We start from the raw sequence: 90,177 nt of genomic DNA, 5'->3' as shown, positions 1-90,177 counted from the left end.
CGCGCTCAAGAAGATCAATCGCTTTTGCGTCGAGCTGATCCAGTGCAGACAGCGAACGCCAGAACTGCGTTGCCAGACCATTTGGGCGTTGAAGCGCGACCTTCACGTTTTCCAGCACCGTCAGATGTGGGAAGGTTGCGGAGATCTGAAACGAGCGCACCAGACCCATCCGCGCTACCTTGGCAGGGTTGGTTTTGGTGATGTTTTCGCCAAGAAGCGTAATCTCGCCGCTTGTCGGCTGGAGGAATTTGGTGAGCAGGTTGAAAACGGTCGTCTTGCCTGCACCATTTGGCCCGATCAGGGCATGAACGCGGGCGTGCTCTACATCAAGATCGACATTCTTCACCGCATGAAAGCCGCCAAACGACTTGCCCAGCCCACGAGCAGAAAGAACAATCCTCGACGGCTCTGCTTCTTGCAGAGCCGTAGTATTTTGGGTTGCTGTATTCATGCCATCAGCCTCTTACTGCGTGACCAGAGGACAGCCGCCCTTATCGAGTTGACGGAATGCTTCGTCGCCCGGAATGGTGCGAAGCACCTTGTAGTAATCCCACGGCCCCTTGGATTCCTCTGGCGACTTGACTTGAACAAGATACATGTCGTGCACCATTCGGCCGTCAGCTCGCAGCTTGGCATTGCGGGCGAAGAAATCGTTGATATCCATCGTGCGCATCTTGTCGAGCACCGCTTTACCACTTGTCGATTTTGCCGCCTCAGAGGCCTTTAGGTAATTCATAACGACTGAGTAAACTCCGGCATGTACCATTGTCGGCATTTTGCCGTTCATGCGTTCGCCAAATCGCTTCGACCAGTTGCGTGTCTGGTCATCATAATCCCAGTAAAAGCCAGTCGTCAGTGTCAGGCCTTTTGCAGTCTCGAGGCCGACGCTGTGGACGTCCGAGAGAAAGAGCAACATACCCGCAATCTTCTGCCCGCCCTCAGTAACGCCATATTCACTGGCCTGCTTGAGAGCGGTCATCGTATCGCCCGAAGAGTTTGCGAGCGCAATCACATCAGCGCCTGAAGCTTGGGCCTGAAGCAGAAAAGAAGAAAAGTCAGTGGTTTCGCGCGGATGACGAACCGAGCCCACCACCTCCCCGCCACTTGCCTTGACTGCTTCTGCGGTATCTCGCTCAAGGGCATGACCGAACGTATAGTCGACCGTAATAAAGTACCATTTCTTACCGCCCTCCTGCGTCATGGCGCGTCCAGTGCCATTAGCCAGAGAATAAGTGTCCCAGGTCCATTGCGCCGTTGTCGGAGAACAAGCTTTCCCCGTCAGATCCGAGGAGCCCGCAGTAGATGCAAGAAATGCCACATCCTTGTTGCGTGTTATTTCCTGGACGGCCATCGCAACCGACGATGTTGGCACGTCGATAATGGCTTTTACGTTCTTCTCATCAATCCAGCTGCGCGCCAGAGTGGAACCGATATCCGGCTTATTTTGATGGTCGCCAACGATGATTTCAATCGGCTCGCCATTCAACTTGCCCCCAAAATCCTCTACTGCCATCTTAGCGGCAACGACTGAGCCGTCCCCCGCAAGGTCGAAGTTCATACCGGACATATCGGTCAGTACGCCCAGTCGAACGGGCTCCGCTAAAGCTGGGCTCGCAAGCATCATTGCGGCAAGCGCACCAATGAGCATCCTTGAATTCATAATCATGGTTTTCCTCCTCCCAAAGTAATAACGGTGTTAACCCGACTGGCTGTTGCTTTCCGCAATCAACCTCGCCAGATAAAACTGATCTGCTTCATAAGGCGCAGCCCAGTTGCCGCGGTGTTGCTGATCAAGAGCCCTTTTTGTCATCCGCAAAGCCAACGGCGAGCATTCAGCGATTGTCTGCGCAAAAATTTTTGCGGCGTCGACCGCACCGCCCAATGGAGCAATCTTGTCGCAAAGACCCATATTGAGCGCGTCATGCTCGCCAATCCGCTCATTGGCAAACAGCACACGCTTCGCGCGTGTCGGGCCTATAAGCGATGACAACAAGGGAAGTCCGCCCCAGCCCAGTGTCATGCCCAGTCGGACTTCTGGAAACTGAAAGAAGGCACCCTGAGCCATAACGCGAAAATCTGCGGCAAGGGCCAGAATTCCGCCGCCACCCACAGCTGGCCCTTCGACAGCTGCAATTGTGATTTGCGGTAACAAACGCCAACGATCACACATGACGCCACCGAGCGACATAGCCCGATGACGAGATGTAGCATCGGCATCATTGCGCCATAGATTATCGTCCTTAAGATCTACTCCACCTGAAAAACGGCTTTCAGTGCCGGTAATGATAACGACCTGGACGCTATCGTCGGCCGATAAACCATCCGCCGCTCGTATGAGCTCATTAATCGATTCTTCATTGAGAGCGTTGGCCTTGCCGCCACGATCATAGCGCACCACCGCAATGGCTCCCTCGCTTTTGATATCGACTATGGCCATTTCCCTCATCCTAGATGTTTTCGCTTTGACATACTACCGAGTATGTTGCATATTCCGAATGGGTTTGCAACTGGCCTCTTTTGAGGTTTAGTTCCGGCCAGGGTAGGAGGAACACACAACATGACGCCAGACCAGCGCGCGCTTAACCGTAACCATTGCGTATTACGCTATCTTCTCGATAAGCACGCAACGGAGCGCCCCACGGCACCATTCGTACATTTTTGGCCATCGACAGAATGGGATTACAAGACGACCCGAGACCGCGTTCGACAACGAGCAGCTACTCTGCAATCCCATGGCGTAAAGCGTGGCGATCACGTCCTCTGCTTTATGGGCAATGGTCCGGACTTGCTCACTACATGGTTTGCAATTTGCTATATTGGCGCTGTCTATGTTCCGATAAATACCGCCGCCCTCGGACGTCAATTGGAGCATATTCTCAACGACGCGGACGCGGCGCTCATGGTCGCACAGGCCGATCTGATAGACCGGCTGCATGACGTCGCTCCTGGAAAATTACAGAAAGTTTTGGTGGTTGAAGGCTGGAAAAATCACTCAATTGCTGATGTGGAAATCCTACCTCTGACTGATGTTAGTACGGTCAGCGAGGCTGAGCTCTCCCTCGAAACGCCGATTGAACCCTGGGACACGCTTGCAATAATGTACACGTCAGGCACAACGGGCAATGCCAAGGGTGTCATAACCTCGTATGTCCAGCTTTTTACGATGGGGCCTGACGCCTTTGATTGCGTGGATGAAGCGGATCGCTGTATGATTTGCGGTCCAATCTTCCATTGCGGCTCTACACTTTATGTCTATGCGATGCTGGCGCGCGGACTTTCAATTGGCATGATGCGCGAGTTTAAAACCCAACATTTCTGGCAGGCTGTTCGGGAAACGAACTCGACCTACTGTCTGTTGTTGGGTGTAATGGCCAGCTTCCTCTTAAAGCAGCCTGCATCACCGGATGATCGGAACCACCCGCTGCGCCGCGCCTTCATTACTCCATTTGGAGAAGATGGCCCATTATTCGCAAAGAGATTTGGCGTAGAAGCATGGACTATCTACAACATGACCGAGATTGCGAGCCCATTGGTTGCTGGGCCCGGCATTACACAAAAGGGCATCGCGGGCAAGCCGCGTCCATGGTATCAGCTACGCGTCGTTGACGAAAACGATATCGAAGTGCCCGACGGCAATGCAGGTGAGCTGGTCATTCGCTCTGACCGCCCCTGGGCTTTAATGAAGGGCTACTACAACAATCCGAAAGCCACAGTCGAAGCCATGCGCAACGGCTGGTTTCACACCGGCGATAGCTTCCGCAAAGACGAAAATGGGGTCTATTTTTTTGTTGATCGCCTAAAAGACGTAATTCGGCGACGAGGTGAGAATATATCGTCTTTCGCTTTAGAGGCAGAAGTACTTTTCCACGATAGTGTCAAAGAATGCGCAGCAATAGCTGTTCCGAGCGAATTGAGCGAAGACGAAGTCCTGATCGTCGTTACACCGGTGGAAGGGGAGGAGATTTTTGCGGATGAATTGCTCGAGTTTCTTTCAGGCCGGCTGCCTCGCTTTATGGTACCAAGATATGTACGGATTGAGGAATCTCTTCCAAAGACTTCCAGTGGCAAAATCCAGAAACATGTTTTGCGTAGCGAAGGAGTTACCGAAAACACGGTCGATCGCGAGCTGAGAGTGACGCGGGCAAGTTGAACTCCGCACGCCCACTATCTATTATTCGAAAGACCCAGACATCATGGAAAACTTCGTATTCAACACAACGCCATCAATCGTCCTGCAAAACGGCGGCCTGACAAAGATTGTCGAGATTGCCGGGCATCTGTTGGGCAAGCGCGTTGTGGTCGTGACCGACAAAGGGTTGCGAAACCTTGGGCTGCTTACCCCTGCGACAAAAGCCTTGGAGCAGGCAGGGATTGCCATTTCAATTTTTGATGATGTGCAGGCTGACCCGCCCGAAAGCAATGTTATCGCCCTGAAGGATCAGATTGTAGCGCATGAAACTACTGGCGTCCTCGCCATCGGCGGCGGCTCCTCGATGGATGTTGCAAAGGTTGCGGCACTGCTTGCAAAGAGCGGTGAAGCGCTGAACGACATTTATGGTGTCAATATCGCACGCGGGCCGCGCTTGCCGCTCGTTTTAATTCCAACAACGGCAGGAACAGGGTCGGAAGTTACACCCATATCGATCATCACAACTGGAGCGTCCGAAAAGAAGGGGGTCGTCTCGCCCCTTCTGCTTCCAGATATGGCAGTTCTCGATGCTGACTTGACTGTCGGCTTGCCAGCAGCGGTAACAGCTGCCACCGGCATTGATGCAATGGTGCACGCCATCGAAGCATACACGTCTGCTTCCTCCAACAATAACCCTTTGTCTCGTTCATTGGCGCGCAATGCCCTGCAACTGCTTGGTGCCAATATCCGTACAGCGGTCTTTGAAGGACAAAATCGCGACGCACGGGCTGCCATGCTGCTCGGCTCACTGCTCGCTGGCCAAGCTTTCGCCAATTCGCCGGTTGCGGCTGTTCATGCGTTGGCCTATCCGATTGGCGGGCATTTCCATGTCCCGCATGGTTTATCCAATGCGCTCGTGCTTGCGCATGTGCTGCGGTTCAATCTCCCGGAGGCGAGCCATGTCTACGCGGAAATTGCGACAGATGTCTTTCCCGAACTCGGCGCTATATCTGCGGAATTGCGGGGAGAAGCTTTTGTAGAAAGGCTGGCGGAGCTTAGCCGTGAACTTGAAGTGCCCCAGCGATTGCGCGACGTGAATATTGCGAAAGATGATCTGCCCAAGCTTGCGCGCGATGCAGTGAAACAGACCCGCCTTCTGGTCAACAATCCGCGCAAGGTAACTGAGGCTGATGCGCTGACGATTTATCAGGCCGCATATTAATCAAAACCGCCGTTAATACCGTAAAAAGGCCGAATAAATCGGCCCTTTTTGACTCAACAAATTTCGAAAAGGCCTGCAGCGCCCATGCCGCCGCCAACGCACATGGTGACTACTACATAATGCCCGTTACGCCTCTTGCCCTCAATGAGCGCATGCCCCGTCATACGCGCACCAGACATTCCGTAAGGATGACCAATCGAAATAGCGCCGCCATTCACATTGAGTTTCTCATTATCAATGCCAAGCTTATCGCGGCAATAAAGAACCTGTGCTGCGAAGGCCTCATTCAACTCCCACAGATCGATATCATCGACCGTCAGACCATGTTGCTTCAAAAGTTTCGGAACGGCATATACCGGGCCAATGCCCATCTCATCAGGCTCGCATCCAGCAACAGCCATCCCGCGATAAATGCCGAGCGGAGAAAGACCACGTCTTTCCGCTTCCTTCGCTTCCATAAGAACAGATGCGGACGCTCCGTCAGATAGTTGCGAGGCGTTGCCAGCGGTAACATAACCACCTTGGCTGATTGTCTGGCCGCCGGCAAAAACCGGTTTCAGTCCCGCCAAACCCGCCAATGTGGTATCGGGCCGGTTACCTTCGTCCCTGGTCAGTTCGACGGGTTTCGCCGAAACCTCACCTGAAACCTTATCTTTGACCGACATGATCGACCGAAGGGGTACAATCTCGGCGTCGAGCCGTCCCGCCAACTGGGCCGCAGCAGTACGCTGCTGTGACTGCAGTGCATATTCGTCTTGCGCCTCACGTGAGACGCCATAGCGCGCAGAAACGATCTCAGCCGTTTCGATCATGCTCATGTAAGTAGCAGGAAGACGCTCAGTCAGCCACGCATCGTTCCAGCGATGCACGTTCATATGCTCGTTTTGCACCAGGGATATCTGCTCAACGCCGCCACCAATGGTAATCATCATGCCATCGCCCGTAATCTGCTTGGCAGCAGTTGCGATAGCCATCAACCCAGACGCGCATTGACGATCCATCGATTGGCCAGGAACTGAGGCAGGAAGACCCGACCGCAGCAACGATGTGCGTGCGATATTCATGTGGGTCGTTCCTTGCTGAAGCGCTGCGCCAATGACGACGTCCTCAATCTCAGCTCCATCGATGCCTGCGCGCTCGACAGCCGCCGCAATTGCATGTCCCGCCAGCGCGGGAGCTGTGGTATCATTGAAAGCTCCGCGATAGGCTTTGCCAATAGGCGTCCGAGCCGTTGATACGATTACAGCTTCTCTCATCACAATACCTCCACCGATCCTTGAACGTAAAGCCTTGCGGCTAATTCTTTAAGTTCCGTGGTAAGCGGAACTGGCCGTCGGGTTTCTCGGTTGACATAGACATGCACATATTCGCTTGCGGCAGCCGTCAATTCTTCACCATCCTTGAAAATGCCAAAGCCCCAAAGCAGACTCGTGTTACCGATGTGCTCGACGCGAACCCCAACGACGATATTACCAGGATATGAAATCTCGGAAAAATAGGTTGTTGAATTGCGCGCCACTACACCAATTGGCGTGGAACCATTCAGCTCCAGAGCGCCGGCGGCGATCAATGACCGGTTCAATGCTGCATCACAATATTGCAAATAGACGACGTTATTGACGTGGCCATAAATGTCCATATCGCTCCAGCGCGTCTGCATTTCGTAAAATTCTCGAAAAGCCGAACGAGATTCGGCCTTCAGGCGGGGTCGTGAGGTCGTCATTTGACAACCTCTTGCGCCCTCGACCTTGCGATGATGCGTTCAACATGCGCCAACCCGGCCCCAGTTTCAATAAAACTGGTCAAGTCGTCAACTTTAGTGAAAGCCGCGGCTACCGCCTCGGGCGTACGCTCGCCTTTCGGCAGATAAATGCCCTCGCTTTCCACAATCGCCATACGGGACACTGTACCTGCTCCTGCGAGCAGAACAGTGCGACTTGGTGCTTGTTCACTGACGAGAAAGAGAGCGGCCGGAACGACATTTTCGGGTGCGAGACGTACAAGCATCTCCTCGTCAAGTACATCACCAGTCATGCGCGTGGCAGCCGTTGGCGCAATCGCGTTGACGTGGATGCCGTACTTTTCGCCTTCAAAGTGCAAGACATTCATCAGGCCGACCAACCCAGCCTTCGCCGCTCCGTAGTTGGACTGACCGAAATTACCATAGACGCCCGACGTAGATGTTGTCATCAGGATGCGGCCATAGGTCTGGCTCTTCATGATGTCCCAAACAGCGCGGCTTGCATTAGCTGAACCAAAAAGGTGCACGTCGACCACTGCCTGGAAATCAGCCATCTCCATCTTCGCAAAACTTTTGTCGCGCAAGATACCCGCGTTGTTAATGAGGATATCGATGCGTCCGAATTCCTCAACTGCGCGCTTGGCAAGCGCCTGCATATCTTCGAATTTCGTAACGTTGCCTGCGTCTGCAATAGCAACGCCGCCGTTGGCTCTGATTTCTGCAACGACGCTTTCAGCGGCCTCAGACGCGCCACCTTTTCCGTCGCGGCTGCCGCCAAAATCGTTAACAACAACTTTTGCGCCGCGGTCTGCCAGTTCGAGCGCGTATGCACGTCCAAGCCCGCCCCCCGCGCCTGTTATGATTGCGACGGAATTTTCAAAGGAGATAGCCATTTTATGATCCTCAACCTACCGTAAGAATAAGCCATTCAGCGACCAGCGCCGCCTTGGCTTCGCCTTTGATTTCAACAGTCGCATTCAGGGTCTGAAGTTTACCATTCCCCTTCGACTGAATTGATTTCGAACTGAACACACCACGGATAGATGACCCAACTCTCACTGGAGCGAGGAAGCGGACCTTGTCGAAGCCATAATTGATTTCGACAGTACCCGTGGTAGCTTCCGGTAAAACCGCGCGGCTGAGCTTGGTCAACAAACCAAGGATCAGGAAACCATGTGCAATAGTTCCTCCGAAATCACTTTCTTTTGCTGCACGCACAGGGTCGGTATGAATGAACTGTTGATCATCAATCACATCCGCAAATCGATCAACAAGCTGTTGATCGATCTTGACCCAGTCCGAATAAAGGACTTCGCTTTCTATACCTGCCGGGGAAGCCGACGCTGCAGAATTCGGGCTTAGTTCCAAAATATTATCCTCCGAGCGTTGAAAAATGGTCGATGGACACACTAATCAACAACATACCGGGTAGTATGCACTTGAACATGGGTTTGTCTAGTGGCATTTTACTGTCGAAATTTGCTAGGCTTAAGGTGCCGCTTATCTACGCATAAAATTGGAGTAGCAGATGGCTGAAAGCCGCCGAAATAACCGAACAGACAGTACTGGGAATGTCGTCATCCTAGAAACAGCCGCTCAGTGCTTCATGGAGCAAGGCTTTTCAACTACTAGCATTGATGACGTGGCGCGCAGGATGGGCTCGACGAAGGGGCGCATTTATCATTACTACTCATCAAAGACAGATCTTTTTTTCGACGTTCATCGTGAAGGCATGGATCGACTGTTCAAAGCCGTTGAACCCGTCATGGTGCTCAACGGTTCCGGACTGCACCGACTTGAAGAGATGCTCATGGCGCACGCGCTCGCCATGATGAACAACGTCGCTTTTGAAGCGGTCGTGGTGCAAGGCGTTCACATGCATAAGCTCGCGGCGACCACCCCAGACCAGCGCCGTACGCTCAACGACCTTATTTCTGTGAGACGCCGTTTCGAGGATTTGTTCAAACAAGTCATTCGGGAGGGGATTGAAGACGGCAGCATTCGCCACGTCGATGTGTCGATCGCGACCAAGGCAGTCCTGGGCGCCGTCAACTGGCTATCGATCTGGTATCAACCTAGGAGTGCTGAAACCGAAAGCGACAGAATCGCGTTGGCAAGAGAGATCGTCAATGTCCAGACGAGAGGTCTTCGTGGGTGAGGACGCAATCCAGCAATAGATGTTGCCGGTTCTCATGGTCGGGGAATATTCGTTTTTCTGCAGCCCTATCGTCGCCAAGTGAGCCGAGCCTAAACACGTGCAGTGATTTGGAGCAGCGTCGACTTATTTTTTTCCAGCAATCAACGGGCCGAGCCGCAGCGTAACAAGCAGATTTCTCCTGGAGATAATCGATCTGCAGTTTTATGTCCCTGGCCTGCCCGCTGGTAGAGAAAACCTGATCGTTGACCCAGCTTAAGTTCACTGAATGATGCAGGTTCCCGGCCAATCCCTGCACGAGCGTTCTGCACAGCTCGTAACGGAAATACCCAGAACCAAGATAGAGGCAATAAAAGCAATCCTGCGTAGCGCGACTTTCCTCATTACTTTGGCTCCCATTCAAAAATCTGCGTCTGCGCTGTTTTGATCGCCAATGCGATCGCTGGATTGCGAGGCTTGTATAGAGAGAGTCAAATATACAAGTCAAAGATGTCGACATCAATCCAAAGTGGCAACACCCTACATCGCAAAATACAGTGTTCCTGATCGCAATTTCCAGGACACTAATCGCCTTCCACTGAACGTTCGCCCCGCCCGCGATGAAATCTTCAATATTTTGATGGAACCAATCCGGTAAGTGTAGCAACTTTCGGAACACTTATGTGAACCGAAATTACATGATCAGCGCCATTTGGCATTGAAGCCAAACAGATTTTTAGAAACGAACCACGATAAAAATCCGCCAAATGCCAACGCAAGGACTACCGTAAGAAGCGATAGTTTCCTGAAGAGAATTAGAATGATGCCGGTTGCTGCTAAGATTGGGAGAACTGAGAGTCCAATACTTAGGTAGAGATTCAATGTTTCGTACACGCGCTTGTTCCTCCCTACTGGTAGGAGCAGCCGTGTCAGATGCGCAGCATGAAATCCCCTGTTAACGTGTTAGCCGATGTTGCAAAGCATCAGCAACTCATTTGCCACATCAAATGCCGGTCCGTTAATTTTTTTCAAGCTTCCCCATATTGATACACCGGAAATGATGTAACTTCACCGATCCTTAATTGTGTCGAATTTGCTGATAAAAAACACTCCTTCCGGCACGTCGTCTGATCCGCTTTTCGCTACGTTCGAAGCGCCCTAAAGCCGCAAACCGCTGGTCTTGTCGAAGATATGTATACAGTCGGCATCGGGCACCACATGCAGGATATCACCCGGTCTAACTGTCATTCTTTGATGAAAGACCGCGACAACTGGCTGCCCCGCAATACGAAGCAAAAGCTGCGTGTCGGGGCCGGTCGGCTCCACGACCTCAACGCGTGCGGTCAGGTCATTGCCGCCAATCATCAGGTTTTCAGGGCGGATTCCCCACAGGATCGGCTGTCCGTCCTGACATTGCCTCGAAGTGTTTGGAAGGGGCAGCCGTGTACCATCTTCCGTAATTACAGAGCCTCCACTAACCTTTCCTTCAATGAAGCTCATTGAGGGGGAGCCCAAGAAGCCAGCAACAAAGGCATTGGCCGGACGATCATATAGCTCGAGTGGCGAACCCGTCTGCTCAATCTTGCCCGCCTGCATGACGACGATACGGTCAGCCATGGTCATGGCCTCGATCTGGTCGTGAGTAACATAGATCATTGTGCTGCGCAGCCGAATATGCAGAGATTTGATTTCAGTACGCATCTGAACGCGCAGCTTCGCGTCCAGGTTGGAGAGCGGCTCATCAAACAGGAAGAGCGCGGGATCACGCACGATTGCACGTCCCGTCGCGACACGCTGCCTCTGTCCGCCTGACAGTTGCCCGGGATAGCGATCAAGCAGTGATGCAAGCCCTAGAATGTCGGCGGCTTGTTTCACCTTCCTGTCAATCTCGCCGGAATTTTCGCCGCGTAATTTGAGCGAAAAGCCCATATTTGCCCGAACCGTCAAGTGGGGATAAAGCGCATAGTTTTGGAACACCATTGCTACGTCGCGTTGTTTCGGGGCGAGACGCGTCACAGGACGATCTGCGATCGATATCTCGCCTGAGCTTGCCTCTTCTAATCCGGCGATAAGCCGCAACAATGTGGACTTGCCGCAGCCCGAGGGCCCGACAAGTGCCACGAACTCTTCGTCAGCAACATCGAGGCTGACGCCACGTAAAATTTCAGTCGATGCGAAGGACTTGCGCAGATCGCGCACACTCATCGTGGCCATAACAGAGAGCCTTCTTTTGCAGATTTCACTTGATGCCTCCAGATATCAGACTGCGCACGTAGAAGCGCTGCATGAGGAGAAAAGGGATGGTTCCGATCACGATTGCCAGGCTGGTCGAAGCAAAGAGGCCGCCCCAGTCGTTCTGTTCGAAATTTATGTTACGGGCGATTGCGACTTGCACCACCGCGTATTTAGGATCGCTGGCAGCAACAACCGGCCAGAAAAACGAATCCCACTGAGCAAGAAACAACATGAGGCTGGATGTTGCGATGGTTGGCCAGGAAAGGGGCATGGCGATGAAGGCCCAGATATAAAGCCAGGATGCACCGTCGACCCGCGCAGCCTCGTAGAAATCCTTCGGAATCGAGGCGAAAAACTGCCTAAACAGAAAGATTATCATACCGTTCGCTACTTCCGGGATGATGAGCGCCTTGTAACTGTTGGTCCATCCAAATGCGTTAATCATCACGTATAGTGGCATGACGATCGCTTCGAACGGCATCATGAAACTGACGATGACCAGCAAAAAGAGCAGATTCTTGCCACGAAAGTCGAACGCGGCGAATGCAAAACCCGCCAATGCGTTGACGAGCAGGCCGAACACGACAGTCGTCAACGCCACAACCGAAGAATTACGAAGCGCCAGCGGAAAATCGCCCTTCAGCAAAGCGAGATAATTGTCCAACGTCAGGCTGGACGGCACCAGCGTATGCCAGCCAAAGTCAGATACCGGCTGGAATATCTCCGCCTGCGGCCGCAAAGAAGCCATTAAAAGCCAGGCAAGCGGACAGACGACGACAAACGCAAGCACGGAAAGCATGCCATAACGCAGTGCCACCCTCAGCGGGTTGCGAGCGATTGTACATTCACTCATACGCGATCCTCCGGAGAGCGCAGAAGGCGCAGTTCAAGGGCGACGATGACCAGGATTATCGCGAGCAGAATGGTTGAGATAGCAAGCGAGCGGCCAAGGTCTGAGAAAGTGAAGGCTGAGAGATAGGCCTGGTACATTAGTACCGATGTGGCACCACTCGGACCACCTGATGTCAGGATATAGACCGGCGCAAAAAACAGAAAGTTGATCGCGGTATCTGCTACCAGAACGAAGGCCATCGGCTTGCGCATAAGCGGCAACGTAACAAAACGGAAGCGCTGCCACGAGGTCGCGCCGTCCATGAGCGCCGCCTCGTGTACCGACGAAGGAATTGAATAAAGGCCAGCAAGCAGGAATAGCATCCAGTAGCCCGCACCCTTCCAGGTGGCGATGCCAATCAATGTGGCTAGCGCCTGGTCCTGTCCGCGATGGAACGGTTGCGCGCCGATACCGATCCATTCCAGGAATCCGTTCAACGGTCCCAGATTAACGTCGAGGAAAAGTCCGAACAACACGGCGCTGAGACCAGTCGAGACGGCCATCGGCAAAACCAGCAATGTTCGGTAAAGCCAAATCCCCCGTCCAGGCTGGAACACCAGCAAAGCCAACGCAAAGGCAATTGCGAGTTGCAATGGGTTGATAATCAGATTGAAGATCAACGTGACCTGCAAAGAACTCCAGAATTCAGGATCAGACAGGAGATAGCTGAAGTTCTCCAGGCCCACGAAACTCAGATCGCCCATTAATGACGTACCAGTGAGGCTGCCAGCGACAGCGATCCCGATCGGGGCAAGACGAAATACGAGGAGCCCTATCAGCGCGGGCGCAAGGAAAAAGAATGGCGTGAGACGGGAAGATATCATTGCATGCGAACCACGATGGAGGGCCGAACTGAAGACCCGCAGCACAAATGCTGCGGCTGAACTGATCATCGATACTTGCGCATCTCACGATCAACGCTTGAAGCTGCTTTAGACAAACTACCCTTCACATCGCCGCCCGTCTGAATGTCTTGAATGGCCGTGCGCAGAAATTCCTCGTATTCGCGGTAACCGGGGGTCTGAGGACGCGGAGTCGCGGTGTTGGCTAATTCGTACTGGACAATTTTCCAGACGGGATCGACAAAGGTGGTAGAAGCACGTTCATCCCAGATTTGCTTAATCGACGGGGGATACTGGCGAAGATCAAACCATAGGTTCATAGCGTCCCGCGTGCTCATCCACTTCACGAAAGCTTCACATTGTGCCATATGAGCAGTTCTTGGGTTGATGCCCACGTGCCAGCTCCCGGTTGGTGTCGCTGCTTTTCCACCCTTAAAATAGGGGTGTGATACGACTCCAAAATCGAGGTCCTTGAACTTTGCAAAGCCGCTCAGGTTCCAAGTGCCACCAACGATCATGGCAAGCTTACCCGATCCGAACATTTCCTGTGTTACGCCAGTCTGAAACGTGCCAACGGGTGAAACCTTGTGGGTATGGAACAGTTCTCTGTACCATGTCATCACGTCAACCATGCCGTCACCGTCGACGAAACCTTTGGCTGTCAGCCCGTCATCGCCGATTACTTTGATTCCACGGCTCTGTGGTAGCGGCAGCAACTGGTACGGGTTGCTGTTTTCGAAGGCAAAGCCGAATTGCGACTTCTCTGCAATTGTTAGTGCCTTCGCCATATCCAAAATCTCTTCCCAGGTCAGGCGCTTTTCCGGGTCGGTGGACGGTTCGGCCAGCCCCGCTTCAGCAAACAGCTTCTTATTATAGAACAGGAGTTGGGACGAAGTTCCGAGCGGCAATGAATAGAGCTTGTCCTTAAAACTTCCTTGGATGAGGGTGCTCGGAACGTAGCGGTCGCGCTCATCAGCTACCAGCGATCCAAGATCGAGAAGATGACCGCGCGCCGCGTAAGATGCCGTCAAGGGACCATCAACGAGATATACGTCCGGCGTTATACTGCGGGCACTCAGACGAACCTCAAGAGTCCGAAACAGCTCAGCAATAGGAAGGCGTTCTTCAGCCACTTTAACACCCGAAGTGGCTTCGAATGCCGCCATGAGCGGCCTCACCTGCTCCTCTGGCCATCCCATCCATGGCACAGACAATGCGACTGGCGTCTGAGCATGTAGTCTTCCTACAGAGCCTAGTACTGCGGCGCCAGCTGCGCCTTTGAGAAATTGACGTCTTCCAATCTTCATGTCGATCCCCATCAGTTGTTTTTCTGGCGGCGGCTTTTGTTGTTGCTTCTTCCGCGAACTCAGTGCATCAATGTTATGCAAACGTTTGCATAAGAACGCATGAACTCTGCTAGATAGTCAAGTGGCAAGTTTCGGACCGTGGGCGGTTTGGCAATTTAGAGGCAAAAATGGCTGATGACAGCAAGAAGATCAGGACATTTGAGGTGGCGGCGCTGGCTAAGGCTTCCCCTTCCACGGTGTCGCGTGCGCTTGCCGGCGACCCGAGAATTTCGGAGGCGACACGCGAACGTGTCCTCGCTGCTGCCCGGCAGTTGAACTATCAACCAAATCTTATTGCCCGTGGCCTTAAAAACTCAAGCACAGGTATTGTGGGTGTCGTGGTAACCGACCTCGATAATCTCTACCATAGTCACACCTTGAAACTGCTGATCGATGAGATGGGCCATCAGCGTTTAGCGCCGCTGGTCTTTGCCTGCAACACAGATGACCGTGCCGGTGCCGTTATCGACCGGTTGACGAGTTATCAGGTAGACGCAGTGATCGCGCTTGCGGCCCCCTTTGATGCAGAAATCGTGCAAAGTTGCAGCCACAGTGGCAAGCCTCTTGTGCTGATGAACAGTTACGACGGACCGGTTCCAGTTCACACCGTCGCTGGCGATAGTCGAGCCGGCGGCGCTATAGCCGCCGAACACCTTGTGGAACGTGGTGGAAAGCGTTTCGCCTTTTTCGGCGGTGAGGATAGTACCCGCATCAGTCGGGAACGCGAACTTGGCTTTCGCGAAACGCTGGAGCATCTCGGACATCGTTGCGACGTGCATGCTTCGACCCGGTACACTTACGATGACGGCCGCCGAGTAGCCGCCGAACTCCTCGCTCAAAAACCCGATGCTATCTTCTGCGCCAACGACGTTTTGGCCTTCGCGCTAATGGACACCGCGCGGCAAGAGCTCGGTCTCTCCATTCCCAACGACCTCATCGTGGTCGGCTACGATAACACCGCCATCGCCTCATGGCCGTCCTTTAACTTAACGAGTATCGATCAGTGCCTGGAGGCCATGGTGTCGAGCACCATTGCTGCGACACGGGCGATAATCGATGAACCAAGCCGAGAACCCGTGGCGGCTACGATTGCACCGCGGCTGACCCCACGTAATTCGACGGCGGCCAGAAGCTGGTCCTAGGAGCAGATATAATGCAGAAGATATTGATAGATTGTGATCCTGGACATGATGATGCGACCGCCATCCTCTACGGCGCCAAACACCTGGATCTTGTCGGCATTACGACCGTGTACGGCAACCAGACTGTTGACAAAACCACGTGGAATGCGCTGTCGCTTGTGAGCTTGCTCGGGCTCGACGTGCCCGTCGCGCGCGGTTGCGAAGGTCCGTTGAATGGCGTTGTGCGACATGGAGGCGACGTCCATGGAAAGACGGGGATGGACGGAGCTGAATTGCCCTCCCCAGACCGTCAAGTGATCGGCGTCCATGCCGTAGATTTCATAATCGAAATGGCAAGTGAACACCGCGGTGAACTTGTTCTCATACCAACCGGTCCTTTCACAAATGTGGCCATGGCCTTACGCAAGGAACCTCGTCTTACAAAATGGCTTCGAGGTATAAGCGTCATGGGTGGCACGACCCAGATCGGCAATACGACACCCGTCTCTGAATTCAATGTCTGGTGCGACCCCGAAGCTGCCGACATAATCTTCCGCAGCGGTGTCCCGCTCTGGATGGTTGGCCTTAATGTCACTCGCCAAGTTGGCGTAACGCAAAACGATGTCAACAAGCTTCTGGCGGGCGGTCCAGTCGCCAAAGCTTATGGCGGTCTGTTCTCTTTCTTCCGCGACAGCCTCAAAAAAGTACATGGCCTGTCGACTGCTTCACTACATGACCCCTGCGCCCTCGTTCCTTTCATTGCTCCTGAAATGATCAACTACCGACATTGCCATGTGGAGATCGCGCTTGGCGCCGGTCCGACCCGTGGCATGACGGTATGTGATATGCGCAGCCTGACCACTCAGAAACTGGAAAACATCCAGGCCATGCAGGCTCCGAATTGCAATGTGGCAATCGACGTACAATCAAGGGATTTGGTCGAACACATTCTTCAGGCAATCATTGAATGGCGATAGAGGTCTGCGCACTTGACCCCCTTTAACCGTGAAACCTGCTGAAGGAGAACATTTGCAGCGGTGTCGTGCAGCCAGCCAAGCTCGTGTTCCGTCTTCATTGATGTCGCGACGTTGGCCTTCTGAGCTAAGCAACGTCGCGCCACCCGTGACACTAAGCACCACCACGGAAGCAGGAGAACCCCCAGGGTGTCATTTTGAACGGGCAATGATAATGCTGTTGAGGGTCATCGAGACCAAACCTATAGACGACTTCGTCCAGGAAAGGCATTTCTGGCAGTTCGCACCGCTCATTTCGGTAGTAACATCCAACCTCAAAAATAACCTCGCAGATCGATTTTCGAATAAAAAGTTCCGACAGGCCAGACGCGAGACCGTTCTCTTCAATCTTACCCAAGTAAAGCGATTGCCGATCTAACCCTTCGACACGCACGACGCGGATGGCAAGGCCCTGTGCGACGATTCCACTCGTCACATCAACAACATGTACTGACATGTTGCCCATCACCAGAACCCTCGATGAGGTTCTGCTGCTTCATCTTCAAGCGAAGGCCCAACTACTCCGATTTTTCGCTGTCCCCTTGTACAGACCTCTCGACATGGCAGCGCGAAAGTCGGGTTCTCGGGATGGAAACCTGCGAGCCCCAATAGGTCGTGCTCTGACAACGCGTCCGATCCCTGTCCAATAAACAGCACCAGAACACATGCAGCAAGACTCTGCGCAGGCATATAAGGTGCATTCGGCAAGCTCCTGCGATGCGTTTCTGGTTTTTTTGGCGAACTGGTCGCAGCTCTTCATATATAATAAATTTAAAGGGCAGTTTGATGATATATGGCGACTTATATCTTTCAATAGGAACCTTAAATGGGAAAGCGGCGCCTCGTCGCAAGGCGTCCAAACAACTCACAATGAGTTGCAGGTCCGGCCACAGCATGTTGACGGGATCCAGCCAACGAAGTCGCATGGACGCGCAGCGCCTCTGAGCCATCTCGCTGACGCACCTTGCGAGCATTGGGAGCAGCGCAGAAAACCGAAACCTGTGTCACTTTTCTCAAGATGAGCGCCCGAGGGTTTCCCGTCGCGGCAATTTCTGATCTCGAATCCTGAAACTTTCGCCTTCGACGACCCTGCCCCTCAGACCAAATTATGGTTGTTTTTAGCGGCGAACGATCTCCAATGCGAGGGACAGAGGCTATTGAACCATCAATGAGAGTGGCGCACGGTTTCTGATGGGAGATAGCCGAAGCGCTCGCGGTAATCGGCTGAGAATAAGCCCATATGATTGAATGCCCATGCCATTGCGATACGGGTAATATCGCCGGGCCCAGCATATCCGCGAGCAAGCTCCGCATGCACCTTATCCAATCGCATGTTCTTGAACACGCCGAGCGGCGTGTTGCCCCTGACGCTGCGGAAGGTTCGGTGTAAGGTTCGCGCGCTTGTACCGGTCGCGTCCACAAGTTCCTGCAAAGTCAGTTGCTTGTGGAGATTGTCGAGCATAAATTTTTCAGCGCGTTGGACATAGCTCGGAACCGCACTTATCTGTGGCTTAGAGCAAAGTTGCCTATCGAGGGCTGCCGCAAGCGATGCTAGCAGACTATCCTCCAGCCGCTCCGACAGGCCGCCATGGAAGAACGCTTCCTTATCCTTCTCAATCTCCTTCATGACGAAGTGCGCCAGTTGATAGAAGGCCCGTCCAGCTAGAGTCTCGAAGGAAACGACACGTTTGTTATGAGTAAACTGCTCGATAAATTCTTTGCCCCCCAGAATATCGATCTGGGCGTCACTCAAACTGAAGATCAACATGCGCGTTGAGGGATGAAATTCCAGGTCGATCGCCGAATGTGCATCAACCAACTGAGCGTTCATGCCCGATTGATATAAGAGTTCATCACCCCGCCGGTCACGGGAAACGAAGATGCCCTGCAAAGGAATCTGCAACAAAGTCATATCGTTATGCGCCTCCACCTCAATACGCGCATGACCACCAATGCGGATTGCCGTCAGACCGAAGGGACGCATGCGCCCGTGCGCGACTTCAGTGCGATAGGTCGGGCTTGATTTCTTGGAGATGCGGCAAGGCCTGAGTAGCCCGGACATGGTGTTCTGGAACGAATCGATGGACGGCGAAAGCCGGTGCATATAGGTGTTGGTCTGCATCACGATATTCCCCGTATCTCATTTAGAGAGCATTTTATTTGAAGATTAAACTATCACGATGTGAGAAGAGCGCAAGCACCACGAAAATTTTGCCATAAAATGCGTTTCTGGCGGTTTTCTGTTAGGAATGGCGATTTGGTGATAGACAGCGCGGTTCCCGCTTTTATCGTGGTCCCCAGGCGCCAAAGAGCTGCCACGAATAAAGGGAACCGCGTATGAACGTGATTATCGTCGGAGGAGGCATTGGCGGCCTCACCATGGCACTGATGCTGCATGCACGAGGCATTGACTGTCAGATTTTCGAAGCAGCGCCTGAAGTCCGCGAACTGGGCGTTGGCATTAATGTTCTTCCGCACGCCATCCGCGAACTCGCTGAGGTCGGGTTGCTACCCGCATTGGACGCCACAGGTATCCGTACGCGTGAGTTGATATATGCCACGCGACAGGGCCAGGAAGTCTGGCGCGAGCCTCGCGGGATGGATGCAGGCTATGATGTACCGCAATTTTCGATCCATCGCGGCTACTTGCAGAAACTGCTTTATGATGCGGTCATCGAACGTCTAGGCCCTGACAGCATCGTCGCGAACCAGCGGTGCGTTCGCTATACCCAGAACGAAGGCTCTGCGACGGTGCATTTCGCTGAAGGGTCGAAAATCGTCTCAAAGACAGGCGACATTGTGATTGGCGCCGACGGTATTCACTCCGCCATCCGGCAGCAAATGTTCCCGAACGAAGCTGGACTCAAATGGAATGGCGTCATGATGTGGCGCGGCGCAGTTGAGAGCGACCCCTTCCTCGATGGCCGCACCATGATCGTCGCGGGCGGCTTTACTTATAAACTGGTACTTTACCCCATAGCTAAAGGTTCGACACCCGGTAAAATTCTCAACAACTGGGTCGTAACCTATCGTCCGGGCGCTGACGGGTCGCCTGCACCGAAACGAGAAGACTGGAGCCGTCTCGGCACGCATGAAGAACTGATGCCACATGTCGAAAAGTTCGGCATCAAAGTAATCGATCTTGCCGCGCTGGTTAAGGCAACCGATACATTCTTCGAATATCCGATGTGCGACCGCGATCCCGCCCGTTGGTGGACAGACGGCCGGGTGGCCCTGATCGGTGATGCTGCTCATCCGATGTATCCTGTCGGGTCCAACGGTGCGAGCCAGGCAATCATCGACGCTCGCACACTCGCCGATCATCTGGCCGCCGCTGAACACGGTCGCGCGGCACTTGCGGCATACCAGGCCATTCGTTTGCCTGCCACCGCTGAAATCGTCCGCCTCAACAGGCTGGGCGGTCCGGAAGGCGTCATCGATGAGGTCGAACGCCGCGCACCATCCGGTGTTGCTGATCTGGACGGCATCATCAGCTTTGCCGAGCGTGAAGCAATTGTTCACGGCTATGCCACAAAGGCTGGCTTTTCAACACAACAAGTTAACCGGGAAGCGACGCGGGCTTCGGCCTGAAACTTGCGTCTGAAATCGAGTGAAAGGAATTAAAGTGACAGTTCTTCAAGCTGACGTGACAAAATCCGGTTCCTCCGTGGACGGCGTTGTCTGGCATATTCTGGGGCAGACCTATGTGCCCAAGCATGTTTGCGAAAGCTCTATGTCTTGGCATGCAACCTTTCCTCCCGGCACCTTCGTTCCGCCGCACATTCACACCACACAGGAAGAATTCATCTATGTGCTGGAAGGGCGCCTCGACTTGCTGCTCGACGGTAAGGATGCTGTCGCCGAAGCCGGCGATCTTGTCTGCCTGCCGCGTAACGTTTCGCACGGCATTTTCAACAAGTCTGAACAGCCGGTGAAGTGCGTATTCTGGGTTTCGCCGACTGCAAAGCTGTGGGATCTGTTTGTTCGCATTAATAATGTCGGTGATCCCGCCGAAATAGTTCGCGTCGCACCGGCTCATGAGGTTGAGTTTTTGCCCGCGCCAGCAGAATAATGCGTTCGCCCGGCAGAAGTATGGGAGTTCATCTGCCGGGTCTTAAGCACTTTCAGCAAAAGCGCGAAGCCGTTTGTGTCCGACAATGCGAAAGAAAAAGAAAATAAAGCAAAAATCTGCAATCGAGGTGGAACAATGAAAATTTCGACGAAGGTAGCCTTGGCGCTGCTCGCCGCAACCATGTGGAACGCGACCGCGCAGGCCGAAGACGGCAAGATCAAGATCGGATTGATCTATACGCTAAGTGGGCCGTCGGCCTTGCTGGGCGAACAATCCCGCGACGGCTTCTTGCTTGCCATGGACAAGCTGGGCAACAAGCTCGGCGGCCTTGATGCAGAAATCATCATCCAGGACGATGAACAGAAACCCGATATCGGTGTTAACAAGGTCCAGCAGATGATCCAGCGTGACAAGGTGGATTTCGTTATCGGACCGATTTTCTCAAACGTCCTGAACGCAATCGTCAAGCCGGCAACTGATTCCGGCGCATTCCTGATCTCGACCAATGCAGGCACATCCAATCTGGCTGGCAAGGATTGCAACCCCAATCTGTTCGTGACGTCCTATCAAAATGACCAGATGCATGAAGTTTCCGGCAAATATGCCGAAAAGCAGAATTACCAGCGCGTTTTCCTGATCGCTCCAAACTATCAGGCAGGTAAAGACGCACTCGCCGGATTCAAGCATTCCTATAAGAACGAGGTCGCGCAAGAAATATACGTGCCACTCGGCCAGCTGGACTATTCAGCTGAGCTGGCGCAGATCGCAGCGGAACAGCCAGACGCAGTCTACGCCTTTTTGCCTGGCGGCATGGGTGTGAATTTCGTCAAGCAATATCGCCAGGCGGGTCTCGAAGGAACTCCATTTCTCTCGGCATTCACCGTAGACGAAACCACTTTACCCGCGCAACAGGATGCAGCAGTCGGCTTTTTCGCCGGTTCAAACTGGGCGCCGGATCTTGAATCAGCACCGGCCAAGGAATTTACCGCAGCTTATGAAGCCAAGTTCAAGCGCATTCCGGCAACTTTTGCGGTGCAGGCCTATGATGCCGCCATGCTGATCGACGCAGCCGTCAAGAAGGTCAATGGCAATCTGGCCGACAAGGACGCCCTGCGTGCGGCCATGAAAGACGCGAAGTTCACATCGCCGCGCGGTGAATTCAGTTTTGGCGACAACCATTTTCCAATTCAGGACTTCTACCTGACCAAAGTTGTCAAGCGTGACGACGGCCAGTTCGCCACATCATACGTTGAAACGGTCTTTAACGACTACAAGGACAACTACGCAGCTGAATGCAAGATGTAACGGGGTGGAAGCAGGTCGCTCAAATGAGCACAGTCTTCTCAATTTCCAAGTCTGAAACAGTTCACGCCAATTCGTCTGGCGTGAACCAGGTTTCAGTACAACGAGTTTCGGAAATCCCTCATGCTCAATCTCTTCTTGCTGCAGTCCCTCAATGGGATTCAGTTTGGCATTTTGCTCTTTCTCGTCGCCGCCGGGCTGACGCTGATCTTCGGCGTCATGGACCTCATCAATTTGGCTCATGGCGTTCTTTACATGGTCGGTGCTTATCTGACAGCGACTTTCACTGCCATGACCGACAGCTTCCTTTATGGCCTCCTGATCGCCCTTCCGGTTACTCTCGTCATCGGCATTGTGCTGGAAGTTTTGGTGTTTCGACGACTATACGAACGTAGCCATCTTGATCAGGTTTTGGCGACATTTGGACTGATCCTGATTGTGAACGAACTGGTGAAGATTATCTGGGGCGCAGCGCCGCTCAGCGTGCCGATGCCCGAATCCCTCTCCGGTTCTATCCAGCTTTTTGGGAACCTTCGATATCCCGTCTACCGCCTGCTGATCATTGCGGCCGGTCTTCTCACGGCAGCCGGTCTGTACCTCCTCGTCAATCACACCCGCATCGGCATGCTGTTGCGTGCCGGCGCAAGCAACGGCGACATGGTCTCGGCTCTCGGTATCAATATTCGTCGCCTCTTCATGGTGGTCTTCGGACTTGGCGCAATGCTTGCCGGCTTTGCGGGCGGCATGATTTCCCCCATACTCTCCGTCGATCCGGGCATGGGTGACTCCATCTTAATCCTGACATTTGTCGTTATCGTGATCGGTGGGGTCGGTTCCGTGCGTGGGGCTTTTGTTGCAGCCATAACTGTAGGCCTCGTTGATACGCTTGGCCGTACCTTCGGGCCCATGCTGCTCCGTAATCTGCTTGATCCGGCAGCCGCCTCCCAAATGGGACGCACGCTCGTGCCAATGCTCACCTATATCCTCATGGCAGCCGTTCTCTACTTCCGTCCGACGGGCCTGTTCCCGGCGCAGGGAGGAACGCGATGAGCGATATTTCCCCCATCATCGACACTGTCGCTACGCCGGAAAAGCCAAACGACCAGCGGTCCCGTTTACAGGATACAGGACCGTGGCTGGTATTTGCGGCATTCGCAATTGTTCCACTTGTTGCATCTGTCCTGGACGATAGCTTTCTTCTTGTAATCGTCACCCGCATCATGATTTTTGGGCTAGCAGCACTGTCACTCAACTTCATCATGGGTTACGGCGCACTCGTGTCATTCGGCCATGCCGCCTATATCGGCATTGGGGCCTATGCCGTCGGAATCCTGTCGAGCTATGGTGTAGATGATCTGCTTCTGCAGCTGATCGCTGCCATCATTTCCGCGGCGATCTTCGCCTTCGTCACCGGCTACATCTCGCTGAGAACCAGCGGCGTCTATTTCATCATGATCACCCTGGCCTTTGGTCAAATGGCCTTTTTCTTCATGGTGTCTCTGTCGGCCTTTGGCGGTGATGATGGAATGACGCTGTCGTCGCGTTCCACACTGTTTAACAATGCACTGCTTTCGAGCAATCTTGTGTTGTTCTATTTCGTGCTGGCATTACTGATTAGCGCGTTCTTCATCTTCCGCATGTTGGTGCATTCAAGGTTCGGTCGCGTGCTACGTGGAACAAGGGATAATCCGGTGCGTATGCGCGCTATAGGCTTCTCGACCTTCTCGTTTCAGCTCACTGCTTACGTAATTGCTGGCGTTGCGGCGGCGATTGCAGGCGTTCTTCTAGCCAATCAGATCCAGTTCGTTTCGCCCGCGTTTATGAGCTGGCAGCGCTCTGGGGAACTGATTGTCATGGTAGTATTGGGTGGCATGGGCACGCTGATAGGCCCGGTGCTCGGCGCAACAGCCTTTATTGTTCTGGAAGAAGTGTTGGCTCACTTTTCCGAGCACTGGAAACTCGGCCTCGGTCTTTTCCTCGTTCTCGTCGTGCTCTTCAGCCGCGACGGTATCGGCGGGCTGATCCGCAAGCTGCGTGGAGGCTCCGATGTCGAATGAGCTTCTAAAGGTCCATGAACTGCACAAAAGCTTCGGCGCACTTAAGGTCACAGACGGTATCAATCTCACCGTCAGGCACGGCGAGATCCATGCGTTGATCGGTCCGAATGGCGCGGGCAAGACCACGCTGATCCATCAGCTTTCGGGAAACCTTAAAAGCGACCGGGGCACGGTGGTCTTCGACGGCCAAGATATTACGAATTTGCCCATGCCCAATCGTGTCCATCTGGGGCTTGCGCGCTCGTTTCAGATTACATCGGTCCTTGAAGGCTTCAGCGTACTTGAAAATGTTGCACTCGCGGTTCAGGCCCGATCCGGCTCGAGTTTCCGCTTCTTTCAGGCGGCAAGCAAGGAAGCCAAAGTCAATGAACAAGCAATGGCAGCCCTTGCCCGTGTGCAGCTCGATGACCGCGCCCATCGTCGGGCAGGAGCGCTTTCTCATGGCGAGAAACGCCAGCTTGAGATAGCCATCGCTCTCGCCACCAAGGCGCGAATGCTACTGCTCGATGAGCCTTTGGCGGGCACCAGCCACGAAGAATCGGTGGTGCTCGTTGAGTTAATGCGCTCGCTGCGTAAAACCCATACTCTTGTTCTGATCGAACATGACATGGATGCCGTTTTCTCTCTGGCTGATCAAGTGAGTGTGCTTGTCTACGGGCGCGTCATCGCATCGGGAACACCCGCGGCAGTGCGGTCCGATCCAGACGTGCGCGCCGCCTATCTGGGTGAAGAGGAAGCCACACAATGTTGAAAGTCGAAGGGCTCCAGAACGCCTATGGCCAGTCCCGCGTTCTCTTCGGGATCGATTTTGAAATCGGCGCGGGTGAGGTCGTGACCATCCTCGGCAGAAATGGTATGGGCAAAACCACGACCATCAAATCAATCTTCGGCTTGCTGCCGCCCAAAGGTGGCAAGGTTTTTGTCAATGGCCACGACGTTACCGGCAAGCCCCCGCATGCAATAGCGCGTGAGGGTCTAGGACTTGTTCCGGAAGGGCGACAGATATTTCCGACACTGAGCGTCGAGGAAAACCTTCTGGCCACCCGGCGCTCAGACGCGCGCTCATCCAAATGGACGCTACAAAGCATCTACCGCATGTTCCCGCGCCTTAAGGAACGGCGCCGCAACATGGGCAACCAGCTTTCCGGCGGCGAGCAGCAAATGCTGGCGGTCGGTCGCGCACTGATGACCAATCCAAAGATGGTTGTACTCGACGAGGCGACCGAAGGATTGTCACCCCTCATGCGCGAAGAGATCTGGTCCTGCCTGCGCAACATCAAGGATGAAGGCGATGCAATCCTCGTTATCGACAAAAATGTTGATGCGCTCGCACGCTTTGCGGACCGTCACGTCGTTATAGAAAAAGGCCGAGTGGTGTGGAGTGGCGACAATAGTGCGCTTTTGAACACCCCGGACATCAAGGAACGTTACTTGCACGTTTGACCCCGTGGGCAAACGCAAATTTTTGGCATTTGACAGGAGACGAGCATGCACCCCAGCGCTCATATGGACACATTCGTTCTGGATAATCTCCCGGCTGCGGAACTTCTACCAGACATCATCAATCTCGACGCACTCGGCTACCCCGAACAGCTGAACGCCACCTATGAACTGGTGGATACACATCTGAGCAAAGGCAAAGGTGACCGGGTCGCTTTGCAAGCGCCCGGCATCCGTTGGACCTATAGCGATCTTGCCGAAATGATCAACAAGATCGCAAATGTCCTGACCGACAAGCTGGGTATGAGAACGGGCAATCGTGTGATGATACGCTCGGGCAATAACCCGACCAAGATTGCACTCTATCTCGCAATCATAAAGGCAGGTGGCGTGGTTGTCGCGACCATGCCCCTGTTGCGCGCCAAGGAACTGGTCCAGATCATCGACAAAGCTCAAATCAGCATCGCTATCTGCGACAACGCACTGATCAGTGAAATGCAAATTGCCCTTGCACAGACTGAGTTTATTAAGACCGTGGTGACCTGGGAGGACAATGCGGGTGGTGAGCTGGGCGCATTGCTGGCAGACGCATCGAGCGACTTTGAAGCAGTGGCAACACGCGCAGACGACCCCTGCCTCCTAGGCTTTACATCGGGAACCACTGGCCTGCCGAAAGCGACCATCCACTTCCACCGTGACCTGCTTATTGTATGCGACTGCTATGCACATCACATTCTGGACGCGACCGAAGACGATATCTTCATCGGTTCGCCGCCCCTGGCCTTCACTTTCGGACTTGGTGGACTAGTTTTGTTCCCCTTCAGGATTGGTGCTTCGACTGCGCTTCCCCCAAAGACTGCACCGCATGATCTTGCGCTCGCGATTGGAGAATATAAGCCGACCGTTTGTTTTACCGCGCCAACCGCTTACCGCGCTATGCTTTCCAAGTTCGATCAATATGATCTGTCTTCGCTGCGTAAATGTGTTTCAGCTGGTGAGGCTCTGCCTTTACCGACCTTCGAAGCATGGAAGCGTGCGACCGGGCTCTCGCTTGCAGACGGTATTGGTGCAACTGAAATGCTCCATATATTCATTTCCTCGCCTGAAAACGATATTCGTCCTGGCGCCACTGGCAAGCCAATTCCCGGCTATGAAGCACGCGTGATTGATGACAACGGGAAGGAATGCGCGCCCGGCACTCCAGGTCGCCTTGCCGTTCGCGGACCGCTCGGCTGCAAATATCTGGCCGATCCGCGTCAGACCAAATATGTCGAGAACGGCTGGAATATCACCGGCGATACCTATGTGATGGACGAGGACGGCTATTTCTGGTATCAGGCGCGCAATGACGACATGATTGTTTCCGCCGGGTACAATATCGCCGGACCTGAGGTCGAAGCCAGCCTGCTCGCGCATCCAGCAGTCGCAGAATGTGGCGTCGTTGCAGCGCCCGATGAGGAACGTGGCTGCATCGTAAAGGCCTATGTCGTGTTGAACGAGGGCTATAGTGGCAATGCAAACTTGCAGGAAACACTGCAACGCCATGTCAAAAGTGAGCTCGCGCCCTACAAGTATCCGCGCCTGATAAGCTGGGTTTCGAACCTTCCCAAGACAGAATCTGGAAAATTGCAGCGATCCGCCCTGCGCGCGCAGGCGGCCGCCGAAAGCCGCGTCTAACGCCGCCTAAAGCGTGAAACATGCAGGAGACTCCATTGCTTCAAGACTTCGATACCGCATATGATAATATGAAGGCCATCAGTGGTTCAGCCAGCTATCCTCCGCGCTGGACGAAACTAGCCTTAGGCTTTCGCGAGACGATGCGCGATCAGGGTCGTTTGATACCCAACATCGCCTATGGAGAGCGCGAGCGAAACCAGTACGACCTACTTTTGCCCGATGGTGCGGCCAAAGGTACTCTCGTCTATGTTCATGGGGGCTACTGGAAGGGGCTGGATAAAAGCTACTGGTCGCATCTGGCGCAGGGCGCGCTTGAGCGCGGATATCGCGTTGCCATGCCGAGCTATACGCTCTGCCCCGAAGCGCGCATTTCCGACATCACCAACGAAATTGGCCGCTTCATCGACCTGTTAGCACAGGAAGTGGACGGTGACATCGCCTTGTCGGGGCATTCTGCGGGAGGACATCTGGTCAGCCGCATGGCTTGCGAAAATGCGCCCATAGCAAAAGCGTCAGCAGAGCGGATCAAACGGGTCCTGTCCATCAGCGGATTACACGATTTGCGTCCGCTTTTGAGAACCAAAATGAACGACATTTTCCAGATGGATGCAGAAGAAGCCCTCACAGAAAGCGCCGCGCTGCAGCGCCCGCGTCCGGATATTGCAGTTCATTGCTGCGTCGGTGCCGATGAACTTATGGAGTTCAGACGTCAAAATGCCCTGCTCGCAAACATCTGGTACGGATTGGGGGTAGAAACAAGCGCCTTTGAAATCGAGGATACGCATCACTGCAATGTCATCGACACACTGAGCGATCCAAAAAGCCGGGCGGTCATGTATCTCTGCCCCTGATAGCTCGGATAGCGAAACGCATTATCAGCCAAATGACAGAGAGCGGTTTCAGAAATGCTCTATGGGCAGACCACGCCGCTCCTGTCCCGATAGCATAAATCCCGCTGGCTCGGCTTTCCTCGCTCCGCTCATGCGATTGATAAGCACCGCCACTTCGGTCCTGTTGTGGACACCGAACCGCTTGATCAGGTCGTCGACATAATCCTTCACAGTATGGGGGGAAAGCTCCAAATGTCGTGCAATTTGCTTGTTGGTATTGCCTGCAGCCAGCAAGCGGGCGACCGTCGATAGACGTGGCGATAAATTTGCCAGATTGGTACCGGGCGTATTGGCGGGACGAGCTTCATGAATATTGCGCAGCGCAAGTGCCGACGAGCGGCAAAGCAGTGAAACCTGTTCTTCGAGCTGTGCTGCATGCATCTCGAAGCCGGCAGCGTAGATCAGCGCCTGGATCTTGCCACTGACATAAACCGGGCAGCACAAGTTATCGTTGTAGTTCCAACGGTAAAGAAGCGTTCGCATCAATGGCACATTGCCAGTCGCATTCTGCGGCAATTGCGAGCCCGCGACCGCACTGGCATTTTGCACAACTGCCGCAATCATCGGATCCGAATCCGCAAGCCCGTTCTGATATTCAAGCAAAAAACCAGTAGGCGTGTTTATGCTGTGAAAAAGGCGCGGACGATTGTTCTCCAGCAAATAAATTCCAAGCGAACGCACGCGCAGAACATGCGCGGAAAAATAATCGCAAGCTATTGTGAAATCGTCATAATTACGACTCTCCGCAACGGAAAGCGCTGCAGATATTCGCTCGTCTGTCGATAATATATCCCTGGGCATTCTCTCTCCCGAATTCCCAAGCCCCCCATCTGGGGGGAATGTCTGTTCCCACTCTTGCTCGTATCATTCCCGCTTATAACCACTAAATCAAGGGGAACTAACTTGGATACCAGCGTGCACCGGACTGACACGATCGACAACTATGCCGAGCTCCTTCAGGGCTTCAACGACCGTCTGAGTAAAATTCTACCCTTGATTGAAGAAAAGGCTGAGGAAGCGGAATCCCTTGGACGCATGCATGACGATGTTGTGGACGCCATGCGTAAGGGGGGCTTCTACACGATGCTGTTTCCCAAAGAGGTTGGTGGTGCCGAATTACGTCCAATCGATGCCATGAAAATGATGGCAGCGCTTTCCTATGCCCATGCATCATCTGGCTGGTGCACGATGGTCAACAATATGGAAGGCACCACAATGGCAATTTATCTCGATGACGAAGGGATTGCCAATGTCTTCAAGAATGGCGTCGATATCACCATTGCAGGCAATGGTGTACCGCGCGGCTTCGCCCGTAAGGTCGACGGCGGCTACATGATCCGAGGTAACTGGGCTTATGGAAGTTCTATCTTCCACGCGGAATGGATACATTCCGGATGTTTTTTGCTCGACCCCAAAGACCCGAACGGGAAGGAGCTTCTGAAAGACGAAACCGGCGCCCCGCAGATCATTGTTGCCCATCACCCGCGCTCAACTATCCAATTGCTTGGCAACTGGGATGTGTTGGGCCTGCGCGCCACCGGGAGTTTCGACTACACTCTGGCAACCGATGAAGATCTCTTCGTGCCCGATTCCATGACCTATAGCTTCACGCAATCTGCGCCGAAACGTGGGCAGGCCCAGGGCCATCTGGGGTTGGCTGGCTATAGCGCCCTCACCCATACAAGCTGGGCTATCGGTGTTGGTCGCCGAATACTCGACGAACTCGCCAAAGTTATCCGCCAGCGGCAGGATCCATTTGGCAAGAGTGCTGACAGTGCCAGCTTGCGATTTCAGTTTGCCAATACAGAAGCCCGCTACAGGGCTGCGCGGGCACTTGCTTTTGAAACATGGGAAGATGTCTCAAAGACAACGGCCTCGGGCGCAGTCCCGTCTCTCGATCAGATGACCATGGTGAAACTCTCACTGCGCTATATGCACGACATTGTTTCGGATGTGGCAACCTTTGCGCATCGGGCCGCCCGCGGCGCCTCCCTTCACAATACGGCCATGCAGCGCTTTTATCGCGACATCCACTCCGGCACCCAGCATATCCTTCTTGCCGACCAGATCGTAGAAGAATGCGGCAAAGGTCTCCTTGGCCTGCCCGGTCCCGATGCGCGATGGACCGTATTCGGTATCAGCGAAAACTGAGACCCGCCATGATGAGAAACATTGTCAGCTTCGTTGGGTGTGATCGCCCGACGAAAGTTCATCGGCTAACGCAAGCGATTGCCGCAAGACTGGAAGCGGAGGACCGGGCATCGGTTACGCATCTAGATCTCTCTGATGCAGGACCAAACCTTTACACCGTCAACCGACAGGCGCTGGACCGGCAATCGGAGAGTCTGATTTCTGAGATCGAGCATTGTGATGCTCTGATAGTCGGCTGTCCGGTCTATCAGGGAAGCTATCCAGGACTCTTCAAGCACGTATTTGATCTCGTCCACCCATTGGCTCTGCGTGGTCGCCCGACCGTCTTGTGCGCAGTGGGTGGCGGGCATCGTCATGCTCTGGTCGTCGAACACCATCTTCGTCCACTGTTCGGGTTTTTCGAAGCGGGAACGGTTGCAACGGGCATTTATGCCTGTTCGGCGGAACTCGAAATGGACAGGGATTTGCCTGAGGCTCTGCAAACGCGGATCGAAAGCGCCGTCGAGCAGATGAGAAAGCAATTGGTCCAGTCACACCAAACAAGCGGCATAAGGTGGAAAGATGTTGAATTACTCGAGCAGTTTTGAAAAACGCAAGGTCGAAATTCGTGGTAAAACCGTCACCTATCTCGTAAAAGGTGAGGGCAAAAACGTTGTCTTTTTGCACGGCACTGGCACATTTCCTGGCTTCGAAAGCCTGACAGACATTGCCTCGCGACACCGGCTCATCATTCCGTTTCATCCAAATTTTGGTGAAAGTGATGATGATACCGATATCGTTCAGATCGGCGATTATGTGCTACATTACATGGATTTCTTCGATGCGCTGGGATTGGATTATTTCAGCCTGGGCGGGTTTTCGCTTGGCGGATGGATAGCAGCCGAATTTGCGATCAGACATCCCGAAAGGCTGTCCGCGCTGTTTCTCGCAGCACCTGCTGGTCTGGATCTTCCAACAATTCCTCTCCCCAATCTGTTTGAGGTCGCGCCAGCCGATATTCCTGCTCATCTGACACATGACCCGCATGTTGCGCTCCGCTATTTTCCGAGCGAGCCCGACAGCCGGTTTGATCAAGCGCTTGGACGCGAAATGGGCGCATTGGCGCGCATCCACGCAACCGAGGGACGCGGCAACAAAAGGCTTAACCATTGGATGCACCGGCTGAACATGCCGGCTCTGATCCTCTGGGGTACAGAGGACCGGGTTATTCCAGCGCAATATGCCGCGGAATGGCAGCGTGGGATCAAGGGCGCACGTTTGGAGAAACTCGATGCAACCGGCCACCTTCTGTTTGAAGAAGCGCCAGCAGCGGCGACACTGGTGCGCAATTTCCTGTCGACGGTCTGAGGTCCGTCTTCGAGCATTGAGCACCGCACGCTCCGCCACGGAACCATCATGAAGTTGCAGGTAAAAACAAGGGGAACCAGACCATGCAATGGGAAAGCCTAACGGACTTAGATCAATCAAGAATAAAGCGCTGGCAATGGGGAATGCTGGGGCTGGCGCTTTTGTGCGAGATGTTTCTGGCCGCGGACTGGTACGCCTTTGCAGCGGTAATACCATTCATTTCAGAAACCCTCCAACTCGATTCCGCACAGGCCGGTCTGGCGCAGGGAATTTTCGCGCTGACCTATGGGCTTGGCATGATTGTCTGGTCGCAATTTAGCCGCCGGATGAAGGCGCGCACGCTCTTGCTGATTGGCCTGTTCTGCACAGCAATCGGCATGATGGCGCAAGTCTATGTCCAAACCTATGCCCAGCTGATTGCGCTGCGTCTGTTTATCGGTTTCTTCGATGCAGCAATCTTCCTTGGCAATATGAAACTCATTATCGGCTGGTTCCCGCAAAAACGACGCGGCAGCATGATCGGCTTGATCCTCGCCGCCTATAGTCTCGCAATCACGCTGGACTTTGCGATCGGCATTCCGCTTTCCATCTCCTATGGATGGCGCACTTTCTTCGCCATTCTTGCCATCGGAACGCTGGTAACAGCAGCCTTGGTGCTCATGTTCACCCGGAACAATCCAGCCCATATCGGCTTTACGAATTTCCGCTGGGAAGCCGAGAAACAGCAGGTCTCCACGGCGTCACTTGCCAGCATTTTCCGCTCGAAATGGATCATCGTCGGCAGTCTGGGCATTTCTGCCTGCACGATGGCTATTGCCGGAACCGCAACTTGGGTCATTCCCGCATATATTGCCGTGCATCAGATGCCAGTGGAGGACGCCGCACTGATCGGCACATTGATGGGACTGTCCCAAGTCGTGTTTCTCGTCATCGGAGGCTACGCCGCAGACAGGTTGAACAAGACGGGGATGATCAAATTCGGAACAGTGCTTGCCTTCCTTGTGGCGGTCATGTTCACCATTGGCATGGCAATACCACTTGGCTTCGGCGCGCTGATAATGATGGCGCTTCTGAGCGGTGCCGCGCTTTTTGGCGGCGGTGCGATCTTCGCCTTTCTCAGTGAGAAATATCCCGAAGACCTTGCGACCGCAGCGGTTGGCTATGCTGAGATTTTTGCAATCCTTGCGACCTTTATTTCGCCCTGGGTCATGGGCGTGGTCATCAAGGTATCAGGGGGGTCATTTGTCAGCGCCTTCTTAACTTTCGCCATCATGGAAGCGATCATTCTTCTCATCATTTTGGTGGTCACGCGCACAAGCTTCAGACTGAATGAAGACCAGGTCTCGATTGCCGGTAATAGCAATGGGATTTCGGGTGAGGCCTCTCGCTCCTGATTGAGGAGCTCTGTGGATGCGATAGAAGGCTCGTATCCACCTTTTTTTCTGGCTTCTTTCGCCAACCGATATTAACACCGAGAGCGCCCTGTTGCGCCTGATGCCAAACCGCATCGGGCGCATAACTGTTGCAACCATGATCTAAAGCGAGGGAACTCATGGAGGAACGCTTCTCAGGTACGGTTCTGGCTTCCGAGCAACAGGAGGCGAATCCTGTGCGTTTGTTGGGCGAGATCGGCTTGAACAATTTTGCGCCCTACCTGATGAACCGCCTCATGGCACGCTATAATGCGAACCTCGCCGAAGGTTTGAAAGGCAGCCAGATCACGACGGTTAAGCTGCGCGCACTCGCTGTCCTCAGTGTCACGCCTTCAGCCACAATCAACGAACTTTCGGTCTTTACAGTAACCGAACAATCAACGATGAGCCGCACACTCGATTCCCTGGAAGAACAGGGCTACATTCGCCGTCAGGCGCGTCCAGGGGACATGCGCATCCGCGATATTTCGCTGACCGAAGAAGGAAGAGACATTTTCAACCAGGCCTGGCCGACCATGTACGATCTTCTGCTGCAACTCTTTGATGGCATCGATGAAGATGAGCACCGCGCTTTTGTCGGCACCTTACAGAAAATGCTCCGCAATATCCGTAAAAACGAGCTTTAATATCTCTTTGAATGATAGGCCGATCCGAACTCCAGCGCGGATCGGCTTTTTGAGGCCTACGCTGCCGATCGGGACGGGATTAGGGCGGTTGCCAAAGCTGCAAGCGCCGCAACGAACGCAAAGATGTAGAAATTCCACTGCGGGCCGATGTTAAGGCTTGCGATCAAACCACCCAACAGCGGCCCCGTCAAAGCGCCGATGCGAGAAAAACTTAGCGCCCATCCGGTTCCAGCAGAACGGATCGAGGAATCAAGCCGCTGCGCCAGAAAACCTGTCAAAACCAGCGAGGCCGACACTGTACCGAAACCGGCAATCGCAACAAACACATAGTTCATCAGCAAAGAGCCTTTGAAGGCAAGCGCCACAATTCCAAACGCGCCGAGCGCGTATGAGCAGGCAACAGTCCGGCGCACGCCGAAGCGATCCGCCCATGTCCCCAACACGATGCCTCCGACGGCAGAACTCAGGCTGAAGACTGCAAGAAACAGTAGGCTATTGCCGAGATCATAGCCGTTCTTGCGCATTATCTGTGGAAGCCATTGTGCGAGGCCATAGACAAGCAGCAGCCCCATGAAAAGCGCGATCCAGAAACAGGCGGTTTCAAAGGCCTTTTTAGGAGAGAAGATTTCACTAAATACAGTGTGCCAGCGAACCTTTCCATGTTTGCGGGCCATTACGGGCGGAACACCAACTCCCATGCGGCTTGCCGTATTGCGCGCCGCATCATGTTTGCCGCGCTGGACCAGCGATTCCACACTTTCTGGCAACAATGCTAGGAAGATAGGGATAAACAGCAGAGGCATGGCGCCAATCAAAACGATAGTGCGCCAGCCATGGTCTTCGAGGAGGCCGCGACCACATAGAGCGGCAGCGAGCAATCCCATTGAATAGCCCGAATACATCAGACCGTAATTGAAGCTCTTTTTCTTCATCGGAGAGTATTCAACTGTTAGCGCCGCTGCGACCGGAATAATTCCGCCAAGTCCGATGCCCGATATGAACCTGCTCAATCCGAAGATGAAGGGTGACGGTGCCATCGCGCTGACAATCATACAAAGCGAAAACAAGGAAATGCAGGCTATAAACAACGGCTTGCGCCCATAAAGCTCACTCAGCGTACCCGCAAGAATACCGCCGATCAACATGCCTACCACCGTGTAGCTGCCGATGGCTCCAAGCTCTATCGGGGTTAGCTGCCAGACCGGATCAACCGACAAGGCAGGTAGTATCGCCCCGATGACACCAACGTCATAGCCCTCCGCAAAAATCGCAAGCCAGCAGAGGCCCACGACAAGCAGGCTTTTGCCTGCCGATATCTCTCTTCCGGTCACAGCCGGAGCGTTGATGCCCTGCGCTTGAGACATGGTCTTCCCCTTTTTTTCTGACGCAACGGCGCACGTCCTCGAGCACGCCGACTTCTCATTCGAACATGTTTGTTCTGCGATCTTTGCGATGGACTGCGCTGTTTGATCAGAGCGTTGTGATTGTTTTTAATGCCCCATCAAGCGCAATGCCTTGTTCATCAAGCAGTGCCGCTTGCCGCAAACGCCGAAGCCAGGCTGCGCCGTCGTCGCGTTCGCTCAAAACAGGCACGGCGGACATGACGCGGTCGAATTTTGATAGGCCACGCGAATGCGTATCGGAATAGCCTTTAACCAGACGGCGGCAGGCAAGGACCTCAACGGCGAGATCGTAGTTCTGGGGCACGACGGCGAGAGCCTGTTCCAGCCAGAATTCGCAATGGAGCGTCTCGCGCTGATGGCGCAGACTACCACGTCGGAAACGACGCAAGCCCGAAACACAATAAAGGCCGCAGAACCAGAACAGCGTTCCCGTATTCACCCGGCGCCCTTTGCTGATACGCTTGTCGAGCCATGCAAAGATCTTCGGCCGATTTTCGATCCACGCGCCGATGCCCCTCGGCAATGTGCCACAAACTTCTTCCATGCGCGGATGCATATATTCGGTCGTATAGGCGATCTGATCTTTTTTAACGCCGATTTCCTTGCGCACCCGCTCGAACCGCGAGCCGCGTACCTTAATGTCAGCCACCCTGACCACATCGTCATAAGCCATAGCAACAGCAACATATTTTGCCGCTTGAAGCGTGAAGGCAAAGCCTTGCGCTGTGCCGCCATTCGTAAGATCGGCCTTAAGCAAGCCTGCACACCGGTTGAGATACTCATCCGCATAGGCCGGGTCCTGAAATTCGGTCAGCTTCTTGATACCTGCAAAAAGCATCGCGTGACACGCACTTGGAAATTCACTGCGAATGCGCTTAATAAGCGCGTCCAATACCGGATGTTCCGCCTGCTCGGGCAAAGGGTCCAGCCGCTTGATAGGGCTCGCTGCGAGCTTGTCGTTGGCCCCACTAAGCGTGCGTTGAAAGGCAGCCTCGAAAGCTCTCAGACTAGCCTCGATGCCTTTGCCGCCAGATTTGATGGTCGCCTCAAAGGCCGTTTTCGCAAAGGGCAACGCCCCGGAAGCCGCAAGCGCACCAAACAAGGCAGAGGAAACAACGCTGCCGCTCCTGTTTGCCACCGCTTCCATATCGAATGCGATGGTCTTGCGCGCTGCAAACGCCGTCGCGTCCTCAACAACCACCGGATTGCCAATGCCGTCACCTGGCTTTTCCTTTTCGCCAACCGCAAAGGAGCGATGGGTGGACGTAATGAGCAAAGTCTTGTCCGGTGTGACTAAGCCGCGCAGTACTGATCGTCCCGCTTCCATCAATTCGGCCGCGATGACGATGTCAACGTCGCCAGGCGTAGGCATCAGCGACAAGATCGGATGCGCACCTTCGCGGGCACGCAACAGCTCCAGATAGTAGATCGTCGCACCGGTTCTCTGCGCCACCCCGGGCACAGAAGTTGTCTGCGCAACCCAGCCATTGGTTTCCGCCAACGCCACAACCCAGTCTGCCAGAACACCCCCGCCCTGCCCCCCCATGGCAAGAATGGCAATTGACAGTGGCTTGTCCTGGGACAAAAGAGCGGTGGGCGATGCATTCAATGGTGACATGGCCAGTTCCTCAATCCGCAAAAACGATGCGTGCCGCACGGCGGCGCTTTTGCAGCCATCCAATGACGGCTGAGCGCAAGCGATGCACAAACCTGTCCCAACTCGTCGGGTTGTGAATGACATCGGCCCGATAAAATGAAGGACACAGAACCGCTGCTTCCGAAACCTCACCGCAATTACCGCAACCAACGCAGGAATTGTCGATCGCTGCGACCGGATCGTCCTTCAGCGGATCATCTGTGTGCTTTACAGAAAGCGACGGGCAGCCTGAAAGGCGTATGCACGCGTGATCGCCGGTGCACACATCCTCATCAACCCCGAAACGCTGCTTGACCATTCGTTTGCCGTCTTTGACTGCTTTGGCGAATTGCGGTTTCACGCGGCGCTGCTTGTTAAGCATGCATTCAGACGACGCGACGATAATCTTCGGACCCTTTTCATCCGTCGTCAGCGCTTCTTTCAGCGTGTCCCGCATCTTTGCAACGTCATATGTGTGGTCGATCTGGCGAACCCAGCCCGCGCCAATTCCCTTGACCGCATCAACAATGGAGTTATTGGTCTTGCGGCGCGGATTGATCGCTCTAGAGGACATCACATCCTGTCCCCCAGTAGCCGACGAATAATAATTATCGACCACGAGGATGACACCATCCTGCTTGTTGAAGACGGCGTTGCCGACCGAAGTTGCAAGACCATTGTGCCAAAAGCCGCCATCGCCCATCACTGAAATGGATCGCTTGCCCGCTTTCACATTGAACGCGGAAGCAGAAGCTGGACCAAGACCGTAGCCCATTGTCGTGCCACCAAGATTGAATGGAGGCAGAATGGAAAAAAGGTGGCAGCCGATATCCGCTGAAACGTGATGCTCGCCAAGTTCCTTTTCAACAAGCTTCATTGCGGCAAAGATTGGACGCTCCGGACAACCGGTGCAGAAGCCGGCTGGGCGCGGTGGCACCACCTCAGCAAGCGCCTTCACGCGTGCATCATTGAGAACCGGCGACGGATCGGGCAGCGGCGGACGGTTGCCGAGTAACTGCGGCGCATGTGCATCGAAGAATGCCGTCAGGCCTTTCAAGAGCACAGGCGTCGTGTATTCACCGCCAAGTGGTAGCACGTCCTTGCCGGACAGTTTCGTCTGAATATCGCGACGGCGCAGCAACGTATGCAGCGCCTGTTCGATATATTCAGGCGCCCCCTCCTCCAGCATCACCACAGCTTTCTTGCCGGAAACGAAATTGATGACTTCATCGTCTATCATTGGATAGGCGACATTCATGACATAGAGTGGAACTCGACTTTCACCGTAGACATCGGCCAGACCCATTTGCTGCAACGCGCGCATGGCGCTGTTGTAAAGTCCACCTTGCAGGATGATGCCAACGTCGCCCTCCTTAGGGCCGAAATATTCATTGAGACGATTGGCCTTGACGAACTCTACCGCAGCCGGCCAGCGTTTCTCGAGCTTCTCCTTCTCGTGCAGGAAAGATGCGGGTGGCAGCACGATGCGGTTAACATCGCGTCTGGGGTTTTCCAGCGCTTGCGCCAGCGTATGGTTGGGACGCTTGTTATCCTTCGCAACAAACTGACCATGCACATGGCAGCTGCGAATACCAACCTGCAACATGACGGGTGTGTTGGAGGCTTCCGATAGTTCAAAGCCTTTTTCAACGGCTTCCACAATCGAAGGCAGGTTAGGGCGTGGGGTTAAAAGCCACATTTGCGATTTCATCGCATAGGCATGGCTCCGCTCCTGCATGATAGAGGAACCTTCGCCGTAATCCTCGCCGATGATGACCAGTGCGCCGCCGGTCACTCCGCCCGATGCGAGATTGGAGAGCGCATCCGAGGCGACATTGGTGCCGGCCGTGGATTTCCAAGTTACCGCACCGCGGACAGAATACATCACAGAGGCTGAAAGCATGGCTGCCGCCGCGGCTTCCGATGCGGAAGATTCAAAATGGACACCCAAATCTTCCATCACGTCCTTCGCATCCGCAAGAACGTCCATCAGATGGGATATTGGCGACCCCTGATAACCGCCGACATAGGAAACGCCTGACTGAAGCAACGCCTTTGTGATGGCGAGGATGCCTTCGCCGCTAAAAATTTCGCCGTCGCCGAGCTTCAGATCCTCGACTTCGCGGGCGAATGAGCGCTCCGCCATGACAATTCCCCTTTTCCGTTTGCCGGAATATCAATTCATTTGCATCAGCATATTTTCGAATTCTAAACTGTGTCAATAGGGCTTTTTAGAACGAGTATAATTATTGCATTTGCATATTTCTGGTCAAATCCTGCATTTTTACTCCCGCAGATGCCCACTTGCGGAAGCCGGCGCTTTTTTCGCTTGACGCGCCCAAACTCCTAATTATATTTTAAACTTAAAATAAATAACCGGCGCCGTTCGGCAGCTATCGGAAAGGGAACTCAACATGCGTATCGTGTGTATTGGAGGGGGTCCGGCCGGCCTTTACTTCGGCCTTCTGATGAAGAAGCTTCATCCAGAACATGACATTACGATCGTGGAGCGGAACCGCCCCTACGACACCTTCGGCTGGGGCGTGGTTTTTTCCGACGCGACGATGGAATCCATGAAGGTGTGGGATCCCGAAAGTGCGGCCGAAATTCAGGACGCGTTCAACCATTGGGACGATATCGAGGTCCTCTTCAAAGGAACGCGTCAGCGCACCAGCGGTCACGGCTTTGTCGGTATCGGACGCAAACGCCTGCTCAATATTCTTCAGGCGCGCTGCGAAGCGCTGGGTGTGAAGCTTCAGTTTGAAACCGACGTAGAAAGTGATCTTGAATTCCCTGATGCCGATCTCATCATTGCATCGGACGGCCTGAACTCCCGCATTCGCAATCGCTATGAGGATGTGTTCGAACCGGATATGGTCGTCCGGCCCAATCGCTATATCTGGCTCGGCACTCAAAAACTGTTTGACGCCTTTACGTTCGATTTCCGCAAGACTGATCATGGTTGGTTCCAGGCGCACATTTATAAGTTCGACGACAAAACCTCGACCTTTATCATCGAAACTACCGAGGAAGCCTATCAGGCGCATGGTCTGGATCAGTTGGACCAGTCAGCATCCATCAATTTTTGTGAAGAGCTCTTTGCAGAGACACTCGACGGCGCTCCACTGATGACCAATGCCCGCCATATGCGCGGCTCGGCCTGGCTTAACTTCAGCCGCCTCATATGCGGAAAATGGAGCCACTTCAACGGCAATTCCCATGTGGTTTTGATGGGTGATGCGGCCCATACCGCGCATTTTGCAATCGGATCGGGTACCAAACTTGCCATCGATGACGCGATTGAACTGGCCAACCAGTTCCAGAAGCTCGGACATGGCAAGGAGGGCATACCAGACGTCCTGCATGCCTATGAAGAAATCCGCCGGGTTGATGTCGCACGCATTCAAAACGCCGCGCGCAACGCCATGGAGTGGTTCGAGGTAGTCGGCCAGCGTTATGCCGATACGCTGGAGCCGGAACAGTTCATGTATTCCATGCTCACGCGTTCGCAGCGTATCAGCCACGAGAATCTACGCCTGCGCGACAAGGATTGGCTTGAAGGCTACGAACGCTGGTTCGCCCGCAAGCAAGGTCTCAACGTTGCCGAAGACCAGCGCTGTCTGCCGCCGATGTTCACCCCCTATAGCTTACGTGGCGTCACCTTGCCCAACCGCATTGTCGTATCACCAATGGCCATGTATTCCGCAACCGACGGCCTGATAGACGATTTCCATATGGTCCATCTGGGCAGCCGCGCCATGGGCGGCGCAGGATTGGTGTTTGCCGAAATGACATGCGTGTCGCCTGATGCGCGGATTACCCCCGGCTGCCTAGGCATCTGGAACGATGCGCAGGGTGAAGGCTGGAAGCGCGTAGTCGATTTCGTTCACACAAACAGTGATGCAAAGGTTGCCATGCAGATCGGCCATGCCGGCCGCAAGGGTGCAACCAAGCTTGCGTGGGAAGGTATTGACCAGCCTCTTGAGAATGGAGCATGGCCATTGCTTTCCGCTTCCGCCCTTCCCTATCTCAAGAACAGCCAGGTCCCAAAAGCGATGGATCGCGCCGATATGGATCGGGTGAAAGCGGACTTCGTCGCCGCGACCAAAAGAGCGGCGGCTGCAGGCGTCGATTGGCTTGAGCTGCACTGCGCGCATGGTTACCTTTTATCGAGCTTCCTCTCGCCACTCACCAACCACCGCGAGGACGAATATGGTGGCAGTTACGAAAACCGCGCACGCTATCCGCTAGAAATCTTCCACGCGGTCCGCGAAGCCTGGCCGCAGGATAAGCCGATCTCGGTTCGCCTTTCCTGCCACGACTGGTTCGAGGGCGGCAACACGCCAGAAGATGCGGCGATCTTTGCGGAAATGTTCAAGACTGCCGGTGCCGATTTGATCGACTGTTCGTCAGGTCAGGTCTGGAAGGAAGAAAAGCCAGTTTATGGCCGTCTATTCCAGACCCCGTTCTCCGATAAAATTCGCAACGAAATCCACATCCCAACAATTGCCGTCGGCGCGATTTCGGAAGCCGATCATGCAAATTCGATCATCGCAGCTGGTCGCGCGGATCTCTGCGCGGTGGCACGCCCACATCTTGCGGACCCGGCTTGGGCGCTGCATGAGGCCGCTAAAATCGGCATCAATTCCATTGCTTGGCCGAAGCAATATCGTTCAAGCAAATATCAGTATGAAGCCAACCTCGCACGCGCAAACGCAGCGCCGCAAGGCGCGAAGTAAAAGCGGGTGAGATAACGGAGAGATAGCAATGAACGATCCGGCCGTTGGCTCAGCCCTTTATGGCAAACATGCACTCGTCACTGGTGCGGGCAGTGGCATAGGCGCCGCTATTGCCGCTGGTCTTGCGCGGGCAGGAGCCAATGTGACCCTGGCGGGGCGCAGTCGTGAGCGGCTAGAAAAAACCGCTTCCTCTTTGAACTGGAAGGGATGTTTCCTTGCTGATGGTTTCGATGTCACAAATCGCGATGCAATTGAAAAAGGACTGCACGGGGCGCGTGCCGCATTTGGCCCTGTGACTATTCTTGTAAACAATGCCGGGGAAGCTCCAAGCGCTCCTTTCGAGAAAACCAGTCTCGATACATGGAGCCGCGTACTCGACGTCGACCTGACCGGTGTTTTCAACGTTACGCAGATGACACTCGATGATATCAAGGCGGGCGGAAAAGACGGGCGTATCATCAACATTGCGTCCACAGCTGGCCTGAGCGGCTATGCTTATGTTTCGGCCTATTGTGCTGCAAAACACGGTGTTATCGGGCTGACCCGAGCACTGGCGCTGGAGCTCGCGCGCACGGGCGTGACGGTCAACGCAGTGTGCCCGGGCTTTACCGATACGCCCATCATAGCCCGCTCCATCGAGGCTATCATCGCAAAAACCGGAAGATCAGAAGAAGACGTTCTGGCGCAATTCGTCAAGGCGAACCCACAGGGGCGCCTGATACAGCCTGAGGAAGTGGCTGAAACCGTGCTGTGGCTGACATCGCCCGGCGCGCAATCAATAACTGGACAGGCGATAGCAATCGCTGGTGGGGAGGTAATGGCAGGATGAACGACGGCACCGTTTCGATGGCGAGCAATCTAAAGCCTTTCAAGGACTACCAGGCCGATCACTTTCTGTGGCAGACGAGTGAAGACGGTCGCGTCGCAACACTGACCCTTAACCGCCCGGACCGGAAAAATCCGCTGACATTCGAAAGCTATGCTGAGCTTCGCGATCTTTTTCGCAATCTCGCTTATGCTTCCGATGTGCGCACAATCGTGTTGACCGGCGCTGGCGGAAACTTTTCTTCAGGCGGCGATGTCTTCGAGATCATCGAGCCTCTGACCCACATGACGATGCCCGACCTTCTCGCGTTCACGCGTATGACCGGCGATGTCGTCAAGGCCATGCGTAAATGTCCGCAGCAAATTATCGCCGCCGTAGACGGCATTTGCGCTGGCGCCGGTGCCATTCTGGCAATGGCATCGGATCTACGCATTGCGACGCCTGAAACAAAAACTGCGTTCCTCTTCACACGCGTCGGTCTTGCGGGCGCCGATATGGGCGCATGCGGCATTCTCCCGCGACTGATCGGTCAGGGCCGCGCGTCGGAACTGCTTTACACCGGACGCTTTATGAGCGCCGAAGAGGGTGAGCGCTGGGGCTTTTTCAACGCACTGCATCCGCAGGGCGAGCTTTTGGAAAAGGCCGAGGCTCTGGCACGCAATATCGCCGACGGCCCATGGTTCGCGCATGGCATGACAAAAACCATGCTCAATCAAGAATGGGCGATGGGCATTGAAGAGCTGGTGGAATCAGAAGCCCAGGCGCAGGCCATCTGCATGGCAACGCAGGATTTCCGCCGCGCGTTCGAGGCTTTCGCAGCCAAGAAGAAACCCGTTTTCGAGGGAAACTGATCCATGGATGGTTTCGCAACGCTGCCACTCACACGGGAACATCTCGACTGGCCGTTTTTTGAGAAAGCCCATTTAGACTGGGCGGCAAAACTTGATGCTTTTGTGAAAAGCCCAGCGATCACCGGTGTCGAACACCACGATACGGATAATGCCTGCCGCGCTCTGGTGAAAGCGCTCGGAAAAGCCGGACTGCTCCAAGCGGCGGTCAGTCTGACGGGCGGTGACGGGATCGATTCCCGGAAGCTTTGCATCGCCCGCGAGACACTGGCTTATCATGACGGACTTGCCGATTTCGCTTTTGCCATGCAAGGACTTGGCACCGGCGCGATCAGCCTTAGCGGATCGGACGAACTCAAACAAGCAGTCTTGCCGAAAGTGGCAAGTGGAGAATGGATTTCGGCCTTTGCCCTTTCGGAGAAGCTCGCGGGTTCAGATGTAGCGGCGATGGGTTGCGCGGCGAGATTGGACGGCGACCATTACGTGCTCGACGGCGAGAAGACATGGATTTCCAATGGCGGCATCGCTGATGTCTATACAGTCTTTGCCCGCACAGGCGAAGCGCCAGGAACACGAGGCATTTCGGCCTTTGTCGTTTTAGCCAACGATCCTGGCTTTTCAATTGCAGAGCGCATTGATGTCATCGCTCCGCATCCGCTGGCCACGATCCGCTTCGATAATTGTCGCATCCCCGCTGGTCGTCGGCTCGGCGCGCCGGGCGAAGGTTTTAAAATCGCCATGCGCACGCTCGATATTTTCCGCGCATCCGTTGCCGCCTCTGCCCTGGGCTTTGCGCGCCGTGCTGCAAGCGAGGCGTTGGCACATGCGAAATCACGCCCGATGTTCGGTGGCAGATTGGCAGACTTGCAACTCACGCAAGCGACACTTGGCGACATGGCGACCGACATCGATGCTGCCGCTCTTCTGACCTATCGAGCAGCATGGCGGCGCGACGTTCAGAAGCTGAGCACAACCAAAGAGGCCGCGATGGCAAAGATGGTTGCGACGGAAAACGCCCAACAGACAATCGACAAAGCCGTTCAAATGTTTGGCGGTCGTGGCGTGAAAAGCGGCGAGATTGTCGAGTCGCTTTATCGTGAAATACGTGCACTTCGCATCTATGAAGGCGCGACCGAAGTGCAGAAACTCATTATCGCACGCGAACTGCTGAAAGCCACTTAGAGCCTGCTATTGCGCGCATTTTTGGAGATATAACATGCATAAGACCCTTCAGCCGCAAGGCTGGGCACGCCCAATCGGTTATTCCAATGGCGTTGAAGCGCGTGGGCGTACCGTTTACATCGGCGGACAGATCGGTTGGAACGAACAACAACAGTTTGAGACCGACGATTTCGTCGAGCAGACCGAGCAGACATTGAAAAACATTGTGGCAATCCTGGCGGAAGCTGGGGGCAGCCCGGAACATATCGCCTCAATGACTTGGTACTTCACCGACAAGGATGAATACATCACCAATCTTAAAGGGATCGGCCGCGCCTATCGCGATGTAATCGGTAAGCACTTCCCCGCGATGGCGGCAGTTCAGGTCGTCGCATTGATCGAAGACCGGGCTAAGATCGAAATACAGGCTTTCGCCGTAATACCGGACTGAGACCGCCATGGCTGATAAAAGCGAATTCTCTCCAACTGTCACGGGTACGGTTATAGACGGCGTTCTTGTCGTCACCGTCGATAGCCCTCCAGTCAATGCAACATCCGCAGAGGTGCGCAGAGGCTTTGCCGCAGCCATTGGCCATGCTTCTACTGAAACAGCGATCCGCGCGACCGTTCTGATCGGTGCAGGCAAGATCTTCATTGGAGGAGCGGACATTCGCGAATTCGGCAAGCCTCCCACCGAACCAACATTGCCGGACGTAATCACCATCATCGAAAGCGCCGATAAACCGGTGGTAGCCGCGATCAACGGGCCTGCTTTGGGTGGCGGACTTGAGGTAGCGCTTGGAGCTCACGCGCGTATCGCATCATTAAGCGCCTCTCTTGGCTTGCCGGAGGTTAAACTTGGGATCGTGCCGGGTGCGGGGGGCACCCAGCGCCTTCCTCGACTGATCGGGCCCCTTCCAGCACTCGATATGATCGCCACCGGTCGCCAGATTACCGCTCAAGAAGCGCAGCGACTGGGTCTGATCGACCAAATAGCAGAAAACGATCTTGTGGCCGACGCCATCAAGCTCGCCACTTCAATGGCCGGTCAGCCGTTGCGTCGGACCCGCGATCTGTCCGTTACTGCACCCGATGCAACCGCTTTTGAACATGCCAAAGCCCAAATTCTGAGAAAAGCGCGTGGTGCGGCTGCTCCCGGCGAAGCAGCGCGGCTAGTTCAAGTCTCGATAACCGCTTCGATTGCAGAAGGTTTAGGCGAAGAACGAAAGACTTTCATTCGCCTGCGCGATAGTGCTGAAGCGGCCGCGCTGCGGCATCTGTTTTTCGCCGAACGCGCGGCGGGAAAAGTGGAAGGCATGGAAGCAAACCCCCAACCACTTTCGACTATCGGCATCGCCGGCACCGGTTTGATGGGGGCAGGTATCGCTGCCGCCTGTCTTACTGCTGGTTATAGTGTCATAGGCTATGAACAAACTGCAGATGCAGCCAGCAAAGGTGCTAAACGGATTACCGATTTAATCCAGAAAGCCGTCGATACTGGCAGGCTTTCGACCGAGGCCGCAGAAAGCCAACGTGCAAGGCTTACGCTCAGCGCTGATATGGCAGCACTTGCCAACGCTGATCTGGTCATCGAAGCCGTGTTTGATGATTTCACGGTCAAGGCCTCGCTGTTCCGGCAACTCGACATGTTGCTGCCTCCATCTGTCATTCTGGCAACCAATACAAGCTATCTCAACCCGAATGAGTTGAGCGCGGTCACAAACCGCTCAGACCGGGTGCTGGGGCTGCACTTTTTCTCGCCAGCCAATATCATGCGCTTGCTTGAAGTGGTGCGCTGCCAAGATACATCCGACGAAACGCTCGTCACAGGAATTGCTTTCGCGCGCAAGATCAAGAAGCTGCCCATCATCACCGGCGTCTGCGAAGGCTTTATTGGTAACCGGATTTTTTCGGCATACCGGACGGAGGCTGAAAAAATGCTGGCTGAGGGCGCCTACCCCAAAGATATTGATCGCGCGATGGAAGCCTATGGCTTTCCAATGGGGTTATTTGCGGTTAACGACATGGCCGGTTTGGAAATTGCCTGGGCGCGGCGCAAGAGAGCGGCGGCCACCCGTCATCCCAGCCTTCCTTATTTCGATGTTGCCGACAAACTATGCGAAGCCGGGCGTTTTGGGCGCAAGGCAGGTCTTGGCTGGTATCGCTATGAGGATGGTGTTCGCGTGAGCGACGAGGAAGTCCACACTCTGATCGACGATTACCGTGAACGCAATGCAATTATTCCCCGCCATTTGCCCGATGAAGCCATCATGCAGCGCCTCCTCGCCGCCATGATGGTTGAAGGACAGGCTTTGCTTGCAGAGGGCATTGCGCAACGTTCCGACGATATCGATCTCGTTCTTGTCAATGGATACGGGTTCCCCGCAATCAAAGGCGGCCCGATGTTCGCGACACAACAGATGGGAGAAACCCGATGACAGAAGCGTTCATCTGTGACTACATCCGCACGCCAATTGGTCGCTTTGGCGGAGCCTTATCCAGCATCCGAACAGACAATCTTGCTGCTATTCCGCTCAAAGCGCTGGTTGAGCGCAATCCGGCGCTGGATTGCGAAGCGATTGAGGATGTGATTTTCGGATGCGCCAATCAGGCGGGCGAAGATAACCGCAATGTTGCCCGCATGGCGGCACTGCTTGCCGGTTTGCCCGTTAACGTCACCGGTACGACAATCAACAGACTTTGCGGCTCTGGAATGGACGCGGTGCTCGCTGCAGCACGCGCTATCCGCGCCGACGAAGCTGAGCTTATCATTGCAGGTGGCGTTGAAAGCATGAGCCGCGCGCCCTTTGTTTTACCGAAGGCAGACAGCCCTTTCTCGAGACGTGCAGAAATTCATGATACGACAATCGGCTGGCGCTTCGTCAATCCGGTCATGAAAGCTCAATACGGCATCGACTCCATGCCGGAGACCGGAGACCACGTGGCTGTCGATTATGCAATCAAGCGCACGGACCAGGATGTTTTCGCCTGGCAAAGTCAAAAGAAGGCCGCGGCCGCACAAAGCAATGGTCGACTGGCGCAAGAAATAACGCCTGTATCCACTCCTCAGCGCAAAGGTGAACCTATAGTTGTCAGCGCTGACGAACATCCACGTGAAACCAGCCTTGATTCATTGGCCAAATTGAGACCAATCAACCAGTTGGAAGGTGCCACAGTCACCGCGGGCAACGCGTCAGGTGTCAACGATGGAGCTGCAGCACTCATCATCGCATCGCAGGCCGCTGCCCGGAAGTTCGGGCTCACCCCCGTTGCTCGCGTTCTGGGCGGCGCGACGGCAGGCGTTGCTCCACGCATCATGGGTATTGGCCCGGCACCCGCCAGCCAGAAACTGATGGCGCGGCTGGGCATGAAGCAGGAGCAGTTTGATGTCATTGAACTCAATGAAGCCTTCGCCAGCCAAGGATTAGCGACGCTACGTCTTCTGGGAGTTGCCGATGACGACATCCGGGTCAATCCAAATGGCGGAGCCATCGCTCTCGGACATCCGCTAGGCATGTCAGGAGCGCGCATCACCGGCACAGCGGCACTGGAGCTCAAGCTCAGTGGCGGCCGCTTTGCTCTCGCAACGATGTGCATCGGTGTGGGACAAGGTATCGCCATCGCACTCGAAAGAGTTTAGCGCCCTTGACACGATCTGCCGTTAAATACGGCAGATCGAAGGCCTTTCGCGCCCGAATGTGGGAGGTCGAACTCTTTTGAGAGTTCTCTCTCGGCAAATTAGAGTGCCTAATTGCACATCAGGATGAGTGGCTCTGCTACTAACAGAGTTTCTGCAACAGCCGTTGGGTTGCTTCAATATCTTGGATCATAAGCCCGCCCGCCTTTTTTGCGTCACCAGCACCAATGGCATCAAGCATTTCGTAATGGTAGGCTGAATAAGGATGGATAATGCCCTTATCAACTTCTTGACGAACATGATTGGAAAGAAGACGCATGTAGGGCCCAAGTCGCAACCACAGCGTTTCAATCATCTGCGGTAAAGTTTCTGACCCGGATAGTTCATAAATCGTGAAATGAAACTCCTGGTTCTTGCGCAACATCTCGTAGATTTTGCCATCGTGACCGAGTGCTTCATGCTCTCGTGCAAGTGCCCGACAACGGTCTACGTCTAAAGCTTGCATGCGTGGTGTTGCAAGTTCGGTGGCAAGCCCTTCCAGGGCAACACGAACCCGACAGATATCATCCAGCCTTTCCCGCGACGTATCGGGCACGCGTGCCGATCCGTTACGCGCAATTTCCAGACCGTTCTCCGCCGCCAGCCGTCGCAATGCCTCGCGTACTGGCATATGGCTTGTCCCGAACTCTGCAGCAAGTGCTGCGATCGTTACCGCCTGGGACGGTTCGAATGAACCCCACATCAAAGCCTGACGAAGCTGTTCGTAGACACCATCTTGCACGGTTACGCGCGAAGATACCTTCAACAGACGGGGTTCACCGATCATTTGCTTCAAATTCCTTGTCTCCGTGTTCCTCAACTATAGCATTATACCGGCCAATAGGATCACCAGGTGTCGCACAAATTAGATAAAAACGACAGGTTCGTGCAGAAATCGACATCTAATAGGAATGCTTAGCCTACGGCCAGCCTGTCTAACGCATCGCATAAGGCTTGCGTTTCTCCCTCAGAGGTCACCGACCCGGGTGAAAACCGCAAAATACGACCGCGACAATCGCAGTAAAAATCTTCAGCCTTCAAGCCGGTCATGATAGCAGCTGCCCGTTCAGCGGTGTCCGCTCGTGCCATGACGCTGCCGCCGCGCTCTTGAGACTTTTCTGGGGAGATCAGTGTCAGTGCAGAGTTGGCAATCACCCGATCCACAATTGTACCTGTCAATATTTCGTTATGCCTGGCCAAGTTATCGACACCGGTCGTCGAAACAAAATCAAGCCCTGCTTGCGACGCTATCGCTGCCAGAACAGCAGGTGTACCGTGATCGAAGCGCCGCGCATCATCGGCGTAGGTAAAACTATCGAGATCCCATGAAAAGGGATTAGGTTGGCTAAACCACCCACGCAATTCAGGCTTGCAGGTCGTCAGTAATTGCGGGCGGACATAGATCGCCCCTGCTCCTGAACTTCCACAAAGCCATTTAAGAGACGAACCGACAACGACATCAAGTTCACCGACAGAAAAGGGACGAATTCCCACGCCCTGCGTCACATCGGCAATAATGATTGTTCCGTGCTGCCTACCGTGTTTACTGATCAGGTCGAGGTCGACACGCTTGGATGTCGTGGAAGAAACCCATGTTGTCAGTGCAATCGCAACATCACTGCCCCAAGCGTCGACGAAATCCTCGTCGCGCACAAAACTTTCGCCCTGTCTCATCGGCACGGTTTGCAGTGTAAATCCCAACCGCGCCTGCAAGCCAGCCAGCAAAAAATGTAGGCTCGGAAAGCAATCGCCAGCCGCCAGAATTCGGCGACCGCGCAGTAACTCTTCAGGCAGCGCGCCGATCAAACTATAAAGGGCGAGCGTTACGTTCTCCGCAGTGGTCATGGTTCCTGCAGGAGCGCCAATCAAACGCTCCCAACTTTGGATGAAATGCCCGCGCTGTGCCAACATCTCTGGCCATTGCTCGTCATTTTCTGCTGACCATATATCTGAATAACGTTCGAGTGCCGTTTTGACTTTTTCCGCCTTACCGGGAAAGGTACCTATCGAATGGTAGAGAAAATAACCGCTCATATTGATGCCTGCCATGTTGATGTTGCCGATGTCTGCCGTAAACCCAGATTGTACCTATCGGACTTTTTCCTTTTTGAAGCGCGCCTCAAGAAGCGCCACAAGCCGCACCAGTGGCAGCAGAATGATGAGATAGATTAGTGCGGCGCCAATCAACGGCGTAGGATTGGCATAAAGCGCTTGAGCGTCCTGGGCTTCCTTCAGAAGCTCGGGCAAAGCCACAGTAGAGGCCAGTGCAGTATCCTTGAACATAGACACACAATTGCTGGTCGTTGGCGGAATGATGATACGGATCGCCTGCGGTAAAACCACTTTCCAAAGCGTAACAGGAAATGAAATTCCAAGTGCCGACGCGGCTTCGAACTGACCGCGCGGTACACTTTCGATGCCCGACCGGAACACTTCTGCCGAGTATGCCGCCATAACCATGGAAAATGACATGATTGCCGAGGTCCAGGCAGACAGGCGTATGCCGATGAATGGAAGTGCATAATAGATCAGGATCAGCACGACCAAAACTGGCATGGCGCGGAATACATCGATGTAGGCGATCGCGAGATAGCGAAGTAACTTTGGGCCGTATAGACGAATAATGCTGATCAGCAAGCCAGACAGAATACCAAAGAATATGCTGGCGATGCCGATAAGAAACGTGTTGAGAAGACCACGTCCCAACGCTGGCAGGCTTGATGCTAGAACTTCGGAGTTCAGAAAGGTTTCAACGAATGTCATATTGGCGTCCTTCGCAGGCAATCCTGGGAGCGCACGACCGGCCATTTTGACCAGTTACGGTCGAAGATGGGCCGATCCTGCGAATGCGACCCATCTGTCACCAACGTCAGCAGAATGGCTTCAAAAGATTATGGTTTTGGGATCGGCGCGACTGTCACTGTCGAGGAACCAGCTGCAGGATCGGTACCGAACCATTTTTTATGAATGGCTGCAGTAACACCTTCCTGCTTCATGGCAGAAATTGCATCGTTGAGCTTGCCAAGCAGCGGATGGTCCTTCGCCATCATCAGACCGTATTGCTCACCGGTCTGGATTCGATCCTTAACAACAAAGCCCTTCAACTTAAGAAATAAGTGCTCCATTCCCGGAACATCGGAAATCACTGCGTCGATACGGCCCGCACCGAGATCAAGAAACAAATCCTGTTGCGAGTTGTAGCCTTTGATATCGGCAAAGCCTTTGGCATCCTTGTTATCCTTAACCCATTTCTCGCCCGTGGAACCAGAAAGGGCACCAACCGTCTTGCCCTTCAAATCGGCCAATCCTGTTACGGCACTATCGGTTTTGGTAGCAACCCCAATATCTGAATCATAATAGGGTTGGGTGAAGGACTGCGACTTCAGGCGTTCCGGCGTGATCGTAATTGACGAAACCGCCACGTCGATGCGACGCGAAGTCGTGGCAGCAAACAGCGCTTGAAACCCGTAGTCGGCAATTTCCGGCTCCAGGCCTGCGCGTTTTGCTGCTTCCTTCGCAATATCGATTTCGAAGCCTTCGAATGTCCCGTCTGCATTCTTAAACTCGAAAGGGGGGTTGCTTGGATAAGCACCGATATTAAGCGCGTCGGCAGCAAGCGATGCAGAACTCATCGCAACAGCGCCCGCAAGACTTGTCAGAACCAGAAAACTACGCCGAGAAATCATCATATTTTTATTCCCTCTATGGGTCGTTTCTTTCCGGTAGAAGTTCCTGCTTCCACCTTGCCGACCATTTTGATTATTTGTTCATATGGTATTTTAAGTTTCAACTATAATTGCCTTAGTCTGCGCAACCAAACGGCAGATATCTGGCCCCAGTTCCTCAAAGAGATCCAAAGAACCGTTGAAGGCGATCCATGGCCTCGTTGACGCGTGCAAGTGATTGTGAACCAAAACAGACGCGCAAATGTCCTTCGCCACAGGCTCCGTAAAAGCTCCCCGCTTCCAGTACGACACCCGCTTCCGTCATAATGCGTTCAGCCATATCCTGCGATTTAACTCCCAATGCAGCGATTTTTGGAAACGCGTAAATCGTACCTTGTGGCCAATCGCAGGTGACACCCGACATCTGGTTTAACCTTGATACAACGATGTCGCGCTTCAACTTGTCGTCGCCCACCAGTTCAGCCAATATTTCTTTCGGACCGGAGATTGCGGCCAGAGCGCCCGCCTGAATAAAGGTGTTCACGTGTGTGACGTCGTTTGTGGTGATCTTCAGAATGCCTTCGATCATGTGCGAGGGTGCGGTGAGATACCCAAGTCGCCAGCCGTCCATCGCAAAGCTTTTGGTAAATGCGAACATTGATATCGTTCGTTCCTTCATGCCAGGCAATGAAGCGATCGAAACATGGCGAACACCATCGAACAGAATATCTTCGTAAACCTCATCAGCGACCACCACCAAATCATGGCGGCGAGCAATATCTGCCAAAACCTCCAACTCCTTGAGACTGTAGACCCGTCCCGTGGGGTTACACGGATTGATCAAAACAATCATTTTTGTGCGATCTGTGATCTTTGGTTCGATCAAATCCGCCTTGATCGAAAAGCGGTCATTCGCATCGAGGGGTGCCAGTACAGGTATGGCTCCAGCAAGTTCTATCTTGCCAATATGTTGGGGATAGTATGGCTCCAGCAGGATAACTTCATCTCCTGGGTCCAGCAGCGCCATAAAAGCTGCGAAGGATGCGTGGGTCAACCCGTTGGTTACAACAATGTCGGATGCCGAAACATCCATTCCATTTTTTTCACAAAGACGGGCCGCCAGTGCTTCGCGCAGTTTGGGAATTCCCTGAAGATGTGAGTAGTGGACATCGCCGGCCATCAAGGCATTAACGGTCGCCTGCTTGATATGAAGCGGTGTATCGGCATGGGGACTTCCAAGCTCCATATGGATGAGATCACCGGCGTCCGCACCAAGCCCCGCCGCCCGCGCATACATGCCAAAGGATTTTTTGGAGCTTTCGGTTATGCGTTTGGCAAGGCGGACCATCTAGCTATCTTTCCTGTTATCTCTGTGTCTCAGCCACACGCAAGCGTGTAGAGGAACCGGCTTCCGTTACCATGGTCAGCAGCGCAATCGGCTGTGCAACTACCATCCCATCGTCTTCATTTCATGTTCCAAACCGACCGCATCAACGCGCCATCAAACGGTAAGAGCGATCCAAGATGAATATATCTAAAGATCATTTGATCAAATTAGCAAGCGAAAAATTTCCGCGCTATTTCTGCGCGAGCAGAAATAAGTTCTCTCTCTATAACTTATTGTTTCTATTCTTTTTTTGCGAAGCTTCTCAGCTCGAAACTCACGAATATCGCAGCTAATTCAAATCCTCGAAGTGGCATTCAACACTAATCTTCATCATCATCGATAAGGTGATTACCCACCGAATTCTTGACAAGTTTCATGTCGCTTAACAGCGACGCGATGGTGTCCCGGTCGACCTCCGCCATCAGATCACGCAACCAGCTTTCGTGGACACTCGCCATCTTTGCGAACACCGTCTGCCCCGATTCTGTCAAGCGCGCGACAGTAACGCGCCTGTCGGCACCCGGTGTCTCCCGTCGCACGAGCCCGTCGCTTTCCAGTCGTTCAACTAAACCTGTGATGTTGCCATTCGTCACCATGGCCCGGCGCGAAAGCTCCCCTAGTCGTAAACCATCCGGTTCCCGGTAGAGCTGCGCAAGAATGTCAAACTGAGGCAGCGTAACTCCAAACTCATTGCGTAAACGGCGGCGAATCTCCTGTGAGATTAGTCGAGTTGTTGCCAGCATGCGTAACCAAAGACGCAGCTCTTGCTTTTCGCCTTCATCGACTTCGGTGACTATAAATTCGAGATCCATATTCTACTGCCCCGGTAGATATCGTTGCGCTGCAATTTGCGAGAATTGCGCCAAGCAACGGATATTTCAAGCCTAAATCAACCGCATCACCGCATCCTTGCCATTATTAGGCGACGCATCACACAATAGCCTGCCCCTAGCGCAGGCAAACCGGCGAGAATGCCCTGGCGCAAGCAACTCTATTTTTAGTGGTTCATGATTTTATACTTGAATGCATATATTCGCGTTACTTTGCACGAGGTCTCGTCACCAATCTCGGCGCGTTCAAGCGGCTTTAAATTGCCAGAATACATGGCTTCTTAGCCAAAACCCTTCTTCGACAGAAAGATTGATAGAGGTTTTTACAGGTAAGATACTTGCAAGAGCATATTCCTTGACATAGGCTTTGAACGAACGTCCGAAAGAGACCGGTTCATAAAGGACCGCACAATAATGCCGGCGCCGGCTCAGGACGAAATGGGGATTGCATGAACGATACATCTGCGCTTGCCAGCCTCGCGTTTGGACTATTGTCTGGTGCTGTCAAGGTTGTTGACATCACCGCGCCACTCGGTCCGGATACACCTGTCCTTTACCTTCCTCCCCAATTCGGCAAAAACACGCCAAATGTTAAAGTTCACACTATTAGCCAATATGATCAAGACGGGCCCTTCTGGGCCTGGAACTGGATGGAGCTTGGCGAACATACCGGCACCCATTTCGATGCCCCTTGTCACTGGATTACCGGAAAAGATCATTCTGGCAATACTACCGACACGATCCCGCCGCAGAACTTTGTTGCCCCTGTAAACGTTATCGACCGGTCGGCTCAGGCAACCGCCGACGCCGATTATCTGCTGACGGTTGAGAGCATCAAGGAATGGGAAGCAGAGCACGGTGAAATCGAAGCAGGTTCGTGGGTTCTAATGCGTACGGATTGGTACAAGCGCAATGGGTCGGCTGACACATTTTTGAATGCCGATGAAAACGGCCCTCACTCTCCCGGTCCTACGGTCGATGCAATCGAGTACCTTCTTTCGAAAGGCATAATCGGATGGGGGCAGGAAACAGTAGGTACTGACGCAGGATCCGCTGGCACCATGCACCCTCCGTTTCCCGCGCATAATCTTATGCACAAGGCAAACCGTTACGGTCTGGCAAGCCTGAGTAACCTAGATCAGTTGCCTGCAAAAGGTGCGATCCTGATCGCGGCGCCGTTGAAATTTGTCAATGGCACCGGCTCTCCGGTCCGTGCACTCGCTCTTGTTGCTGAAAGCGACAAGTAGGACACGACCGCCTGGAAAGTATCAGCTTCATTGTGTTGGCTTTTGTAAAGAGCTCCCGCTCCTATCAGATATGTCGAACCAAACTCGCCCCATCTAGTGGGGACACTGAAGAGACGACGACATCCTCGTCGTCTCTTGTACGTTGAAACTGGAAAGAATAATATCCAACGTCACCCGTGAATGAAGGCTCTCACCGCTCTGGTATTTGTTGATGGTCTGAGACCGCAACGCTTGGCTTCATATACCGTTATAACACCGTGAATGGAGCCAAGGCGGGACATGACATTGCCAAACGCAGCTATATCTCCATTGTCGAAGCGGTGGCTCATAAGGATAATGTCGACCTCTGGTATCTGATGGAAAGTTAGGTCGAAAGCTCTTTTCTGATAATTTCAGCACCCGTACTCAATGCACTTAATTTCCCTCGTGCCACTTGCCGAGGTAATGGTGCCATGCCGCAATTGGTGCACGGATATAGTTTGTCTGCATCAACAAACTGAAGTGCCTTTCGCAAAGTGCTCGCAACTTCCTCCGGCGTCTCAACGGTTTGGGCCGCAACATCAATGGCGCCCACCATCACCTTCTTGCCTCGAAGGAGTTCTATCAGATCTATCGGAACATGTGAGTTTTGACATTCCAGAGAGATCAGATCGATATTGGATTTCTGCAGTTTGGGGAAGGATTCCTCATATTGACGCCATTCGGAACCAAGGGTCTTTTTCCAATCAGTATTGGCCTTAATTCCGTATCCATAGCAAATATGAACTGCCGTTTCGCATTTGAGACCCTCGATTGCCCTCTCAAGAGTAGCAACGCCCCAATCATTGACATCATCAAAGAACACGTTGAATGCTGGCTCATCGAATTGGATAATATCTACGCCGGCAACCTCCAGTTCTTTAGCTTCTTCATTGAGTATCTTTGCGAACTCCCAGGCTAGTTTCTCACGGCTCTTATAGTGGGCATCATAAAGCGTATCGATCATCGTCATAGGCCCCGGCAACGCCCATTTGATGGGCTGCTGGGTTTGCTGACGTAGGAACTTCGCATCATCGACAAAAACCGGTTTTGGACGGGACACCGCTCCAACGACCGTCGGTACACTCGCATCATAGCGATTGCGGATTCTGACTGTTTCTCGCTTTTGAAAATCAACACCTTCAAGGTGCTCAATAAATGTTGTGACAAAATGCTGACGCGTCTGTTCGCCGTCACTGACAATATCGATGCCCGCCTGTCTTTGATCGTCCAAGGATAAGCGCAGAGCATCCTGCTTGCCCGCGATCAGTTCCTCATCCTGTAACTTCCAAGGCGACCAAAGTTTTTCAGGTTCTGCAAGCCAGGAAGGCTTTGGTAAACTGCCGGCGGTCGACGTGGGCAATAGTCTTTTCATGATAGGTAACCTTATCTTTTGGCTCATCAAAGCGTGTAATTGGCAGACCATTGCTCAAGGACGGTCTTATAGGGCGTCATGAATTGTTCCTGAGCGAATATGCCCTGCTCAACAGCCAATCGGCTTCGCTCTTCGCGATCATAGACAACACGTGTCAGTGAGTAGTCCTCATGTTCAAGGCTTGGCCGAAAGCAAGCCCCAGCTACCGAATTGGCATTGTAAATCTCGGGCCGATAGATCTTCTGAAAAGTCTCCATCGTACTGATTGTGCCGATAAGCTCAAGATTGGTATAGTCATCAAGGAGGTCGCCAACAAAATAGAAGGCGAATGGCGCAACACTGTTGGGCGGCATGAAGAAGCGGACCCGCAACCCCATTTTTTGAAAATATTGATCAGTCAAAGATAATTCACTTTGACGATACTCTACACCCAGCACCGGATGGTAATTACCAGTCCGGTGATATGTTTTACTGCTGGATGCACTTAAGCAGATCACGGGTGGCTTTCGAAAATGTTCTTCGTAAGCATTCGACTTGAGGAAACATTTGAATAGCTTTCCATGCAGGTCGCCGAAGTCATCTGGAATGCTGAACGTGGAGCGCCCCTTGTTATATTCGGGCAGAACGACGCTAAAGTCGTAATCTCGAACATAAGAAGAGAAGTTGTTTCCAACAATGCCTTCGATCCGTTCGCCAGTCTTTTGATCAACGATATTGGCTTTCAATATCTCTATCAGGGGGAAAGCATCCGAGTTGCCTTCCGCATCAATATTCATCTCGACCGAGATGATTTCGAGTTCAACCCTATAGCGATTGCCATCGGTATTATCCCAATGCGCCAGAGCGTTGAACCGATTATCAATCATTCTCAGCGCGTTACGAAGGTTCTCCTGGCGGTTCCTCCCCCTGGCTAAATTTGCAAAGTTGGTCGTTACACGCGTGTTGGTTGAGGGCAGATAGTTCTCATCAAAACGATGGAAATTTAGATGAAACGTGAAATCGTCACGCCTCGTGATCGGTTGACGATTAACATATGGCTCGCCGCTCGCGGCGACCGGAATTGCGGTTTGAGACATGACTCACCCCAAAAAGTTGGGGGCATGGGTCAGCGAACTCATAGCAATAGGGACCGCTACGCGGCCTTCGCTACGGCACACCGGGACACCCCGCCCGTGGACGTTACTTTGCGAAGGCAGGTCTCCTGGCTCGCGGGTCATTGCTTCTCTCCGTCTTCCCAGGGAGAACCCCAGTGACATTCTGGACATCAGCTTGCCGCTTACAGTTGCGGGGGCAGCGTCGGCTTTCCCAATAGTCTGGGGCACCAACTTCCCTCTTAGCCCCGGCACATCTAAGAGACGACCGGAGAACCTAGGCCAAGTAACTTTCCTGTATCGGACGCAAAATGTCAATAGCACATAAAGAAATGTTTATATCTTTAAGTCGCAAACTGCAGGGCCAAGCTGTTCCTGGCAGAATGCTCATCTGCTTGACCGCTAGTTCCTTTCATTGCTCCTGGAAGGATCGATTACCAGCATTGCCGTGTGGAGATCCGGCCTCTCGATTCTAACATTCGTCGCTAATCTCAGGCCGATTCCGCGAAAAATTGGAAACATCCACCGCTGTCTTCTCCGTACGCCCAAATCGCGATCGTATAAGCGAAGATTATCAACGCTATTTTGACGACGCGCTTATTGTATTTTTGATCTGCATGCTGTTGTGATCGTCACCAACGGTGGGGTTTCGGTCTATTTGGAGGAAGTTTGAATGCGAATGTTTCTGATTACGGGTCTGTTGACCCTTATGGCAACCGGTGGGGGCTTTGCTGCTACGTGTGAGCAAAGCTTTAAGTCAGAGGGAGTTCCGCTCTTAACTCCGACTGTCTATCGCGCGACACAAAGCTTTACTGGTATCAAATCGTCGGATGCCTTGCAGCGTATGGCACAAGCCATCGCAGCCGACGGCTTTTCTGGCATCACGATCAACAAGCAGCTCTCGTCCATTGACGCCTTTCAAGATGGATCTGGATCGGGTCGCATGCAGACCTTGCGCGTGACCGCTCGTAAGCAGGGCAAGGGCATACGCGTTGACGCTATCTTCACACTCAAAGTGGGGCAGACGATGAGCACGTCGGTGGCGCGCAAAGGACTTTGCGGTTTCCTAGCTGCGGCAGCACAATAAGCTAACCGGCTCGATTTTCACTACCGTGCCTTAGAAAGCACGTTGATATCGAGCCCGATCGTCTCTAATTGATGAAGGCAAATCTGGCTCTTCCCGTACACGAAAGGCCGAGAGGCTGGAAACATTCGGATCTCGATATTTTATTGGTACGCTCACTGCGCCTTAGACAGGAATCGCTGTAAGTTCTTGAGGAACCGGCTACTCTCTACCCTGAACGGCATTTTTTGGCGACAACGTGTGGCCTGGTCACCTTTGTCTTCAGGTAGTCAAGAGATGCCACAGCGCCGGAACCAGCATTGCGATGATGAACGTGATAAGTGCGGGTGATCGCCGCGTTTCCAGTAAGGAGTACGGTTGCTTTTGTTCCTTGGTGCGGTGGGAACTTCAGCAACACAGGTCCGGTCTTTCTGCATAGCGACGGTTCTCTCGTAGATCCGATATAGCTTGGACAGTGCCCACAGGCTCTTTCAACTATGCTGGTGCGCCTCTGTCATCATCGCGCCGCCATAAGCACGAAGATGAGAGTGCCTCTATCCGCTCAATAGAAATCTTTGCTCCGTCAGCGGCCCGCGCAGGGAGTTAATCGAAATTGTTGTAACCGTTACTTATTGACAGCCTGTGATGGAAGATATCGAAATGGTTTTTCGAAGAATAACAGCAGGGTAATGGAGGCATCGTTTTTTCAAACCACCCAGCAGAGTGTTGAAAGCAATTGGCTGAACAGACGCAGGGACATTCGAAGCGCCTTCTTTCAACGGCGTATCGGCAGCCATATTCGTGTGGCAATTGTCAGTAGCAGCAATGTCTCTGGCGTAGTTTGTGGCCTAGTATGAAGTGGCTTCTCGGTCTCGCTCCGACCTTAGAGGAGAACACCCTAATGCGGGTACTACTCGTCATAGCAGGCGGAATCCTGCTGCTCTGCGTGTTTTTGCTCCTAGGCAAAATCTCAGGCGGAAAGCTTTTTATTCTAGTTTGGCTTGCTATCGCTCTGTTGAATATGTGGATTGGCGTTACCCGGTCTGACAATACAGTGACGCGAGAATTATCGATTCTTTTCGTCGTCTTTGCGGTGCCTGCGATCCTGTCGGCGATAGCGATATGGCAACTCGTGGAAATCGCCCCCCTGCATTTACCTGATAACCAACAAGGAAGAGCAACCATGTCGATCATTCTCCCACCACCCCTTCAATCTGCTGCCAATGCGATAAATGCAGGCGACGAAGATGCGTTTGTTGCTGCTTTTTCTCCCGTCGGCATCGTCAATGACTGGGGTCGCATCCTCACTGGAGCCGACGGAGTGCGGTCGTGGGCACGTTCAGACGCCATCGGTGCTAATGCCCGAATGACAATTCTCGAAGCGGTTACTACTGAAAATACCACCCATATTGTGTTCGATTGGCAGAGCCGCGTCTTCAATGGCCGCAGCGAAGCTTATGTGACGATCGTGGACGGACTGATCACGGAATTCCGCATCCCTGCAAAATAGAGAAAACCAAGCCTATGGCCGCTGAAACTGTTACCCAGGCCGCACAAGCGGCTCATCATGGCGGCGTTGATCTGTTCGCCGTCGTTGTTCTTCTTGCAGCCGCAGTAGTTGCCGTACCGCTGTTCCGCCGGGCGGGGCTCGGCTCAGTCCTCGGTTACTTGGCAGCTGGTCTTGCAATCGGCCCGTTCGGTCTCGGCTTCTTCCATGATGCACAATCCATCATTCATGTTGCTGAACTGGGCGTTGTGTTGTTCCTGTTCATCATCGGCCTTGAAATGCAACCATCACGCCTATGGGCGATGCGCGGGGAGATTTTCGGCCTCGGCCTATTGCAGGTGGGCGTCGCCATTGCCGCACTTGCATGGGTCGGTATTGCGCTTGGCTATCCGACATCAGCGAGTTTCGTTGCTGGTACTGGATTCGTGCTGACCTCAACAGCCATTGTGATGCAAATGTTGCAAGAGCGCGGCGAGATGGGATTGCCCAAGGCAAGACGCATCATTGCAATCCTTCTACTGGAGGATCTGGCCATCGTGCCGCTGCTCGCGCTAGTGGCGTTTCTCGCGCCGGGAGGGGCCGAGGCGACGGTTGGCGACCGTCTGATGGGTGTTGCTATCGGTCTTGCTGCCATCGCGGCACTCGTATTGGCAGGCCGTTATCTGCTCGATCCGATGTTCCGCCTGCTCGCCCGCTTCGGTGCACGCGAGGTGATGACGGCGGCCGCTCTTCTGGTCGTTCTGGGATCTGCCGTGCTCATGCAGGCGGGGGGGCTCTCCATGGCGATGGGCGCGTTCCTTGCCGGCGTGCTCCTGTCGGAGTCTTCCTTTCGCCATCAGCTCGAGGCCGATGTCGAGCCATTCCGGGGATTACTTCTAGGGCTGTTCTTCCTTGGTGTGGGCATGGCGCTTGACCTCAACATCATCGCAGCGAATTGGGCCGTGATAGCGATTTCGGTTCCCGCTTTCATGATCCTCAAGATGACGGTCATCTATGGGGTTGCCAGATTACTCAAAGCCGATAATCGTGAAGCCATCGAGCGCACGGTTTTGATGGCCCAAGGCGGCGAATTCGCCTTCGTGCTTTATGCGACCGCCACGCAATTTGGCATCCTGACGACCGAGTGGAATGCCAACCTGACGGCGATTATCATCATCTCAATGGTGCTGACGCCATTGATGATTATCCTCCATGATCGGCTGTTACCAAAAACAGCACAGTCGATGGAGGGAGTCGAAGTCGCCAACGAGCTGTCGGGCAACGTTCTGCTCATTGGCTTCGGCCGCTTTGGGCAAATCGTCAGTCAGCCACTATTGGCGCGGGGGCATTCGATTTCAATCATCGAGACGAATACCGAGGCGATCCGGAACGCTGAGGATTTTGGCTTCAAAGTCTATTATGGTGATGGTGCGCGCCTCGACATCCTTCATGCCGCTGGTGCAGAGCATGCGAAGGCGATCGTCATCGCTGTCAACGATGCAAAGGCCGCCAACGTGATCGCTGAGCTTGCCCGACACGAGTTTCCACTCGTGCCAGTTTTGGCACGCTCTGTCGATCGTGAGCATGCCATCGAGTTGCTTCACGCAGGGGTCAACTACCAGGTTCGCGAAACACTCGAATCCGCACTCCTTCTTGGGGAACGAGTGCTGGTTGTTCTTGGTGACGAGCCGGAAATGGCGATGGAACTGATGGCTGATATCCGTAAGCGCGACACCGAGCGTTTAGAGATTGAGATGGTCGGGGGAATTTATGCAGGCCGCGATTTGATCCATGGAAATGTTAGAGGCAAACACAGTAACTCGGAGACTTCATCATGATTGCCATGCCTGAAAAACGAAGCCTCAGGGATCAAGAGCTGCTTTTGGATGTTGTCAGCTTCTGGAAGCAGGCCGGTTCTCAAGGAATATGGTTCGACAAGGACAAGAACTTCGATCGCAGCTTTCGGGAACGTTTTCTCAACCTCCATATGAAAGTTGCCGAACGACAGTATGACAGCTGGATGAAAACACCTGAAGGTGGACTGGCACTCCTAATCCTAACTGACCAGTTCCCACGCAACGCATTTCGTGGCACCGGGCATATGTATGCAACGGATCCGCTTGCTCGTCACTATGCCCGGTTCGCTAAGGCGGCGGGGCACATGGAGCACATTACGGGAGATCTGCGCCTGTTTTTCTGTCTTCCGTTCGCTCATTCGGAGGACATGGCCGACCAGGACATCTCAGTGGCTCTCAACGGCAGCCTGGGAGAACCCTGGCTGTCGCATGCGGAGGGCCACCGGAACATCATACAGCGGTTCGGTCGTTTTCCGCACCGAAACTCCATACTTGGACGAGAGACCACGCCAGATGAAGCGGAATTTCTCACGAGTGGCGGCTTTCAGGGATAGCCCTGCGTCTTCACGCCCTGTGAGCCAGAAAATGCCTAGACCATCCATAACTCCGGTCTGGACACAAGACCGATCGGCGCCGTGGAATGCGGTAGAGGCGGCCGAGACACTCAAGAAATCTCAGGCTACCCGTGAACGACGGCTACCGCTGCCGCATGAGTTGTCTCACGAGCAACGCGTCGAGCCGGTGCGCGGGTTCTGTCAACGGGCATTTGTTGATGCCGGGATGGTGACGGATATTGCGTAGCACGCACCGGGTCGTGAGGGCGATGAACTCAATCATTATGCGCAAATTCTGCTGACGACGCGCGAGATCGGCCCGGAGGGTCTTAACCGGGATTGAAATGCGGGGCATCGTCTGGAAGCCCGGCGGAAGCTTTGGACGCTGGACCTCAATGCAGCGCCGGAGAGCTACGGCCTCGGGGGGGCGCGACCATCGAACGCTGAAGGTTCAGCGCGATGAAGCGTTTAATTTGGCACATGTTGCAGGGACACAGGGTGATGTGCATACAGAATTTGAGCAGATGGTGCGAGGGGGGTGGCCGCACCGGGAACCGTTACCCCAGGTATCTAGCGGGGCTTGGTATCTCAACGAGCGTGGCGACGACGTGGAACCAATAGTCGAGCGGCGGCGGAACAGTCTCGCAGCCCAGAAAATCAAAGAAAGGTCCGCAGAACTGGCGTGTCTCGTGCGTGACGGGCTGGAACATGCCATTGCCCATGTGAAAAATCTGACGGAACGGGTGCGACAAGCTGCAGTTGGCTTTGACCTCAGCGGCTATAGTGAGCGCGCCCGCGATCTGGGGCAAGGCTTCCGGATTGAGGATAGGGCCGATTACAGCAGGAAGCCGAACTCCTGCGCCAGAAGCAGATCGAGCAGGAGCATAAGCGGCTGGTTTATGATCATGGGCTGAGCCTGTAGAGTGAATTCATACCTACTCTGGCAACGCTACCCCCGCCTCCCATCACGAGATTGAATGGCGCGGAAGCGCGGTCAGAGTTGAAATTGCGGCCCATAAGCTGGGATATTTTTCAAATTGTATGCTTGCTATCCTTACTCAGTGTTTAACCGCATTGGGAGAGTAGCTATGCGCGAATTGACAATTGAAGAAATGATGATGGTGTCAGGCGTCGGAAGCTTGGATGCTAAAGATGGTGCCAACTATGGAGGTAATAGTGCTGGGGTGGTCGTACTGGTGCAGCTGCAGGAGGTGTTGCGGGAAATGCAGCAGGCTCCGCTCTTGGCGGGCCTTGGGGAGGCAGAATAGGAGGTGCATTAGGAGCCCTCGCCGGATGGGGAGCAGGCAACTCTATTGAAAACAGCATCAATAATGGGGGAGAGCCAGATTGGGGTAGATTCACTCCTATGGGGGATTATGGCGGCGGATCATTCTCAATTAGCGGCGGTCGCGAGAAAGGGGGCGGAGATAGCGGTGGTCGTGGTAATAAGTAATATTAGGTTTTATTATTATGCAAGCATTAATATATAACTTGCCTTGGTTATTAATGAATTCATTAATAATTCTTTTTTACCCATATGGATTAGAGGTAGATAGAAAGTGGTTATATCTTATTTCATTATTGTCTCCATTTATTTTGTCCATCACATGGGACTTAACATATAAATATTTTATACAATAAATATTAATAAGGAATTTTATGTTCCTTATTAATATAATTATATATCCAAAGTAAAAGCTAACTCGCAAGCCGCTTCCACCAAAGGCGGGTCTCCAACGCATGCTAGCGATCACAATGAGCGCGTAGATCATCGTTGGCGGCGCGCATCGTTTTCAGCATTTTGCGCAGAACAGCTATTCTGGTCGAATTTTGGACATAAATGACTTACCACCGGACAGGAGACTGACCCTCTCACCCTCTGTCTCGACAGATAGCATCGGCCTTTGAATGTCTATGTTGCTCTACAACCACAATCAGCGAAGAGACAAGGAGCAAAGTAAAACCACGCAACCAAATCGGAGGAATTGGTGCTGGTCGAGCGCGTCAGTTCTCCGTCAAAAACTGTTCCGCAACGCTGCGAATACCTTCACTATCCAGCTTGTAGTGCGCATAGAGGTGGGAGGGCGGCGCAATAAGACTATATTCGTCATAGATTCCATGACGTTTGAGTTTCACACCCGCGCCTTCGTCAGCCAGAACTTCGGCAACAGCAGCGCCGAGCCCACCCAGTACGTTGTGTTCCTCCACGGTCATCAGTTTCTTAGAACGCGCCGCAGCAGAGAGGATCGACTCCCGGTCTAACGGTTTGATTGACGCCATGTCGATCACCCCGATAGAGCGACCCATGGCATTCATTACACGGGCAGCCTCAAGCGCGCCGTGAACAGCCATACCGCAAGCAATGATCGTCAGCTCTTCCCCTTGAATGTGTTCATGTGTCTTGCCAAAAGTGAAAGTCATATTCTTGTCGTAAACAACTGGATCCCGACCTCGACCGATCCGGAAATAGATCGGACGATCATGATTGCCCGATGCGCGAATGGCTGCTTCCAACTGGGCACCGTCAGCAGGCGATACAACGGAGAGATCGGCAATCGAACGAGTAATCGCTATATCTTCGGTCGCATGGTGTGACGTCCCGTAGAAGCCAAGTGAGATACCTGTGTGATGGCCGACCAACCGTACGGGCTGAGCGGAATATGCGACATCCATGCGTATCTGCTCGCAGGCGAGCAATGCTATAAATGAGGCAAAAGTCGCCACAAACGGCGTGACACCGCATGTTGCAATGCCAGCTGCCACACTCACCATATTCTGTTCTGAAATACCAAAAGAAATGTATCGATCAGGGTAGACAGATGCGAAGCGGTTTAAGCCATTTGAGTATTGCAGATCGGCAGAACCTGCCACAATGTTATGTCCGGCCTCAACGAGTTCGATAAGACCGTTGGAGAGATGATCGAGACCGGGATTGGCTGCATTCATGAAGGCATATCCAGCAACTGACCTCGAACTGGATTTCACGGATCGTTTGGTTGACGTGATTGAGGAAGGGTTTGATGCTGTCGTGCGAACAGGCGAAATTCGTGATACGAGACTAATGAGCCGTAAGCTTGGAACGTTTAAACATCGGATTGTCGCTTCACCAGAATACCTCAAGCAAAACGGCAAGCCTGTTATACCCGAGGATCTTCTACATCATAGATGTATGCATCATCGCTATGCAAATTCGGGAAAACTGGAACCGTGGCCACTGATAGTAGGTCAAACCGATATCCGAATTACACTACCTGTGACGACTGCCGCCAGCACTCTGGAACCGCTTATTCACCTCGCGGAAGGCGGCTTTGGGATCACATGCTTGCCAAGCTTTGCAGTCGAACAGCAGTTTGCAGAACGCAAGCTGGTTCCGATACTCGATGAATACATAATTGAAACAGGCATCTTCCGTGTTTTATGGCCCACGAACAGATATTTATCACCCAAAATTCGGGGGTTCGTTGACTTCATGGCCAGCAATCTGTTCATGACAACGAAGCAAAGCAGTTAAATCGGAATGCGGGCAAAGACCCAGTCAGTCATAATGCCAGTTCTCCCTAACCAGTGCTTCGTTAATATCAGGTACCGCACCAATTAGCATTTTCGTTTAAGCGTGAGTTGGAATCCCAAAGACATTTTCCACCGCACCCTGTTCTACAGAACACCATGGCGCAAAATGCCAACACGACCTGCCATCTGCCTCACAACTGCTAAATTGTGGCGTATTAGCAGACAAGTAAGATTAAATTCAATCTGCAGCGAGGTCATCAAATCCAGAACCTGGGCCTGAGCCGAGACGTCGAGTGCTGATGTCGGTTCATCGCAAATGATGAAACGTGGACGGCTGGCAAGTGCTCTTGCGATGGCAATGCGTTGTCTTTGTCCGCCGGAAAACTCGTGCGGATAAGTATCAAGCCTTCGTTCGGCATCCGCAATTCGAACCTCCGCAGAAGCCCTATTGCGTGGTTACGTGCAACCGATTGCGAGAGGGAAAAATGGCGGCGTATAGTCTCGATGAGTTGCCGTCCAATTGTATAAGGCGGATTGAGACTAGAAAGAGGGCCCTGGAAAACTGTTCCGATTTTTTTGCCGCGTAAACAACACGTTTCTGCTCAAAACTTCATCAGTGCACCGCAGCAAACATAATGTCTTTCTCAGTGACCGCAAGTGGTGAAAATTCTTCAACAATTCGCCCCTGGCGACAAACCAGAATGCGATCAGAAAGGGCCAAAATTTCTGGCAGATACGATGAGATAACTATAACAGCCAGCCCCTGATCTGCAAGACCTTCGATCAGGCTGTGGATCTCCGCAATAGCTCCCACATCAACGCCCCGTGTCGGCTCATCAAAGATAATGAGTTTGGGCTTCTGCACAAGCGCTTTGCTGATGACAACCTTCTGCTGATTGCCGCCCGAAAGCTCAATAACCTGAGCTTTTGAATCAATACTTCTGATGGCGAGCTTACCTCTCCAAGTATCAGCGAGCACCTTCATTTCCTTGTAGCTCACAACAGGCAGTCGCTCTAAACCAGCAGCCAGAAGTCCCGCATAGAGATTTTCAGCGATTGACATGGTTTCAAAGAAGCCATCGACTTTGCGGTCTTCGGTGACATAAACGATCCCGTCCCGCACGGCATCACGCGGCGTTGTGTAACGCACCGGCTGTCCGCGGTACTCGATGGTTCCGCCACGCAGAAAATTGCGTTTGAAAACTCCGGCAATGATCTTCGCCGTTTCTGTTCTGCCAGAACCAACAAGCCCGAAAATGCCAGTCGTCTGTCCCTCGAATACTGAGAAGGATGTATTGCGAACCATCGCCCCCATAGACACATCTTCTACCGAAAGAATTCGCCGACCAGCAGTGCGAATTGCCCTGCGTAGCTGAGAACCCTCGACAGGTTTGCGACCGATCATTGCCTGAACGATCTTTGCCTGGTTCAGATGGACCGTCTTGTCCGTGATCACTTTCTGACCGTCACGCATGACAGTGATGCGGTCCGAGATGAGCAGTGCTTCCTCCAGGGCGTGGCTGATGAAGACAATAGTCACCCCGCGTTTTTTTAATCGTCTGATAAGCGCGAAGAAATGTTTGCGCTCTTCGGGTGTCAGAGTGGCGGTTGGTTCATCAAAAATGATGATCCTGGCATTCAACCGCACTGCGCGCGCAATCTCTACCATCTGACGTTTTGCAGCACCAAGCGTTGAAACATTGGCCGTGGGATCAACTGTAAAATTTAGCGATTGAAGGAATTGTTGTGCCGCAATAGTAATACCGCGCAAACGATTGAATGCCTTCTCATCACCGAGATAGAGGTTCTGGGCAACAGTCATCGAGGGTACAAGGCTCGTTTCCTGAAACACCATTGCGATACCATTTCGCAAAGCATCGGCAGGGCCTGAAAACTGCACTTCCTTTGCGTCCAGGATAAGCTTGCCCGAACTCGGCTCAACTACACCGGCAATCAATTTGCTCAGCGTCGATTTTCCGGCTCCATTTTCTCCAAGTAGCGCATGCACTTCACCCGAGTGAAGGTCGAAATCAACTGCATTAACGGCCACATTGCCGTGATATGACTTCGTGATCGCTTTGGTTTCCAGCAAAACTGTCATTGTCCATCACCGTCACCGAGCTCGATAATCAAATCAGCTCCCTTCAAGGTTGCAAGCACCGACGAGCCCACATTCAGTATCGATGTCAATCCGTGGCGGGTTCCATCAGAACGGCTATGAAAACTTTGCTCCGGCAGGTATTGGCTATCGAGCAGAACTGCCAGACCGTATGAACGCGATGGCGCCCAAGGCTTGTGTACGCCCATCGTGCGAACCGATCCGCATTGCAATGGCGCAAGAAAGTCGGAGCCAGTTGATAGGGCGGGAGCAATCCAATATTCGCGCTCAATCGTTGCAAGCATATCGCGACGGAAGGCTTTCTCCTGCAATACGAACTCGATCAGACGATTTCGAGGTGCAAAGACAGATAGCCAGAAACCACCATTTTGAGCAGGCGACAGTTTCCCCGGGTAACCCGGAATTCTGGTCAGAACCGGAACCAATCCCGTTCTGGCGTCGATGCGAATAATGCGGTGTGCAAAAGCCTCACTGACATGGATCGAGCCATCACGGTGAGCCTGAACGCCCGATGGCCATGCAAGCTTGTCTGCCAGAAGACAGGCTTTTCCAGAGACAATATCAAGTGTCCACACAGATCCGCTCGCCTGTTTGTTCATGAGAGCCACAGCCCAGTCAGACGGCGCATATGTGGCAGAGCCCACTGTTACGGCGATGGTTGTCGCGTTAATCACCGATACAGCAGTTGGACAGCAAAGACTGGTTGATCCGAGTCGGTCGAAGGTCTTGCCGTCATGGACACCACCATGGACGAGAAGCTTGCCGCTATCAAGCGCAACAATGAGCGCGTCATCGGAAAGCGCCGCCAGCGCGGAGATTTCGGCGTCGTAACTAGCGATCTTCTGCACTGTGTCGCCAGTAATTTTGAACACCGAAGCACCGGATGAAAATACAGGCTCTCCCGACCAGAGAACGAGATTATCCGGCTCTTTATGCGAATGGACCACAGGGGCATCATCCAGCGCACTATTTGGTTTGTATGCACCGTCATAGGGAGGAATCGTAATTGCCTTGCCACGGAAGGGATCAAGAAGGCGGTCAATGAAACTCATTTTGCACCGCCCCAATAAGAGTTCCAGCCTGTCCAGTCAGGATCAGCCCCGTCAATCCGGATACGACCAATCCGGTTGTTGAGAATACCGCCAATATAGAGAAAGCCTTTGTGCTCACGCATGGATGTCACCATTGGGTGGCTTGCACCGCCAATATCGCCAAGGGTTGCAACAACAGCGCCAGTTTCATCAAATTTCACAACACCACCCGTGTTGATATTGGGAAACAGCCAATCATCCTGCGGAAGACGCCGGGTCATGCGTTTGCGCATCGCGGGATTGCGCAACGCAAGATCGAAACTTGGTGTGCGCATACCCAGCCACGCCATCCAGTAAGTGCCATCGGAAGCACGATTGATATTATCCGGATAGCCCGGCATGTCGCGGATAACTGTTTCGAGGGTGCCCGCCTTTGGTCCCGCAATCCAGTAGCGATGAACCGAGCACGCCCACGATTCCGCCAGGAATAGCGACTCGCCGTCATGGGCTATGCAAACGCCATTGGCATAGCGGAGGTTTTTAAGGACTGTCCGTGTTTTGCCGGTCTTTGGGTCAAAAACCAACAAACGTCCGGTGGGTCGGCTCTCAATTGAATCCAGAGCCCAGTCGTGCGCATCATACCGCGTCGTTGAATCCGTAAACCAGACCCGACCATGACGATCTATGTCGCAATCATTCGGATCACGCAGTCGCGCATCGTCAATAACGGAAAAAAGAGAGCGGCCAGTCTCCGTTGATAATTCGCTGACCACCCCATCCTGTGCAACAGAGTACAAACCCATAGCACCCACGCACGACTTTATCGATCCGTCACGGTCGATGGCCAACCCCAGCGGAAAGCCGCCAATATGAGCAAATATCTCTGATCGCTTATAATCAGGTGCAAAATAACGCACGATTTCACCATGACGGGTGCCCGCATAAAGATTATCGTCCCGATCCAGAACTACATCTTCCGGACCCTCGACTTCACCAATACCGATCGCTTCAGCACTCGCCAGTGAATTGTTAAGCGCGTATGGCGTGCCCGATCCGGGAATCGCCGACACGGCCGATTGCATCCGATGGTGCACAGGTGCGACATAAACTTCAGACACGACCTTGTGGCGGTTCTTGAGCCATCGAACGTCGAAAACGATCGCAAGAGCCAGCAACAATCCCAGTATCATCTGATTGGTACCCGTTCCCGCCCCGATGCGTATTAATCCGTTGTTGATGAGCAGAACGGCAACAGCACCCATAAAGCCCTTTGCAATGGAACCACGTCCACCACCAAGACTGTTTCCGCCCACAACAGCAGCTGTCAATGCCAGCAATTCCAACCCAAGCCCCGTTCCTGGCCCAGCTCCAGACAGCCTTGCAGCAAACAGATAACCGGCTATGCCACACGCACCTCCGCAAACAACATAGGTCAGGAAAACTGTACGCCGCACTGGAATGCCGATATTGAATGCAGAACGTCGAGCGCCACCAACTGCACTGATGTGCCAGCCAATGCGCGATCGAGTAATGATCAGATGTGTGAACGCCGTAAAAAGCAGAGCGATCAGCGCACTCACAGGAAGGCCCCACAGGGTACCCATACCCATCCAGTCAAAGCTATCAGAATAGACTGCGGAGCTTTGGATCTGTTTACCGTAGTGAATGATCAGAATATCATAAATAGAACGACCGATGATGAGCGTAACAAGGGTTGTGAGAAATGCGCGCAGACGCAGATAACCAATGAGAAAACCATTGAACGCACCAAACAATGCCCCCACTCCGATCGCGGCGATAAAAGCAAGCCAGACAGGCCCCTCCCCAATGTAGATGATGGCGAGTGCGGCAAAAGCTGCTAGAGCGAAAATAGACCCTACCGACAGATCGATCCCGCCTCCGATGATAACCACCGTTAGACCGATAACGACAATCAGAAACTCTCCCAGTTGCCGTGATGTATCAAGGAGACTGCCCGCGGTAAAGAAGCCTGGAACAAGCACACCGAAAATTCCAACCACCGCGATAAGAAAAACAAACGGAACCAGATTATCGGCCCAGTTCTTAACGAGAATTTCTCCGGCGAGATGGTCCGGTATCCTGTTATAGCGAAACCGCGCTAGCGCTTCTCTCATTTTCATTCGATGTTTCCGGCTTTCCGAAAGGCAATGTCTGTCATCTACTCCCCGCTATTGGAGCCGGGATGCATACGCAAAAATAGGAAAGCACAACGCAAGAAAGGCTGTGCTCTCCATCGTTGTAACTTTACGTCTTCGCCGCTTCGATTGCCTTTTGGCTCCAGCAGACGCCAGGCGTCAGATCACCTTTCGTGCGGGCTCGTTCGAGTGTGTAGAGGTATCTCGCTTTATCACCGGGCTTTTCATTGCCCTGTAGCAGAAGCTTTATCGCGGTTACAACATCGTGCGACTGACGAACCAGCTCGCTGGTTACAATAGCACCGAATGTACCATCTTCCAGCAGGTTGCAGTCGATTTGTTCGCCGCCACCGGTGGTCACAAGAAACACTTTGTCTTTTAGACCTGCATCACGAATGGCAGCAGCAGTTCCCTGCGCGGTAGCGTCCCAAAAATCGATAATGCCGCAAACGTCAGGATTTTGCTGTAGCAGGGTGGTGGCTGCATTGCGAGCGGTGGTCGGATCCCAGTTGGAATCTGGCTGACCAACGATCTTAAATTCAGGGTTCTTTTCAAGGACGGCCTGCACACCTGCCCATTGATCGAGGCTCGATGCATTAACCTGATCCCCCTGTATAACGCCGATCTTCTTGCTGGAATTTGGTCCACAACCTTTAATAACGGCTTCTGCTTCAAGTTCTCCAAGCTTCTTCCAGTCTGAACCAGCAAAAACGTCAGACGCAAAGTTCGATGGGTTATCCAGTTGAATTACAAAAATGCCTGCATTCTGTGCCCGTTTATAAAGGCGGCTGTAGGAGTTGATGTCAGGTGATTGTACGATCAACACATCTGGTTTGTTCGCTGAAGAAATCAGATCTGTAATTGCCTGCGCGCCAGCATCCACGCTCCAGTTCGGATCGCGTGTCTCCCAGATACCACCGAACGCTTTGACTTCTTCACCAATAAAGTAATTCCACCCCTGAGCAAGATCAAAGCCCATTGTCATTGGTACAAGCACAACGCGCTTGCCTTTAAGCGCATTCTCATAAGCAACAGGTCCGGCATTGTCCGCATCCTGCGCGGAGCTTGCGAGAGCTCCCACAGCCAACACCATGGTCGCGGACAGAGCAGCAAGTAAACCACGCTTCCATAATTTCATTTTCCAACCCTCTCTTCGATGGACCGCCAAGCGCGCCCCAAGTTATAAATGTCAGATGTCGCCTTGCTGGCTGGTCTGTTCATCGCGTGGGTTGAGACGCCCATCGAGAATGATTGCAGCCAGCAAAATTGTTGCTTTGATCAAATTCTGATAGATATTGGGGAGGTCGAGGATGGTCATGCCGTTGAGAAGAATGCCAATCAACAGAGCACCGACCAGAACGTTGCGCATCCCGCCTTTCCCGCCCGACAGGCCAATGCCGCCAATCACCACGACCAAAATGACATCATAGAGCAGCGTTGAATTCACGATGCGAGTATTCATGCTTTGGAGGCTGACAGCTGTGGCAACTCCTGCCACCCACGCCAGTAGAGCACTAATGACGTATTTCAGAAGAGTGAGCGGACGCACGCCAATGCCCATGGTTCGCGCAGCGTGATAGTTATCACCCATGAGGTAGAGGAACCGTCCCGGTTTTGTATATCGGAGAAAAAGCCAACCTGTGATCAGCAGACCAAGAAAAAGCAGCACATCAAGCGGAAGCCCCACCAGCCGAGCCTGTCCAAGTGAGAGAAGCATCAACGCATCCTGCGGTATGGCAATCACATCTTGCGTCAATATCTGTGAACGAACGAAACCAAAGCCAAATGCGCTTGTGGCGAGCGTCGCAAAAAGCGCCGGGACACTAGCATAGGCAACCAGAAACCCATTGACCAAACCGATAGCTACTACGACCAGAAACACTATCGAACTTGCGGCTAGCAGACTCCAACCATAATGTAACAATTCAAGTTGAAGTGCCGTCGCTATCACCATCACAGCAACCATGGATAAATCGATACCACGACCGATAACCACCAGCCCCATGCCAATAGCGAGAATGCCCAGCACTGAAATACTGCGTATAATTGCTATAAGATTTCCCGTTGTCCTGAAACCTTCAAGGCTCAAGGCAAAGCCAGCAAACAATGCTACAGCCAGGATCAGAACAATTTTTTCCTGACTAACAGATTTTGAAATGCCCGATGACCACGACAATCGTGCGACCTTTCACATGCTGAAACAGTTGTTTCAGACCGTTAGTCGGCGCCCAGTTGGACTTCAACTATCGCGGTAATTGAAACTCTTTCTGGATCATCAATAGCGGGTCGAGGTCGATGCTTGCAGGCAGCTTTTTCTATCTTAATGCCAAAACGAGAACAATTTTTCGCCAAACAGCATCGCGAAGGAAACAGGTCGTAAACCATGTCTTCGGCCAAAGAACCAACGCTGGGATTATCCGTTTCAGCTAGTCACATCAAATTCTGGATCAACAGGAATAGACAAGGCTGTGACAATCCGATTGGTCTCCGATGCCATTCCTATAACGGCAAGGAGATCACCATACTGCGCGTCTGTCATTCCCTTGGCGCGCGCAGCAGCAGTGTGGGAATGAATGCAGTAATTACAACCACTTGCAACAGACACAGCAACATAGATCAGTTCTTTTGTGAGGGGATCCAGCGCTGACGGCGCAACCATTACTTCTTTCAAACTTTGCCACGTCCGTTCGAGGGTGAGAGGATCGTTCGCCAGACCCCGCCAGAAGTTATTTACGAAGTCTGATCCCCGAACTGCCCTTATATCGTCGAATACCGCTTTAACACGCGGTGATTTCTCCGCATCACTGTCAGTCCAGAGCTTCACCGTCGTCATCTTCTTCACCTTAAATTTCTGCAATCACCGTTAGCGGTTATCGCAAACCAACCACATCAGCCAAAACCGGAATCTAGCTCCATGCACAGAATGTTTGAATCGATCAGATATTGCCTGCTATTTTGAAGCGCAGCGCATCATTGATAAAGCTCTTTTCGCCTGGCTCACTCTCATTTGAACCAAACGGTAGCTGTGCCCGCAATCTCCAATTTTGCGGAATATCCCATTGCTGAGCAACAAGACTGTCGATCACAGGATTATAGTGTTGCAGACTTGCCCCAATCCCGACAGTCGCTAAAGCAGTCCAAACTGAAAACTGCGCCATTCCCGATGATTGCTCAGAAAACTCAGGGAATTTGTCCGCGTAGAGCTGATAGGTCTCCTGCAGCTCACGAACAATTTGCTGATCTTCGTAGAAAAGCACCGTTCCCGCTCCAGATGCAAATCTCTTTATCTTCGCCTCAGTTGGTTGAAAAGCATCTGCAGGCACGAGTGGTCGCAACGCCTCTTTCACGATATCCCAAAATTGAACGCTCTCAACCCCATAAAGAATGACAACCCGAGAACTTTGAGAATTAAAGGTACTGGGCGCCTGGCGAACAGCTTCTTGAATTATGCTGGTGATCTCGGCTTGAGACAGCTTTACGTTCCTACCAATGTTGTATTGGCTTCGACGACGGCGAAGATGAGCGATAAAGTCATGGACCATAACAGTTCTCTTTGCAGGTAAACAGGATTTGGTTTCAGATAAACGCTGAACGGGTAGTCGGAGGTGAATAAAACTGACAGGTTGACCCGCCCCGGGCAAAGTAGCGATGTAATGATTTACGGCACGACTGTGGAATTTTTTTCCAAATTACGCACTCCCAGCGCTTATCTTATTATACCAACGCGCTCAAAGTGGAAAGGACGCATAATTGGTGCTCGCCCTTAACTCAATTGATTCAGACTCAAATGCGACGCCAAGATTTTCAGCAAGGGCTCTTATAGAACCCCTACCTTGTCGAGCCCACCTGAGAACCGTTCCGAAAGGTATTACATACTTGCACTAATCAAACCAAAAGTGATTTCAATGCACGATTGGGTACTCTTATCTAGTATTCACGCAGGAGCGTTATCAGGCTAGGTTTTCTTTGCGTTTTGCATAGCAGGCGTGTGAATTGGAATTCTGATCATTCCCTGCCTCCTGAAACCGGCATAAATAGGGGAACAGGCTCGCGGATCGGCGACATTTCATTGAGGTCTAGCGCGCGTTGGATCCTGATTTTCCAAGGTGTTTCAACACTTATTTCGTTGACCGCAGCTTTGTCGAAAAAGAAGTCCGCGGTCGCTCGTTGTTTGACCGATTCCCCACCCAATGGAAGAACATCAGTTGCATTGCGCTCTACAAAATCCATATCGTGGCAAACCAGAATGACCGCGCCTCCAGACTGTCTCTCTTCTGAAATGATTTGCTCAAGCCGTTCCGTCCATGCTCTATCCAGTCCGCGTTGAGGCTCATCAAGAAGGAGAATATCGGGATTGTTGGCCAATACACATGCAAGCGTCAGAAAACGACGACTTGCATAATCAAGATCGAGTGGATGATAGCTGGCAAATGACGAAAGCCCGGTCCGGTCAAGCGCGGCAGCTACTTTTTCCTCAACCCGTTGTTTTTTGAACCCAAGTTGTTTTGGACCAAAAGCAACCTCCTCTTCGACTGTCGAGGCAAAAAGCTGCTGTTCGGGACTTTGAAAGACTGTGCCGATGTGACGGGCAATCTCATGTATCTTTAGCTCGGACAGATTTTTTCCGTTAAGCTCAACATGACCACGGATTGGTTTCAGAAGGCCGTTCAGTAGCCTTAAAAGTGTACTTTTTCCTGCGCCGTTTCTCCCGATAATAGCTAGCACGTCAGTGGATGACAGCGTGGCGCTAAGATCATGGAAAAGCGAGGGCGAGGATGGATAAGCAAATGAAAGATGTTCAATTTTTAACATCACTGAGACTTTCAATGAAAGCATCGAACTGAACAGATGCAAGCGGGAGCGTCTTTGTACTGGCCAGTTGATGATCCTGTCCCAGAAATGAAACAATAGCTTTCGTAACTGAGGGTAAGCCAAGGCGTTCCACAAGTCGCGGGTTAAACAAAACCTCTCGTGCATTGCCGTCGGCGACGAGGCGAGAATTGTCTAAAAAGATAATGCGCTCGGCAAGGGTCGCTGCAAGACCTGGGTTGGTTTCGAGCAATATGATTGTGAGATCAGTCGACAGGCTGTCTAGAACGCCGAGCATGGCATCGCGAGATTGAGGATCGAGATTTGTGAATGGTTCGTCCAGCACAAGGACTTGCGGCTTCAGGGCCAGTGAAGCCGCGATCACAAGGCGTTGTTGTTCTCCGCCCGAAAGACTAAAGGGGTTTCGCTCCAACAAGTGGCAGAGATTGGTGGCATTGAGTGCGAAGTCAACGCGTTTGTGGATCTCGCTTGAAGGGAGGCCCAGATTCTCAGGTCCGAAAGCTATTTCCTCTTCGACGGTGAAAGCGCGACCTGAAAGATGCTGGACAGGAATTTGCCCTACAAGTTGGATAGAAGAAGCGTGTTCAGCGTTCACAAGATCCTTCCATGGACGTCCCTCAAAAAGTATACTTCCAGACATCGTTGCATTGACATGCCATCCAGCGATGAGCCTGCCAAGCGTCGATTTCCCTGAGCCGTTGGCTCCGACAATCGCAAGACGCTCGGACTTTTCAACCCCGAAACTTAAATTGTTCAGAATGGATTTGTCACCATACGACAAACTTAGATTTGAAACGTCAATCAACGCCATAACGCATAACCAACTTGTAGGATCGATATCAGATAAAGCGCACGGCGGTATTGTTTTTCAACTGCGCTGTCTTTGAGTGGGTGAAGGGTCGTTCTGTAAGGCAATGCACGAAATCCGCGTGCGTTTAATACATCAGCGCGTTCATGGGCATCAGAGAGGGCCGACGTAACAAGAGGCACCACCAGCATCGACAATGCATTAAAACGGGCTTTCATGCTGCCTTCCGTATTCAATCCTCTTGAACGCTGGGCATCCTGAATGGCCTTTGCGCGCGCACCGAATTCATCCAGAAGCAGCAGCGGAGAGGCAACTAAATATGAAACGCCAGGGGGCAATCGTGCCCCATCGAAAGACCGCAGTAATGTCGATGGATGTGTTGATGACACAAAGAGCAGTGAGGCGGCTAGCATAAGGGAAATTCGTCCAGAGAGAAGCGCTGCATGTGCCACTCCTTCTGGACTGTATCTCAAGTATCCGATTGAAACGAAATCACTTTGCGGAAGAAGCACGCCATGAAAAATGAAGACTGCGAGAACGAATGGCAGCGATAACAGAACAAAGCGCTTAAGCACCTTTTCCTGCATGCCGAATGGTATAGAAAGTGCTGCCAGAACGAAGGTCAATATCCAGAGCGCTAGCCAATTTATTATAAATGACAAGGTGATTATCCAAACAAGAAGGGCTAGTTTGGTCAAAGGATTTGCCCGGTGGAGAATGCTTCCTCCCGGGCTGAAAATAAAGGACCTGTGAGAACTCATGCAGTGCGGCTATATTTCAAATAGGCATAGCCGGATGACAGGCGCTCCGGAAGCTTGCTGATAATTGCCCAGACCAATAAAGCGCTTATGATCTTATCTGCGATATTTGTTGTAAACACCGTAAATGCCACAGAGCTAAACAAGGTCTGTCCGACATTCGCCAGATACGCGATGAAGAAGTCTGCGCCCGAGCCTGTTACGCCACCAAACAAGTATATACGGATTGGAACAGCAACAACTGTAAGTGCAGCTGCAATCACGACGCCTGACAGCACGGCCTGCCAGAATTTTCTGAACCATCCCGCGCGAGCCAGTAAGCCCGCAACGATGCCAATGACGAGAGCGACAGGGGCAAAAGCAGCGGCAACGGGAGCGAAAATAAGTCCGATTATTAAGTTTGTTAGAAGTCCTGTCAGGCCACCAGCGATGGGTCCTGCCAGCACTGCCACGAGAAGCGTACCGATTGAGTCAAGAAAGATTGGCAGCCGCAAGATATCATTGAGCTGTCCGCCGACAATGTTGATCACAATTGCCACGGCGATCAGCGCCAATACCCGTGTATCGAATTGAGTTCTTGCTATCGCAGTCATTGATCTACCCCCTGTTAATTTTGATTATTCAGACAAGTGTCTCGGTTCGACGATCAGCTCTTCCCACCCGGACTTGGCACATAATTCGCGGCGGAAACTCAAGTCTTCCAGTTCAGCAAGGATGATTTCGGCCGTGGTGTAAACCGCCGAGCCAACACCAAAATGCGCGCCTATTGTTTTTCCGGTTCTATCTGAAAGCGAAATATGCAGATGTTCGCCTTTATCATCGATCGTTCCGACGAGGGATACGATCTCAAAATGCCCGGACACCTCGGCCCATACTCCTGTATTCGCATAACGCAACAGGGCTGTGTTGAGACTGCCAACGACAGATACAATGGATACGGCTTTCAAGCCTTTTTTGTCGACGAAAGCGCGTAGCTCTTTAACAACATCATCACCCGGCTCAAGCCTGATGGCATAAAAGCGGACCTGGCTGGGCCGCGCATTTTCAAATTTTGTCATATTCAACCTCAAAACCCAAAAGGCGGAGCGAGAGTTGAGTTGACACAAAAATCCACACAATCGGTAGGCAGATTATACTAAAGTTCGCGCTTACAGAGGAAAGTTCAATTCTAAGCTGCGATCATACAATCCATGTCAAATAGACGCGTTTAGCCTTCAAGCGTTCTTCGGCGTGCATATCGCTGGCATGAGGATTTATTCCAGTGGAACGTCGGATGGCTAGACGTGTCCTAATGAGGAGTTCACAAGGCAAGCTGGAACAAAATGCCTTTAAGAACACGACATTTAGAATTAGAAATCTATCAAAATAGTAGACTATTTATAACTTGATGGGGATCGAACCTCAGCAATCGAGTTTGGAATAGCCGTGGCAGACGAGAAGACACTCATTATAGGGGCCGGCATACTTGGCCTCTCAGTCGCAGACGCACTATCCCGTAAGGGACACAAGATCCAGGTGTTAGATAAAGATGGCGCGCAAATAGCGGCGTCTAATAGAAGTTTCTCGTGGTTGAACTCATTTGGCATCACAACCCCGTCATACCGAAAACTTCGTCTTAAAAGCATGGCGCTGTACAGAGATAGATTGCCTCCAATTAAAAGATGGTTTGCCTTTCCTGGCTCGATAAATTTGATAGCTGAAGCAGCTCGTACCCAAAAGCTTCTTTCATACCATACCGAAGATGATTACGCTGTCGAACGATTGGGCATCGATCAAGTTTCTGCGCTAGAACCTCACTTAAACCGCGATATCTTTAGACGTTACGATATTATTGGTGCGCGTAATGACGGATGGGTGGACCTCAAACCATTTCTAGACTTGTTGCGAAGTCAGATAATTCAACGAGGCGGTCGGATTGATACGGTCGAAGGAGGAAACCTTGTCTTCAACGGAGATAGTGTATCCGGATATGTAACGACTGCGGGAAAGCATTTTTTCGCCGACAACGTTGTTGTCGCTGCAGGCGCAGATACCCCGCTTGTGCTCCAAGCAGTGAAATATGAAATCCCGGCGAGAAGTAATATCGGCCTTATAGTGAAGGTAAGGTCAGAAACCACGATTGGGTTGCGCCACGTGCTGCGAACGCCGGAGTTGTCGTTACGTCCCATGGAAGGTGGTGGGCTTGTGCTTCACTCAGAAGCTTCTGATGGTCAGATACAGAGTGGAGATGCCAACGGCCCTGTCGAGCCAGGAATAATAGAATCTTTGATTTCGAAAGCTTCCTCGCTATTCGTGGGTTCGCCCAGACTTGTATTTGAATCAATGGGTATAGGGCCACGGCCCATCCCTGGCGACGGGCTCTCGGTTTTTGGTGCCATCCCAAATATTGGCGGCCTTTACACGGCCTTTTCACACAGTGCCGCAACCTTAGGACCGGTAATCGGCGAACTCCTTGCTGATGAGATTGCTGATGGCCACATAACCTCGCTTTCGGTGGATTTTAGACCCGATCGCTTTTCTAACGTTCTTAAGACCCAGGCTGAAATAGAGGAACAAGCGTAATGAGCGATGCCGTTGCAGACTTTGTAATTATCGGAGCGGGAATATTCGGTGCGTCGTTAGCCTACCACCTGGCTGCCGCTTCGAGATCGGTTCACCTCATTGAACGACACTCGGTAGCGTCCGGTGCATCAGGCGGTCCGGGTCATCGCGGTGTACGAGCCAATAACAGAGATCTAAGAGAGCTACCGCTCGCAGCTCGTGCCGTGAAACTCTGGCCCGAATGGTCCGAAAAATTTGGTCAGGACAGTGGATACGAAAGAGTGGGTGGATTGAGTGTCGGAGAACAGGAGTCCGTTTCCGGGAAAGCTGGAAAGGTCACACTCAAAGCACGTGCCGCCGTGCAAAACGCCTTTGGGATAAGGACAGAAATTCTAGACGCGGAGGCTGTAAAAGCCTTGTTGCCGCAAATATCGGATAAAGTTCGCTACGCGCTCTTTAATCCCGATGATGGTATAGCGGACCACACGGTGACAACACGTGCTTTTTCTCAGGCAGCAGTCGCGCTGGGAGCAGTTCTTGAAGAAGGACAGAACGTCGTTAAAGTGTTTACCGACAGAGAGAGGTGCGGCGTGGTTCAGCTGCACGACGGACGAGAACTCAAAGCGCGTCAGGCGGTAATTCTTGCTGCCAATACGCAGGTTCCCAAGTTGTTAGCGGAAGCTTTTGAAATCGAGTTGCCAATCTGGCCCTTCAATCCACAAGTCGCTCAGATCAAAGTCGGCGCAGAAGTAAAGATCGATCAACTCGTAAATCATCAACATCGCACATTATCTATAAAAAGGGCCGATCGCGATCACCTCACTGTAACGGGCGGAGCGGTCGGACATTGGGACGAGGACACTGAGACCGGTGTACCTGATCTTTCAGTTTTATCTGCAAGTTTGCAGACCCTGGCTGCTGTCTTCCCGACGGCTGCTGTGGGGGCACAGGTGACCCATCTAGAAGCGGGCCGAGCCGATAGCAGCTCCGCAGATCAAATCCCGATTATAGACCAGGTTCCCGGGGAGCCCATTTTTTATGCGACCGGTTGGAGTGGCCACGGGTTTGCAATTTCTCCTGCTGTCTCCGAAGCCGTGGCAGAATGGCTAATAAAAGGCACAAAACCCTCTGTTCTAAATCCATTCTCGGAAGCGCGCTTCCGTCCCCAATCAATCGCCTAACCGGGACCGCATTCAATGAAATCATTCTTCCGCCAAAGCCTCCTGGGAGGCATTAGCACAACTCTGCTTTTAGCAATTTCAGGCAATTATGCAGCTGCCGAACCACGACGAGGAGGCGAGGTTGTCTATCTACAAAGCTCCTTTCCACCATGTCTGGACGTCTCACAAAGCGCGCGGGCGCAAAACGCGACACGCCAAGCGCTTGATACATTGCTTGATCAGGACAAGAATACTGGTGAAGTCCTCCCATGGCTTGCTACAGATTGGGGCTATGAAGACGCGGGAAGAAAACTTCTTTTAACCCTCAGGAAAGACGTTACCTTTTCTAACGGAGAGAGGTTTGATGCAGTCGCTGTAAAGGCGAATCTTGATAAGCTTTGGGAGCTTGCGCAAGCCGGGCAGGCGAGCCAAGCGCTTAGCTATCTATCCGGTTATGAGGGAGCTGATGTCCTAGCAGACGACAAAATTGCTATTCATTTTAAGGAGGCAAAAGCAGGTTTCTTGCAAGCCTTGACCGAGAAGACGCTCGCGCCACTTGCCCCTGAGACATTATCCAGAACACCAGAAGAACGCTGTGCAGGTGCACTTATCGGCACCGGACCCTTCGTCATCTCGAATGTTATCAAGAACGACCGCATCGAACTCAGCCGACGAGATGACTACAACTGGTCATCCAGCAACGCTCTTCACAACGGTCCAGCATATCTTAATCGCATCAGCATACGTACAGTTTCAGAAGGAAGCGTGCGGGTTGGAGCATTATTGAGCGGTCAAGCGCAGATCATTGATGAACCGCCGACGGACGACCTTGATCGTATTAAAGCTCAAGGCGCAAAAATTGTTGCGCGGACTGCGGGCGGTGTTGGCATCACGCTTTACCCGAATATTGCGCATTCAGTCCTATCTGATGAAGCTGTTCGTCGAGCATTCCAAAAGGGAATCGACCGCAAAGAAATCGTTGAGGCACTATACTCTGAGTATGACACGCCTTCGACTAGCATACTGTCATCGACCGTTCCTGGACAAGTCGACCTGGGGTCGTTGTTAAAGTACGATCCTGAAGAAGCTTCATCAATCCTCGAAAACGCCGGATGGGTGAGAGGCGTAGATGGCGTGCGGGCTAAAGACGGCAATCGTCTTGCAATCGAGGTTCTTTGGAGTTTTCCAGGCTACACTTCGACGCTAGAACTTGCACGAGAACAGTTAAAGCCAATTGGTATCGAACTTGTCCTTAATCAACGCCCTGACAGCGAGATTGGCGGTCTCACACGAGAAGGCAAATATCAGCTGCGCTTGAGCGATTTGACACGCCCTGATCCAGATGTCCTGAATTCGGTTTTTGGGGGAACCAAGAATTCAGCCAATTTTGTTCCTGTACCCGAAATCAACGAACTTTTGAGCGCACAAAGCAAAATCCTGGACTTTGAGAAAAGAGCAGAAAGCGTTCGAAAAGTTCAGCAACTCATTCTTGAGAAAGGTTACGCCTTTCCGATTAAGGAGAGCGTTACTATCCTCGCCACATCGCCGAAAATATCTGACGCTTGGCTTTCCACGCCACGATGGCCCGTCCTTTACGATACTTGGCTCGCGGAATAAGGGGCGCCTATGCAGATCTACATCGTGAGACGAATAATACAGGCCATCTTCGTATTATGGGCTGCGTTCTCGATTACATTCGCGATCCTGTACCTGCTGCCGGGTGATCCAGTTGCGATAATGTTAGATCAACGCGGCGAAGGCCAACTCGCTGATGAAGCCCTCATAGAAACAGTCCGTGAACGATATGGTCTCGACCGCCCCATCGTTTGGCAATATGTCGAGATGCTTGCAAAAGCTGTTAAGGGAGACTTCGGCCTTTCCATCGAAAGCGGCCAACCGGTATTCAAAACGATATTAACTGCTCTACCAGAAACACTGAAACTTGCAGGCAGCGCGCTGGTCCTTGCCATTTTGGCTGGTGGAATTTTGGCGATCTGGGCCACATATAGTCAATCGCGCTTTGTTACAAGTGTCCTGTTATCACTTCCACCCCTGGGCGTAAGTATTCCTGGGTTTTGGATTGGTTTGTCGCTCATGCAGCTCTTCTCGTTCCAATTCCTCTTGTTTCCAGCCATGGGTAACGACGGTCTGCAATCGCTAGTTTTACCAGCCCTGACGTTAGCGCTGCCTACAGCAGCGGGGTTTGCTCAAGTGTTTGCGCATAGTCTCAAAGACGCATTATCCCAGCCCTATATCGATACTGCCGTGGCAAAAGGCGCCTCGCGCATCCGTGTCCATCTTTCCCATGCGCTCCGGAATGCAACTTTGCCAGCATTAACTCTCATTGGTATCAGTGCAGGTGGCCTCTTGGGAGGTTCTGTCGTTACTGAGGCTGTTTATTCCCGCACCGGGATAGGAAGGCTGACAGAAATAGCAGTACACGCGCGGGATATTCCCATGGTCCAGGGTCTCGTTCTTTTATCGACGGCAATTTTTGTGCTCATCAATCTCGTCATCGATCTTCTTTATCCACTCTTCGATCCTCGGATCGTAGAGCATAGCGCTACGAGTAGTCGCCGTGAGGTTAATGTCAAATGAGCCTTCACACCCTCCCCAGTTTCCGTGCACACTGGCGCATACCTGAACTCATACCTCATATCGGGACGGCGATAGCTTCACTCGTTTTATTGCTTGCACTTGGTTGGGCTTTTTTCCCGTGGGTATTCAGTGGTGTAGATCCCTTTGCATCTCGTACTGTGCTGCGATTAAAGCCGCCATCCTTGGAGCATTGGTTCGGAACCGACTATCTGGGGCGAGATCTTTACGCACGCTTAGTTCATGGTGCTGCGCTTTCACTTCGCGCGAGTGTCGTCGCGGTGTCAATTGGTTTCACACTTGGAGGCTTGCTCGGTCTGGTCGCCGGCTTCTTCCGAGGGCGGACCGAAAGCCTAATTATGGGCATCATTGATATCCTATTGGCAATTCCAGGCCTTTTACTAGCCCTTGCGATCGTGACGGCTTTGGGACCAGGTACCGTCAACATTGCTGTGGCGGTTGGCGTCGGGACGATCGCAACCTATGCTCGGCTTACACGTGCGCAAGTTCTTAAAGTAAGCAATGAGGCATATATTGAAGTTGCGTATGGCTGCGGTGTTTCTAACCTTTCAATCCTAGTCCGACACGTCATTCCCAATGCTATCGGTCCCGCACTCGTTCTAGCCGGAATTGAGTTTGGTTCAGTTATTCTTTCAGTTTCCGCGCTTTCCTTTCTAGGTTTCGGAGCGCCACCACCTGCACCTGAATGGGGAACCCTCATTTCAGAAGGCCGAAACTATCTCGTCCGCGCTTGGTGGCTCACGACGATACCAGGACTTGTCATCGTCGCAGTGGTACTCGCCGTCAACACAATAGGTCGGAAAGTCGATCATTGGCGCAGCGGATTACAATGAGGAACCCCAATGAACGTTGCCCAATTTCAGTTTAAAACCGATATTTCCTCCGAACCCGTTTTGCGGGTCTCCAATCTCCAAGTCAATTATACTCGTACCAACAAGCCAGTAGCCGCAGTTAAAAAAATAAGCTTCGAAATCAATTCTGGTGAAGTTGTCGCTCTTGTCGGCGGGTCTGGTTCGGGAAAAACGACAGCGGCACACGCAGTTATCGGTTTACGTCGGGAATCCGCGACGATCGCCGGGGGCAGTATCGCGGTATTGGGTCAGGATGTAACATCTCTTTCTCAACGTGAATTGGCTTCGATCCGTGGTCGCCTTGTTGGTTATGTCCCGCAAGATCCCGGCGTTTCTCTTAACCCAGTTCAAAGGATCGGCAGCCAGGTCGCCGAAATTCTAAGTATTCATCAAGCAGTGAAAGCAACTGACATTGATGATACTGTCTTAAAGATCCTAAGTGATGTCGGGCTCCGCAACCCAGAACAAGTGATGCGTAAGTATCCTCATGAGCTCTCTGGCGGCATGCAGCAGCGCGTGCTGATTGCAATAGCTGTGGCGTGTAATCCAAAAATCATCATTGCTGATGAACCGACGAGTGCGCTTGATGTTACAGTGCAAAAGCAGATACTCGACCTTTTGTCGTCTTTCGCCGGAGTGAACCGGACTGCAGTTCTATTAATCACCCACGACCTTGCGGTTGCAGCACAGCGTGCTGATAGAATTATTGTGATGCAAGAAGGAGAAATTGTTGAAATCGGCGATGCCCAACAGATTATTGCGACGCCGCAGCATCCCTACACACGTTCTTTGATAAACGCTGCGCCCGGCTTTATGCGCCGAAAATCTCGTTGTGTCTTACCGAAAAACAATATGAGGATGCCGTATCTGCAGCTCCTAAACATAAATAAGACATTCAATGGAAAGACGGGCGGAAAAACTGTTGCCGTTGATGAAGTTTCGTTGTCAGTTTATGCAGGGACAACTTTCGGGTTAGTGGGGGAGTCTGGATCAGGGAAGACCACGATGGCCCGTATTGCTGCACAGCTCGAACGTGCTAGCAGTGGAAGAGTATTGATCGGCGGACGAGATATTAGCGCTCTGCGGGGACGCGACATTTTTGATATCAGGCGCAACATTCAATTCGTGCACCAAAACCCATTCAGCTCGCTCGATCCGAGATTTAATGTCGCCGAGATTATCATGGAGCCCTTACGGGCTTTCAGTATCGGCTCACGAAAAGATCAGAGGAACCGTGCAGAAGAGCTCCTTGCACAAGTAGCCCTCGATCATAGTTACCTCTCTCATCGTCCAAGAGAGCTATCGGGCGGCCAGCGGCAACGTGTTGCTATTGCAAGAGCATTAGCTCTGCAACCTGAGCTGATTATTCTGGACGAACCAGTATCGGCGCTGGATGTTCTTGTTCAAGATCAAATATTAAGGCTATTGCAGCGACTACAGCAGCAAATGGGATTGACTTATCTTTTCATATCCCACGATCTTGCAGTTATCCGGCAACTCAGTGACCATGTTGGAGTTATGCAAAACGGAAAACTTGTTGAAGTCGGTCTGACCGAGGATTTGTTTTCATCACCAAAACACCCATATACAAAACAGCTGCTAGATGCCATTCCGGAATGGACCAGAGCATAGAGTCGCCAATCGATATCCAGGAGAAACACAGGGATGAAACCTGAGCCCATTACCCTTGCGCCAGAAGATGCATCTGCTCGCAAGGCGATAAAACCTGTGATCTGCTACCCCGTCGATACACTGCCGCGCCCGGATCTTGCAGCCTATCGTGCGCTGCGCGATCAACTGGAATTTGTTGAACGCACCGTCGTTCCGGCTAGGGATGCAGCTTGCTGGAAGGTGCCTGCAGGACATTTCTGCCGCATCATCTGTAGCGAAGGTTCGCAGGTGGGTGACCTAAACCTGTTCAACGCCAAAAATCTACGTGAACGGCTGTATACGGGCAAGACACGTGCACTCAATGGAACGCATGTCGGCGCGGGGGATCAACTTTTCTCGAATATGCCTTATCTGCGTCCCATTGCAACGATCACGCATGACACGCTGGATTGGTACGGCTTCGACGAATTTGGTGGCTCGGTACACGACGTCATTGGAACCCGTTGTGATCCGTATACCCACAATCTGCTGAGCGATGGCGGCCAGTATCATCATTGTTGCCACTCCAATCTGACACGCGCCTTTGCCAAAGAGACAGGCAAGTCGCTTGAAGAGGCTGGCAACTTTGTTCACGATGTACTCAACGTTTTCATGTGCACAGGTTTCACGCGGGATACAGGACAATATTTCATGAAAGCAAGCCCTGTTCGCCCCGGGGACTATATCGAATTCTTCGCTGAAATAGACTTGTTGGGCTGTATGTCAGCATGCCCCGGCGGCGATTGCTCTTCAGAGCATTCATCCGATACTGCCGCCTGTTATCCACTCATCGTTGAAGTCTACAGGCCAACGCGTAAACCTGAAGGCTGGCTCGCACCAAAAATCAACGGTTATGATGGGACGCACGGCTATTGATACTTGTAATTAGCGTTAGCTGAGCAGACACCCGCGGACATTTCGCGGGTGCTTATTTAATCGACAGCATGTTTGAAGGCAAATCTACCGTGATTGCTGTACACTCAATTTTCCAGATAACCAGTCAACATTCCCGGCCTTGATTCAAGTCCTTCGAACCACGTATTCATCGCGTTGAAAAAATGTGTTGTCCACCGGACCGGACCGAAGGCATGATGCCTTGAGCTGGTTTTTCCAATATAGCGTGGTACGATGCTCGATCACACTCAGCTCGCCGCCTAAATTTAAAATCAAATTCAGGTAACGCTAGAAAATCAATCCATACATGATCTGCACTCGCAATGGATTTCGAAGCACATTTACAAAGAAGGCCATATTTGTCGACGTTATGAGTGCGGCATAAACATCAATCGGCCTCGATAGCACTATATGCAGAGATATTAGCGCGATGCCGTCTTTAAAGTGTGATATTACTTGCAGATAGTCTGCATCAGTCGCCGTCGATTATTTCTGATATTACAAACTTTGAGGAGCGAGCCGTTCAAGGCTTGAATCTTTTATTGAATTCAGCTCACCGCATTTCTCGCCCCGGCTCTACACTAACCTGCCCGCCTATTACTGCGGCGGCGAACACAGCTTCCGAGAACCTGATACGTCGATACGCACAGCATATTCTCCTTGCCTCCGAAAGCGTGCGTGCCGACGATGACATCGAAGCAAAGATTCAGTATCAACACGCGGAACAATTTTATCGAACTGCAGCCCTACTGAAGGCAGGTCACCAACAATGAGTAAAGAGACAATTTCCGAGACTGGGGAAAGCTCGGACGAAAAGGCCTGGCTGAAGGTTCTCTTGAAATATCGCACACCTCGGATAAGCCGCAGCATCTTCGAACTCGCAGTGACAGCTATCCCCTTCGTTGTATTCTGGATGTTGACTTGGCTTGCGGTGCATTTGGGTCTCTGGTGGGGCCTGGTCATGATTATTCCCGCCGCTGGTTTTCTGCTCCGCCTATTTATTATCCAGCACGATTGTGGCCATGGCTCCTTCTTCGCGCGCCGTCGCTTCGACGACTGGACCGGTCGCGTTCTCGGCGTTCTCACCCTCACACCATATGACTATTGGCGTATGGCGCACGCAACTCATCATGCCTCAACAGGAAATCTCGATCAGCGCGGTGTTGGCGACATCACCACTCTCACTGTGAGCGAATACCACGACCGCTCCTGGTGGGGACGGTTGGGTTATCGTCTTTATCGGCATCCGCTGGTCATGTTCGGCTTAGGGCCCGCGTGGCTTTTTCTGTTCCAGCAACGCCTGCCAATCGGCATGATGCGCGACGGCGCCCTCCCCTGGATATCAACAATGACTACCAACGTCGTTGTGGCGTTGGTTGCCTCACTGTTGATTTGGGCAATTGGACCGGTATCGTTTCTATTGGTCCATCTGCCTATCGTTCTGTTGGCCGGATCGATCGGCGTCTGGCTCTTCTACGTGCAACATCAGTTCGAGGAAACGCACTGGTCGAAAGCACCGGAATGGCAGTTTCCGAAAGCTGCCTTGCATGGTGCTTCTCATTACGATCTGCCGCTTGTCTTGCGCTGGATAACCGGAAACATTGGCGTCCACCATGTGCACCACCTCTCCAGCAGGGTTCCCTATTATCGCCTACAGGAGGTTCTGCGAGACCATCCGGAGTTAGGCGAAATCGGCAGGATCACCCTATGGCAAAGCCTGCAATGCGTGAAGCTAGTGCTGTGGGACGAGCGGAACCGAAAGCTGGTTTCGTTTCGTCAGGCCGCTGCGGTTGCCAACGCACTATAAGGCGCGTTCAGTGATTTGATGGAGTCGCTTAAGTCTGTACTGTTCAATCAATCAGAGTCAGATCGCTGATTGAAAACAGAAGTGCATCAGAAGCGTCCATCAAATATTCTGAAACGAGCAACGGCCTTTAAGAGCGAAGCCATCTTGAAGCGAGGACTATTGCAAAGCCTATAAGCAGTTGAATTCGCCCGCCTCGATGGGGTGATTGGTTCAGCAACCGCATCCTCTGGAGCTCATCGGAGATATCCCACCCGCCGAAGACGAGAAACAATACATCGCCATGCTGGATGTGCCCACCATGACTGCATATTCTCCAATTGGGAAGGCGGGGCGGCCTGGAGGTTTCAATCGAATGACTACTTTTGACGCTGCCCACGTGACATTGCAGTATGAGACTGACCGCTTCCTGGATTGACAGAGGGTTGTGTGGTCGATCGGAATAATCGCACATAGCCGACGCGCACCAATTAAAAATATAAAATCTGTAGCAACCAGCTCTGCTAAGCTGAGGCGACCTCTGACCCTCTGAGCACAGCTTGGGGACCTGGGTTTAGTACTCTACTCGATCGTAAGCCAGTCTGCGCGCCTTGATGACATCCATATTGTTGCGCAACCATAAATTAAACCCTTCAAGGGCGTGGAAGGCTCCATGGCCGATATCCGTCAGTTCATATTCGACACGTGGCGGCACTTCAGGGAAATAGTGGCGTATAACGAAGCCGTCTCGCTCGAGATTGCGCAGAGTTCGTGTCAGCATGCGTTGGGTGATTTCGCCGACCTCTTTTCTCAATGTTGAAAAGCGGAGCCGATGATCCTCAGCGATAGAAAGACGCAACAGAACCGGCACCGTCCATTTGTCACTCAGCAGACTGCAAACTCCATTTGACGGAATGGGCCTGAATTGCCTGTCTTTCT

Annotated in this window: 82 protein-coding genes, 2 pseudogenes and 1 riboswitch (1 of these 85 cut by a window edge); of the genes and pseudogenes, 43 read left to right on the top strand and 41 right to left on the bottom strand. The window is 52.8% G+C overall.

Annotated features, from left to right (window positions below):
• The 3 genes from QSJ70_RS22530 to QSJ70_RS22520 form a co-directional block, all read right to left on the bottom strand.
• On the bottom strand, positions 1–451 hold a 451-nt coding region (locus QSJ70_RS22530; protein ID WP_285539816.1), incomplete at its 3' end, for an ATP-binding cassette domain-containing protein.
• Between the two features lie 12 nt (positions 452–463).
• On the bottom strand, positions 464–1,666 hold the full coding sequence (locus tag QSJ70_RS22525) for an ABC transporter substrate-binding protein (protein WP_215781382.1): 1,203 nt from the start codon (positions 1,664–1,666) through the stop codon (positions 464–466).
• Between the two features lie 30 nt (positions 1,667–1,696).
• Positions 1,697–2,437: an enoyl-CoA hydratase/isomerase family protein gene (locus QSJ70_RS22520; RefSeq protein WP_285539813.1), complete on the bottom strand. Its 741-nt coding sequence runs from the start codon at positions 2,435–2,437 to the stop codon at positions 1,697–1,699.
• A 120-nt stretch (positions 2,438–2,557) separates the two neighbouring features.
• Between QSJ70_RS22520 and QSJ70_RS22515 the strand changes: the two genes are divergently transcribed.
• A complete protein-coding gene (locus QSJ70_RS22515) occupies positions 2,558–4,150 on the top strand; it encodes an AMP-binding protein (protein ID WP_285539811.1) in 1,593 nt (530 codons plus the stop codon).
• 43 nt (positions 4,151–4,193) lie between these two features.
• Positions 4,194–5,351, top strand: coding sequence for an iron-containing alcohol dehydrogenase (locus QSJ70_RS22510; RefSeq protein ID WP_285539809.1), 1,158 nt, complete (start codon positions 4,194–4,196; stop codon positions 5,349–5,351).
• Positions 5,352–5,404: 53 nt separating this feature from the next.
• On the opposite strand, the gene QSJ70_RS22505 is transcribed toward QSJ70_RS22510, so the two are convergent.
• Genes QSJ70_RS22505 through QSJ70_RS22490 form a run of 4 tightly spaced genes read right to left on the bottom strand, consistent with a single transcriptional unit; the run spans position 5,405 to position 8,460 of the window.
• The gene (locus tag QSJ70_RS22505; protein ID WP_215781374.1) at positions 5,405–6,607 is read right to left on the bottom strand and encodes an acetyl-CoA C-acyltransferase; all 1,203 of its coding nucleotides are present in this window, start codon (positions 6,605–6,607) and stop codon (positions 5,405–5,407) included.
• Positions 6,607–7,074 (bottom strand): acyl-CoA thioesterase, encoded by a 468-nt coding sequence (locus tag QSJ70_RS22500; RefSeq protein ID WP_285539805.1) that lies wholly within the window; start codon positions 7,072–7,074, stop codon positions 6,607–6,609. Before QSJ70_RS22500 ends, QSJ70_RS22505 begins: the two co-directional genes overlap by 1 nt.
• Positions 7,071–7,985, bottom strand: coding sequence for an SDR family NAD(P)-dependent oxidoreductase (locus QSJ70_RS22495; protein ID WP_285539803.1), 915 nt, complete (start codon positions 7,983–7,985; stop codon positions 7,071–7,073). The genes QSJ70_RS22500 and QSJ70_RS22495 overlap by 4 nt, the downstream gene beginning before the upstream one ends.
• 10 nt (positions 7,986–7,995) lie before the next feature.
• The gene (locus QSJ70_RS22490; RefSeq protein ID WP_215781369.1) at positions 7,996–8,460 is read right to left on the bottom strand and encodes a MaoC family dehydratase; all 465 of its coding nucleotides are present in this window, start codon (positions 8,458–8,460) and stop codon (positions 7,996–7,998) included.
• 160 nt (positions 8,461–8,620) lie between these two features.
• Between QSJ70_RS22490 and QSJ70_RS22485 the strand changes: the two genes are divergently transcribed.
• Positions 8,621–9,250, top strand: a complete 630-nt coding sequence (locus tag QSJ70_RS22485; protein WP_285539799.1) for a TetR/AcrR family transcriptional regulator — start codon at positions 8,621–8,623, stop codon at positions 9,248–9,250.
• 1,134 nt (positions 9,251–10,384) lie between these two features.
• Here the strand turns inward: QSJ70_RS22485 and QSJ70_RS22480 are convergent.
• From QSJ70_RS22480 to QSJ70_RS22465, 4 genes are all read right to left on the bottom strand, one after another.
• Positions 10,385–11,440, bottom strand: coding sequence for an ABC transporter ATP-binding protein (locus QSJ70_RS22480; protein ID WP_285539797.1), 1,056 nt, complete (start codon positions 11,438–11,440; stop codon positions 10,385–10,387).
• Between the two features lie 25 nt (positions 11,441–11,465).
• Complete coding sequence (locus tag QSJ70_RS22475) at positions 11,466–12,260, bottom strand: carbohydrate ABC transporter permease (RefSeq protein WP_285539795.1); 795 nt, start codon at positions 12,258–12,260, stop codon at positions 11,466–11,468.
• Between the two features lie 50 nt (positions 12,261–12,310).
• Positions 12,311–13,177: a carbohydrate ABC transporter permease gene (locus tag QSJ70_RS22470; RefSeq protein ID WP_285539793.1), complete on the bottom strand. Its 867-nt coding sequence runs from the start codon at positions 13,175–13,177 to the stop codon at positions 12,311–12,313.
• Between the two features lie 65 nt (positions 13,178–13,242).
• A complete protein-coding gene (locus tag QSJ70_RS22465; protein ID WP_285539791.1) occupies positions 13,243–14,361 on the bottom strand; it encodes a sugar ABC transporter substrate-binding protein in 1,119 nt (372 codons plus the stop codon).
• Positions 14,362–14,669: 308 nt separating this feature from the next.
• On the opposite strand from QSJ70_RS22465, the gene QSJ70_RS22460 reads away from it, so the two are divergent.
• Together QSJ70_RS22460 and QSJ70_RS22455 are read left to right on the top strand one after the other, a co-directional pair.
• On the top strand, positions 14,670–15,683 hold the full coding sequence (locus tag QSJ70_RS22460) for a LacI family DNA-binding transcriptional regulator (RefSeq protein ID WP_285539788.1): 1,014 nt from the start codon (positions 14,670–14,672) through the stop codon (positions 15,681–15,683).
• A gap of 11 nt (positions 15,684–15,694) precedes the next feature.
• Entirely contained in the window at positions 15,695–16,639 is a 945-nt protein-coding gene (locus QSJ70_RS22455) for a nucleoside hydrolase (protein WP_285539786.1), read from the top strand.
• Between the two features lie 151 nt (positions 16,640–16,790).
• On the opposite strand, the gene QSJ70_RS22450 is transcribed toward QSJ70_RS22455, so the two are convergent.
• The 3 genes and pseudogenes from QSJ70_RS22450 to QSJ70_RS22440 all read right to left on the bottom strand — a co-directional run bounded on the left by QSJ70_RS22450 (position 16,791) and on the right by QSJ70_RS22440 (position 18,797).
• On the bottom strand, positions 16,791–17,132 hold the full coding sequence (locus QSJ70_RS22450) for a hydroxyisourate hydrolase (protein WP_285539784.1): 342 nt from the start codon (positions 17,130–17,132) through the stop codon (positions 16,791–16,793).
• Positions 17,133–17,140: 8 nt separating this feature from the next.
• Positions 17,141–17,384: pseudogene (locus tag QSJ70_RS22445) on the bottom strand (tRNA-specific adenosine deaminase); the annotation flags it as partial.
• Between the two features lie 456 nt (positions 17,385–17,840).
• Positions 17,841–18,797 carry a helix-turn-helix transcriptional regulator gene (locus QSJ70_RS22440; protein ID WP_285539782.1) on the bottom strand — a complete coding sequence of 319 codons (957 nt, stop codon included), beginning with the start codon at positions 18,795–18,797 and terminating at the stop codon, positions 17,841–17,843.
• 215 nt (positions 18,798–19,012) lie between these two features.
• Here QSJ70_RS22440 and QSJ70_RS22435 point away from each other — a divergent pair, with 215 nt between their 5' ends.
• The 9 genes from QSJ70_RS22435 to QSJ70_RS22395 all read left to right on the top strand — a co-directional run bounded on the left by QSJ70_RS22435 (position 19,013) and on the right by QSJ70_RS22395 (position 28,074).
• Positions 19,013–20,266: a flavin-dependent oxidoreductase gene (locus QSJ70_RS22435; protein ID WP_215781350.1), complete on the top strand. Its 1,254-nt coding sequence runs from the start codon at positions 19,013–19,015 to the stop codon at positions 20,264–20,266.
• Positions 20,267–20,300: 34 nt separating this feature from the next.
• On the top strand, positions 20,301–20,747 hold the full coding sequence (locus QSJ70_RS22430) for a cupin domain-containing protein (RefSeq protein ID WP_215781349.1): 447 nt from the start codon (positions 20,301–20,303) through the stop codon (positions 20,745–20,747).
• A 135-nt stretch (positions 20,748–20,882) separates the two neighbouring features.
• A complete protein-coding gene (locus QSJ70_RS22425) occupies positions 20,883–22,052 on the top strand; it encodes an ABC transporter substrate-binding protein (RefSeq protein ID WP_285539779.1) in 1,170 nt (389 codons plus the stop codon).
• 120 nt (positions 22,053–22,172) lie between these two features.
• Positions 22,173–23,099: a branched-chain amino acid ABC transporter permease gene (locus QSJ70_RS22420; RefSeq protein WP_285539777.1), complete on the top strand. Its 927-nt coding sequence runs from the start codon at positions 22,173–22,175 to the stop codon at positions 23,097–23,099.
• The gene (locus tag QSJ70_RS22415; protein WP_215781343.1) at positions 23,096–24,106 is read left to right on the top strand and encodes a branched-chain amino acid ABC transporter permease; all 1,011 of its coding nucleotides are present in this window, start codon (positions 23,096–23,098) and stop codon (positions 24,104–24,106) included. The genes QSJ70_RS22420 and QSJ70_RS22415 overlap by 4 nt, the downstream gene beginning before the upstream one ends.
• Entirely contained in the window at positions 24,096–24,857 is a 762-nt protein-coding gene (locus QSJ70_RS22410) for an ABC transporter ATP-binding protein (RefSeq protein ID WP_215781342.1), read from the top strand. Before QSJ70_RS22415 ends, QSJ70_RS22410 begins: the two co-directional genes overlap by 11 nt.
• Positions 24,851–25,549, top strand: coding sequence for an ABC transporter ATP-binding protein (locus tag QSJ70_RS22405; RefSeq protein ID WP_215781340.1), 699 nt, complete (start codon positions 24,851–24,853; stop codon positions 25,547–25,549). Before QSJ70_RS22410 ends, QSJ70_RS22405 begins: the two co-directional genes overlap by 7 nt.
• Before the next feature lie 45 nt (positions 25,550–25,594).
• Positions 25,595–27,223 carry a benzoate-CoA ligase family protein gene (locus QSJ70_RS22400; protein WP_285539772.1) on the top strand — a complete coding sequence of 543 codons (1,629 nt, stop codon included), beginning with the start codon at positions 25,595–25,597 and terminating at the stop codon, positions 27,221–27,223.
• 35 nt (positions 27,224–27,258) lie between these two features.
• Positions 27,259–28,074, top strand: coding sequence for a hormone-sensitive lipase (locus QSJ70_RS22395; RefSeq protein WP_285539770.1), 816 nt, complete (start codon positions 27,259–27,261; stop codon positions 28,072–28,074).
• A gap of 48 nt (positions 28,075–28,122) precedes the next feature.
• On the opposite strand, the gene QSJ70_RS22390 is transcribed toward QSJ70_RS22395, so the two are convergent.
• A complete protein-coding gene (locus QSJ70_RS22390; RefSeq protein WP_285539768.1) occupies positions 28,123–28,914 on the bottom strand; it encodes a response regulator transcription factor in 792 nt (263 codons plus the stop codon).
• Positions 28,915–29,016: 102 nt separating this feature from the next.
• Between QSJ70_RS22390 and QSJ70_RS22385 the strand changes: the two genes are divergently transcribed.
• From QSJ70_RS22385 to QSJ70_RS22365, 5 genes are all read left to right on the top strand, one after another.
• Positions 29,017–30,264, top strand: a complete 1,248-nt coding sequence (locus QSJ70_RS22385) for an acyl-CoA dehydrogenase family protein (protein WP_215781334.1) — start codon at positions 29,017–29,019, stop codon at positions 30,262–30,264.
• Between the two features lie 8 nt (positions 30,265–30,272).
• On the top strand, positions 30,273–30,851 hold the full coding sequence (locus QSJ70_RS22380; RefSeq protein WP_215781332.1) for an NAD(P)H-dependent oxidoreductase: 579 nt from the start codon (positions 30,273–30,275) through the stop codon (positions 30,849–30,851).
• Positions 30,826–31,611, top strand: a complete 786-nt coding sequence (locus QSJ70_RS22375; protein ID WP_285539766.1) for an alpha/beta fold hydrolase — start codon at positions 30,826–30,828, stop codon at positions 31,609–31,611. The genes QSJ70_RS22380 and QSJ70_RS22375 overlap by 26 nt, the downstream gene beginning before the upstream one ends.
• Positions 31,612–31,694: 83 nt before the next feature.
• Positions 31,695–33,005: an MFS transporter gene (locus QSJ70_RS22370; protein ID WP_285539764.1), complete on the top strand. Its 1,311-nt coding sequence runs from the start codon at positions 31,695–31,697 to the stop codon at positions 33,003–33,005.
• Between the two features lie 158 nt (positions 33,006–33,163).
• A complete protein-coding gene (locus tag QSJ70_RS22365) occupies positions 33,164–33,670 on the top strand; it encodes a MarR family winged helix-turn-helix transcriptional regulator (RefSeq protein ID WP_285539763.1) in 507 nt (168 codons plus the stop codon).
• Positions 33,671–33,726: 56 nt separating this feature from the next.
• Here the strand turns inward: QSJ70_RS22365 and QSJ70_RS22360 are convergent, their stop codons facing one another.
• The 3 genes from QSJ70_RS22360 to QSJ70_RS22350 all read right to left on the bottom strand — a co-directional run bounded on the left by QSJ70_RS22360 (position 33,727) and on the right by QSJ70_RS22350 (position 38,855).
• A complete protein-coding gene (locus tag QSJ70_RS22360) occupies positions 33,727–35,034 on the bottom strand; it encodes an MFS transporter (protein WP_285539761.1) in 1,308 nt (435 codons plus the stop codon).
• A gap of 106 nt (positions 35,035–35,140) precedes the next feature.
• Positions 35,141–36,691 (bottom strand): indolepyruvate oxidoreductase subunit beta family protein, encoded by a 1,551-nt coding sequence (locus tag QSJ70_RS22355; protein WP_285539759.1) that lies wholly within the window; start codon positions 36,689–36,691, stop codon positions 35,141–35,143.
• 10 nt (positions 36,692–36,701) lie between these two features.
• Complete coding sequence (locus QSJ70_RS22350) at positions 36,702–38,855, bottom strand: ferredoxin family protein (protein WP_285539756.1); 2,154 nt, start codon at positions 38,853–38,855, stop codon at positions 36,702–36,704.
• Positions 38,856–39,123: 268 nt separating this feature from the next.
• Between QSJ70_RS22350 and QSJ70_RS22345 the strand changes: the two genes are divergently transcribed.
• The 7 genes from QSJ70_RS22345 to pcaF are packed head-to-tail and all read left to right on the top strand — an operon-like array spanning position 39,124 to position 47,923.
• Complete coding sequence (locus tag QSJ70_RS22345) at positions 39,124–41,448, top strand: bifunctional salicylyl-CoA 5-hydroxylase/oxidoreductase (RefSeq protein WP_285539754.1); 2,325 nt, start codon at positions 39,124–39,126, stop codon at positions 41,446–41,448.
• Positions 41,449–41,476: 28 nt separating this feature from the next.
• Positions 41,477–42,277 carry an SDR family NAD(P)-dependent oxidoreductase gene (locus QSJ70_RS22340; protein WP_215781320.1) on the top strand — a complete coding sequence of 267 codons (801 nt, stop codon included), beginning with the start codon at positions 41,477–41,479 and terminating at the stop codon, positions 42,275–42,277.
• Positions 42,274–43,125, top strand: coding sequence for an enoyl-CoA hydratase family protein (locus tag QSJ70_RS22335; RefSeq protein WP_285539752.1), 852 nt, complete (start codon positions 42,274–42,276; stop codon positions 43,123–43,125). The genes QSJ70_RS22340 and QSJ70_RS22335 overlap by 4 nt, the downstream gene beginning before the upstream one ends.
• 3 nt (positions 43,126–43,128) lie before the next feature.
• Positions 43,129–44,304: an acyl-CoA dehydrogenase family protein gene (locus QSJ70_RS22330; protein ID WP_285539750.1), complete on the top strand. Its 1,176-nt coding sequence runs from the start codon at positions 43,129–43,131 to the stop codon at positions 44,302–44,304.
• A 34-nt stretch (positions 44,305–44,338) separates the two neighbouring features.
• Positions 44,339–44,734 carry a RidA family protein gene (locus tag QSJ70_RS22325; protein ID WP_215781314.1) on the top strand — a complete coding sequence of 132 codons (396 nt, stop codon included), beginning with the start codon at positions 44,339–44,341 and terminating at the stop codon, positions 44,732–44,734.
• Between the two features lie 7 nt (positions 44,735–44,741).
• Positions 44,742–46,721 (top strand): 3-hydroxyacyl-CoA dehydrogenase NAD-binding domain-containing protein, encoded by a 1,980-nt coding sequence (locus QSJ70_RS22320; protein ID WP_285539748.1) that lies wholly within the window; start codon positions 44,742–44,744, stop codon positions 46,719–46,721.
• Entirely contained in the window at positions 46,718–47,923 is a 1,206-nt protein-coding gene (gene pcaF, locus QSJ70_RS22315) for a 3-oxoadipyl-CoA thiolase (protein ID WP_285539746.1), read from the top strand. Before QSJ70_RS22320 ends, pcaF begins: the two co-directional genes overlap by 4 nt.
• Before the next feature lie 139 nt (positions 47,924–48,062).
• Here pcaF and QSJ70_RS22310 read toward each other — a convergent pair whose 3' ends face one another.
• The 6 genes from QSJ70_RS22310 to QSJ70_RS22285 form a co-directional block, all read right to left on the bottom strand.
• Positions 48,063–48,746 carry a GntR family transcriptional regulator gene (locus tag QSJ70_RS22310; RefSeq protein WP_215781309.1) on the bottom strand — a complete coding sequence of 228 codons (684 nt, stop codon included), beginning with the start codon at positions 48,744–48,746 and terminating at the stop codon, positions 48,063–48,065.
• A 128-nt stretch (positions 48,747–48,874) separates the two neighbouring features.
• A complete protein-coding gene (locus QSJ70_RS22305; RefSeq protein ID WP_285539744.1) occupies positions 48,875–49,993 on the bottom strand; it encodes an aminotransferase class V-fold PLP-dependent enzyme in 1,119 nt (372 codons plus the stop codon).
• Positions 49,994–50,047: 54 nt separating this feature from the next.
• On the bottom strand, positions 50,048–50,722 hold the full coding sequence (locus QSJ70_RS22300; RefSeq protein WP_285539742.1) for an amino acid ABC transporter permease: 675 nt from the start codon (positions 50,720–50,722) through the stop codon (positions 50,048–50,050).
• Positions 50,723–50,850: 128 nt separating this feature from the next.
• Positions 50,851–51,648 carry an ABC transporter substrate-binding protein gene (locus tag QSJ70_RS22295; protein ID WP_285539739.1) on the bottom strand — a complete coding sequence of 266 codons (798 nt, stop codon included), beginning with the start codon at positions 51,646–51,648 and terminating at the stop codon, positions 50,851–50,853.
• 154 nt (positions 51,649–51,802) lie between these two features.
• Complete coding sequence (locus tag QSJ70_RS22290; protein WP_285539738.1) at positions 51,803–52,972, bottom strand: pyridoxal phosphate-dependent aminotransferase; 1,170 nt, start codon at positions 52,970–52,972, stop codon at positions 51,803–51,805.
• 359 nt (positions 52,973–53,331) lie between these two features.
• The gene (locus QSJ70_RS22285; RefSeq protein WP_285539736.1) at positions 53,332–53,823 is read right to left on the bottom strand and encodes a MarR family winged helix-turn-helix transcriptional regulator; all 492 of its coding nucleotides are present in this window, start codon (positions 53,821–53,823) and stop codon (positions 53,332–53,334) included.
• Positions 53,824–54,290: 467 nt separating this feature from the next.
• Here QSJ70_RS22285 and QSJ70_RS22280 point away from each other — a divergent pair, with 467 nt between their 5' ends.
• Positions 54,291–55,088 (top strand): cyclase family protein, encoded by a 798-nt coding sequence (locus QSJ70_RS22280; protein WP_285539734.1) that lies wholly within the window; start codon positions 54,291–54,293, stop codon positions 55,086–55,088.
• Between the two features lie 364 nt (positions 55,089–55,452).
• On the opposite strand, the gene QSJ70_RS22275 is transcribed toward QSJ70_RS22280, so the two are convergent.
• Together QSJ70_RS22275 and QSJ70_RS22270 are read right to left on the bottom strand one after the other, a co-directional pair.
• A complete protein-coding gene (locus QSJ70_RS22275) occupies positions 55,453–56,481 on the bottom strand; it encodes a methionine synthase (RefSeq protein ID WP_285539732.1) in 1,029 nt (342 codons plus the stop codon).
• Between the two features lie 26 nt (positions 56,482–56,507).
• Entirely contained in the window at positions 56,508–57,557 is a 1,050-nt protein-coding gene (locus tag QSJ70_RS22270; RefSeq protein WP_285539729.1) for a DUF1852 domain-containing protein, read from the bottom strand.
• A 98-nt stretch (positions 57,558–57,655) separates the two neighbouring features.
• Positions 57,656–57,868: riboswitch (cobalamin riboswitch) on the bottom strand.
• Between the two features lie 377 nt (positions 57,869–58,245).
• Between QSJ70_RS22270 and QSJ70_RS22265 the strand changes: the two genes are divergently transcribed.
• From QSJ70_RS22265 to QSJ70_RS22235, 7 genes are all read left to right on the top strand, one after another.
• The gene (locus QSJ70_RS22265; protein WP_285539727.1) at positions 58,246–58,659 is read left to right on the top strand and encodes a hypothetical protein; all 414 of its coding nucleotides are present in this window, start codon (positions 58,246–58,248) and stop codon (positions 58,657–58,659) included.
• A gap of 877 nt (positions 58,660–59,536) precedes the next feature.
• Positions 59,537–60,145, top strand: a complete 609-nt coding sequence (locus QSJ70_RS22260) for a nuclear transport factor 2-like protein (RefSeq protein WP_285539725.1) — start codon at positions 59,537–59,539, stop codon at positions 60,143–60,145.
• 14 nt (positions 60,146–60,159) lie between these two features.
• Entirely contained in the window at positions 60,160–61,959 is a 1,800-nt protein-coding gene (locus tag QSJ70_RS22255) for a monovalent cation:proton antiporter-2 (CPA2) family protein (RefSeq protein WP_285539723.1), read from the top strand.
• Positions 61,956–62,531 carry a DUF924 family protein gene (locus QSJ70_RS22250; protein ID WP_502871711.1) on the top strand — a complete coding sequence of 192 codons (576 nt, stop codon included), beginning with the start codon at positions 61,956–61,958 and terminating at the stop codon, positions 62,529–62,531. The genes QSJ70_RS22255 and QSJ70_RS22250 overlap by 4 nt, the downstream gene beginning before the upstream one ends.
• 31 nt (positions 62,532–62,562) lie before the next feature.
• Complete coding sequence (locus tag QSJ70_RS22245; RefSeq protein ID WP_285539722.1) at positions 62,563–62,778, top strand: MobA/MobL family protein; 216 nt, start codon at positions 62,563–62,565, stop codon at positions 62,776–62,778.
• A 97-nt stretch (positions 62,779–62,875) separates the two neighbouring features.
• Entirely contained in the window at positions 62,876–63,445 is a 570-nt protein-coding gene (locus QSJ70_RS22240) for a hypothetical protein (RefSeq protein WP_285539721.1), read from the top strand.
• 174 nt (positions 63,446–63,619) lie between these two features.
• Positions 63,620–63,799 carry a hypothetical protein gene (locus QSJ70_RS22235; RefSeq protein WP_285539720.1) on the top strand — a complete coding sequence of 60 codons (180 nt, stop codon included), beginning with the start codon at positions 63,620–63,622 and terminating at the stop codon, positions 63,797–63,799.
• A 736-nt stretch (positions 63,800–64,535) separates the two neighbouring features.
• Here QSJ70_RS22235 and QSJ70_RS22230 read toward each other — a convergent pair.
• Positions 64,536–65,477, bottom strand: coding sequence for a transketolase family protein (locus tag QSJ70_RS22230; protein WP_285539718.1), 942 nt, complete (start codon positions 65,475–65,477; stop codon positions 64,536–64,538).
• On the opposite strand from QSJ70_RS22230, the pseudogene QSJ70_RS22225 reads away from it, so the two are divergent.
• Positions 65,458–66,042: pseudogene (locus QSJ70_RS22225) on the top strand (LysR substrate-binding domain-containing protein); the annotation flags it as partial. The gene QSJ70_RS22230 and the pseudogene QSJ70_RS22225 overlap by 20 nt on opposite strands.
• Before the next feature lie 143 nt (positions 66,043–66,185).
• Here the strand turns inward: QSJ70_RS22225 and QSJ70_RS22220 are convergent.
• From QSJ70_RS22220 to QSJ70_RS22160, 13 genes are all read right to left on the bottom strand, one after another.
• On the bottom strand, positions 66,186–66,467 hold the full coding sequence (locus QSJ70_RS22220; protein ID WP_285539819.1) for an ATP-binding cassette domain-containing protein: 282 nt from the start codon (positions 66,465–66,467) through the stop codon (positions 66,186–66,188).
• Positions 66,468–66,654: 187 nt separating this feature from the next.
• Positions 66,655–68,142, bottom strand: coding sequence for a sugar ABC transporter ATP-binding protein (locus QSJ70_RS22215; protein ID WP_285539714.1), 1,488 nt, complete (start codon positions 68,140–68,142; stop codon positions 66,655–66,657).
• Complete coding sequence (locus QSJ70_RS22210) at positions 68,139–69,212, bottom strand: hypothetical protein (RefSeq protein ID WP_285539712.1); 1,074 nt, start codon at positions 69,210–69,212, stop codon at positions 68,139–68,141. The genes QSJ70_RS22215 and QSJ70_RS22210 overlap by 4 nt, the downstream gene beginning before the upstream one ends.
• Positions 69,209–71,332 carry an ABC transporter permease gene (locus tag QSJ70_RS22205; protein WP_285539711.1) on the bottom strand — a complete coding sequence of 708 codons (2,124 nt, stop codon included), beginning with the start codon at positions 71,330–71,332 and terminating at the stop codon, positions 69,209–69,211. Before QSJ70_RS22205 ends, QSJ70_RS22210 begins: the two co-directional genes overlap by 4 nt.
• A gap of 124 nt (positions 71,333–71,456) precedes the next feature.
• Complete coding sequence (locus QSJ70_RS22200; protein ID WP_285539709.1) at positions 71,457–72,485, bottom strand: sugar ABC transporter substrate-binding protein; 1,029 nt, start codon at positions 72,483–72,485, stop codon at positions 71,457–71,459.
• 51 nt (positions 72,486–72,536) lie between these two features.
• Positions 72,537–73,523: an ABC transporter permease gene (locus QSJ70_RS22195; protein ID WP_285539708.1), complete on the bottom strand. Its 987-nt coding sequence runs from the start codon at positions 73,521–73,523 to the stop codon at positions 72,537–72,539.
• 246 nt (positions 73,524–73,769) lie between these two features.
• Positions 73,770–74,180 carry a carboxymuconolactone decarboxylase family protein gene (locus QSJ70_RS22190; RefSeq protein WP_285539706.1) on the bottom strand — a complete coding sequence of 137 codons (411 nt, stop codon included), beginning with the start codon at positions 74,178–74,180 and terminating at the stop codon, positions 73,770–73,772.
• Between the two features lie 103 nt (positions 74,181–74,283).
• Positions 74,284–74,889 carry a nitroreductase family protein gene (locus QSJ70_RS22185; protein ID WP_285539704.1) on the bottom strand — a complete coding sequence of 202 codons (606 nt, stop codon included), beginning with the start codon at positions 74,887–74,889 and terminating at the stop codon, positions 74,284–74,286.
• Between the two features lie 463 nt (positions 74,890–75,352).
• Positions 75,353–76,159, bottom strand: coding sequence for an energy-coupling factor ABC transporter ATP-binding protein (locus tag QSJ70_RS22180; RefSeq protein WP_285539702.1), 807 nt, complete (start codon positions 76,157–76,159; stop codon positions 75,353–75,355).
• Entirely contained in the window at positions 76,146–76,988 is an 843-nt protein-coding gene (locus tag QSJ70_RS22175; RefSeq protein ID WP_285539700.1) for an energy-coupling factor ABC transporter ATP-binding protein, read from the bottom strand. The genes QSJ70_RS22180 and QSJ70_RS22175 overlap by 14 nt, the downstream gene beginning before the upstream one ends.
• Complete coding sequence (locus QSJ70_RS22170) at positions 76,979–77,746, bottom strand: energy-coupling factor transporter transmembrane component T family protein (RefSeq protein WP_285539698.1); 768 nt, start codon at positions 77,744–77,746, stop codon at positions 76,979–76,981. The genes QSJ70_RS22175 and QSJ70_RS22170 overlap by 10 nt, the downstream gene beginning before the upstream one ends.
• On the bottom strand, positions 77,743–78,336 hold the full coding sequence (locus tag QSJ70_RS22165) for an ECF transporter S component (RefSeq protein WP_285539696.1): 594 nt from the start codon (positions 78,334–78,336) through the stop codon (positions 77,743–77,745). The genes QSJ70_RS22170 and QSJ70_RS22165 overlap by 4 nt, the downstream gene beginning before the upstream one ends.
• 24 nt (positions 78,337–78,360) lie before the next feature.
• Positions 78,361–78,801, bottom strand: coding sequence for a PPC domain-containing DNA-binding protein (locus QSJ70_RS22160; RefSeq protein WP_285539693.1), 441 nt, complete (start codon positions 78,799–78,801; stop codon positions 78,361–78,363).
• Positions 78,802–79,168: 367 nt separating this feature from the next.
• On the opposite strand from QSJ70_RS22160, the gene QSJ70_RS22155 reads away from it, so the two are divergent.
• From QSJ70_RS22155 to QSJ70_RS22120, 8 genes are all read left to right on the top strand, one after another.
• Positions 79,169–80,305: an NAD(P)/FAD-dependent oxidoreductase gene (locus tag QSJ70_RS22155; protein ID WP_285539691.1), complete on the top strand. Its 1,137-nt coding sequence runs from the start codon at positions 79,169–79,171 to the stop codon at positions 80,303–80,305.
• Positions 80,305–81,465, top strand: a complete 1,161-nt coding sequence (locus QSJ70_RS22150) for an NAD(P)/FAD-dependent oxidoreductase (protein WP_285539689.1) — start codon at positions 80,305–80,307, stop codon at positions 81,463–81,465. The genes QSJ70_RS22155 and QSJ70_RS22150 overlap by 1 nt, the downstream gene beginning before the upstream one ends.
• 15 nt (positions 81,466–81,480) lie before the next feature.
• Positions 81,481–83,061, top strand: coding sequence for an ABC transporter substrate-binding protein (locus tag QSJ70_RS22145; protein WP_285539687.1), 1,581 nt, complete (start codon positions 81,481–81,483; stop codon positions 83,059–83,061).
• A 9-nt stretch (positions 83,062–83,070) separates the two neighbouring features.
• Positions 83,071–84,042 (top strand): ABC transporter permease, encoded by a 972-nt coding sequence (locus QSJ70_RS22140; RefSeq protein ID WP_285539685.1) that lies wholly within the window; start codon positions 83,071–83,073, stop codon positions 84,040–84,042.
• Positions 84,039–84,893 (top strand): ABC transporter permease, encoded by an 855-nt coding sequence (locus QSJ70_RS22135; protein ID WP_285539683.1) that lies wholly within the window; start codon positions 84,039–84,041, stop codon positions 84,891–84,893. The genes QSJ70_RS22140 and QSJ70_RS22135 overlap by 4 nt, the downstream gene beginning before the upstream one ends.
• A 9-nt stretch (positions 84,894–84,902) precedes the next feature.
• Complete coding sequence (locus QSJ70_RS22130; RefSeq protein ID WP_285539681.1) at positions 84,903–86,543, top strand: dipeptide ABC transporter ATP-binding protein; 1,641 nt, start codon at positions 84,903–84,905, stop codon at positions 86,541–86,543.
• A 33-nt stretch (positions 86,544–86,576) separates the two neighbouring features.
• Positions 86,577–87,437 (top strand): urea carboxylase-associated family protein, encoded by an 861-nt coding sequence (locus tag QSJ70_RS22125; RefSeq protein ID WP_285539679.1) that lies wholly within the window; start codon positions 86,577–86,579, stop codon positions 87,435–87,437.
• 787 nt (positions 87,438–88,224) lie between these two features.
• Positions 88,225–89,262, top strand: coding sequence for a fatty acid desaturase (locus tag QSJ70_RS22120; protein ID WP_215781272.1), 1,038 nt, complete (start codon positions 88,225–88,227; stop codon positions 89,260–89,262).
• 550 nt (positions 89,263–89,812) lie between these two features.
• Here QSJ70_RS22120 and QSJ70_RS22115 read toward each other — a convergent pair.
• Positions 89,813–90,177, bottom strand: partial view of a winged helix-turn-helix transcriptional regulator gene (locus tag QSJ70_RS22115; RefSeq protein WP_285539675.1) — the 3' portion only. 40 nt of this gene lie beyond the right edge of the window; the window shows 365 of its 405 coding nt (coding positions 41–405); the start codon falls outside the window, past its right edge — the gene reads right to left on this strand; it ends in the stop codon at positions 89,813–89,815.

It is taken from the genome of Brucella sp. NBRC 12950 (assembly GCF_030268145.1).
Classification (GTDB): Bacteria; Pseudomonadota; Alphaproteobacteria; order Rhizobiales; family Rhizobiaceae; genus Brucella.
The sequence above is the reverse complement of the archived record's forward strand: the minus strand, read 5'-3'. Positions and strand labels throughout refer to the sequence as shown.

What these genes read in the sequence shown, in the direction of transcription:
- QSJ70_RS22470 (WP_285539793.1), bottom strand. Translation starts at nt 13,177, where the DNA reads ATGATATCTTCCCGTCTCACGCCATTCTTTTTCCTTGCGCCCGCGCTG.
- QSJ70_RS22510 (WP_285539809.1), top strand. Translation starts at nt 4,194, where the DNA reads ATGGAAAACTTCGTATTCAACACAACGCCATCAATCGTCCTGCAAAAC.
- QSJ70_RS22380 (WP_215781332.1), top strand. Translation starts at nt 30,273, where the DNA reads ATGATGAGAAACATTGTCAGCTTCGTTGGGTGTGATCGCCCGACGAAA.
- QSJ70_RS22245 (WP_285539722.1), top strand. Translation starts at nt 62,563, where the DNA reads ATGCCTAGACCATCCATAACTCCGGTCTGGACACAAGACCGATCGGCG.
- QSJ70_RS22205 (WP_285539711.1), bottom strand. Translation starts at nt 71,332, where the DNA reads ATGAAAATGAGAGAAGCGCTAGCGCGGTTTCGCTATAACAGGATACCG.
- QSJ70_RS22215 (WP_285539714.1), bottom strand. Translation starts at nt 68,142, where the DNA reads ATGACAGTTTTGCTGGAAACCAAAGCGATCACGAAGTCATATCACGGC.
- QSJ70_RS22185 (WP_285539704.1), bottom strand. Translation starts at nt 74,889, where the DNA reads ATGGTCCATGACTTTATCGCTCATCTTCGCCGTCGTCGAAGCCAATAC.
- QSJ70_RS22175 (WP_285539700.1), bottom strand. Translation starts at nt 76,988, where the DNA reads ATGGCGTTGATTGACGTTTCAAATCTAAGTTTGTCGTATGGTGACAAA.
- QSJ70_RS22495 (WP_285539803.1), bottom strand. Translation starts at nt 7,985, where the DNA reads ATGGCTATCTCCTTTGAAAATTCCGTCGCAATCATAACAGGCGCGGGG.
- QSJ70_RS22500 (WP_285539805.1), bottom strand. Translation starts at nt 7,074, where the DNA reads ATGACGACCTCACGACCCCGCCTGAAGGCCGAATCTCGTTCGGCTTTT.
- QSJ70_RS22165 (WP_285539696.1), bottom strand. Translation starts at nt 78,336, where the DNA reads ATGACTGCGATAGCAAGAACTCAATTCGATACACGGGTATTGGCGCTG.
- QSJ70_RS22275 (WP_285539732.1), bottom strand. Translation starts at nt 56,481, where the DNA reads ATGAAAAGACTATTGCCCACGTCGACCGCCGGCAGTTTACCAAAGCCT.
- QSJ70_RS22410 (WP_215781342.1), top strand. Translation starts at nt 24,096, where the DNA reads ATGTCGAATGAGCTTCTAAAGGTCCATGAACTGCACAAAAGCTTCGGC.
- QSJ70_RS22365 (WP_285539763.1), top strand. Translation starts at nt 33,164, where the DNA reads ATGGAGGAACGCTTCTCAGGTACGGTTCTGGCTTCCGAGCAACAGGAG.
- QSJ70_RS22360 (WP_285539761.1), bottom strand. Translation starts at nt 35,034, where the DNA reads ATGTCTCAAGCGCAGGGCATCAACGCTCCGGCTGTGACCGGAAGAGAG.
- QSJ70_RS22200 (WP_285539709.1), bottom strand. Translation starts at nt 72,485, where the DNA reads ATGAAATTATGGAAGCGTGGTTTACTTGCTGCTCTGTCCGCGACCATG.
- QSJ70_RS22125 (WP_285539679.1), top strand. Translation starts at nt 86,577, where the DNA reads ATGAAACCTGAGCCCATTACCCTTGCGCCAGAAGATGCATCTGCTCGC.
- QSJ70_RS22305 (WP_285539744.1), bottom strand. Translation starts at nt 49,993, where the DNA reads ATGAGCGGTTATTTTCTCTACCATTCGATAGGTACCTTTCCCGGTAAG.
- QSJ70_RS22390 (WP_285539768.1), bottom strand. Translation starts at nt 28,914, where the DNA reads ATGCCCAGGGATATATTATCGACAGACGAGCGAATATCTGCAGCGCTT.
- QSJ70_RS22285 (WP_285539736.1), bottom strand. Translation starts at nt 53,823, where the DNA reads ATGGATCTCGAATTTATAGTCACCGAAGTCGATGAAGGCGAAAAGCAA.
- QSJ70_RS22270 (WP_285539729.1), bottom strand. Translation starts at nt 57,557, where the DNA reads ATGTCTCAAACCGCAATTCCGGTCGCCGCGAGCGGCGAGCCATATGTT.
- QSJ70_RS22340 (WP_215781320.1), top strand. Translation starts at nt 41,477, where the DNA reads ATGAACGATCCGGCCGTTGGCTCAGCCCTTTATGGCAAACATGCACTC.
- QSJ70_RS22250 (WP_502871711.1), top strand. Translation starts at nt 61,956, where the DNA reads ATGATTGCCATGCCTGAAAAACGAAGCCTCAGGGATCAAGAGCTGCTT.
- QSJ70_RS22520 (WP_285539813.1), bottom strand. Translation starts at nt 2,437, where the DNA reads ATGGCCATAGTCGATATCAAAAGCGAGGGAGCCATTGCGGTGGTGCGC.
- QSJ70_RS22265 (WP_285539727.1), top strand. Translation starts at nt 58,246, where the DNA reads ATGCGAATGTTTCTGATTACGGGTCTGTTGACCCTTATGGCAACCGGT.
- QSJ70_RS22190 (WP_285539706.1), bottom strand. Translation starts at nt 74,180, where the DNA reads ATGACGACGGTGAAGCTCTGGACTGACAGTGATGCGGAGAAATCACCG.
- QSJ70_RS22350 (WP_285539756.1), bottom strand. Translation starts at nt 38,855, where the DNA reads ATGGCGGAGCGCTCATTCGCCCGCGAAGTCGAGGATCTGAAGCTCGGC.
- QSJ70_RS22485 (WP_285539799.1), top strand. Translation starts at nt 8,621, where the DNA reads ATGGCTGAAAGCCGCCGAAATAACCGAACAGACAGTACTGGGAATGTC.
- QSJ70_RS22405 (WP_215781340.1), top strand. Translation starts at nt 24,851, where the DNA reads ATGTTGAAAGTCGAAGGGCTCCAGAACGCCTATGGCCAGTCCCGCGTT.
- QSJ70_RS22290 (WP_285539738.1), bottom strand. Translation starts at nt 52,972, where the DNA reads ATGGTCCGCCTTGCCAAACGCATAACCGAAAGCTCCAAAAAATCCTTT.
- QSJ70_RS22130 (WP_285539681.1), top strand. Translation starts at nt 84,903, where the DNA reads ATGAACGTTGCCCAATTTCAGTTTAAAACCGATATTTCCTCCGAACCC.
- QSJ70_RS22255 (WP_285539723.1), top strand. Translation starts at nt 60,160, where the DNA reads ATGGCCGCTGAAACTGTTACCCAGGCCGCACAAGCGGCTCATCATGGC.
- QSJ70_RS22370 (WP_285539764.1), top strand. Translation starts at nt 31,695, where the DNA reads ATGCAATGGGAAAGCCTAACGGACTTAGATCAATCAAGAATAAAGCGC.
- QSJ70_RS22515 (WP_285539811.1), top strand. Translation starts at nt 2,558, where the DNA reads ATGACGCCAGACCAGCGCGCGCTTAACCGTAACCATTGCGTATTACGC.
- QSJ70_RS22120 (WP_215781272.1), top strand. Translation starts at nt 88,225, where the DNA reads ATGAGTAAAGAGACAATTTCCGAGACTGGGGAAAGCTCGGACGAAAAG.
- QSJ70_RS22335 (WP_285539752.1), top strand. Translation starts at nt 42,274, where the DNA reads ATGAACGACGGCACCGTTTCGATGGCGAGCAATCTAAAGCCTTTCAAG.
- QSJ70_RS22170 (WP_285539698.1), bottom strand. Translation starts at nt 77,746, where the DNA reads ATGAGTTCTCACAGGTCCTTTATTTTCAGCCCGGGAGGAAGCATTCTC.
- QSJ70_RS22145 (WP_285539687.1), top strand. Translation starts at nt 81,481, where the DNA reads ATGAAATCATTCTTCCGCCAAAGCCTCCTGGGAGGCATTAGCACAACT.
- QSJ70_RS22325 (WP_215781314.1), top strand. Translation starts at nt 44,339, where the DNA reads ATGCATAAGACCCTTCAGCCGCAAGGCTGGGCACGCCCAATCGGTTAT.
- QSJ70_RS22210 (WP_285539712.1), bottom strand. Translation starts at nt 69,212, where the DNA reads ATGAGTTTCATTGACCGCCTTCTTGATCCCTTCCGTGGCAAGGCAATT.
- QSJ70_RS22425 (WP_285539779.1), top strand. Translation starts at nt 20,883, where the DNA reads ATGAAAATTTCGACGAAGGTAGCCTTGGCGCTGCTCGCCGCAACCATG.
- QSJ70_RS22475 (WP_285539795.1), bottom strand. Translation starts at nt 12,260, where the DNA reads ATGCTTTCCGTGCTTGCGTTTGTCGTCGTCTGTCCGCTTGCCTGGCTT.
- QSJ70_RS22435 (WP_215781350.1), top strand. Translation starts at nt 19,013, where the DNA reads ATGAACGTGATTATCGTCGGAGGAGGCATTGGCGGCCTCACCATGGCA.
- QSJ70_RS22135 (WP_285539683.1), top strand. Translation starts at nt 84,039, where the DNA reads ATGAGCCTTCACACCCTCCCCAGTTTCCGTGCACACTGGCGCATACCT.
- QSJ70_RS22415 (WP_215781343.1), top strand. Translation starts at nt 23,096, where the DNA reads ATGAGCGATATTTCCCCCATCATCGACACTGTCGCTACGCCGGAAAAG.
- QSJ70_RS22525 (WP_215781382.1), bottom strand. Translation starts at nt 1,666, where the DNA reads ATGATTATGAATTCAAGGATGCTCATTGGTGCGCTTGCCGCAATGATG.
- QSJ70_RS22160 (WP_285539693.1), bottom strand. Translation starts at nt 78,801, where the DNA reads ATGACAAAATTTGAAAATGCGCGGCCCAGCCAGGTCCGCTTTTATGCC.
- QSJ70_RS22310 (WP_215781309.1), bottom strand. Translation starts at nt 48,746, where the DNA reads ATGATCGGTGAACCCCGTCTGTTGAAGGTATCTTCGCGCGTAACCGTG.
- QSJ70_RS22180 (WP_285539702.1), bottom strand. Translation starts at nt 76,159, where the DNA reads ATGTTAAAAATTGAACATCTTTCATTTGCTTATCCATCCTCGCCCTCG.
- QSJ70_RS22465 (WP_285539791.1), bottom strand. Translation starts at nt 14,361, where the DNA reads ATGGCGGCATTCGAAGCCACTTCGGGTGTTAAAGTGGCTGAAGAACGC.
- QSJ70_RS22355 (WP_285539759.1), bottom strand. Translation starts at nt 36,691, where the DNA reads ATGTCACCATTGAATGCATCGCCCACCGCTCTTTTGTCCCAGGACAAG.
- QSJ70_RS22300 (WP_285539742.1), bottom strand. Translation starts at nt 50,722, where the DNA reads ATGACATTCGTTGAAACCTTTCTGAACTCCGAAGTTCTAGCATCAAGC.
- QSJ70_RS22345 (WP_285539754.1), top strand. Translation starts at nt 39,124, where the DNA reads ATGCGTATCGTGTGTATTGGAGGGGGTCCGGCCGGCCTTTACTTCGGC.
- QSJ70_RS22295 (WP_285539739.1), bottom strand. Translation starts at nt 51,648, where the DNA reads ATGATGATTTCTCGGCGTAGTTTTCTGGTTCTGACAAGTCTTGCGGGC.
- QSJ70_RS22375 (WP_285539766.1), top strand. Translation starts at nt 30,826, where the DNA reads ATGTTGAATTACTCGAGCAGTTTTGAAAAACGCAAGGTCGAAATTCGT.
- QSJ70_RS22330 (WP_285539750.1), top strand. Translation starts at nt 43,129, where the DNA reads ATGGATGGTTTCGCAACGCTGCCACTCACACGGGAACATCTCGACTGG.
- QSJ70_RS22450 (WP_285539784.1), bottom strand. Translation starts at nt 17,132, where the DNA reads ATGTCAGTACATGTTGTTGATGTGACGAGTGGAATCGTCGCACAGGGC.
- QSJ70_RS22460 (WP_285539788.1), top strand. Translation starts at nt 14,670, where the DNA reads ATGGCTGATGACAGCAAGAAGATCAGGACATTTGAGGTGGCGGCGCTG.
- QSJ70_RS22480 (WP_285539797.1), bottom strand. Translation starts at nt 11,440, where the DNA reads ATGGCCACGATGAGTGTGCGCGATCTGCGCAAGTCCTTCGCATCGACT.
- pcaF (WP_285539746.1), top strand. Translation starts at nt 46,718, where the DNA reads ATGACAGAAGCGTTCATCTGTGACTACATCCGCACGCCAATTGGTCGC.
- QSJ70_RS22240 (WP_285539721.1), top strand. Translation starts at nt 62,876, where the DNA reads ATGCGGGGCATCGTCTGGAAGCCCGGCGGAAGCTTTGGACGCTGGACC.
- QSJ70_RS22455 (WP_285539786.1), top strand. Translation starts at nt 15,695, where the DNA reads ATGCAGAAGATATTGATAGATTGTGATCCTGGACATGATGATGCGACC.
- QSJ70_RS22150 (WP_285539689.1), top strand. Translation starts at nt 80,305, where the DNA reads ATGAGCGATGCCGTTGCAGACTTTGTAATTATCGGAGCGGGAATATTC.
- QSJ70_RS22230 (WP_285539718.1), bottom strand. Translation starts at nt 65,477, where the DNA reads ATGAATGCAGCCAATCCCGGTCTCGATCATCTCTCCAACGGTCTTATC.
- QSJ70_RS22400 (WP_285539772.1), top strand. Translation starts at nt 25,595, where the DNA reads ATGCACCCCAGCGCTCATATGGACACATTCGTTCTGGATAATCTCCCG.
- QSJ70_RS22505 (WP_215781374.1), bottom strand. Translation starts at nt 6,607, where the DNA reads ATGAGAGAAGCTGTAATCGTATCAACGGCTCGGACGCCTATTGGCAAA.
- QSJ70_RS22260 (WP_285539725.1), top strand. Translation starts at nt 59,537, where the DNA reads ATGCGGGTACTACTCGTCATAGCAGGCGGAATCCTGCTGCTCTGCGTG.
- QSJ70_RS22235 (WP_285539720.1), top strand. Translation starts at nt 63,620, where the DNA reads ATGCGCGAATTGACAATTGAAGAAATGATGATGGTGTCAGGCGTCGGA.
- QSJ70_RS22320 (WP_285539748.1), top strand. Translation starts at nt 44,742, where the DNA reads ATGGCTGATAAAAGCGAATTCTCTCCAACTGTCACGGGTACGGTTATA.
- QSJ70_RS22140 (WP_285539685.1), top strand. Translation starts at nt 83,071, where the DNA reads ATGCAGATCTACATCGTGAGACGAATAATACAGGCCATCTTCGTATTA.
- QSJ70_RS22420 (WP_285539777.1), top strand. Translation starts at nt 22,173, where the DNA reads ATGCTCAATCTCTTCTTGCTGCAGTCCCTCAATGGGATTCAGTTTGGC.
- QSJ70_RS22280 (WP_285539734.1), top strand. Translation starts at nt 54,291, where the DNA reads ATGAACGATACATCTGCGCTTGCCAGCCTCGCGTTTGGACTATTGTCT.
- QSJ70_RS22440 (WP_285539782.1), bottom strand. Translation starts at nt 18,797, where the DNA reads ATGCAGACCAACACCTATATGCACCGGCTTTCGCCGTCCATCGATTCG.